Annotated in this window: 103 protein-coding genes, 1 tRNA gene and 2 pseudogenes (2 of these 106 only partly in view); 69 read left to right on the top strand and 37 right to left on the bottom strand. The window is 69.8% G+C overall.

What is annotated here, in order from left to right; genetic code table 11:
• On the bottom strand, positions 1-478 hold the 5' end (the start) of the coding sequence (locus tag OG252_RS24090) for a sigma-70 family RNA polymerase sigma factor (RefSeq protein ID WP_266436164.1). The gene continues 965 nt to the left of window position 1, outside the view; only the first 478 of its 1443 coding nucleotides appear in the window; its start codon is at positions 476-478; the stop codon falls past the left edge of the window.
• A gap of 122 nt (positions 479-600) precedes the next feature.
• On the opposite strand from OG252_RS24090, the gene OG252_RS24085 reads away from it, so the two are divergent.
• A complete protein-coding gene (locus OG252_RS24085; RefSeq protein WP_266436162.1) occupies positions 601-1014 on the top strand; it encodes an SsgA family sporulation/cell division regulator in 414 nt (137 codons plus the stop codon).
• Here OG252_RS24085 and OG252_RS24080 read toward each other — a convergent pair.
• Positions 989-1408 carry a hypothetical protein gene (locus tag OG252_RS24080; protein ID WP_329338592.1) on the bottom strand — a complete coding sequence of 140 codons (420 nt, stop codon included), beginning with the start codon at positions 1406-1408 and terminating at the stop codon, positions 989-991. The genes OG252_RS24085 and OG252_RS24080 overlap by 26 nt on opposite strands.
• Before the next feature lie 141 nt (positions 1409-1549).
• Here OG252_RS24080 and OG252_RS24075 point away from each other — a divergent pair, with 141 nt between their 5' ends.
• The 5 genes from OG252_RS24075 (at position 1550) to OG252_RS24055 (ending at position 4628) form a co-directional block, all read left to right on the top strand.
• Positions 1550-2299, top strand: coding sequence for a helix-turn-helix domain-containing protein (locus tag OG252_RS24075; protein WP_266448258.1), 750 nt, complete (start codon positions 1550-1552; stop codon positions 2297-2299).
• Entirely contained in the window at positions 2296-2556 is a 261-nt protein-coding gene (locus tag OG252_RS24070) for a DUF397 domain-containing protein (RefSeq protein ID WP_266436158.1), read from the top strand. The genes OG252_RS24075 and OG252_RS24070 overlap by 4 nt, the downstream gene beginning before the upstream one ends.
• A 275-nt stretch (positions 2557-2831) precedes the next feature.
• A complete protein-coding gene (locus OG252_RS24065) occupies positions 2832-3878 on the top strand; it encodes a hypothetical protein (RefSeq protein WP_266436157.1) in 1047 nt (348 codons plus the stop codon).
• A gap of 79 nt (positions 3879-3957) precedes the next feature.
• Positions 3958-4242, top strand: a complete 285-nt coding sequence (locus tag OG252_RS24060; protein ID WP_329338589.1) for a hypothetical protein — start codon at positions 3958-3960, stop codon at positions 4240-4242.
• Complete coding sequence (locus OG252_RS24055) at positions 4239-4628, top strand: twitching motility protein PilT (protein ID WP_329338587.1); 390 nt, start codon at positions 4239-4241, stop codon at positions 4626-4628. The genes OG252_RS24060 and OG252_RS24055 overlap by 4 nt, the downstream gene beginning before the upstream one ends.
• A 131-nt stretch (positions 4629-4759) precedes the next feature.
• On the opposite strand, the gene OG252_RS24050 is transcribed toward OG252_RS24055, so the two are convergent.
• Positions 4760-5494, bottom strand: a complete 735-nt coding sequence (locus OG252_RS24050; RefSeq protein ID WP_329338585.1) for a sulfite exporter TauE/SafE family protein — start codon at positions 5492-5494, stop codon at positions 4760-4762.
• Between the two features lie 76 nt (positions 5495-5570).
• Between OG252_RS24050 and OG252_RS24045 the strand changes: the two genes are divergently transcribed.
• The 3 genes from OG252_RS24045 (at position 5571) to OG252_RS24035 (ending at position 6976) form a co-directional block, all read left to right on the top strand.
• Positions 5571-5987 (top strand): hypothetical protein, encoded by a 417-nt coding sequence (locus OG252_RS24045; protein WP_266436149.1) that lies wholly within the window; start codon positions 5571-5573, stop codon positions 5985-5987.
• Between the two features lie 142 nt (positions 5988-6129).
• Positions 6130-6312 carry a hypothetical protein gene (locus OG252_RS24040; RefSeq protein WP_266436147.1) on the top strand — a complete coding sequence of 61 codons (183 nt, stop codon included), beginning with the start codon at positions 6130-6132 and terminating at the stop codon, positions 6310-6312.
• Between the two features lie 157 nt (positions 6313-6469).
• Positions 6470-6976 (top strand): SgcJ/EcaC family oxidoreductase, encoded by a 507-nt coding sequence (locus tag OG252_RS24035; RefSeq protein WP_266436145.1) that lies wholly within the window; start codon positions 6470-6472, stop codon positions 6974-6976.
• Positions 6977-6997: 21 nt separating this feature from the next.
• Here OG252_RS24035 and OG252_RS24030 read toward each other — a convergent pair whose 3' ends face one another.
• Entirely contained in the window at positions 6998-8350 is a 1353-nt protein-coding gene (locus OG252_RS24030; protein ID WP_329338582.1) for a sensor histidine kinase, read from the bottom strand.
• Positions 8347-9042: a response regulator transcription factor gene (locus OG252_RS24025; protein ID WP_329338580.1), complete on the bottom strand. Its 696-nt coding sequence runs from the start codon at positions 9040-9042 to the stop codon at positions 8347-8349. The genes OG252_RS24030 and OG252_RS24025 overlap by 4 nt, the downstream gene beginning before the upstream one ends.
• Before the next feature lie 221 nt (positions 9043-9263).
• Between OG252_RS24025 and OG252_RS24020 the strand changes: the two genes are divergently transcribed.
• The 4 genes from OG252_RS24020 (at position 9264) to OG252_RS24005 (ending at position 13842) form a co-directional block, all read left to right on the top strand.
• Positions 9264-10544, top strand: coding sequence for an aspartate kinase (locus OG252_RS24020; protein ID WP_266436140.1), 1281 nt, complete (start codon positions 9264-9266; stop codon positions 10542-10544).
• Positions 10544-11614: an aspartate-semialdehyde dehydrogenase gene (locus OG252_RS24015; protein ID WP_329338578.1), complete on the top strand. Its 1071-nt coding sequence runs from the start codon at positions 10544-10546 to the stop codon at positions 11612-11614. Before OG252_RS24020 ends, OG252_RS24015 begins: the two co-directional genes overlap by 1 nt.
• 474 nt (positions 11615-12088) lie before the next feature.
• Positions 12089-12685 carry a SigE family RNA polymerase sigma factor gene (locus tag OG252_RS24010; protein ID WP_266436135.1) on the top strand — a complete coding sequence of 199 codons (597 nt, stop codon included), beginning with the start codon at positions 12089-12091 and terminating at the stop codon, positions 12683-12685.
• 119 nt (positions 12686-12804) lie between these two features.
• The gene (locus tag OG252_RS24005; protein ID WP_329338576.1) at positions 12805-13842 is read left to right on the top strand and encodes a hypothetical protein; all 1038 of its coding nucleotides are present in this window, start codon (positions 12805-12807) and stop codon (positions 13840-13842) included.
• 190 nt (positions 13843-14032) lie between these two features.
• Here OG252_RS24005 and OG252_RS24000 read toward each other — a convergent pair whose 3' ends face one another.
• Positions 14033-14827: an SURF1 family protein gene (locus OG252_RS24000; RefSeq protein WP_329338574.1), complete on the bottom strand. Its 795-nt coding sequence runs from the start codon at positions 14825-14827 to the stop codon at positions 14033-14035.
• Positions 14828-14879: 52 nt separating this feature from the next.
• Positions 14880-15254: a nuclear transport factor 2 family protein gene (locus OG252_RS23995; protein WP_329338572.1), complete on the bottom strand. Its 375-nt coding sequence runs from the start codon at positions 15252-15254 to the stop codon at positions 14880-14882.
• A 105-nt stretch (positions 15255-15359) separates the two neighbouring features.
• On the opposite strand from OG252_RS23995, the gene OG252_RS23990 reads away from it, so the two are divergent.
• The gene (locus tag OG252_RS23990; protein ID WP_266436128.1) at positions 15360-17180 is read left to right on the top strand and encodes a S9 family peptidase; all 1821 of its coding nucleotides are present in this window, start codon (positions 15360-15362) and stop codon (positions 17178-17180) included.
• Positions 17181-17262: 82 nt separating this feature from the next.
• On the opposite strand, the gene OG252_RS23985 is transcribed toward OG252_RS23990, so the two are convergent.
• Complete coding sequence (locus tag OG252_RS23985; RefSeq protein WP_329345188.1) at positions 17263-19191, bottom strand: NAD-binding protein; 1929 nt, start codon at positions 19189-19191, stop codon at positions 17263-17265.
• A gap of 200 nt (positions 19192-19391) precedes the next feature.
• On the opposite strand from OG252_RS23985, the gene OG252_RS23980 reads away from it, so the two are divergent.
• Together OG252_RS23980 and OG252_RS23975 are read left to right on the top strand one after the other, a co-directional pair.
• The gene (locus tag OG252_RS23980) at positions 19392-20438 is read left to right on the top strand and encodes a permease (RefSeq protein ID WP_329338570.1); all 1047 of its coding nucleotides are present in this window, start codon (positions 19392-19394) and stop codon (positions 20436-20438) included.
• Entirely contained in the window at positions 20435-21154 is a 720-nt protein-coding gene (locus OG252_RS23975) for a TIGR03943 family putative permease subunit (protein ID WP_266436125.1), read from the top strand. The genes OG252_RS23980 and OG252_RS23975 overlap by 4 nt, the downstream gene beginning before the upstream one ends.
• A 3-nt stretch (positions 21155-21157) precedes the next feature.
• Here the strand turns inward: OG252_RS23975 and OG252_RS23970 are convergent, their stop codons facing one another.
• Positions 21158-22003, bottom strand: coding sequence for a helix-turn-helix domain-containing protein (locus tag OG252_RS23970; protein ID WP_329338567.1), 846 nt, complete (start codon positions 22001-22003; stop codon positions 21158-21160).
• A 121-nt stretch (positions 22004-22124) separates the two neighbouring features.
• Here OG252_RS23970 and OG252_RS23965 point away from each other — a divergent pair, with 121 nt between their 5' ends.
• Positions 22125-22904 (top strand): NAD(P)H-dependent oxidoreductase, encoded by a 780-nt coding sequence (locus OG252_RS23965; protein WP_329338565.1) that lies wholly within the window; start codon positions 22125-22127, stop codon positions 22902-22904.
• Here OG252_RS23965 and OG252_RS23960 read toward each other — a convergent pair.
• Together OG252_RS23960 and OG252_RS23955 are read right to left on the bottom strand one after the other, a co-directional pair.
• Positions 22850-24268 carry a serine/threonine-protein kinase gene (locus OG252_RS23960; protein WP_329338563.1) on the bottom strand — a complete coding sequence of 473 codons (1419 nt, stop codon included), beginning with the start codon at positions 24266-24268 and terminating at the stop codon, positions 22850-22852. The two genes, OG252_RS23965 and OG252_RS23960, sit on opposite strands and share 55 nt — an antisense overlap.
• Before the next feature lie 118 nt (positions 24269-24386).
• Positions 24387-25007, bottom strand: a complete 621-nt coding sequence (locus tag OG252_RS23955) for a nucleotidyltransferase family protein (RefSeq protein WP_329338561.1) — start codon at positions 25005-25007, stop codon at positions 24387-24389.
• Between the two features lie 69 nt (positions 25008-25076).
• Between OG252_RS23955 and OG252_RS23950 the strand changes: the two genes are divergently transcribed.
• Entirely contained in the window at positions 25077-26324 is a 1248-nt protein-coding gene (locus tag OG252_RS23950) for an amidohydrolase family protein (RefSeq protein WP_329338559.1), read from the top strand.
• Between the two features lie 105 nt (positions 26325-26429).
• Positions 26430-26606, top strand: coding sequence for a ferredoxin (locus OG252_RS23945; protein ID WP_373464363.1), 177 nt, complete (start codon positions 26430-26432; stop codon positions 26604-26606).
• On the opposite strand, the gene OG252_RS23940 is transcribed toward OG252_RS23945, so the two are convergent.
• The 4 genes from OG252_RS23940 to OG252_RS23925 form a co-directional block, all read right to left on the bottom strand.
• Positions 26596-27369, bottom strand: coding sequence for a glycosyltransferase family 2 protein (locus OG252_RS23940; RefSeq protein WP_266436118.1), 774 nt, complete (start codon positions 27367-27369; stop codon positions 26596-26598). The genes OG252_RS23945 and OG252_RS23940 overlap by 11 nt on opposite strands.
• Complete coding sequence (locus OG252_RS23935) at positions 27366-27956, bottom strand: UTRA domain-containing protein (RefSeq protein WP_329345187.1); 591 nt, start codon at positions 27954-27956, stop codon at positions 27366-27368. Before OG252_RS23935 ends, OG252_RS23940 begins: the two co-directional genes overlap by 4 nt.
• 167 nt (positions 27957-28123) lie before the next feature.
• Complete coding sequence (locus OG252_RS23930) at positions 28124-32086, bottom strand: WD40 repeat domain-containing protein (protein WP_329338555.1); 3963 nt, start codon at positions 32084-32086, stop codon at positions 28124-28126.
• A gap of 944 nt (positions 32087-33030) precedes the next feature.
• Positions 33031-33384: a hypothetical protein gene (locus OG252_RS23925; protein WP_266436114.1), complete on the bottom strand. Its 354-nt coding sequence runs from the start codon at positions 33382-33384 to the stop codon at positions 33031-33033.
• Positions 33385-33954: 570 nt separating this feature from the next.
• Here OG252_RS23925 and OG252_RS23920 point away from each other — a divergent pair.
• Positions 33955-34362 carry a DUF5994 family protein gene (locus tag OG252_RS23920; protein ID WP_329338552.1) on the top strand — a complete coding sequence of 136 codons (408 nt, stop codon included), beginning with the start codon at positions 33955-33957 and terminating at the stop codon, positions 34360-34362.
• A 14-nt stretch (positions 34363-34376) separates the two neighbouring features.
• Here OG252_RS23920 and OG252_RS23915 read toward each other — a convergent pair whose 3' ends face one another.
• Both OG252_RS23915 and OG252_RS23910 read right to left on the bottom strand, forming a co-directional pair.
• On the bottom strand, positions 34377-34946 hold the full coding sequence (locus tag OG252_RS23915) for a DUF5994 family protein (RefSeq protein ID WP_329338550.1): 570 nt from the start codon (positions 34944-34946) through the stop codon (positions 34377-34379).
• Positions 34947-35435: 489 nt separating this feature from the next.
• On the bottom strand, positions 35436-36209 hold the full coding sequence (locus OG252_RS23910; RefSeq protein WP_266436108.1) for a hypothetical protein: 774 nt from the start codon (positions 36207-36209) through the stop codon (positions 35436-35438).
• A gap of 702 nt (positions 36210-36911) precedes the next feature.
• Between OG252_RS23910 and OG252_RS23905 the strand changes: the two genes are divergently transcribed.
• The 4 genes from OG252_RS23905 to OG252_RS23890 all read left to right on the top strand — a co-directional run bounded on the left by OG252_RS23905 (position 36912) and on the right by OG252_RS23890 (position 43091).
• Positions 36912-38072 carry a hypothetical protein gene (locus tag OG252_RS23905; RefSeq protein ID WP_329338547.1) on the top strand — a complete coding sequence of 387 codons (1161 nt, stop codon included), beginning with the start codon at positions 36912-36914 and terminating at the stop codon, positions 38070-38072.
• Positions 38073-38910: 838 nt separating this feature from the next.
• Positions 38911-39939: a DUF2971 domain-containing protein gene (locus OG252_RS23900; protein ID WP_329338545.1), complete on the top strand. Its 1029-nt coding sequence runs from the start codon at positions 38911-38913 to the stop codon at positions 39937-39939.
• A gap of 479 nt (positions 39940-40418) precedes the next feature.
• Positions 40419-41927 carry a nucleotide-binding protein gene (locus tag OG252_RS23895; protein WP_329338543.1) on the top strand — a complete coding sequence of 503 codons (1509 nt, stop codon included), beginning with the start codon at positions 40419-40421 and terminating at the stop codon, positions 41925-41927.
• A gap of 105 nt (positions 41928-42032) precedes the next feature.
• Positions 42033-43091 carry an HNH endonuclease gene (locus OG252_RS23890; protein WP_329338541.1) on the top strand — a complete coding sequence of 353 codons (1059 nt, stop codon included), beginning with the start codon at positions 42033-42035 and terminating at the stop codon, positions 43089-43091.
• 246 nt (positions 43092-43337) lie between these two features.
• On the opposite strand, the gene OG252_RS23885 is transcribed toward OG252_RS23890, so the two are convergent.
• Both OG252_RS23885 and OG252_RS23880 read right to left on the bottom strand, forming a co-directional pair.
• Positions 43338-44018, bottom strand: a complete 681-nt coding sequence (locus OG252_RS23885; protein ID WP_329338539.1) for a YdcF family protein — start codon at positions 44016-44018, stop codon at positions 43338-43340.
• Positions 44015-44821, bottom strand: coding sequence for a GntR family transcriptional regulator (locus OG252_RS23880; protein WP_329338537.1), 807 nt, complete (start codon positions 44819-44821; stop codon positions 44015-44017). Before OG252_RS23880 ends, OG252_RS23885 begins: the two co-directional genes overlap by 4 nt.
• A 610-nt stretch (positions 44822-45431) precedes the next feature.
• Here OG252_RS23880 and OG252_RS23875 point away from each other — a divergent pair.
• The 14 genes from OG252_RS23875 to OG252_RS23810 all read left to right on the top strand — a co-directional run bounded on the left by OG252_RS23875 (position 45432) and on the right by OG252_RS23810 (position 56810).
• The gene (locus OG252_RS23875; RefSeq protein ID WP_319291542.1) at positions 45432-45695 is read left to right on the top strand and encodes a DUF6284 family protein; all 264 of its coding nucleotides are present in this window, start codon (positions 45432-45434) and stop codon (positions 45693-45695) included.
• A gap of 23 nt (positions 45696-45718) precedes the next feature.
• Positions 45719-45982, top strand: coding sequence for a DUF6303 family protein (locus OG252_RS23870; protein ID WP_443068425.1), 264 nt, complete (start codon positions 45719-45721; stop codon positions 45980-45982).
• Positions 45979-46998 (top strand): DUF2637 domain-containing protein, encoded by a 1020-nt coding sequence (locus tag OG252_RS23865; RefSeq protein ID WP_329338530.1) that lies wholly within the window; start codon positions 45979-45981, stop codon positions 46996-46998. Before OG252_RS23870 ends, OG252_RS23865 begins: the two co-directional genes overlap by 4 nt.
• Positions 46998-47378 (top strand): RRQRL motif-containing zinc-binding protein, encoded by a 381-nt coding sequence (locus OG252_RS23860; RefSeq protein WP_329338527.1) that lies wholly within the window; start codon positions 46998-47000, stop codon positions 47376-47378. The genes OG252_RS23865 and OG252_RS23860 overlap by 1 nt, the downstream gene beginning before the upstream one ends.
• A gap of 23 nt (positions 47379-47401) precedes the next feature.
• The gene (locus tag OG252_RS23855) at positions 47402-47647 is read left to right on the top strand and encodes a hypothetical protein (protein WP_329338525.1); all 246 of its coding nucleotides are present in this window, start codon (positions 47402-47404) and stop codon (positions 47645-47647) included.
• Between the two features lie 50 nt (positions 47648-47697).
• Positions 47698-48198: a hypothetical protein gene (locus OG252_RS23850; protein ID WP_329338523.1), complete on the top strand. Its 501-nt coding sequence runs from the start codon at positions 47698-47700 to the stop codon at positions 48196-48198.
• Positions 48199-48215: 17 nt separating this feature from the next.
• On the top strand, positions 48216-48809 hold the full coding sequence (gene traA / locus OG252_RS23845) for a plasmid transfer protein TraA (protein ID WP_329338522.1): 594 nt from the start codon (positions 48216-48218) through the stop codon (positions 48807-48809).
• Between the two features lie 58 nt (positions 48810-48867).
• Complete coding sequence (gene traB, locus OG252_RS23840; protein ID WP_329345186.1) at positions 48868-50874, top strand: plasmid transfer protein TraB; 2007 nt, start codon at positions 48868-48870, stop codon at positions 50872-50874.
• A gap of 170 nt (positions 50875-51044) precedes the next feature.
• The gene (locus OG252_RS23835) at positions 51045-51356 is read left to right on the top strand and encodes a hypothetical protein (RefSeq protein WP_329338519.1); all 312 of its coding nucleotides are present in this window, start codon (positions 51045-51047) and stop codon (positions 51354-51356) included.
• A gap of 88 nt (positions 51357-51444) precedes the next feature.
• Positions 51445-52137 (top strand): SAM-dependent methyltransferase, encoded by a 693-nt coding sequence (locus OG252_RS23830; protein ID WP_329338517.1) that lies wholly within the window; start codon positions 51445-51447, stop codon positions 52135-52137.
• Entirely contained in the window at positions 52134-52973 is an 840-nt protein-coding gene (locus tag OG252_RS23825) for a bifunctional DNA primase/polymerase (protein WP_329338515.1), read from the top strand. Before OG252_RS23830 ends, OG252_RS23825 begins: the two co-directional genes overlap by 4 nt.
• A 2-nt stretch (positions 52974-52975) precedes the next feature.
• A complete protein-coding gene (locus OG252_RS23820) occupies positions 52976-54451 on the top strand; it encodes an ATP-binding protein (RefSeq protein WP_329338513.1) in 1476 nt (491 codons plus the stop codon).
• 384 nt (positions 54452-54835) lie between these two features.
• On the top strand, positions 54836-55243 hold the full coding sequence (locus OG252_RS23815) for a helix-turn-helix domain-containing protein (protein ID WP_329338511.1): 408 nt from the start codon (positions 54836-54838) through the stop codon (positions 55241-55243).
• Between the two features lie 58 nt (positions 55244-55301).
• On the top strand, positions 55302-56810 hold the full coding sequence (locus tag OG252_RS23810; protein ID WP_329338509.1) for a tyrosine-type recombinase/integrase: 1509 nt from the start codon (positions 55302-55304) through the stop codon (positions 56808-56810).
• A 118-nt stretch (positions 56811-56928) separates the two neighbouring features.
• Here OG252_RS23810 and OG252_RS23805 read toward each other — a convergent pair.
• The 3 genes from OG252_RS23805 to OG252_RS23795 form a co-directional block, all read right to left on the bottom strand.
• Positions 56929-57002 (bottom strand) — tRNA-Pro (locus OG252_RS23805).
• Between the two features lie 34 nt (positions 57003-57036).
• Complete coding sequence (locus tag OG252_RS23800; protein ID WP_329338508.1) at positions 57037-57822, bottom strand: Pr6Pr family membrane protein; 786 nt, start codon at positions 57820-57822, stop codon at positions 57037-57039.
• Positions 57823-58040: 218 nt separating this feature from the next.
• Entirely contained in the window at positions 58041-58967 is a 927-nt protein-coding gene (locus tag OG252_RS23795) for a metallophosphoesterase (protein WP_329338506.1), read from the bottom strand.
• A gap of 94 nt (positions 58968-59061) precedes the next feature.
• On the opposite strand from OG252_RS23795, the gene OG252_RS23790 reads away from it, so the two are divergent.
• Entirely contained in the window at positions 59062-59526 is a 465-nt protein-coding gene (locus tag OG252_RS23790) for a GatB/YqeY domain-containing protein (protein WP_329338504.1), read from the top strand.
• A 148-nt stretch (positions 59527-59674) separates the two neighbouring features.
• Here OG252_RS23790 and OG252_RS23785 read toward each other — a convergent pair whose 3' ends face one another.
• Positions 59675-61942, bottom strand: coding sequence for a transglycosylase domain-containing protein (locus tag OG252_RS23785; protein WP_329338502.1), 2268 nt, complete (start codon positions 61940-61942; stop codon positions 59675-59677).
• Between the two features lie 408 nt (positions 61943-62350).
• Between OG252_RS23785 and wblA the strand changes: the two genes are divergently transcribed.
• Positions 62351-62689 carry a transcriptional regulator WblA gene (gene wblA / locus OG252_RS23780; RefSeq protein WP_037735517.1) on the top strand — a complete coding sequence of 113 codons (339 nt, stop codon included), beginning with the start codon at positions 62351-62353 and terminating at the stop codon, positions 62687-62689.
• Between the two features lie 135 nt (positions 62690-62824).
• Here wblA and OG252_RS23775 read toward each other — a convergent pair whose 3' ends face one another.
• Together OG252_RS23775 and OG252_RS23770 are read right to left on the bottom strand one after the other, a co-directional pair.
• Positions 62825-64246: an ArsA family ATPase gene (locus OG252_RS23775; protein ID WP_329338500.1), complete on the bottom strand. Its 1422-nt coding sequence runs from the start codon at positions 64244-64246 to the stop codon at positions 62825-62827.
• A 13-nt stretch (positions 64247-64259) separates the two neighbouring features.
• Positions 64260-65237, bottom strand: coding sequence for an ArsA family ATPase (locus tag OG252_RS23770; protein WP_266436019.1), 978 nt, complete (start codon positions 65235-65237; stop codon positions 64260-64262).
• Between the two features lie 106 nt (positions 65238-65343).
• On the opposite strand from OG252_RS23770, the gene OG252_RS23765 reads away from it, so the two are divergent.
• The 4 genes from OG252_RS23765 to OG252_RS23750 all read left to right on the top strand — a co-directional run bounded on the left by OG252_RS23765 (position 65344) and on the right by OG252_RS23750 (position 68093).
• On the top strand, positions 65344-65502 hold the full coding sequence (locus OG252_RS23765; RefSeq protein WP_020129281.1) for a DUF4177 domain-containing protein: 159 nt from the start codon (positions 65344-65346) through the stop codon (positions 65500-65502).
• On the top strand, positions 65499-65966 hold the full coding sequence (locus tag OG252_RS23760; protein ID WP_266436017.1) for a RidA family protein: 468 nt from the start codon (positions 65499-65501) through the stop codon (positions 65964-65966). Before OG252_RS23765 ends, OG252_RS23760 begins: the two co-directional genes overlap by 4 nt.
• Positions 65967-66384: 418 nt before the next feature.
• Complete coding sequence (locus OG252_RS23755) at positions 66385-67266, top strand: NUDIX hydrolase (protein ID WP_329338498.1); 882 nt, start codon at positions 66385-66387, stop codon at positions 67264-67266.
• A complete protein-coding gene (locus OG252_RS23750) occupies positions 67263-68093 on the top strand; it encodes an MBL fold metallo-hydrolase (protein ID WP_266436013.1) in 831 nt (276 codons plus the stop codon). Before OG252_RS23755 ends, OG252_RS23750 begins: the two co-directional genes overlap by 4 nt.
• Here OG252_RS23750 and OG252_RS23745 read toward each other — a convergent pair.
• Together OG252_RS23745 and OG252_RS23740 are read right to left on the bottom strand one after the other, a co-directional pair.
• A complete protein-coding gene (locus OG252_RS23745) occupies positions 68090-68908 on the bottom strand; it encodes a nucleotidyltransferase domain-containing protein (RefSeq protein ID WP_329338495.1) in 819 nt (272 codons plus the stop codon). The genes OG252_RS23750 and OG252_RS23745 overlap by 4 nt on opposite strands.
• A 127-nt stretch (positions 68909-69035) precedes the next feature.
• Complete coding sequence (locus tag OG252_RS23740; RefSeq protein WP_030043265.1) at positions 69036-69710, bottom strand: Crp/Fnr family transcriptional regulator; 675 nt, start codon at positions 69708-69710, stop codon at positions 69036-69038.
• Positions 69711-69962: 252 nt separating this feature from the next.
• On the opposite strand from OG252_RS23740, the gene nth reads away from it, so the two are divergent.
• The 3 genes from nth (at position 69963) to OG252_RS23725 (ending at position 72924) form a co-directional block, all read left to right on the top strand.
• Positions 69963-70892 (top strand): endonuclease III, encoded by a 930-nt coding sequence (gene nth / locus OG252_RS23735; RefSeq protein ID WP_329338493.1) that lies wholly within the window; start codon positions 69963-69965, stop codon positions 70890-70892.
• Between the two features lie 82 nt (positions 70893-70974).
• Positions 70975-71676 carry an NUDIX hydrolase gene (locus tag OG252_RS23730; RefSeq protein ID WP_266435958.1) on the top strand — a complete coding sequence of 234 codons (702 nt, stop codon included), beginning with the start codon at positions 70975-70977 and terminating at the stop codon, positions 71674-71676.
• A gap of 48 nt (positions 71677-71724) precedes the next feature.
• The gene (locus OG252_RS23725; protein WP_266435956.1) at positions 71725-72924 is read left to right on the top strand and encodes a MarP family serine protease; all 1200 of its coding nucleotides are present in this window, start codon (positions 71725-71727) and stop codon (positions 72922-72924) included.
• Between the two features lie 62 nt (positions 72925-72986).
• On the opposite strand, the gene OG252_RS23720 is transcribed toward OG252_RS23725, so the two are convergent.
• The 6 genes from OG252_RS23720 to OG252_RS23695 all read right to left on the bottom strand — a co-directional run bounded on the left by OG252_RS23720 (position 72987) and on the right by OG252_RS23695 (position 81036).
• On the bottom strand, positions 72987-73169 hold the full coding sequence (locus tag OG252_RS23720; protein WP_266435954.1) for a hypothetical protein: 183 nt from the start codon (positions 73167-73169) through the stop codon (positions 72987-72989).
• 127 nt (positions 73170-73296) lie between these two features.
• Entirely contained in the window at positions 73297-74235 is a 939-nt protein-coding gene (locus OG252_RS23715) for an alpha/beta fold hydrolase (protein WP_266435952.1), read from the bottom strand.
• Positions 74232-74723 carry a phage holin family protein gene (locus OG252_RS23710; protein WP_266435950.1) on the bottom strand — a complete coding sequence of 164 codons (492 nt, stop codon included), beginning with the start codon at positions 74721-74723 and terminating at the stop codon, positions 74232-74234. The genes OG252_RS23715 and OG252_RS23710 overlap by 4 nt, the downstream gene beginning before the upstream one ends.
• A gap of 76 nt (positions 74724-74799) precedes the next feature.
• Positions 74800-76236, bottom strand: coding sequence for a Na+/H+ antiporter NhaA (gene nhaA / locus OG252_RS23705; protein ID WP_266435948.1), 1437 nt, complete (start codon positions 76234-76236; stop codon positions 74800-74802).
• 168 nt (positions 76237-76404) lie between these two features.
• On the bottom strand, positions 76405-78363 hold the full coding sequence (gene acs / locus OG252_RS23700) for an acetate--CoA ligase (RefSeq protein ID WP_266435946.1): 1959 nt from the start codon (positions 78361-78363) through the stop codon (positions 76405-76407).
• Between the two features lie 255 nt (positions 78364-78618).
• Positions 78619-81036, bottom strand: coding sequence for a bifunctional SulP family inorganic anion transporter/carbonic anhydrase (locus tag OG252_RS23695; RefSeq protein ID WP_329338486.1), 2418 nt, complete (start codon positions 81034-81036; stop codon positions 78619-78621).
• Positions 81037-81346: 310 nt separating this feature from the next.
• Here OG252_RS23695 and OG252_RS23690 point away from each other — a divergent pair, with 310 nt between their 5' ends.
• Complete coding sequence (locus tag OG252_RS23690) at positions 81347-82621, top strand: hypothetical protein (protein ID WP_266435944.1); 1275 nt, start codon at positions 81347-81349, stop codon at positions 82619-82621.
• Between the two features lie 3 nt (positions 82622-82624).
• Here OG252_RS23690 and OG252_RS23685 read toward each other — a convergent pair whose 3' ends face one another.
• A complete protein-coding gene (locus OG252_RS23685) occupies positions 82625-83605 on the bottom strand; it encodes an ATP-binding protein (protein ID WP_266435943.1) in 981 nt (326 codons plus the stop codon).
• A 101-nt stretch (positions 83606-83706) separates the two neighbouring features.
• Here OG252_RS23685 and OG252_RS23680 point away from each other — a divergent pair, with 101 nt between their 5' ends.
• A complete protein-coding gene (locus OG252_RS23680; RefSeq protein ID WP_266435942.1) occupies positions 83707-84531 on the top strand; it encodes a Fic family protein in 825 nt (274 codons plus the stop codon).
• A gap of 344 nt (positions 84532-84875) precedes the next feature.
• Here OG252_RS23680 and OG252_RS23675 read toward each other — a convergent pair whose 3' ends face one another.
• Complete coding sequence (locus OG252_RS23675; protein ID WP_266435941.1) at positions 84876-85709, bottom strand: HAD family hydrolase; 834 nt, start codon at positions 85707-85709, stop codon at positions 84876-84878.
• A gap of 564 nt (positions 85710-86273) precedes the next feature.
• On the opposite strand from OG252_RS23675, the gene ssd reads away from it, so the two are divergent.
• The 4 genes from ssd (at position 86274) to OG252_RS23655 (ending at position 92264) form a co-directional block, all read left to right on the top strand.
• Positions 86274-87383 (top strand): septum site-determining protein Ssd, encoded by a 1110-nt coding sequence (ssd, locus tag OG252_RS23670; RefSeq protein ID WP_329338482.1) that lies wholly within the window; start codon positions 86274-86276, stop codon positions 87381-87383.
• Positions 87384-87514: 131 nt separating this feature from the next.
• Positions 87515-88510 (top strand): TadA family conjugal transfer-associated ATPase, encoded by a 996-nt coding sequence (locus OG252_RS23665; RefSeq protein WP_329345185.1) that lies wholly within the window; start codon positions 87515-87517, stop codon positions 88508-88510.
• An 11-nt stretch (positions 88511-88521) separates the two neighbouring features.
• Positions 88522-89811, top strand: a complete 1290-nt coding sequence (locus tag OG252_RS23660; RefSeq protein ID WP_329338481.1) for a tyrosine-type recombinase/integrase — start codon at positions 88522-88524, stop codon at positions 89809-89811.
• A complete protein-coding gene (locus OG252_RS23655; RefSeq protein WP_329338478.1) occupies positions 89808-92264 on the top strand; it encodes a site-specific integrase in 2457 nt (818 codons plus the stop codon). The genes OG252_RS23660 and OG252_RS23655 overlap by 4 nt, the downstream gene beginning before the upstream one ends.
• 81 nt (positions 92265-92345) lie before the next feature.
• Here the strand turns inward: OG252_RS23655 and OG252_RS23650 are convergent, their stop codons facing one another.
• Positions 92346-93140: a DUF4145 domain-containing protein gene (locus OG252_RS23650; RefSeq protein WP_329338476.1), complete on the bottom strand. Its 795-nt coding sequence runs from the start codon at positions 93138-93140 to the stop codon at positions 92346-92348.
• Between the two features lie 142 nt (positions 93141-93282).
• Between OG252_RS23650 and OG252_RS23645 the strand changes: the two are divergent.
• The 6 genes and pseudogenes from OG252_RS23645 to OG252_RS23620 all read left to right on the top strand — a co-directional run.
• Positions 93283-93699, top strand: a pseudogene (locus tag OG252_RS23645) (TadA family conjugal transfer-associated ATPase); the annotation flags it as partial.
• 28 nt (positions 93700-93727) lie between these two features.
• Entirely contained in the window at positions 93728-94786 is a 1059-nt protein-coding gene (locus OG252_RS23640) for a type II secretion system F family protein (protein ID WP_443068424.1), read from the top strand.
• Positions 94787-94902: 116 nt separating this feature from the next.
• Positions 94903-95691, top strand: a complete 789-nt coding sequence (locus OG252_RS23635) for a type II secretion system F family protein (RefSeq protein WP_266435939.1) — start codon at positions 94903-94905, stop codon at positions 95689-95691.
• Between the two features lie 100 nt (positions 95692-95791).
• Entirely contained in the window at positions 95792-96001 is a 210-nt protein-coding gene (locus OG252_RS23630) for a DUF4244 domain-containing protein (RefSeq protein ID WP_329338473.1), read from the top strand.
• Positions 95988-96353, top strand: coding sequence for a TadE family type IV pilus minor pilin (locus OG252_RS23625; protein WP_266435887.1), 366 nt, complete (start codon positions 95988-95990; stop codon positions 96351-96353). The genes OG252_RS23630 and OG252_RS23625 overlap by 14 nt, the downstream gene beginning before the upstream one ends.
• Positions 96350-96745, top strand: a pseudogene (locus OG252_RS23620) (Rv3654c family TadE-like protein); the annotation flags it as partial. The gene OG252_RS23625 and the pseudogene OG252_RS23620, both read left to right, overlap by 4 nt.
• Here OG252_RS23620 and OG252_RS23615 read toward each other — a convergent pair.
• Positions 96690-99281, bottom strand: a complete 2592-nt coding sequence (locus tag OG252_RS23615; RefSeq protein WP_329338469.1) for a DEAD/DEAH box helicase — start codon at positions 99279-99281, stop codon at positions 96690-96692. The pseudogene OG252_RS23620 and the gene OG252_RS23615 sit on opposite strands and share 56 nt — an antisense overlap.
• Before the next feature lie 82 nt (positions 99282-99363).
• Here OG252_RS23615 and bldG point away from each other — a divergent pair, with 82 nt between their 5' ends.
• The 10 genes from bldG to OG252_RS23565 form a co-directional block, all read left to right on the top strand.
• Entirely contained in the window at positions 99364-99705 is a 342-nt protein-coding gene (gene bldG, locus OG252_RS23610; protein ID WP_024885807.1) for an anti-sigma factor antagonist BldG, read from the top strand.
• Between the two features lie 118 nt (positions 99706-99823).
• Complete coding sequence (locus OG252_RS23605) at positions 99824-100261, top strand: ATP-binding protein (RefSeq protein ID WP_266435883.1); 438 nt, start codon at positions 99824-99826, stop codon at positions 100259-100261.
• Between the two features lie 260 nt (positions 100262-100521).
• Positions 100522-102924: a sodium-translocating pyrophosphatase gene (locus OG252_RS23600; RefSeq protein ID WP_266435881.1), complete on the top strand. Its 2403-nt coding sequence runs from the start codon at positions 100522-100524 to the stop codon at positions 102922-102924.
• Between the two features lie 196 nt (positions 102925-103120).
• Positions 103121-103723 carry a small secreted protein gene (locus OG252_RS23595; RefSeq protein WP_307676374.1) on the top strand — a complete coding sequence of 201 codons (603 nt, stop codon included), beginning with the start codon at positions 103121-103123 and terminating at the stop codon, positions 103721-103723.
• A gap of 38 nt (positions 103724-103761) precedes the next feature.
• Complete coding sequence (locus OG252_RS23590; protein ID WP_266435877.1) at positions 103762-105279, top strand: class I SAM-dependent methyltransferase; 1518 nt, start codon at positions 103762-103764, stop codon at positions 105277-105279.
• Positions 105280-105465: 186 nt separating this feature from the next.
• Positions 105466-108132 carry a protein kinase domain-containing protein gene (locus tag OG252_RS23585; protein ID WP_329338463.1) on the top strand — a complete coding sequence of 889 codons (2667 nt, stop codon included), beginning with the start codon at positions 105466-105468 and terminating at the stop codon, positions 108130-108132.
• Between the two features lie 143 nt (positions 108133-108275).
• On the top strand, positions 108276-108473 hold the full coding sequence (locus OG252_RS23580) for a hypothetical protein (protein ID WP_266435875.1): 198 nt from the start codon (positions 108276-108278) through the stop codon (positions 108471-108473).
• Between the two features lie 256 nt (positions 108474-108729).
• The gene (topA, locus tag OG252_RS23575; RefSeq protein ID WP_329338460.1) at positions 108730-111564 is read left to right on the top strand and encodes a type I DNA topoisomerase; all 2835 of its coding nucleotides are present in this window, start codon (positions 108730-108732) and stop codon (positions 111562-111564) included.
• A gap of 124 nt (positions 111565-111688) precedes the next feature.
• Entirely contained in the window at positions 111689-114982 is a 3294-nt protein-coding gene (tmk, locus tag OG252_RS23570; RefSeq protein WP_329338458.1) for a dTMP kinase, read from the top strand.
• Between the two features lie 202 nt (positions 114983-115184).
• Positions 115185-115343 carry the 5' end (the start) of a DNA polymerase III subunit delta' gene (locus tag OG252_RS23565; RefSeq protein ID WP_329338456.1) on the top strand. Its footprint extends 1047 nt past the window's final position, so only the first 159 of its 1206 coding nucleotides appear in the window; it begins with the start codon at positions 115185-115187; its stop codon lies beyond the right edge, outside the window.

Raw genomic sequence — 115343 nt, 5'->3', positions numbered from 1 at the left:
CCCGGTGCAGCAGTACGGCCGTCGCGCCCTGGTTGGACCCGATCTGCGATCCGACCGCCGCGAGCGGCTGTCCCTCCGCCTCGGCAAGCCACAGCGCCTTCACCCACCGCTCGGGCAACTGCCCCAGCACGCGCACCAGCAGGTCGACGGAGGACACCTGCTCGGCCGGGTCGGCCGACGAGTCGTCGTCCCGCCGCGCTCCGCGCGCGCCCTGCTCGGGAACCTGCGGATCCTGCGGGGTCTCGCGTACGGCGCTCCCGGCGGCGGCCGCGAGATGCCGCACCGTCGTCATGAGATACGCGGGCACGTTGTCTATCTCGTGCCCGGCGGACAGCCGCCGCCACACACGGAAATGCGCCTCGGCGACGAGATCCTCGGCGGTCCAGGCGTTCCTGGTGAGCGAGCGCGCGTACGCGACGAGGCGAGGCTGCTGCTCCTCGTAGAGGCGTGCGTACGTGGCGGTGGGACCGTCGTTCATGGCAGGAGTTTGTAATCCGAGTTGGTGAAAGTCTCAATTAAATGGCCGAAACGTGCCGCAGGTCACACAGGTTGACTCCGGAAACGGCGTAATCAGGAGCCCCTCCCCGTGCTCTCACTGGCATGAACGTCACCATGGAACAGCCCATCGGTGCCCGCCTGGTCACCTCCGACGACCGCGAGCGCGCGATACCGGCCACGCTCCGCTACACCGCCGCCGACCCGCTCGCCGTGCACATCGGCTTCCCGGCCCATGTCACGCTCGACGGCGAGGAAGTGACCTGGACCTTCGCCCGCGCCCTCCTGGAAGAGGGCCTCGGCGCTCCGGCCGGCATCGGCAGCGTCCACATATGGCCCTGCGGACCCCGCCGCACGTTCGTCGAGTTCCACGCACCGCAGGGCGTGGCGCTGATCTGGTTCGACACACTGCTTTTGCGCCGCTTCCTGCGGCGCTCGTACACCGTGGTCGAGCCGGGCACCGAAACCGTGGACCCGGTCCTCGACCAGGGCCTCACGTCAGTGTTCGGCGTGAACTGATGAGCACCGCGCGGAGTTGGGCGGCACGGACGTACGGCGTCGTCGGCGTCGGCTCGCTGTACCAGCGCAGGGGCCAGGTGTTGCCGTCGAGTGCGGGGATCCCGATGTACGTGAGGGCCCGATCCCCTCTGCTCCCGAACCGCTGCACCCCCAGCGGCCAGCTGTGATTCCGGACCTCCCCGGGCGCCAGCAGGAAATACATCCACCGGAACCCGGCGGCCTCGCACACGACCGGCCCCGCGTCCCCGTCCGCCGCCTCGGTGATCCGCTCGGCGACCACTTCGCCTCGTACGCCTTCGATCCGTACGGCATCGAAGTGCACCCCGGCGAGGCGGAGTTGGTGGCCGGAGGCCGGGATCCAGTCGGGGCGGTGAATTGCGTTCGTCATGGTCACACAGTGGCGTCGACGGCGCTACGCTCGGTAGCGACTGAGGTGATACGCGCCGGGGTGTATCCGTCGGAGGTGCGTGCTGTGTCGGGTCAGTACAACGTCAACTCCCAGCCGCCCGTGGCCTGGCGGTACAGCGGCAACCAGATGAAGCGCTGGCGTACCAAGGCGAACGTCACACGCGAGGAACTCGCCGCCGCCTCCAACTACTCGCCGGACACGATCAAGTCCATGGAGCAGGGCGTACGCATGCCGACGCCGCGAGTGCTCGACGTGGCGGACGAGTTGTGCCGGGCGGAGGGCATGCTGAGCGCGGCCAAGGAGTACTTGCAGAGGGAGAGGTTTCCGGCGCGGGCGCTCGACTTCATGGAGCGGGAGAAGGAGGCGACCAGTGTCTGGTCGTACGAGACCGCGCTCATCCCCGGGCTGTTGCAAACGAAGGCGTACGCGCGGGCGCTGATCGAGAACCGCCTTCCGCCTCTTGACGAGGAGACGGTGGACGAGCGGGTCGCGGCACGGATGGAGCGGCAGGTCATTTTCACCCGTCGGCCGCCGGTGGCGCTGCACTTCGTGATCTATGAGGCTGCTCTGCGCAGTCCCCAGGTGAACGCCGAGCAACTGCATCGACTGCTGGAGGTGCCCTGCCTCCGGAACGTCATCTTGCAGGTGCTCCCCTTCGAACGAGCCATCAGCGACGCACTCATGGGGCCGATGGTGCTGTTGGAGACCTGTGACCACGAGCGGTTCGCCTTCACGGAAGGGCCGTTCGCCAGCGAACTTTCGTCCGACCTGGAGGTTGTCAGCCGCGTGACCCAGCGGCTTAGCATGATCCGCGCGCAGGCTCTCAGCCCCGCTGAGTCGGCCCGCTTCATCGAGGGGATGGTGGATCAGCCATGAGCGACCAGCTGAAGTGGTTCAAGTCGAGCTACAGCGACGACGAGGGCGGCAACTGCGTCGAGGTCGCTCTCGCCTGGTTCAAGTCGAGCTACAGCGACAACGAGGGCGGCAACTGCGTCGAAGTAGCCCTTCCCGCCCCCCACGTCACCATCCACGTCCGAGACTCGAAGAACCTCTCGGGCCCCCGACTGCACCTCACCGCCCCCGCCTGGACGGCGTTCATCTCCGGAGTTTCCGCAGGTCGCCCCGGAGCTTGAGCCTCGGGCTCCGAGCTCTTCCCATGGGTTCTGGGCTGGTTGAAAATCCAACCCAACCAACCATGTCTGTACGTGAGTTGAGGCGGCGTACCTCGAATGGGTGACGTTCCGTGACCAGCTTGCGCCGGAGAGTGAAACCGCTCTAGGTTCGCGGCAATAGATCGGCCCCGGTCGGTGCGCCAACACCGGCTCCGGGGCCTAGCCCTACGGATCGAAAGAGCTCGATCGTGGCTTACGCCAACCCTAGTCCTGCCCTGCCGTCCCCGTCGCACCCCATGGCCAATTCGGGCTACGGAAAACGCTCCGCGGGTGACGAAGACCCGCACGCCGACCCGGACTTCGCACATCTGCTCCCGCGTGACGCCGACGTCGCCGTCTTCATCGACCACCTCGACAACGGCCACGCGATGGGGCACAAGGTGCTCGCGGCGGAACATCCCCGTTACGGCCAGCAGTCGATGCGCAGCTCTCTGAACCGCCTCACCGAGGCAGGCCACCTGCGCTGGATCAAGGAACACATCACCGTCGAGGACAACTCGATGCGGTGGGTGACGCGGACGTACTGGTCGCGTACGCCCAGGTCGCCGGAGTGGTGGGCGAACTTTGCGCGGGAACGGCACGGCAAGGACGTGACGGACTGCCGGCCGGGCCTGGCCCGGACCGAGGATCCGGCACCGCAGCCAACCCCCGAAGCCACGCCGGACGAGTCGGCTCCCGACGAGCCCAGCGCCGCGTACCGCGTACTCGCCGGACTCCGCGCCGCGGACCCCCGTATGCCTCTCTCCGCGTCCGACTGCCAGTCCCTCGAACCCCTCGCCGCGGAGTGGCTCTCCCGTGGCGCGACGCCGAACGACATCACCCGAGCCCTGACCGACGGGCTCCCATCCCCTGTCACCAACCCGGGCGGACTCGCCCGCAAGCGACTGGAGGCGAAAATGCCCCCGCACAAGAACGACACCGACACCTCCACGGCCCCGACGGGTCCCCTCCGTGGCCGCGTCACCCGCGTGATCATGGCCTGCGCCAGCTGCGACCAGGACGAACGCACGGTCAAGATCGACCGGGGTATCTGCGAGGACTGCCGCAAGGAGGACGCGGAGAACCCGATGACCGACGACGACGTCACGAAGGGTTTCGCCGAGATCGCGCACCTGGGGGTCACGTCCGCCTACTACCTCAAGAAGAAGCTGGAACGCCGTACGGGCGGCCCTGTGCCCGACACGTTCCGCTCGGTGCCCATCGAGGACCGCGTTTTCTACCACTACCGCGACAACCGGGACCGCATCGCCAACGGTCTCCCGCCGAGGCACTGGAACTGGTGACGGTCGGTGACACAGGGGAACGTACGCGCGCCTCCGCGTGCCGGTGGTCCCAGCAGGACTCCCGGATTACATTCGTAATATGGCAGAGAAGGTGAAGTTCAGCGTGAGTATCGACGCCGGGCTCGGCGAGGCGCTGCGGCAGCATGCCGAGGCTGAGGACGAGCAGATCTCGACTGTGGTCAGCCGGGCGCTGGAGGCCTATTTGGGCCATCGGAAGCGGATGCGCGATGGCCGAGAGGCCATGGTCGAGTACCAGGAGCAGTACGGCATGTTCACAGAGGAAGAGCGTGCCAAGGCCAGGGCCCGTGTGGCCGACCTCATGGGGTGGAGCGAGAGCGGCACGCCGGGGGCGCAGTCCGCATGAGCCATGTCGTGTACGACGCGGGTGCCCTGCTCGCAGCCGCGAAGAACGACCGGAACTTCCTCGCGCAGCATGACGAGTTCCTGGCCGCGGACGTACGGCCGATCATTCCGGCGGGGGTGCTGGCCCAGTGTTGGGACACCCGTCCCAAGGCTGCCAACCTGCACAAGGTGCTGCGTCCCTGCCTTGTCCTGCCACTGACCGAGACCACTGCGAAAGCGGCAGCGCTTCTGTGTCAGGAGAACGGCACGGCGGACGTGATCGATGCCACGGTCGTGCTCGCATCCCTCACGCACGATGACGCCCCAATCCTCACGGATGACCTCGAGGACATCCGGGCCTTGGCCACGAGCGCCAACCGCAAGCGCATCCGCGTCGAGCGGCCATGAAGAGCTGGGCGCAGCGGCGGTCTTCCCCGGCCGAGGGCCGGTATGGGTGTCGGCGCGCCCAGATGCCGGTCGAGGAGTCCGAGGAACTCGCCCGCCGGGCGCCCGAGACCGGACGGCCGGGGAGAGGCCGCTCACAGTCCCCACAACCCCTTCCCCACCGCCGTGACCCCACCCCCCAACGCCAGCACCAACACCAGCAACCGGGCGCGTTCCTCCGGCAGCCGCCCCGCGAGCCCCCTGCCGATCAGCGCCCCCACCACCATCGCCGCGCCCACCGACACCCACCGAGGCGTACTCAGCGACGGCAACCCGTTCGAGGCGACCGAGAACGCGTTCACGACCACCCCGTAGAACTGCGCGTTCGGCACGAACTCCCGTACCGTCCAGCCCGCGTTGACGGCGTACAGGGAAATCGGCGGGCCGCCCACACCCGCCGCCGCGTTCATGAAACCGCCGGCCGCGCCGGCCGCCAGGGCGCCCCCGGTGCCCCGCAGTGCCCGTACCCGCGCGCCCCGCATCACCAGCAGCACGGCCACGGTCACCAGGCCGCCCATGGCCAACAGGAGTACGGGCTCCGGAAGTTGACGAGTGACCCACGTGCCCGCCGGCACCGTGCACGCCGCCGCCACGCACAGCGGCAGCATGGCCGCCCACCGGACCTGTCGCCAACCACCCACCAGCCCCACGACACTGATCGCTCCCGCGGCACAGTTGGCCAGGACGACCCCCTCGGCCGGTCCGAGCAGCAGGATCAGTGCGGGTACGGCGACCAGGGCGAAGCCCATGCCGGTGAGCCACTGGACGGACGAGCCGAGCAGGACGATCGCCGTCAGCAGTACGTCGCCCGCCCAGCCGCTCGTCGTCATGATCGGCATCCTCCCCGGCCGGAGCCGGCGGGCCAAGCCCCTGCGCCTCGGTCGCCCCGGCCGTCATGATGGCCGTATGACGGGGCGTTCGAAGGTGTTGATGTGGACGGGGATCGGGCTCTGTGTCGCGGGTGCGGCGGGGCTGGTCGTGGGGGGCGTGCTGGACGTCGACGCGGCGGATCCGTGGGCGAGCGTGGCCGGGGGAGCGGCGGGGTTGGTGGGTCTGGCGCTCACCATCTACGCCCTCTTCTCGGGAGCCTCGGGAGGCTCTGGAACTCCGCACGCGTCAGTCACCGCTAGCGGTGCGCGGTCCGTCGCCGCGGGCGGGAGCATCGGGGCGGTCGCCACCGGCGACGGTGTCCAGGCCGTGGCCCCTCCTACGACCGTTCCCGGTTCGGCGCCGCCTTCCGGCGGGCGGCCCGTCACCGCCTCCGGGGAGCGGTCCGTCGCGGCCGGCGGGGACATCGGTTCGGTGTCGACGGGCGACGCCTGAGTGGCTCGTACGGTGTAGCCCGCTACACCATCGGTTCGGGAGGGCACTCCCTCGTGGCGGCCGTCGGAAAACGGAATGGTTGAGGGCACAAGGTCAACCGGCCAACCGGCCAGGGAATGGCCCTCACTCAAGGGAAAACGTCATGAAGTCGCTGCTCTCCTCCAAGCCCGCCCTGTGGTTCCTCTTCCTCTTCAACCTCGCCGTCGCAGCGGTCGCGCCGTTCGCCGTGGACGGGGCGCAGGGCATCATGACGGCTGTCGGGATGGGCGTAGTGTCCATGGGCGCCGGGGTGAGCCTGCTGCGCGGTCGGCGGAGCGCCGCGTAACCGTACCGGTACGGAACGTCAATTGGCCGAGTGCTGGATCTGTCCTGTATCTCGGCTGCACGGGCCCTAACCAGCGAAAAGAGAGTCTGGAGTCACTCCACACCGCACCGAACGCGGAGGGAGAGACCCCCACCTCGCACTACCGCTGGAGACCACGATGACCCGTCGTTCCATAGCCAAGCGCGCAGCCGTCGTAGCCGCCACCGCCGCCGTCGCCGTCGGTACGTTCACCGCCGGCGTCAGCATGGCCGGTTCGGACTCCGCCTCGGAGCCGAAGGCCAGCAAGAAGCAGATCGCCGCCCTGTTCGACGGCTGGAACGCCGCCCTGCAGACCGGTGACTCGGGCAAGGTGGCGGACCTGTACGCGAAGGACGGGGTTCTGCTGCCCACCGTCTCCAACAACGTCCGCAGCGACCGTGCCGAGATCGTCGACTACTTCAACCACTTCCTGGAGAACAAGCCGGTCGGGAAGAAGATCGAGACCATCGTCAACGTCCTCGACAGCAACACCGCCATCGACGCCGGCGTCTACGAGTTCACGCTCACCGACCACGAGACCGGCAAGAAGCGAGTCGTCGAGGCCCGCTACACGTACGTGTACGAGAAGATCGACGGCAAGTGGCTGATCATGAACCACCACTCCTCGGCGATGCCGGAGGGCTGAGGCCCAACGGGCCTCACGGGCCTAACGGTTGGCCGCCCGCAGGCGGATCTCCACGCACAGCCCGCCGCCCGGAGCGTCCCGGAGCGTCACGGTCCCGCCGTCGTCCGTCACCAACTGCTTGACGACGGCGAGGCCGAGCCCGGACCCGGAGCGGCCGGTCAGACCCTGGCCGCGCCAGAAGCGGTCGAAGGCGCGGGACTTCTCCGGATCCGACATGCCGGGACCCTCGTCGAGAACCGACAGCACCACTTCCTCGCCCTGCTGCTCCATCCGTACGGTGATCGTGCCGCCGTCGGGCGACACCTCCAGGGCGTTCGAGAGCACGTTGTCCAGCACCTGGTCCAGGTGACCGGGGCTGGTCAGCACCAGCAGCCGGCCGTCGGCACTCCCCCTGAGCGCGACGGTGACTCCGCGCTCGTCGGCGGCCGGCCTCCACACCGCCAGACGTTCGTCCACGATGTCCGGCAGGGACAGCGGTTCCGCGGCCGTCACCTTGGCCTCGGCCCGCGCCAGCACCAGCAGGCCGTTGACCAGGCGGCTCATCCGGACCACCTCGGCGGTCGCCTGCTCCACGTCCTCCCGGACGAACTCGTCGTCCACGCCGTCCGCGATGTTGTCCAAGGACAGCCGCAAAGCCGTGAGGGGCGTACGGAGTTGATGGGAGGCGTCCGCCACGAAGATGCGCTGCGAGGCGACCAGGGTGTCCAGGCGTTCCGCGCCCTGGTTGAGGGTGCGGGCCAGCGTCTGGGTCTCCGGCGGACCGGTCACCGGCGAGCGTGCGGTCAGGTCGCCGTCACTGAACTTGCTGGCCATGCCGTTGAGTTCGCGCAGGGGCGCGGTGATTCTGCGGGCGGCGAACGCGCCGATCGCGGCCGCCGCCGCCAGCACGATCACGGCGAGGCCGGCCCGGAAGCCCCAGATCTGCCAGAGCCGGGCGGTCATGTCCTTCGTCGAGTACACGATCCGTACGGCGCCGCCCTCGCCGGACGCCCGGGCGGGGACGGTGACCACCAGCTCCTTGCCCCATATGAAGTCGGCACCCCAGTCGGGCGCGGGCTTCTCGCCCTTCAGGGCCTGGGCCAGGGCCGCGTCGTTCTCGGGCCGGGGCAGCTTCGGTACGCAGCCGTTGGTCGGGGTCGCCTCGACCCTGCCGGGCGTCTCGGTGCGGTACGCCTGGGCCATCTGCTCAAGGGCGTCGCACGAGGTCCCGTCGCCGTTGCCGAGCAGCAGGGCCATGGTTTTGGCCTCGCGGAGGACGGACACCGCGGTGTCGTCCCGCAGTTGCTTGGTGAGCGTGAAGGCGACCGGCACGGTGAAGAGGAAGATCGCGACCGCGACGATCAGGATGTAGCTCCGGATGAGCTGACGGTTCATGAGACGCCGTCACCGGTCTCGCCGTTGGCGATCTCCAGGCGGAAGCCGACACCCCTTACCGCCTCGATCGTGATCGCCCCCTTCAGCTTCCGCCGCAGCGCCGCCACATGCACGTCCAGCGTCTTCGTCGGGCCGAACCAGTTCGCGTCCCAGACCGCCTCCATGATCTGCTCGCGCGACATCAGCGCGCCCGGCTCCTCGGTGAGGAAGGCCAGCAGGTCGTACTCCTTGGGCGCGAGCGCGACCTCCTCGCCGTCCAGGCGGACGCGGGCGGCCTTGCGGTCGACGGTGAGGCGGGTGCCGTAGCGGTCCGGGCCGGTGTCGGCGGCGGACGTGCGCGGCTGCATCCGCCGCATCACCGCTCGTATCCGCGCGATGACCTCCCGTACGCCGAACGGCTTGGACACGTAGTCGTCGGCGCCGAGCTCCAGGCCGACCACCCGGTCCGTCTCGTCGCTGCGCGCGCTGATCACGATGATCGGTACGTCGCCGCGCTCCCGCAGGGCCTTGCAGACGTCGAGGCCGTCGGTGTCGGGCAGGCCGAGATCGAGGAGTACGACGTCGTAGGGCTCGGGGTGGGCCAGGGCGGCGGCGCCCGTGGTGACCCAGTCGACCTCGAAGCCGTAGCGGGTCAGACCTCGGCGCAGGGACTGGGCGACCGGCTCATCGTCTTCCACCAGGAGTACGTGCACACGCGAACCCTAGTGCTTGAAAGTTGACTCACATGCGTCGCCTGTGACGCTTGGCACTTTTCCCGGGAGGCTGTTCTGGGCATGCGCTGACCTGGGCGCCCGAATCTCACGATGCGATACCTCAGGGGCGAATTTCGGGCGCTCGATAGACTGAGCCGACCGCAGTACACACGCGTATGTGTGGGCTGTGGATACACAGACGGAATGAGCGAGGAGCGCACGTGGGCCTTGTCGTGCAGAAGTACGGAGGCTCCTCCGTAGCCGATGCCGAGGGCATCAAGCGCGTCGCCAAGCGAATCGTGGAAGCGAAGAAGAACGGCCACCAGGTGGTCGTGGTCGTTTCCGCGATGGGCGACACGACGGACGAGCTGATCGATCTCGCCGAACAGGTATCCCCGATGCCTGCCGGGCGTGAGTTCGACATGCTGCTGACCGCCGGAGAGCGTATCTCCATGGCACTGCTGGCCATGGCGATCAAAAACCTGGGCCATGAGGCCCAGAGCTTCACCGGCAGCCAGGCAGGCGTCATCACCGACTCGGTCCACAACAAAGCGCGGATCATCGACGTCACGCCCGGCCGGATCCGGACGGCGCTGGACGAGGGCAACATCGCCATCGTCGCCGGGTTCCAGGGCGTCAGCCAGGACAAGAAGGACATCACCACGCTGGGACGCGGTGGCTCCGACACCACGGCCGTGGCCCTCGCCGCCGCCCTCGACGCCGAGGTGTGCGAGATCTACACCGACGTCGACGGCGTGTTCACCGCCGACCCTCGGGTGGTGAAGAAGGCGAAGAAGATCGACTGGATCTCCTCCGAGGACATGCTGGAGCTCGCCGCCTCCGGTTCCAAGGTGCTGCTGCACCGCTGCGTGGAGTACGCACGCCGTTACAACATCCCGATCCACGTCCGCTCGTCCTTCTCCGGACTGCCGGGCACCTGGGTCAGCAACGAGAAGCCCGAGTCGCAAGGGGACCAGCAGGTGGAGCACGCCATCATCTCCGGAGTCGCCCACGACGTCTCCGAAGCCAAGATCACGGTCGTCGGCGTCCCGGACAAGCCGGGCGAGGCCGCGGTGATCTTCCGCGCGGTCGCGGACGCCGAGATCAACATCGACATGATCGTGCAGAACGTGTCCGCGGCCTCCACCGGTCTGACGGACATCTCCTTCACCCTCCCCAAGACCGAGGGCCGCAAGGCCATAGACGCACTGGAGAAGGCGAAGGGCTCGATCGGCTTCGAGTCGCTGCGCTACGACGACCAGATCGGCAAGATCTCGCTCGTCGGCGCCGGGATGAAGACCAACCCGGGCGTCACCGCCTCCTTCTTCCAGGCGCTGTCCGACGCGGGCGTGAACATCGAGCTGATCTCGACCTCCGAGATCCGCATCTCGGTCGTCACCCGCCAGGACGACGTGCCCGAGGCCGTCCGGGCCGTGCACTCCGCCTTCGGGCTCGACTCCGACAGCGACGAGGCCGTCGTCTACGGGGGCACTGGCCGCTGATGACCGTGGGTGCCGGGCGAACCGGCAGGCCGACGCTCGCGGTCGTGGGTGCGACCGGAGCCGTCGGCACGGTCATGCTCCAGATCCTGTCCCAGCACGCGGACATCTGGGGCGAGATCCGTCTGATCGCCTCACCGCGCTCGGCCGGCCGCAAGCTGGCCCTGCGCGGTGAGCAGGTCGAGGTGGTGGCCCTGACGGAGGAGGCCTTCGACGGGGTCCACGTCGCCATGTTCGACGTGCCCGACGAGGTGTCCGCCCAGTGGGCGCCGGTCGCCGCCGCCAGGGGCGCGGTGGTCGTGGACAACTCGGGCGCCTTCCGGATGGACCCGCAGGTGCCCCTCGTCGTTCCCGAGGTCAATCCGCACGCGGCCCGGGTCCGGCCGCGGGGCATCATCGCCAACCCCAACTGCACGACCCTCTCCATGATCGTGGCCCTCGGCGCGCTGCACGCCGAGTTCGGGCTGCGCGAGCTGGTCGTCTCCTCCTACCAGGCGGTGAGCGGGGCCGGCCGCGCAGGTGTCGAGACCTTGCGGCAGCAGCTGTCCCTGGTCGCCGGTACGGAACTGGGGACCAGCCCCGGTGACGTACGCCGGGCGGTCGGGGACAACACCGGGCCGTTCCCGGAGCCGGTCGCGCTGAACGTCGTACCGTGGGCCGGATCGCTGCGCGAGGACGGCTGGTCCTCGGAGGAGATGAAGGTGCGCGACGAGTCGCGCAAGATCCTCGGACTGCCCCGGCTGCGCGTCGCGGTGACCTGTGTCCGGGTGCCGGTCGTCACCACCCACTCGCTGACCGTCCACGCCCGCTTCGAGGGCGAGGTCACCGTCCACAAGGCGCGCGAGATCCTCGCCACGGCGCCCGGCGTCGTCCTCTTCGACAACCCGGAGGCGGGGGAGTTCCCCACGCCCGCCGATGTCGTGGGCACCGACCCGACCTGGGTCGGGCGGGTGCGGCGGGCGCTCGACGACCCGACGGCGCTCGAACTCTTCGTGTGCGGGGACAACCTGCGCAAAGGGGCGGCGCTCAACACCGCGCAGATCGCGGAGCTGGTGGCGGCGGACTTCGGGTGACGCCTGCGCGGCCTCGTCCGCTGGTCTGATGTGTGACGTGTGTTGAGGTAAAGGGTTACCGCCGGAAAAGTCCTGGCTGAAACCGCGTACATTTGTAGGATCTGTATGAGAAGTGTGAGCCGGTCGATGGTCCGGACCACTTGAACCGAGCCGCCTCGGCGTCCGAAGATTTGGCTCCCCGTCCTCCGCAACCGCGCGGAGGGCGGGGAGCGTCTTTGCGAACACCCTTCGGGGGCGCGGGGAAGCTTGACAGGGCGTGGGGACGCCCTGGCCATTCAGGACACAGGGGAAGAGCGGGTAGGGCATGAGGGCGTTTGACGCACGGTCAGTTGTGCTGCCTGGCAGAAGACGGCCGGTCGCGTACAACCCTGACGGGGGGGAGTGTGTCCAACTGGCGTGGCAGAGGTTCTCGACTTCAGAGCGGCGACGCGCGGCACGGCCCTTCGGCCGCCCCGGCCGTCCCTACGACCCCGCATGGCCGGCACGTCCGGTGGCATGCCGGTGATCGCCCCCATGCCCGCAGCGCGGCCCGCCCGCATCCCTGGACAGCGTGACGGCGCCGAAGATGTCGCGGCCGCCGGCACGACCGTCGACCATCTCACCGAGACCTACCGGGCCCACTACCGCTCGCTGCTCGGTCTCGCGGCGCTCCTCCTCGACGACACCGCCTCCTGCGAGGACGTCGTCCAGGAGGCCTTCATCCGCGTCCACTCCGCGCGCAAACGCGTCCGCGACCCGGAGAAGACCCTCGCGTACCTGCGCCAGACGGTCGTCAACCTCTCCCGCTCCGCCCTGCGCCGCCGCATCATCGGCCTGAAGCTGCTGTCCAAGCCGATGCCGGACATGGCGAGCGCGGAGGAGGGGGCGTACGACCTGCTGGAGCGCGACTCCCTGATCAAGGCGATGAAGGGCCTGCAGCGCCGCCAGCGCGAGGTCCTGGTGCTGCGCTACTTCGCGGACATGACCGAGGCCCAGGTCGCCGAGACCCTCGGGATATCGCTGGGCTCCGTCAAGGCGTACGGCTCGCGCGGCATCGCCGCTCTGCGGGTTGCCATGGAGGCCCCGGTATGAGCCGAGACAACGACGGGCGGCGTCATCTGCACGTCCCCCACGAGCCCTATGAATGGCGTGAGCCGACAGAGTCGTCGGACGAGCAGACGCCGAAGCAATCGCACGCTGGGAACGGAACTGTGAACCACGGCCCCGACGACCAGAGCCCCACCGGGCTCGACTCGGACGAGCTGGCACTGCGCGGCCTGCTGCACCAGGCGGTCCAGGAGATCGAGCCGCGCGACGGCACGCTGGACCACCTCCGCAAGGCGGTCCCCGCCCGGCGCGCACGCAAGCGGCAGGCCGTCGTCGGCATGGCGGCCGCGGCCCTCTTCGTCGGCACCGCCATCCCGGCCCTCCTGCACGTCTCCAACTCCACGGGTACGGACGCCGACCCGTCGATGGCCGGTCACTACTCCCAGGCGCAGGGCGGCGCGGGCGAGGGCAAGGGCCCCGACGGCGGCGAGAGCACCTCCGGCGGTTCCGCCGGGAAGACCGAGGACAAGGGCAAGGGCGAGCAGAAGGAACAGGACAAGGGCAAGGGCGCCGGCAGTGGCGCCGGGGCGAGCAGCGGCGCCGACCCCGCCGTCAGCAGCACGGCCGGCGTCCCCGTCTGTACGGCCGCCGACCTCGGCTCGGCCACCCAGAGCGTCGACGCCCCCGACTCCGTCGGCACCGTCTACGGCACCTTCCGCATCACCAACACCTCCACCGCCGACTGCACGGTCGTCGGCCCCGGCACGGTCAGCCCGACCGCGGCCGGCGCGGCGGACGCCACCAAGATCAGCACGGCCCGGCATGTCGCCGGGGACGCGGCGGCCGGACTGCCCGACCCGGCCCTCGAGGTCGCCTCGCTGGTGCTGAAGCCGGGTTCGGCCTACGACGTCAAGTTCGCCTGGGTGCCCTCGGAGACCTGCCCCACGACCGGCGACAACTCGACCGGCGACACGGGCACCCCCACGCCCGACCCGACGCCCACCGGCGGCGCCACCACCGACGGCGGCACCACCACCGGTGGCGAGACCGGCACCTCGCCCCAGCTGGTCACGGAGGGCACGGCCGACGGCAGCGTGACCGTCACGAACACCGCGGAGGCCGGAGCGCCGTCGGTTTCGGCGACGGTGTCCAACGCGTGTGCGGGGACGGTCTATTGGACGGGCGTGCTGGCGGCGTCGTAAGCGCCGAGTCGTACGCCGGGTGGGCGCGGGCGGCAGCCAAGGCCGTCAGGCCGACGCAGCTGCGGGCAGTCGTGCCGCTGGGGCGATGGGGGTCCCCCCGCTCGAGCGAAGCCGAGAGTGGGGGAGGGTGGGCGCAGCGGCACCCCGTAGCGCCGGGCCGCGCGACCCACCGCCGAGCGCCGGCCCCGGGTCACTTGCTCCCGACGTCGACGGCAACCGGCTCCTCGTCCGGCACCAGCCCCAGCTCCGCGTCCCGCAGGAACTCGATCTCCCGCCGCAGCAGCCGGAACCACATGAACACCACGAACCCGGCGAACACGAACCACTCCCCGGTGTACCCGAGGTTCTGGAACGCCTTCAGGTCCAGCCCCGTGTCCGCCGGCGCCGCGGCCGGCACGGCCGTCATCCCGGAGTCCGCCTCGGAGAGCGTGACCCACGCGTCGTACACGTCGTACGGCACGAGGTTCACCAGCGACGCCGCGCTGATCGCCCCGGTCTGCCCGGCCGGCAGCCCGCCCTGCGCGCTGACGCCGTTGCTCCCGGGCGTCTCGGACGCCTGCAGCGCACCGGTCACGGTGACCTCGCCGGTGGGCGCGGCCGGGACCTTCGCCGGGTCGGGGGTGCCGGGCAGCCAGCCCCGGACGACGGGCAGGGCCTTGCCGCCGTCGGTGCGCAGCAGCGTCAGGACGTAGTAACCCGCCTTGTCGTCCAGTTCGCGGTCCGGGACGAGGAGCTGCCGGTCGTAGCGCCCGGTCGCGGTGACGAGCCTGCCGGAGGTCGCCTTGTCCACCGGCAGCAGCTCGGCCAGCGGACGGGCGGCCTCCCGCTTGCCGGACTCGGCCTGGGCGGTGACGGTCTGCTGGTCCTGCATCCGGTCCTCGAAGCGGCTCAGCTGCCACGACCCCATGAAGATGCAGAAGGGGATGGCGAGCAGCACGAAGACGTTGATCCCCCACCAACGGGGCGTCAGCAGAAACCGGTACACGCCTTCAAAGGTACGTGGCTGCCGCGCAGGGCCGGGCCGCGGGGTCGCGCGGTCAGTACCGCTCGACGAGGTGCTCCCGGCCCGCCGGCGGCTCGTAGGGCTCCGGCCAGAAGTCGGTGAAGGCGGATATACGGCCGCTCTCGTCCCCCGTGAAGAAGCCGATGCCGTACATCTCCTCCTCCCCGACCGTGAAGTGGACCCAGGTGACCACCTGATCCGCCTCGGCGACGATCCGCTCGACGCGCAGGTGCCAGTCGCCCGGATACTCCCGGTTGAACCGGACGAACCGCTCCCGCCCGCTGATCCGCTCCCTCGTCTGCGGCAGCGTGTACACGATGTCCTCGGCCAGGGTCTCCTCGAACGCACCCCAGTCCCGGGCCTCGGCGGTGGCCCAGAACGTCTCGACTGTCTTGCGCAGATCCGTCATGCCGAAGAGTCTGCACCGTGCCACTGACAACGGGCTTGCGTGAAGTTATCCACAGGCTGGGGACCTGGTCAGCGCATTGTCGGTCCGGGCGGGCAGTATGGGGTCATGACTGAGAGCAACGGGTCCGCCGCGGCCGAGCGCAACGAGGAGATGCCGGACTGGGAGAAGCGCTTCCGGGCGCCCCGGGTGTCGCTGCCCGACTGGGCGGAGGACGCACCGGACCGCTCCCTGTTCGTGTCGAACGCGACGGGGACGTACGAGCTGTATGCCTGGGATCGCGCGACGGGCGAGCAACGCCAGGTGACCGACCGGCCGAACGGCACGACGGACGGAGTGCTCTCCCCGGACGGCACCTGGGTGTGGTGGTTCGACGACAAGGACGGCGACGAGTTCGGCGTGTGGCGCCGCCAGCCCTTCGGGGGCGGTGAGGACGAGCTCGCCACGCCGGGCCTCGATGCCTCGTACCCAGCGGGCCTGGCGCTCGGACGGGACGGCCGTACGGCGGTCGTGGGCCGCTCGACCGACGAGGACGGTACGACGATCCACGTCGCCCGCACCGGCGAGGACCCGGTGCAGATCTACCGGCACCGCGAGTCGGCGGCCGTCGGCGACCTCTCTCACGACGGCACGCTGATCGCGATCGAGCACACCGAGCACGGCGACGCGATGCACTCGGCGCTGCGCGTCCTGCGCCCCGACGGCACGCCGGTCGCCGAACTCGACGACACCAAGGGCGGTGAGAAGGAGCTGGGCCTCGAGGTCCTCGGCTTCGCGCCGGTGGCCGGGGACACCAGGCTGCTCATCGGGCACCAGCGGCGCGGCCGCTGGGAGCCCCTGGTGTGGGACGTGGCGAGCGGCGTGGAGAGCGACCTCGCCCTGGACCTGCCCGGCGACGTGAGCGCCGAGTGGTACCCGGACGGCACCGGGCTGCTCATCGCGCACAGCTTCGAGGCCCGCAGCGAGCTCTTCCGCTACGACCTGGCGACCCGTGACCTGGTCAAGGTCCCGACTCCGGCGGGTTCCGTCTCCGGGGCGACGGCCCGTCCCGACGGCAGCGTGGAGTACCTCTGGTCCTCCTCCGCCGAGCCCTCGACCGTCCGCTCGACGACCGGCAAGGTCGTCCTCGACCCGCCCGGCATGAAGTCCCCGGGGTCCGTCCCCGTGGAGGACGTGTGGGTGGAGGGCCCGGGCGGCCGCATCCACGCCCTGGTCCAGAGGCCGGCGGGCGCGACCGGCCCGCTCCCCACGGTCTTCGACATCCACGGCGGCCCGACCTGGCACGACAGCGACGCGTTCGCGGCGGGCCCGGCAGCCTGGGTGGACCACGGATACGCGGTGGTCCGCGTCAACTACCGAGGCTCGACGGGCTACGGCCGCGCCTGGACCGACGCCCTGAAGCACCGGGTCGGCCTCATCGAGCTGGAGGACATCGCGGCGGTCCGCGAATGGGCGATCACCTCCGGCCTGGCCGACCCCTCCCGCCTGGTCCTCACCGGCGGCTCCTGGGGCGGCTACCTCACCCTCCTCGGCCTCGGCACCCAGCCCGGCGCCTGGACCCTGGGCATCGCGGCGGTCCCGGTCGCCGACTACGTCACGGCGTACCACGACGAGATGGAAGCCCTGAAGGCCATGGACCGCACCCTGCTCGGCGGCACCCCCGAGGAGGTCCCGGAGCGCTTCGAGGCGTCCTCCCCCCTGACGTACGTGGACCAGGTCAAGGCCCCGGTGTACATCTCGGCGGGCGTCAACGACCCGCGCTGCCCGATCCGCCAGATCGACAACTACGTCAAGCGGCTGGAGGCGCGGGGCGCGGTGCACGAGGTGTACCGGTACGACGCGGGACACGGCTCGCTGGTCGTGGACGAGCGCATCAAGCAGGTGAGGCTGGAGCTGGACTTCGCGGAGAGGCATTTGGCGAGCTCGTAAGTGACCGAGTCGGGCGGTGCGTGGGCATAGGCCGGGGGTCCAGGGGGCGGAGCCCCCTGGCGGGGTGGTAGGGGCAGAGCCCCTACGCCCCGGCCCGTTCCCGCCGAGCCCGCCGCCCCAGCAACTCCGCAAGCCCTCTCCGTGTGGCCGCCAGCACCACCCGGTCCGAGTCGCGCAGCACATACGTGTCCGGAAGGTCCCATACCAGTCCGGAAGCCCGCTCGTCCTCGTAGGCCTCCTCCGCGGTCGACTCCGCTCGCCGTCCGCCGGAGGCGTCCGTGTCCAAGGCCAACACCCGCCAGGACCCCGCCCGAAACGCCTCCCCGACCGTCTTCCCCTCCAACTGCGGATGCCCGCGCACCTCCACGGCGGCGAACAGCAGCACCCGCCGCTCGACCGGAATCGCCCCCAGGATCTGCCGCCCCATCATGGCCCCGGCGAACGCGGGCGCCGCCAGATGCGTCACACTCCGGCTCCGCGTGCTCGCCCCCGGGTGCGCGGCCCGGAGGGTGCGGTACACGGCGGTCGCGAAGTCGTCGTCGTACAGCCGAAGCACGACCCGCAGACCGGGCTGTACGGACCGCGCGTACAGCGCGGCCTCCAGGTTCGTGGTGTCCGCGCTGGTCACCGCGAGCAGCGCGGACGCGCGGTGGATCTTGGCGGCCTCCAGGACGCCCTCCTGGGTGACGTCGCCGAGGATCACGGGCACCCGCAGCCGCCGTGCCGTGGGGAGTCCGCGCGCCTCGGGGTCGGCCTCGACGCACACCACGGGGATGTGCAGTTCGCGCAGCCGGGTCAGTACCCGGGTGCCGATCTTGCCGAGCCCGAGCAGTACGACGTGCCCGCCGAGCCCGCGCGGCGGCTTGCGCAGTGCGGAGGCGCTGCGGAAGGTGCCCAGCGCTTCGAGCACCGCGGCGAGCAGCACCGGCAGGAGCAGCAAGCCGACCAGACCGGACAGGAGCTGGAGGACCTGGCGGCCGGTGTCCGCGCCGATCGCGGGGTCGTTGATGGCGAAGAGATCCAGCAGGGTCAGGTAGAACGCGTGCAGCGGATGGTCACCGGTGACCAGCTTCAACGCGACCGCGAGCGCGACCACGCACCCCACGAGCCCGGCCAGCGACCACCGCAGCCGCCGCGAGAACAGCGAGGCGAACGGCGGCACGATCCCGCGCCCGGAGGACAGCGCGGGCCCGGAGTACGACACCTGCTCCAGTACGACGGTTCCGCGCCCGGCGGCGTCCCGTACCGTCGCCGCGTCGGGCAGCAGCAGAGGTCCCTGCTCCCCGCTCTCGGGGCCGTTCGCGTCGCCGCCCGGGTCGTTGGAGGTCGCGGACAGCAGCGCGAGCGTGGCCAGCCCCGGGTCGGCCGTCTCGCCCGGCCGGGGCACCGGCCGCTCCACCGCGCGCAGCATCAGCCCGTCGGTCTGCACGACCTTGCTGGTGCCGGCGACGGCGCTCGCGGCCAGCGCGGGCGCGGCCGTGTCGGCGTCGGACAGCACGGTCGTGGAGGCGTCGAACACCGCGGCGGGCCCCGTCGTACCACCGGTCGCCAACGCGGCCGCCTGGTCGAGGAGTTCCTCGATGTGCTGCCCCAGCCGCCGGTTGTAGAGCCGCAGGACGAGCCGCAGCGTGGGATTGAGGCGGCGGGCGGTGAGGGCGGCGCGGATGTTGGTCTCGTCGTCGTCGTACACGAGGGCGAGGGCGGCCGCCCGCTCCACACCCGCCTCGGCGAGCACACTCTCGGTCGCCTCGGCGGCCTCCACGAGCACCGGTTCGCTCCCCGCCGGTTCGCTCCTCGCCGGCTCGACCGAAGCGGCGTTGCCCCCGGCCCGGTTGACGGCCGCGTTCACCACCCGGTCCAGCAGCGCCGAGGCCGCCCGCGCACGTCCGACGACCGGCGGGCGCACGGAGCGCTCGGCCGGCGGCACGACCAGCGTGACCTGCTCGCCGTACACTCCGCGCAGCTCGGCCGCCAGCCGGTGCGCGAGCCCGTCGTCACCGCACACCACCATGTGCGCGGCAGCCGCAGCACCCGCCGGACCCTGATTCGGAACGCTCACCACAAGGGGCAAGACTGCCTCACCGGTACCGGCGGTTGCACGGCCGGGTCCGGACGGAACCGCACATGATCCCGCGCGGAGTTGAACAACGGCGGCAGAATCCTCGTACAGGAGAAAAGGGATCGACCCCGACGCCCGGAGGTACCTCGCCCGTGGCCATCACCAGAACCGTCCCGCAGCGGACGGGCGAGGACGCGCGCCCGCCGGTGCACGGGCCAGAGGGGGAGGCGAGGGAGGAGCGGGAAGAGCGGGGGCGGCTCAGCTCTCCGCTCGCCCTCACCCTGTTGCTGGTCGTGATGGTGCTCGCCCAGGGGCCCATCCGAGGCGCGCTCGCCGCGCCCGTCATGCAGAGCTGGACGACCGTCTTCGTCGCCGTGATGGTGCAGGCGCTGCCGTTCCTGGTGCTGGGGGTGCTGCTGTCGGCGGCGATCGCGGTGTTCGTGCCGGCCTCGTTCTTCGCGCGGGCACTGCCCAAGAGGCCCGCTCTGGCGGTTCCGGTGGCCGGGGCGGCGGGGGTGGTGCTGCCGGGGTGCGAGTGTGCGTCGGTGCCCGTGGCGGGGGCGTTGGTGCGGCGGGGGGTCACGCCGGCCGCGGCGCTGACGTTCCTGCTGTCCGCGCCGGCGATCAACCCGATCGTGCTGACGGCCACGGCCGTCGCCTTCCCCAACGACCCCGAGATGGTCCTCGCGCGTCTCGTCGCGAGCCTGTTGGTGGCGTGCGCGATGGGCTGGCTGTGGCTGCGGCTCGGACGCACCGACTGGCTGCGGCCGCCCGCCCGTCAGACGTACGACGGTCAGGGCCGGGGCGCCGCGTTCTGGGGCTCGGTCCGGCACGACGTGATGCACGCGGGCGGGTTCCTGGTCATCGGCGCGATGGCCGCCGCGACGCTCAAGGCGGTCGTGCCGGAGGAGTGGCTGCAGGCCGCGGCCGACCATCCGGTCGTCTCGGTGCTGGCGCTCGCGATCCTCGCCGTACTGCTGTCGATCTGCTCGGAGGCGGACGCGTTCGTGGCGGCCTCGCTGACGCAGTTCTCGCTCACCGCCAAGCTGGCGTTCCTGGTCGTCGGGCCGATGATCGACCTGAAGCTGTTCGCGATGCAGGCGGGGACGTTCGGGCGCGGTTTCGCGCTGCGGTTCGCGCCCACGACCTTCGTCCTCGCCGTCGCGCTGTCGGTGCTGACCGGGGCGGTGCTGCTGTGAACCGGCAGGCACAGGCGGCGGTCCTGTTCCTGCTCGGCGCGGCCCTGCTGCACGCCGGGCTCACCGACCTGTATCTGCGGTACGTCAAGGCCGGGCTGCGTCCGATGCTGCTGGCCTCCGGCGTCGTCCTGATCGCGGCGGCGCTGGCGACCGTCTGGTACGAGTGGCGGGCCGGGAGGCAGCGGCCCCAGGGCAAGGGCCACGCACATCCCGAGCCCCGCGTCTCCTGGCTCCTCGTCCTCCCCCTCCTCGCCCTGATCCTCGTCGCCCCGCCCGCCCTCGGCTCGTACAGCGCCCTGCGCACCGGTACGGCGCTGCAACAGCCGTACGGCTACGCCGCGTTGCCCGCCGACGGGCCGCTCCGCCTCAACCTCGTCGACTACGCGGGCCGCGCGGCCTACGACCACGGGCGCTCCCTCGGCGACCGGCAGGTCAAGGTCGCCGGGTTCGTGGCGCTGGACCGCACGGGGACGCCGTACCTGGTCCGGATGGCTCTCAACTGCTGTGCCGCGGACGCCCAGCCGGTCAAGGTCGGGCTGACCGGCCGGATTCCGCCGGTGCTGCAACCGGACACCTGGCTGGAGGTCACCGGCACGTACACGGCCAAGCGGACCAAGGACCCGGTCAACGGCGGCCCGATCCCGTTCATCGAGGTCACCGGTGCCGTACCGGTCGAGGCGCCCAAGGACCCGTACGACGAGACCTGGAACAACTGACCGTCAGACCAGGGCGGTCGTCAGCCGTTCGAGGGCGGCGGCCTCCGCCGTGCCCTCCCCGGCGCTGAACACGTGCATGATCAGGCCCGTCTCACCGGGCGCGGCCGGCACGTGCAGGGTCTCGTAGTCGAGGTCGAGCAGTCCGGCGGCGGGGTGCCGCAGCCGCTTGCGTCCCGCCGCGCACATCATCACCTCGCCGGAGTCCCAGATCCGCCGGAAGTCGGCGCTGCTCCTGGACAATTCGGCGATGAGTGCGCCCAGTTCGGTGTCGTCGGGATAGCGTCCCGCGGCCACCCGCAGCTGCCCGACCGCCTCCGCCGCCCTCGCCTCCCACTCGGGGTACAGCTCGCGCGAGGCGGGGTCCAGGAAGAGGAAACGGGCGTTGTTGCGGTCCCGGCGGCCGGGGTCGGCCAGGCCGCCCATCAGCTCGGCGCCCAGGTCGTTCCAGGCGACGACGTCGAGGCGGTGGTCCGTCACGAAGGCGGGCAGCGGAGCCATGGCCTCGAGGGCACGCAGCAGCACGGGGCCGACGCGGAGCCTGGGCGTGGGCTCGGGCCTGCCGGTGGCCAGGGTGTCGAGGTGCCGGCGCTCCGCGGTGTCGAGCCCGAGGACCCTGGCGAGGGCGTCGAGGACCTCGGCGGACGGCTGGGTCGCCCGGCCCTGTTCGAGACGGACGTAGTAGTCGACGCTGATCCCGGCGAGCTGGGCCAACTCCTCCCGGCGCAGCCCGCGCACGCGACGCCGGCCGCCACCCGCGAGCCCCACGCGCTCCGGTGCCACCCGCCCCCGCCTGGCCCGCAGAAAGCCGCCGAGTGCCTTGCCTTCCCCCACCCCGTGCACGCCGTCCATGCGTTCCAGTATGCGCGGCGCCCGCATCCCGTACGGGTGGCCCTGGCAATACCAGGATTCCGAATCCGCCGGTTCCACAAGGTTCTGGCTACCCGTCGGCGCCCGGGACACCGTGAAGGACATGACGGAAAACACCGACCCGGGCAGGAACGTCCTCGTCGTCAGCGCCCACCCCGACCCCCGTTCCCTCAACGCCTCCCTCACCGCCTTCGCCGTCGACCAGCTCCGCGCGGCGGGGCACGAGGTGCGGCTCAGCGACCTCTACGCGATGAAGTGGAAGGCGACGGTGGACGCCGACGACTTCCCCGAGCACGGCACCGACCGCCGCCTGCACGTGATGGACGTCTCCGAGGAGGCCACCCTCGCCGGCCGCCTCGCCCCGGACATCGCCGCCGAGCAGGAGAAACTCCTCTGGTCGGACGCGGTGATCCTGCACTTCCCGATGTGGTGGTTCGCCGCCCCGGCGATCCTCAAGGGCTGGATCGACCGCGTCTTCACCAGCGGTTTCGCGTACGGCCCCCGGGTCGCGCCGCCCTACGGCGAGGACGCGCCGCTGGCGGGCCGCCGGGCCCTGCTGTCGGTGACGTACGGAGCCCGCGAGCGGTCCTTCTCCGACCGGGGCATCCACGGCCGCCTCACGGACGTCCTCCACCCGCTCCAGCACGGCCTGTTCCGCTTCACCGGCATGACCCCGCTGGAGCCGTTCACGGTGTCCGAGGCGAACGCCCTCCCGGCGGAACACTTCGCCGCGGCCCGGGAGGCGTACGCGCACCGCCTCGGCACCCTCTTCACGGCCGACCCGGTCCCGTACGAGGCGCCTGCGCGGACAGGACGGACCGTCGGGCCTCAGCCCTCCTCGTCCGGCTCGTCCTCGTCCTCTTCGTCCGTGCCCTTGTCCTGACCGTCCTTGCCCTTCTGCCCGTCATCCGTCCTGGAGGGGGTGGGAGTGGGTGTGGGAGTCGGGGTGGGAGACGAGGACGTGGGGGAGGCCTCGGGGGTGTCGGACAGGTTGGTCGCGGATCCCCCGGATTCTCCGGATCCCTCGGGCGCCTCGGACCCGGCGGACCCATCGGACCCAACGGATCCCTCTGACCCCTCGGACGCCCCCGGCGTCGTAGCGCCCGGCGTGCCGTTCCCGGGGCTCTCCGCCGAGCTGTTGCCCGGCGAGAACCAGAGCATCCCCGCGAGCATCGCGGCCAGGAAGACCACGACCGCGGCGGCCGTCGCCATCACCCTCGGCCGGTGCGCGACCAGGCCGCGGGCACCGGGGGACCCGGCGTTGCGGGAGCGGGACGGCCGTACCGAGGCGGAGGGCAGCGCGTACGTGGTCGCGGGGCCGGCCTCCGAACCGCCGGGGAGACCCGGTCCGGTCGGGGGCGGGATCAGCGGGGTCGCCGCCTGCCGCGCGGGTGCCGGTTCCGGCAGGGGCTCCGAGCGACCCTGCCAGGCCCCGCCGCCGAACCACTCGGCGATCTGCTGCGTGGCCGGACGGTCCTCGGGCCGCTTGGCGAGGAGCCCGAGGAGGAAGTTCTCGAAGGCGGGCGGGAGTTCGGGGCGGGCCTGCCGGGGCGGGACGGGGGTGGCGTCGAGGTGCTGGTGGAGGATCGCGACGGCGGTGTCGGCCTGGAACGGCGGGCGTCCGGTGAGGAGTTGGTAGAGCAGACAGCCCAGCGCGTACACGTCCGAGGCCGGTCCGGCGGCCTGCCCCAGCGCGCGCTCGGGGGCGAGATAGAGGCTGGTGCCGACGATCTGGCCGGTGGTGGTGAGCGCGCCGGAGGGGTCGTCGACGAAACGGGCGATGCCGAAGTCGCCGATCTTCAGGGTGCCGTCGGCGTCCAGCAGCAGGTTGGCGGGCTTGATGTCGCGGTGCACGATGCCCTGCTGGTGGGCGGCGGTGAGCCCGGCTGCGGCCTGCGCCGCGATCCGGGCCACCTGCTCGACGGGGAGCGGTCCCGCGGTGCTGAGCCGGCGGGCGAGACTGTCGCCCTCGACCAGCTCCATCACCAGGAAGAGCCGGCCGTCGTACTCGCCGAAGTCGTACACGCCCACCACATGCGGGTGGTTGAGCCGCCCGGCGGTCTGCGCCTCCAGCCGGAAGCGGGAGGTCGCCGTCGGATCGGAGTCGTGGGGAAGGAGCAGTTTGACGGCCACCGTCCGGCCGAGCGTCTCGTCGAACGCCCGCCAGACCTCCCCCATCGCGCCGCGTCCGATGGGGTCGTGCAGCCGGTACCGGCCCGCGATCAGCACCTGTGTTTTCATCCTCATGCCGTGATTGCCGTAATGACGTCTCGACCGCCGCAGGACTCAACGACCCACGGTGACGCGGGTGATGGTGGGGGGTGCCGCAGCCGACCCAGCCTACCGGCGCCCGACCGCCCGGTGTTCACCCACAGGGGTCGTCCTTGATCCGTCCCGGCCACGGCAGAACGGTGAGTTCCGGCCACTGCTCCTGCCAGCGCCGCGTCTTGGCCTCGTAGACCTCGCGCGGGGCGAGGACCGGGTTGGGCCGGACCACGAGGTTGTAGACGTCGGAGAGGCCGTGCGGGGCGTAGACGCGCCATTCCCCGTCGGGCTCCAGCCGTACGCCCAGACAGCACGTCGTCGCAGCGAAGGAGTCGATCGCCGCCTCGGTGGACTCGTACGGCGGACAGGGCACCCCGAACTTCTCCTCGTACCAGAGGTGCACCCGGGCCTCGTTGCGGATCTCCACCTCCCCCGGCACCCCGGCGAACACCGCCTTGCCCGCCCTGATGACGGCGTCCTCGGCCTCCCAGGACAGGTCGGTGTCGTCGAAGTAGAAGAGGTCGTAGTCCTTGATGCCGGCTGCCGGGGGCCTGCCGGTGGCCACGTTCCACACGGTCTGGAAGAGACAGCCCGCCGTGAGGTACCAGCCGGGCAGCTCCAGTGTCGCCGCCCTGGTCAGCACGTCGGTCAGGACCTCGTTCCGGGAGAGCGTGGAGCGCAGGGCCGTGAGCTGTTCGGTGAGAGGGAGTCGACCGGGCATGCCCCCTCCCTACCACGATCAAGGCGGCGTGTATTGCTGCCGCAGGAGCCGCCCCCTACGCTTAATCTGATGGGTCGTCAGATTCAGCGTAAGGGGCACGCAGTGGTCAGTAGCGGTGGCAGGGAACTGCCCAAGGTCATCAGCGTGGACGATCACGTGATCGAGCCCGCGCATCTCTTCGAGACGTGGCTCCCGGCGAAGTACCGGGACAGGGGGCCGAAGCCGCTCACCGCGGGGATCGGTGACCTCCAGTACGTCGGGGGGAAGTACCGGTTCACCACCGACCCCGACGGCCAGATCACCGACTGGTGGGAGTACGAGGGCGAGCTCTTCCCGTACAAGCGCATCATCGCGGCCGTCGGCTTCTCGCGGGACGAGATGACGCTCGACGGGATCACCCGGGAGCAGATGCGACGGGGCTGCTGGGACCCGAAGGCCCGGCTGGAGGACATGGACATGAACCATGTCGAGGGCTCGCTCTGCTTCCCCACCTTCCCCCGCTTCTGCGGGCAGACCTTCGCGGAGGCCAAGGACAAGGAGGTCGGACTCGCCTGCGTGCGGGCGTACAACGACTGGATGGTCGAGGAGTGGTGCGGCGACAGCGGCGGCCGGCTCATCCCGCTGTGCCTCATCCCGCTGTGGGACATCGACCTGGCCGTCGCGGAGATCCGGCGCAACGCCGAGCGGGGCGTACGGGCCGTGACGTTCAGCGAGATCCCGACGTATCTGGGGCTGCCGTCGATCCACTCCGGGTACTGGGACCCCTTCTTCGCGGTCTGCGAGGAGACCGGGACCGTGGTGAACATGCACATCGGGTCCTCGTCGCAGATGCCGGCCGCGTCCCCCGACGCGCCCCCCGCCGTCCAGGCCGCGCTGAGCTTCAACAACGCGATGGCGTCGATGATGGACTTCCTCTTCTCCGGGGTTCTGGTGAAGTTCCCGCGGCTGAAACTGGCGTACAGCGAGGGCCAGATGGGCTGGATCCCGTACGCCCTGGAGCGCGCCGACGACGTGTGGGAGGAGCACCGGGCGTGGGGCGGGGTCAAGGACCTGATCCCGGAGCCGCCGTCGACGTACTACTACCGGCAGATCTTCTGCTGCTTCTTCCGCGACCGACACGGCATCGAGGCCATCAAGACGGTCGGTGAGGACAACGCGACCTTCGAGACGGACTACCCGCACGTCGACTCGACCTGGCCGCACACCAAGCAGGTCGCCGAGGAGCACGTGGCCGGCCTCTCGGACGAGGTCACGTACAAGCTGCTGCGCGGCAACGCCATCCGGATGCTGGAGCTGCCCTTCGACAAGAGCGCCTAGAGACAAAGGCGCCTGGAGACAAAGGCGCCTGGAGACAAAGGCGCCTGGAGACAAAGGCGCCTAGAAGGGGCGTCGGACGGGCAGGCACTGTCCATGAAGGTCTCCGTGGATTCCAACCTGTGCTACGGCTCCGGTGAATGCGTCTACCGCGTTCCGTCCGTCTTCACGGTGGCGGACGGATTCGGCGCCGTCATACCCGGCCGCGAGAACACCGGCGACGATCCGGACGTACGGGAGGCGGCCGAGCTGTGCCCGTCACAGGCGGTCAAGCTCACCGACTAGGCGCCGGCCAGCTCCACCCCGACCCCGCGAGCGCCCGCGCCCGTGCCTCCGCCACGGCCATCCGTGCCGCCCGCTCGGCGGTGTCCGCGTGCGCCGCCTGCCCGGTCGCCTGCCCTTCCCACTTGCGGTAGAGCAGCCCGACCTCGGCCGAGAACCACCCGCGGCTCACGGAGTTCAGCGCCAGCAGCAGCCCCGTGTCCTCGGACGCCGGCAGCGCCATCCAGCCGCCGAGGGCGAGCAGCAGATCCCGCCGTACGAAGAGGGTCGCCGGGTGGACCTGGGCGCGGAAACCGTTGGCCCGCCAGAAGTCGAGCACGGCCCCGCGCTCGATCGGCCCCGTCGCCGGGTCGCCGGGGAAGCCCACGGTCGAGCCGTCCGGCAGCCGGTCCAGGGCACGGGAAGTCGCCCAGCCGAGCGTGCGGTCGGCTTCGAGGGCGGCCAGGTCGCGGGCCAGGGCGCCGGGGGTGAGCTGGTCGTCGGCGTCCAGGATCTTCACGTACGTCCCCTCGGCGTGCGCGAGCGCGATCGTGCGGGCGACGCCGGGGCCGCCGGGCCGCCCCTGCCGGAAGGTGATCCGGGCGTCGTCGGGGACGTAGGGCGCGACGGCGTCGGTGCGCCCGTCCTCCTGGATCACCCAGTGCCACTCCCAGCCCTCCGGCAACTCCTGTGCGCACAGCGACGTGTGGGCCTCGGGAAGGAAGCGGGCCGAGGGGGCGTGGACGGCGGTGACGACGATGACGCGCCGGGTCACGGCGGCACTCACCACCTTTCCAGGGGGGTGGTGAAGACGAGCTCGGTACGGTCGCCGGGGAGTGTGACGCGGCAGATGTCCACCACGCGTTCGTCGATGTCGTACGAGGTCTTGCGCAGCAGGATCACCGGGGTCCCGGCCGCGAGCTCCAGCTCGCAACGCTCCTCGGGGGTCGGCGCACGCGCGGTGACCCGCTCCTCGACGCGGCCCACCTCGATGCCGACGGTGTGCAGCTGGTGCTGGGTGCCGCCGGGCCAGGGCTCGTTGGTGTGGTCCAGGAGGGCGGGGTTCGCCGCGATCATGCAGCGGACGAGGTAGGAGGTCGTGAGGCTGACCGGGGTGCTCTCGCAGGCGTGGCGGGTCCGGTAGGTGCGCTCGACGAGGGGGGTGGCCGGCGGGACGCCGAACGCCTCGGCCAGGTCCGGGGGCGCGGCGATCTCGCGGTACCGCGCGTGGAAGACGAGATTCGCGCGCTCGGACCCGGTGTCGCGTTCCGTGGCCCCGGTCCCGGCCCGCTCGGCCCAGGACGCGTGCACCCGGTTCTTCTCCCACTGGTGCCGCCGGTTGTCACGGACCACTTGGTAGACCTTCCGCACCAGGTCAGCGTACGACTCCCGGCCCGTGCGCGCCCGGTGGCGGCGACACGGAAAGGCCCGACCGCTGGCGACGGGGGATGCACCAGCGATCGGGCTATGGCCAACACTAACAAGGCTGCCTGCCCGGCGGGAGACGACTGCTGAGCCGTAGCAAGCAGGTGTGAGCGGGATCACTGGTCGCACGGAGGCTCGTACGACAGCCGCGGCAGGTACTCGTTCCACTTCTCCTTCGTCAGGACGCCGCGGGTGGTCGAGCAGATGTGGTCGATCGCGGCGTCGACGTCGAGGTTCCACAGCCGGACGGTGTCGGTGCCGCTGGACACCCCGAGCATGTGGCTCTTGGGGCTGAACGACAGGAAGTTGCCGGTCTTGGCGTTGGGGCTCATCGACTGGCCGATGGGGGAGGCGTGGGCCGGGTCGCCGGCGTCCCAGAGCCGGACGGTGTTGTCGTTGCCGCCGCTGGCCAGGGTGTCGCCGTCCTCGCTGAAGGTCAGCGACACGACCGCCTCGGTGTGGCCGGTGAGGGGCGAGCCGAGCCGGGCCGCCTTCGAGGGATCGGTGACGTTCCACAGCCGCACGGTGTCGTCGTCGCTGCCACTGGCCAGGGTGTGGCCGTCCCGGCTGTAGGCGAGCACGTTGACGGGTCCGAGGTGGCCCGTGAGCGGGGCGCCCAGGGACTTCGTACGGCGGGGGTCGGTCACGTCCCACTGCCGGACCGTGCCGTCCGCGCTGCCGCTGGCGAGGGTGTGGCCGTCCGGGCTGAAGGCGAGGGCGTTGACGTAGCCCCGGTGGCCGGTGAGCGGCGCGCCGAACGCGGTGACGCGGGACGGGTCGCTCACGTTCCACAGCTGGATGGTGCGGTCGTCGTAGGCGGTGGCCAGGATGCGCCCGTCCGGGCTGAAGGCCAGCGCGTCCGGGCCCATGAACCGGGTGCGCAGGGTGATCGGCGGGCCGTGGGAGACCGGCCGGGTCGGGTCGGTGACGTCCAGCAGGTACACCGCACGGCTTCCGGTCAGCACCGCGAGGGTGCGGCCGTCGGGCGAGAACGCCAGCGAACGCTGGCCCTCGTCGCCGGGCATGAACGGCTCGCTCAGGGACACCGGCCGGTCGGGCGTGTCCACGTTCCACAGCCGGATCCGCCCGTCGCGCGCGGCCGTGGCGAGCACCCGCCCGTCCGGCCGGAACGCCCCGCTCCGGCCGATCATGTCCGAGGTCGGGACCGACCACAGGCGCACCTTGCTGTCGCCGCTCCCGGTGGCGAGGGTGCGGCCGTCCGGGCTGAAGCCCAGCGCGTACATCTCGCCGCTGCTGCCCGCGAGCGGCTCGCCGACCTGCGCCGGGAAGGCCGGATCGCTGACGTTCCACAGGCTCGCCGTGCTGTCCGCGCTGGCGGCGGCGAGCGTCTGACCGTCGGGGCTGAAGGCCACGGACCACACGGCACCGGTGTGGCCGGTGAGCGGCCCGCCGAGGGCCTCGGCGCGACCGGGATCGGCCACGTCCCACAGCCGTACGGTGTCGTCGGCGCTGCCACTGGCGAGCGTCTGTCCGTCGGGGCTGAAGGCCACGGAGTGCACCAGACCCGTGTGGCCGGTCAGCACCGGGCCGACCCGCTTGGGACGACGAGGATCTGCCGTGTTCCACAGCCGGACCGTGTCGTCGTCGCCGCCGGTCGCGAGCGTCCGTCCGTCCGGGCTGAAGGCCACGGCCCGGACCGCGGCCGTGTGCCCGGTGAGCGCACCGAGCGCCTTCGGCCGGTCCGGGTCGGCCATGTCCCACAGGCGTACGGTCCGGTCCTCGCCGGCGGAGGCCAGGATCCGCCCGTCCGGACTGAACGCGAGCAGGTAGATGGTGCCCTCGTGGCCGGTCAGGGGCTTGCCGAGCAAGATCGGGTGCAGGGGGTCCTGCACGTCCCACAGGCGGACGGTGCCGTCGTCGCCGGCGGTGGCGAGGGTGCTGCCGTCCGGGCTGAAGACCGCGCTGCTGACCCAGCTCGTGTGACCGGTGAGCGGCTTGCCCAGGGGCTTCGGGTGCGTCGGGTTCCGGACGTCCCACAGGCGTACGGTCCGGTCGTAGCTGGCGGTGGCCAGGGTGTGCCCGCTCGGGCTGAACGAGGTGAGGTAGACCGCGCCGGTGTGGCCGAGCAGCGGGGTGGCCAGCGGCGCGTTCACGATCGCGACCAGCCGGTTGTTGGTGCCCTCGTCGCCCGGCCGCAGGTCGTGGGCCACCAGGTCGAGCTGGGCGGACAGCGAGGGGTCGGTGTACTGGACGCGGTCCGCCTCGGCGACGACCTGTTCGAACACCGCGTCGTTGCGCTGCTGCCACGCGATCAGCGCCGCGCCGACGGCCACCAGGGACAGCACGACCAGCGCCGACACCGCGCCGCGGCTGATCCAGACGGTGCGTCGGCGCAGCCTGACCGAGGCGGCCAGGAAATCCACCGCGCTGCGGGTCAGGAAGGTCTCGCCGGCGGCCTTCGCCCAGGTGTGGGCCTGTTCCAGCCGCGAACCCCGGTAGAGGAGGGACGTGTCGCGGTTCGAGCCCTCCCAGGCGCGGCCGTCCTCCTCCAGCCGCTGGCGCAGCAGATGGTCGCCCCGGCCCTCGTCGATCCAGTCGCGCAGCCGGGGCCAGGCGGTCAGCAGGGCCTCGTGGGTGATCTCCACGGTCTCCGCGTCGAGCGTCACGAGCCGGGCCCGCACCAGCGCCTCGAGCGACTCCTCCGTCTTGGCCGGGTCCCTCGACTCCTCCGCCAACTGCCGTCGCGTCCCGCGCCGCCGGGTCGCCTGGGTGTCCTCGCCGAGCCGCACCAGCCGGAGCAGCAGCAGCCGCGCGGCCGTACGCGCCGGCGGGTCCAGCGCGGACCAGGCCCGCTCGGCGGTCGCCGCCACCGCTCCCTGGATGCCGCCCGCCGCACGGTATCCGGCCAGCGTCAGCCGACCCGCCTTGCGGCGCTGCCAGGTGGCGAGCAGCGCGTGGGACAGCAGCGGCAGCACCCCCGCGTCGTGCGCGCCGCGCGGCCCGTCGGCGCTCACCTCCCGGGTGATCAGCTCCGCCAGCCCGGGCTCCATCTCCAGCCCGACGGCCTTGGCGGGCCCGGTCACCGCCTCCCGCAGCTCCGCGGTGGTCAGCGGTCCGAGCACCATGTGGCGGTGCTGGAGGGCGTCGGCCAGTTCGGGATACCCGAGGCACTGCTCGTAGAAGTCGGCCCGGATCCCGAGGACCACGAGCACGGGCGGTGGCTCACCGGGACCGGCGGGCGTGCACGCGGCGTGCAGGAACTGGATGAACGTACGCCGGTCCGCCTCGTCGGAGCAGAGCGTGAACGTCTCCTCGAACTGGTCCACGATGACGACCGGAGGCGCGGGGTTCTCGCAGCCCGCCGCCCACGCGGCGACCGCGTCCCGGACCGCCTCGGACTCCTCCGCGGCGGCCCTGACGTCCGCGAGCCCGGGGATCCGGCCGGTCAGCTCCGCGAGCGGATCGGCGCCCGGCACGAGCTGGAGCACCTCCCGCGCCGGGGCCTCGCCGTCGTCGCCCGGTGCGCCCTGCCGCAGGGCCGGCACCAGGCCGGCGTTGAGCAGGGAGGACTTCCCGGCCCCCGAGGCGCCGACGAGCATCACCAGGCCGCCTGTCTTCTCCGCCGCGCGCAGCTGGGCGACGAGGGCCTCGGTGCTGCGCTCCCGGCCGAAGAACCAGCGGGCGTCCTGCTGACGGTACGAGGCGAGCCCGCGGTAGGGGCACACGCCGGCCCGCTGCTCCTCGTCCGCCTCCGGAGAGGCGGCGGGCCGCTCGCCGGCCGGATCGGCCACCGCCCGCTCCCACAGCCGCTGCCAGTGGGCCAGGTCGTACAGCCCGGGGGCCACCGGTACGGGCCGCTCGCGGCGGGCCTGCGGTATCAGGACGTGCAGGACTGCGGACAGGGCGGCGAACTGCGCCGGTACGTTCCTGGCCCGCCGCCAGTCGCTGATCCGCTGGGCGGACACCCGTACGGCCCGCCCGCGTTCGTCGACCCGCTGAAGCCGTACGACCGCTTCGGACACGCTCTTCAGGGGAGGGTTCCCGGCCTCCCGGTACAACAGCGCGAGGCGTTCGGCGAAGGCCGTGCGTGCCCCTGAGTCGGAACTCAAGGCGTCCACCCCTTACTTCCTCCGCGCTTGGACATCCGGACCATCGCTTCACCGGACCGTCCGGACCTCTGGACCATCCGGACCGGAAAACTCACTTTATACGGCTGACCTGCGGTTAAGGATCCGGATCCGGACCGGAACCTCCTCATCGGGGCCCCCTGCTGGCAGGATCACGACGCAACAGCGCAGCAACGGGACGTCGTCCGGACCGGCCACCAGCTCAGCGCTCGGAGAGACCACTCATGCCGCCGTATGTTCTCGGTCAACTTGCGCCGGAATCACGACACGGCGCGCCGGTCTTCTTCCCTGAGCGTCAGAGCCCACCCAGAGCCGGTTGTCCGACCGGCCCGCGCTCCCACCGACCAAGACCCGGCTGCTCCACGATCCACGCCGTCACGGCACGGATCGACGCCGCCCGCATGGTTCGGCACCGGTCCCCACGAGGGGAGGGACCGGTGCCGGACGACGCGTGGTGCGGGGGTGGGTGCGGGGGATGGGACTCGGGCCGGCTCGTGGCGGTCCAGCCAGGCCGGCAGGGCGGCCGGGGACCCCGCGAAGGGCACCGTGCCCGACAACGCCAGGGCACGCGACCAGACCGGCGTGCCCCGCCACTCCTCCGGCACCAATTCGGCGCGGGTGTCCATCGGCACGATCGCGGCCCGAACCGGCCGGCCCGCTCCTCGACGGCGTACAGGCAGTCGCCGTGCCCGGCCACTCCCACGGCGACGACGGTCCGCCCGGTGTCAGGCGCTCCGGACCCCGCCTCGGCGAGACAGGCGCGAACGGCCTGGTGGGCCGTCCGCCACACGTCGGAGGCACGGCCTCGGTCGAACAGCACGGCCTTGGTCACGGTGTGCCCGGAGCCCGATCGCTCCACGGGGCAGCCCACTGTGCGCCGCCGTGCCCGGATCACCGTCTGACCTGCCCGGACGTCCGGACGGTCACGGACGGCCCTAGAGGCGCAGCAGCCGCTGGGTGAGCTCCCGGTACTGCCGCAGCGCCAGACGGAGCTCGGTCGACTCCCCCTCCGCCTCCGGGTCCCGGTCCTGCCAGTTCTCGCGAAGGACCCGCCGCAGTTCGGCGAGGGAGTTCACGAGCTGGGCGGTGGCTTCGTCGAACGCGCCCTCGGCCTGCTCCAGCGCCTCACGCGGGGTGTCGGCGAAGGCGTTGACGGCATGCCCGAGACGCGTGGCGATCTGCTCCCGCTCGTCCGCCGGGACCAGCGGCTCCGGCCCCGTGGCGCGGCGTCCGGCGACGCCCCGGGGCTGGTCCGCGGGCTGCTGGGCGCGTGTCTGGTCGTACATCATGTGTGCCGCTTTCCTGTGTGTGGTGCCGGGTGTTCCGGAGCGGCATGGCTCTGCGCCGTGCCGCCAGTCAACGTCCGGCTTCGGCCCGTGTCAACGCGGTTCCCTGCGCCGGAGGCTGTTATTACGCGGTGCGGGAGTACGGTGAACGAGGCGAGGACTCTTCGTACGAGCCCACCGCCCGTTTCTCCACCGCACAGCACCCTTCTTACAGGGGCAGCCCGTGACCCCGGCCGCGCCATCCGCATCCAGGCCGAGGAGCTCCGCATGGCGCCCCGTCCTCCCTCGCCCACGACGGTGATTCCGTCCTACGACGGAACGTCCCCCGTCACGGTGACAGCGGCGATCGTCGTACTCCACCACACGCCGACCGCGCGAGCGCCCGCCACGGCGTGGACGGCGGTCGGCCGGATCGGCCGGATCCGTCAGCCGCGGTCATACGCCTCCTCGAACGCCTCGACCGGGTGCACGACGTGCGCCGGCCGACCCCGGACCGGATCGCCGCTGGTCGCGCCCGACCCGGCCCTCCCACTTCAGCTTCAGCACGGCAGTCGAACGTCACCAGGAGCCTCCATGACCACCGCACTGCAGCCCCCGATCCCCTCCCACCCCGTACTCCGCCTGCGCCTCGCACCCCACGGCGTCCTGCCCCGGCCCATCGACGGAGCGTGGTGGCCCCGCTCCTACGACCTGCTCGCCGAACTCCCGCGACTCCTCGCCGGGTTGCCGAGGGCGTGGGGCCACATCACCAGCGTCACGGTCAACGGGGCGAAGTGGTCGGCGGCGCCCGGCCGGATGCTCGTCTCCAACCAGGTCGTGGGACTGCACAGGACCGTGACGGCGTCCGCCCCGCACACCGTGGTCCTCCTCGCGCCGGGGCGGGGGCGCTGGGATCTGTTGGTCGTACCTCCGGACATGACCGCGGCGGCGGCCGAAGCGCTGATGGCGGCGGCAGCAGCAGCGGTGGGCCACCAGGTCTGATCACATCACCATGATCAGCCGAGGCGGCCGGCCGGTGGCCCCGTAAGCCTCATGGCCCCGTACGCCTGGTACGCGCCGTATGTCCCGTACGTCTCGTACGTCTCGTCCCTCGGGCAGGTCTCGTCGGCCGGCTCCGCAGCCATGAGCGCGCTCGCGGTCATCGCCGGGTCGGTGGTCCCGCTCGCGGCGGCCATCAGCCGGGCGGCCGCGGGGGCGGCGGTCTCCGGGGGGATCACCAGGAGGTCCCAGCGGCCCGCGGTGTAGGACAGCAGCAGGATCTTGTGCGGATCCAGCTCCGAGGTGAACCAACCGACCTTCACCACATGGCCGTTGACGAAGACCTTGGGCGGGATGATCGGCCAGTACCTCGGGTTGACGGCGATCCGCGTGATCCGTCCCCAGAGCGGATCCAGCACGTCCGCCAGAGTGGAGAGTTCGCTCGTCAGGTCACGTGAACGAGGCCACCAGGCGCCGTCCAGCTCGGCAGGCACTCCGGAAGGGTTCACGGCTTTCAGCGCGAGACGCGCGGTCGGCTCCCTGAAGGGCACGGACCGCAGCGGGGGACGGGGGGTGGTCGCGGACATCGCGCGAACCTGTCTCCGGGCCCTTGCGGGTGGGCAGTTGCCCGGCGCCGTTGCTCACCGGGAACGACACCGGCATCGGGGCCGGTGCGCGAAATGCTCCCGATGGGTTCACGCTACTCCCCGAACAGGCGGAAGGAACCGCTCCAGGACGCTCAGCCGCACTGCTCCCCGTGCGGTGTCGTACGGGCGTGCGCGTACGACCGGAACGCGGCAAAGGCCTCGTCGACGCAGGTGTCTCAGCGCTCCGCCGGCACACCCTTGATCTGTTCAGAACAGGGCGTGGTTGGAACGGGAGTTCCTCGAACCGTGCGCTCAACTCGGGATGACACCACACCGGCCTGCCGTCCGCCGGTCACCGATGAGCAGCGACAGCGCGCCGCCCTCGGCCCGCAGCGCCCGCGCACACGCCTGCCCCGAATCACCGTCCCGGCCGCAGCGACCGCAGCACGTCGGCCATGCGCCCGGACACGCGCCCCGCCCGAGGAAACGCTACCCCTTCTTCGGAAGGTTTGATTCCGATTCGCTGGGCGGGCGTCCGACATCCGAAAGCGTCACACGGGCCCGTTCGTCGACAAACCGCGTCACCAGGTGCTGGGCGGCACCGAATATGACGGCCCAGGCGATGATTTGCGCACTGGAATCCAAATCGCTCAGTCCGGGGATGAACGCACCCCGAATGAGCAGCACTCCCACAAACGCTGTCAGAGCGCCGGTGGGAAATTTCAGCAAGGCCGCCGAGAGGGGCAGCATGTAGGGAGAGCTCGTTCCTTGGATCGAGCGCAGCGACGCGATGACCGTCAGAGCGGCCCCAGCGAGGCCCGCCGCCTCGATGACAAGCACGTCGACTCTCTGCGCGTAGTCACTCGCGACATTTCCGTCCTTCAGGTGGACTTCCCCGGAAGGGCACGCGGCGAATTTCTTCCCCTCGGGCAGGAAGCACATGTTGAGCGAGTCGGGGCAGAACCACCCCCAAACGGCGAGCCCACCGGCACCCAGCAGCACGAAGAAGGTCGCAATCCGTAATATCCCACTGAGGCTGCGCACTCGACTGTATTCAGCATCCAGCGCGTCGTAAGCCGTATCCAGGGCATCCATCAAGAGGATGCGGTCACCTGGCTGAACCCCTCGTTCCCCTATGCGCTCCGCGACCTCCTCGACCTTCACGCGAAGTGGGTCGTCCTTGTCGAGATGTTGTTCGGTCTTCCTGAGGACGTCGATACTTCGGCCCATCAGATCTTCGTCCGAGCACAGCGAGAGCAGCATGACATCGGCTGCACGCACATTGGCCCAGGTCCGTTCAAGAGCAGCCGCTCCAGAGAAGAGACGGCGCCGGTGATAGGTACCACGGGCTGCCTCTTCCAGATGCTGCCTGATCCCGTCCAGTGTCTTCTCGCGCCGGCATTCATCGGCGGAGTCCCTCCCCGCTCGACATGCCTCAATGCTCGCTTGTTGCCTCAGAAAAAGGATCCGAGCGCCGGCGCGCTCACGCCAGGCAGTTCTGTGCTCTCTGAACAGCACCCTGCCCCGCTCACGGAGCCCCGACCTCTGCCCCCGCTGCCCCGCCCCGTCACCGTCACCGTCAAACTCACCGTCATCGTGATGCGACCGGCCCGGCGTCGGCAGACGCGGAAGCATGCGCGAAGCAACCCACAAGAGAATAAGAAGGACCGCTTTCCCTCTGGGCCTTCTCGCGCCTTCTCCGACGTTGAAAGCTTTCCCAGTGGTCATCCCGCCCACATCCCGCTCTCCAGCGAAGACACCGGCCTTTCTCAACGTAGAGCGGATCACCGGGAGCCGCACGCCGGAAAACTTGAACGCTGCACCAGCGTTGCCGCCTCGCAACGCCCACCGACGGGGACGGAGCGGGGTGCTCTCGCCGTCAACGCAGGTCGCACCGGCCAAGTCCGCTGAACGGAGGTGGTCATTCCGTCGCGCGAGGCGCATCTTCCTGCCAGGCTCGGACCCGTGACGTACGTAGTGACCGTGGACACCAGCATCCCGGAGGACACTCCGGAGATGGACCCGCTTCAGCGCGCCGGCGCCGTGGCACTCATCGAGGACGGATTCGACTCCGTCAGGGCCGTCGAGGGCCCCGACGGAGTGCAAGTAGATCTGCTCGACACCATCGTGTCCGTTCATCCCGGCGGCGCCCTTCTGAAGGTCATCGTGGACGCACCGGCACTGGAGTTCGCCGAGGACTCGGTGCAGGCACTCGTGGACGAACTACTGGAACGCTCCGAGCTGTTGGCCGACTGGACGATCGAGCGGTGCGAGGTCGAGCTGCACCAGGACCTGGCCAAGAAGAGCCTCGACGCGGCGGAAGGCCCCCACGCCCCGCCCGCGGACCCGGCCGCCCGCAAGGCCCGCCACACCGAGAACCCAACTACCGAAGACAGCACCGGCCAGACCTACGACGCGGAACCGACCAAAGCCGCCACCGTGCGAAGCCAGATGCTGGGCTTGGCGGACGAACTGCGCTCGTTCCCCCTGACCATGTTCGGAGTGCTCAAGGACGAGAACGCCGAGCGGGAAGCCGACACACCCGCACTGGCCGGCGAATCCACCGTCCCACCGGCAAGCGCCAGACTCGCCGCAGGCGCCCTGGTCTACGCGACCGACCTCCTGGTGACCGAACTCTTCGAAGACGTACAGGTCCTGACACAGGAAGAGGCAACCGTCGCCGAATGCGAGGGCCCCTTGTGGCACCTGGAACGCCTCCCCGACCGCTACGCGCTCCAGTACGACGCCCACTTCGCCCGCCGCTTCCTGGTAACCGTGATCGCCCTGACCACCCGCTTCACCGACGGAAGCTTCCAACGCCTCAGCTGCGTCGCCGAAGAACTCGCCCTCAGATTCCTCCTGAGCCAGGCGACCACGACCCTGGAACTCCACGAACTCCTGGACGAAGACGTCTCCACCGCCCTCGACGCCTTCACCGACAACGTCTACGACGACATGGACCACGAGTGGCTCTACGACGACTCGACAGACGAAACCGACGATCCCCCCACAAGCACCGCCCTCGGAGTCGCACCCACGCCCTTCAGCTCATGGTTCACCCCATTCCACGACGGCCGATACATCCACCCGTCAGCAGCGGACGAACCCGAGGCGGCGGCACAGTGACACCCTCCGCTCAGTAAGCCCCGGGGGACGCCTGTGATCCGCGCGCTGTCACAAGTGGACGTGGCGGGCGCGAAACGCCACGACTCCCCGGAGCTCTCCAGAAACCACTCAGGGGCCTGATCCACCAAGTGGATCAGGCCCCTGACCTGGTACTTCACTGTCGGGGTGGCGGGATTTGAACCCACGACCTCTTCGTCCCGAATTAGGCCCTGGAAGATCGCCGACCTGGGGATCACGCTAAAGATGCAGGTCAGGGCGTCGGGGTGTATCGGTCTCCGGTGGTGCTCCGGGGTCGCTATCTCAAGATCGTCTCCAGGATTTCTCCATGGAGGCACGGTGAGGCTGCGTTGTGGGTTCGCTGCTTGTGCGGTCTGTGTGCACCAACCTGCGTTGCCCCCAACACGCTTTCCAACTGTCCGCGTGACCGTACGGGGGCGTCCGTGTGGGTTCAGGGGGCAGATCAGACGGTGTGCGCGTACGGCAGCGAACAGCGGCATCCTTCGGTGCACTGGACAAAGACCAGGACAAGGAGCGGCCCAGTGCCGAGGCCGGCCGCCCTGGGCTCGTACGGGGGCGTGACCCTGGCGGAATCGAGGCGTACAAGAACTGCGCAGCGGCCGGCCAGTGCCCTCGGCTGGCGCGATCTACACGGTGGCGTTGACACCAGTGAGGACAGCGGTAGGCGCGAGAGTACGCCGCCCTCGGCTTCTTGAAAGCATGAGCTTGTATCGGTCGAGTGGCACCTATACCGACTGCACGAGAGAATGGTCTTGGGCATGGATTAGGCGTGTCGTAGCGTGGCGAGGCATCCAGGGCAGCAATTAGTCGGGTAGTGAAAATGAACGATATACCTCCCGAAATCTATCCCGATTGGCTCGACTTGAAATCCTTCTACTCGGATGAGAATTTCATCTATAAATGGGAACGCCTGCCTCCCGATTGGGAGGGTTGGCCTCATCTAGAGTACAGTCGGCCAAGAGTGGCGCCCGATAAGGTTTATCACTACACGTCAGCGGCGGGTCTGCTAGGGATTATCTCAACTTGCTCCCTTCATGCAGGCGACGTTACCTTCCTGAATGATTCCCGTGAGCTGACCTATGCAGGCGATAATTTGCTACACGCCTTGCGTCAAGAACGAGAAGCAATCGCACTCAATAGTCATATGACGGCTCGGAATCTACAGCGGACGCCGCAGATCACTGCAGAGCTCAGCGAGCGGCAAAGACGCCGCGCGATTTGGGGTCGTCACTTGACAAAGCAGGGTTCCTTGGGGGCTATTAAATCACTTTCTACCCTCATTCAGGAGCTTGAGCAGATGTGCGGGCCATCAAGGTCATCGCCGCTACACGTCTACGTCTCCTGCTTCTGTGAAAATGGTGATCTTCTTAGCCAGTGGCGTGGATATGGCGGCGTGGGCGGTTACGCAATCGGCTTTCGTTCTGACGTACTGGAAAAGCGAGCCAAAGGATTTCCGGTGGCGGTATTTGAAAATGTCCGCTACGGCTTCGATGAAAGTCTGACCAGCGCTTCGGAACTCTTTCCGGAATATCTCAAGTCGGGGATGACGCTAATGGCGGACTATCTGAGGCCGCTGACGTTGATCAAGAATGACGCATTCCGGGAAGAACGTGAATGGCGCGTGATGGTAGCGCGTGACTGCATTGACGAACTGACGAAATTCAGAGTTGGCCCAGTTGGGGTTACACCCTTTGTGTCGGTGGACTTCTCCCCTGAAGACGTGGGCGAGCTGATCGTTGGCCCAGGGCCTCACTCGGCAGAGCGGGTCAACGGCACTCATCAGCTTCTTGATCGGTACGGCATGAAACACGTACGCGTCGTGCTGTCCGAGACGTCGCTGCGGTTGTAGGGGCCAGTTCCGTAGGGGAGCTGGTCAACCGAGTCCGCCATGTGGGTGCACTGATCGTTGGCCGATGCATTGACCGCCCTGTTGCGAGGCTGCGGGGTGAGGGTCGGCGACTGCTTCCCCGCTGTCCGCATGGCCGTACGGGGGCGTCCGTAGCGGTTCACGGTGTGCGTACAGCGGGTAACGGTGGCGGAGTTCCGGGTACGGCTCAGCCGTCCGCACGGGAGTCATGGCAGAGACAGCCAGCAGATTTACAGTCCCCTCAAGATCGTGCGTCAGAAGTACCGTTGACCTGCGAAAATATGGGTGTCCGCGTCGGACTAGCCTCCAGCCGTCCACACCTCGTCCAGAGACGCGCCGAGCACCGCGTATGCCAGGGCGCTACGAGTTCGTAACATCTTGTTGAGGGGTTGGTCGGGCACGATCAACGTGACGATTCGGCCGTTCATGAGGTGTGAGCACTAAGCACTCAACCGTGGGTCGTGGACGACGACTTGTGGGCGCTGATCGGTGCAGCCGCTGCTATCGCCCTGGCCGTAGATGTCGCCGGGCGGCGCACGGTGGACGACCAACTGTGTCCGCAGCTTCATCTGCCGGAGACGCCTCCAAAAAACACCGATCAGGACCGCGTTACGAGCTCTTACGAACTGAGCTCGCGGGCGCGTCGGGGCACCGCTAACGTTGATAGAAACCTCCTCCACCTACAAGAGGAGCGGCTGTCGATGTTCGAGAATATTTTCATGCAGGTAACGCATGAGGGAAACCTGAGCGCGGAGATTCGCAACCTTGCCCAATTGCGAAACGAGACGGCGGGCGAGACGATATCTGAACTGCGAGGCAGTGTTCTCGATTCGCATGGATTCCTCCTGCCCCGAGTATCGCAGCACATTGCAAACTACGGGCCCGTGCTTGAACAAGTCGACGACGCCTTCTCCGATTTCCTTCGGAGCCATTCTCCAGACTATGCGAAGCTGGAAGAGGCTGCGGCCGAGCAACTCAAACGAAATGAGCACGAGGAGCGGAAACTGAAAGCGTTTAGGGTGGAGAAGGAGGAGGCCAAAGCGCGAAGGCACCTTGGAAGCATCCCACCAATCAGCGAGAGGAAATGGCTCGGAAGATTCACATTCTTCAAGACGGTTGAAAATCCCTACGACCAAGCCGACCGAGAATACCACTCAGGCCTTGAACATCTTCAGCGAGAACGGATCCACATAGCAGAAATTTACACGGCGTTGAAGCGCATCGAGCTAGCGCGTTGGGAGGAGTGGAATGAATCTCAGCAGGCGACCGAGGCCCGCGAAATGGCTCGCGCGGAGTTGAATATCTCAGTCACTGAAGCGATAAGAACCCACTCAACTTCATGGGTAGAAAAAGAGCTGTTGTCTAGGGGAATGAACCCGAGGCAGGGGAGTAGTGCAATGCCTGAAGTAAATGAAGCCCATCGCGCGGGCCACGAGAGCCACAGAAAAGTGTTTCTGGTCCACGGGCGGAACGAAGAGATTGCCGGTGATATGCGGGCTTTCCTCCGAGCTCTCAGCCTCCAGCCGATCGAATGGTCTCAGGCAAAGGCGAGCCTCAAGCAAGGAACGCCCTATGTCGGTGACATAGTTATGGCTGGGATGGAAATGTCCAACGCTGCGGTAATACTGCTGACGCCAGATGAATTTGTAGATCTACACCCCGAATTGTCTGGTTCAGTTAGAACGAGCGCAGATTACCAAGCTCGCCCAAACGTCTACTACGAGGCTGGAATTGCTGATGCCCTCGACCGTGATCGCACGATCATCGTTGAGGTTGGAACGGTCCGACCTTTTTCAGACGTATCCGGGAGACATGTCATCCGATTCGATGGAAGCCAGCAGGCACGCTTGGACCTACGTGACGCCTTGCGGAGCGCTGACCTTTCGGTCGACGACAGCGGGCGGGACTGGATTAACGTCGGCAGCTTTGAGATAGAGGGTGCGTTAACCCCTGGCTGGCTTCGATGGTGACTGACAACTCAAACGAAGTGCCGGACTTGCGGGCCCTCTGACCGGCTGAAACCCGGGTGGGCAGAGAAGGCCCCTGCTGTCAGCGCCTGAACGTAACCTTCAGCCATGCGCATAGGTGCGATCACACGGGATGCCGTACTCAAGGCCATCGCCGAGTACGACCAGTTGGGCCGGACGGAGTTCTTGGAGAAGTACGGCTTCAAGGAGTCCCTCTCCTACGTCCTCGTACACGAAGGCGGTTGGTACGACTCCAAGGCCATCGCCGGGGTGGCACACCAGTGGGACCACGGCCGTGCACTACTGCCAGCGGAGTTCAGTGGCGGCAAGGACCATGCAGCGGCCTGGCTCAGGCGAATCGGTTTCAAGGTCAAAGCTGTCAAGAACCCCGACTGGGCACCTGACGAGATCATCCTCGCCTGCCAACTCGTACTGGCTAACAGATGGAAGGGACTCGATGCGAACGACCAGCGTGTCATCGAGCTGTCCAGCCTCCTGCAACTGATGCCGATTCACGCCGCGGCCGACCGCAACGAGAAGTTCCGGAACCCCAACGGCGTGGCCCGCAAGACCTTCGACATCGCCACACGGCATCCGGACTACCAGGGCAAGCCCACCAACGGCGGCGCCCTCGACCTTGAGGTACTGAACGACTTCCTTGCCAAGCCAGCAGAGATGACCGCGGTGGCTCAGCTCATCCGGCAGGGCATCACCACCGGCGATCTCCAGAACCTTTCGCCAGACGAGGAGGACGAGCTGGACGACTACAGCGCGCCCGAAGGGCGACTGCTGATGCGCCGGCACAGGAGCCGGGAGCGGAACAAGGCCCTGCGTAAGAAGAAGATCGCTGCAGTCCTCCGACAAGGCGGACGGCTGAGCTGCGAGGCATGCGGGTTCGACTTCGAGGAGGTCTACGGCGAGCGGGGAGACGGCTACATCGAGTGCCACCACGTCGTCCCGCTGCACGAGGCCGGCGAGAGCCGCACCAAACTCAGCGACCTCGCACTCATCTGCGCCAACTGCCACCGCGTAATCCACCGCCGCGCACCTTGGCCGACACCGAAAGAACTCCGCGCACTCATCGAGACCCGCCGGGCAGGCCAGAACCGCATCCCACCTCAGCAACGGAACGTATCCGCTGCCGAGGAGCCCTCCAATCTCGCGTAGAGCCTCTCCGGCCGCCGACGTTCCCTGAACCGACGGCCCCTTTCAAATGTGCGGTGGGATTCGATCTCGATACCTACGCATTACGAGTTGTCCGATCTTGGTCCGGGGGCGTCCATGGACGTCCGCGAACCGGCTTGCGCTGCTGGTCGGAGCGCTTGCCGGACGTTGGCGGACAATCGCGAACGCCCCCGGATTGAGCGGCATCTGAGACCGCAATTGAGACCACGGTCAGAGCCGCGCCGCGTATCACCGGACGCCCCCACCCGGCCTGGAGCCGACCCCGGCCACGAGTCGACTCGTAAAGCCACGTGACGCGAGACGCTCGTACGCGCCAACGACGTCCGCCGGCACGTCCAGCTCGATCATGAACCCCTGCGTGGGGTAGATCAGTAGCCGTTGCAGCGACCCGACAAGCATGTCGATGACAAGGCGCGCATCCTGGATGGAGTCGACGTAGTCCTGGAGCGTCATGGGAGTTGACGCGCTGACGAACTCGACTTCCGGCCAGAGCTTCCGGGCAGTGGCGTACGCCCGACGCTCCTCGTACGGCTTGCTGACGAGCAGCACAGACGAGACGCCGATCCCGCGCTCTTCGAGGAGTGCGCGAGACAGCGTGATGTTCTGACCAGTGTTGCGAGCGTGCGGCTCGACAAGGATCGCGTCCGCCGGTACACCCAGCTCAAGGGCGCGATCACGGTAGTGCTCGGCTTCGCCGCGCGGCATGCGACCCTCGGTGGTCCGGCTGGTCGCTCCGGTGAAGACGATCAGGGGCATCATGCCGCGCCGGTACAGGTCGACGGTGGCGTCAGCAACTCCCAGGTCATGACTACCGAGACCGATGCCGACCGAGCAGGGGCGCGGTTCGTGTCCCATCTGCTGGTAGTCCCACAGGAGTTGGGTGTCCCGCCAGTCTTGTACGGAGATCACGCTGATCCTTCCTCGTCACTACCGTTGTCGTTGGCGGAGTCGGGCACCTTGAACTCGTATTCCCACGCGAAGCGTGAGGCCGCGTGAACACCGACCGCGAACTCAACCACCGTGCCATCCGCCGTGTACGTGGTCCGGTGAAGTTCGACCACGGGTTCCCCCACTGGGAGCTGTAGAAGCTTCGTCTCGTCTGCGGTCGGGATGCGAGCGTGCAGGGCCTCCTTCATGTGGTCGATCTCGTATCCGGCGTCGTACAGCACCCGGTATCCGCCGCCACGGCCGGCGGGCCCCGGGGTCGGGTCGACGATGCGTGTCCCTTCGACGTGTTCCGGACGGTAGTAGCTGGTCAGAGTGTGCGTTGGCTGCGTTCCCTCCTTCACCAGTCGGGCGCGCGCGTACACGTCGGAGCCGAGGGGGACGCCGAGCCCCTCAGCCACTAGGCCGCTCGCCTGGACGCGGCTCACGGACTGCGTCTGCTCATTGCGCTTGTAGGCGCGCCCCGACGCCACACGGTCCGCGATGAACGCGACTTCGTCCCCGTCGCGCCACTTCACCTTGTCGTACCGCGCGATACCGAGCCGCTTGAGTCGGGTACGCGAGCGCACCACGGTGCCGTGCCCGCGCGATGAGGTCACAAGGCCTTCCACCTCAAGCGCCTTGTACGCCTGATGCACGGTGGACTTGGAGCCTTCCCCGGCCTCGACCTGGTCTCTGATCTGCGGCAATGCCTCGCCGGGTTGGATCTCGCCGTTCCTGATCTGCTCCGCGATCCGGTCTGCCAGCTCGCGCCACTTCGGGGCCATTCAGTGACTCCTCTCGACGCCCCCCAGTGAAGCACAGTCCCAGGACTGTTGACAGTCCTGGGACTGCGATGCATAGTCATCTCAGGCGACTCGCAGTCCTAGGACAGCGAGTCGAGGGGCCCTTCTTTGGGCTGCTTCAACGCCGTGCCGGTTCGGGATAGCTCGCCTTCATGTGGGGCCCTGACCTGGTCGTTCCTTGAGAACTGAACAGAGTGATCTGTATTGGCGGGAGTCGATCCCGCCCCCGTGACAGCCGGGTGATGACTGTCGACGGCTCTCCGCTCGCCGATTCCGCCCCGTACCGGCGCGGCTCGGTGGTCATGGGCTGTTCTGCTGGCGCCGAGCAGTGCGATAGGGCGCCCCGACACTTCGAGGCTCGGGACCGGTGGCCGTGGCAACGGCGCCGGTGAAGCTCTCGGACTCCCACATCTACCGCCCCGGCATCCAGCCGCGAGGGCGCGGGATCAACTCCCGCCCGGGGCACTCCGGCCGCTGTTCTGCGGCTGCGCCGCGCGTCATCGCGCGGCTGTTCACCCACAACGGCGTGCGGCTCCCGGGGTGCCACCCGGGAGCCGCTTCGGGCCGTTCCACCTCTGAGGAGACACGACCCATGAAGCACATCGGTGCTGTTCAGACGGGCGTTACCACCGACGACTTCGACCGCGAGCCGACGTTCGGGGAACTGGACGCCATCTGGGTTGAGATGCCGCTCATCCAGGCTGAAGTTGAGCTGCTGGACGTGCAGATCAGCCTGTTGGACCGGCCGGCAACGGAGACGGACACCCGCCGTCTGCGGCGGGCCCACCGCAAGGTGCTCGCCGCCCGTCTCGTGCTGGCCAACCGGGACGGCGCCGCGTTCTCGGACGTGGCCTGATGGCGGGGGAGTTCACCGCTCAGATGTCCGTGAGCCGGGGCCGGTGGCGCCTGTACGTGGTGCTGCTCAACACCACCGAGCGGTGGCCTGAGTTCGGCTTCGGCCGGGCGCTGCCGGTGCCGACGTTCACGGAACGTACGGACGCGCTCAGCGTGCTCGGCTTCGAACCCGTTCCGGGTGCGGAGTGGACGTGGACCGAGGACAGCGAGACCCCCGACGACCCCGCCTCTCCGGTCTGCCTGATCGCCGCCATCCGGGTGCGTTCATGGTCGGGGGTGGGCGCGTGAACGCCGTTCAGATCCGTTCAGCCGAGCGCGCGCTGTCGGTGGGCACGTGGCTGATCGTGGCGGGCGCGATGCTGTATTCGATCCTCACCGTCACCCCGCTCGCTGCCGAGCACACCCCCGACAAGTGGGACTGGACGGCGCCGATCCTGCCGCTGGTCGTCGATGCGGCGGTGGTGATCGTGGTCCGCCTCGATGCCGTGCTCGCCTCACTGGGGGGCCACGGTGGGAAGTGGCCGATCGTCCTTCGCTGGATGACCGGCTGCATGACCCTCGCCCTGAACATCGCAGACTCCGCACTGCGAAAAGACCTGGTCGGCGCGGCCGTTCACGCGGTCGCACCGCTCCTGCTGATCGTCACCGCAGAGACCGGACTCGCCTACCGGCGCGCCATCGCTACCGCCGTCACCGCCCTGGAAGAGCGGCAGCAGGCCGAGCGGGCGGCGCGGGAACAGGCAGCGGCCGAACGGCGCGAGGCTGCGGTGCGGCTGGCCCGTGAGCAGCGCGAGCACACCGCCGCGTTGGCGCGTGAACAGCGTGAGCACGAAGCCCGCCTGATCCGTGAACAGGCTGAACGGGATGAGCGGGCGCGGCGCGAGGAAGCCGAGCGCGTGGAGGTTCGGGAGCGGGCCGAGCGCGAGCAGCGTGAACGCGCTGAGCGCGAGCGTGAACAGCAGCGGCGTGAGCGTGAACGCCGTGAACAGGCGGAAGCCGACCGGCGCGAGCAGGCACGGCAGCAGCACGCTGAGCGTGAGCGCCGTGAGCAGGTGGAGCGGGCGGCGCGTGCCGAGCGTGAACGCGCCGCGCTGCTGGCCGGCGGACCGGCTACGGCGAAGCTTTCGGAGGACCGGGCCCGCCCGATCGTCCGGGCCGCGTTCGAGTCCGGTCTGCCGACGCGGGCCGCTGCCGAGTTGTGCGGCTGGTCGGTCGGCTGGGTGTCCACCCGCTACCAGGAACTGCGCGAAGCCGGCCACCTCGGCACCGCCCGCGAGGTAGTACCGGCTGAGGCGGTGGCGTGATGTCGCTCGGCTACGCGAAGTGCTTCGATCCGGCCGGCGCCCGCTACGGCATCCCCACGTTTCCGTGGCGGTGCGTACCGGACGGCTACGCCACTCTCCGGCAGTTACGGGCGCGTGGTCTGCGCCCGGGTGGTCAGTCCGTGGCGGCTCAGGCGCTGCGCCCGCGCTTCCGGCGCGGCCCGCTGGTTGCCTACTTCTATCGCCTCGACTGCGCGAAGCCGGTCCGGCCGATGACGCCGGCGAAGTGGCGGGCGCTGGAGTGCGCCAACCGGGCCCGCCGGACGTGTCCGCAGTGCCGTACGGACGCCGGATACGTCATCCCCACCTCGCTCGGAGTGTGTGTGACCTGCGCCTACCCCGAAGAACAGTGCGCCGCCTGACCCTTCCATCCGAGGAGAAACCCATGGTGCCTCTCAAGGCTCCGACCGCATGGCCCGAAGGTGTGAGCGCGCGGTTCCTCACCCTGGCCGGTGAGCTGCTGGGGGATGCGGACGTCACGGTCGACGTGAGCGTCGACGACATCCAGGCCAACGCCCGTTGCACCGCCTGTGGTAGCAGCTCGGCCGCGTACGGCTACAGGGACACGGTCCGGGAGTGGGCGCAGGAGCACGCCGCCCGCTGCCGCGCCCTTCCCCGCCCCACCGCATGACCACCACCCCACCGCCCGCCAACGTTCGTCTCTCACCTGGGAGTTCTGCTGTGTCCAGCCGTACCCGTACCCGCCGCGTGAAGACAGCGGCGGGCGTGCACACCGTGCGTCTGCCGCGTCAGCGCGGGCGCCGTTCCGCTCAGCCGTTCGTGGTCGTCGTGCCCGAACGCCCCTCCATCGCACGGGAGTTGGCCGGATGGGCGGGCGGTCTGCTGTGGCGCTTCCGCCACGCGCTTGCCCCCACCGGTATCGCCCTGGTCGCGTTCGTGGTGACCGCGCTGCTTCACGTGCTGGCCTGGTGGTCGGCTCTCGTGCTTGCCCCTGCGGTGGCCGCGCCGGCCGGATGGCTGGCGTTCATGCAGCGCCGCCGCCCCGCCACCGGCTCCACCCTCGCGTGGCGCGCCGGTCTGGCCCTGCTCGCCACCCTCGCGTGCCTGTGGGCCGCGCTGGCCGCAGGGTTCGGGCCGCTCGCCGGTCCGTTGGAGCTGCTGTGGCTGTTCCTGCTGCTGCCCGCTCAGACCGGCTGGCTCATCGTCCGCCGCACCCGCTGACCTGAAGGGATTGCCACATGGCAGACAACGGATCGGCCAACCGGGCCGCCAACCGGCAGCACCGGCAGGCACAGAGCGCGAACCGGCCGGGCGTCAACACCAACGATGGCACCACCAACAAGTCCAACAAGTTCGCCAACGCCGGCGCGGCGGCGGGCGGGTTCGTCGGTGCGATGGGCGGCTCGTTCGTCCCGCCCATCAACGTCACCGTCAACAACAACCGGGGCGCCGCCCGCGCAGGCGGTGGCCGTGGGTCCCAATCGCTGCTGCCGGCACCGGAGTTCACCTCTCCCGCGCAGGTACGGAACTACTGCAACACCCTGCGTGCTGCGGCCGTGGCCCTGTCGATCGAGGTGGCCATGGGCGCTGAGATCTTCAAGAGCGTGTTGTCCTCCGTGCCGGACCCGGAGGGCCGCGCGTTCGGCTCCAAGCTCCGGGCCCGCAAGGTCGCCCGCAAGATGCAGAAATCCGCCGACGCCCTGCGGGACGCGGCCAAGAACGCCGCCGCCTGCTACTCGGTCTACCAGCAGGAATTCCAGGAAGAGATCAACGCGGTTCGTCACCGTGCCCGCAAACCACAGGCGCCGGTCATCAACTGGGCCGATCAGTAAGGAGGCACAGGCCATGGCCCGTGACCACAACCGCATGACCACCCACCCCGACGACGGCATGAGCGGCTACACCCTCGACACGCACGGCGGCGGGGGCGGTGTCGGCGCCTACCTGCTCAACCGGGCCAAGCCCCACCTTCCCCCGTGGATCGGCGTCGCCGGTGTCGGCATCACGGGGGCGCTGGGGAACTGGCGGTGGGGTGAGAGCGCCGCCGCCGGCGTCGGCCTCACCCTCGCGTCCGTGGCGCTGACCGGCGCGACCTGGTGGATGGGCAAATCCACCACCCAGCAGCGCCGCATACACTCCGCGATCACGGTTGCGGCGGGTTCCGCGTGGCTGACCGCCGCGTGCCTCGCCGGACCGACCGCCGGTCCGATCGACGACATGTATCTGATCGGCGGGCCGGTGCTGGCCCTGTCGTGGAACGTGCGCATGGTCCTTCGCCGCAACGACGACCCCGCCGGCGAAGGCTCCGACAAGGGCCTGCTGGCGAAGGTCGGGCTGGCGCGGGCGCAGATCGGTGCGGCGAAGGTGGAACCCAACCGGGTCACCGCGTCGCTCGGTCTGGAGGCGGGCGAGCAGACCAACGACGACGTCACCAAGAGCCTGTCCCGGCTCGCGTCCGCCCTGGATCTGCCGACGTCGGCCGTGCGCTACCTGCCCGACCCCGGATCGGCACGGCGTGGCGAACTGGTCATCGTGCCCGAAGACATGCTGTCCGAACTGGTGGAGTGGGAGGGCCCCTCGAACCTGGGGGGTTCGATCGCGGAACCGCTGGTCATCGGACGCTACGACGACGGCGCCCCGCTCCTGCTCTGGCTTCCGGGCGACCCCGAAGCCAAGCGGAACAGCACCCACGTGCTGATCGCGGGCGGGACCGGGTCCGGCAAGGGCGACACCGCCCTGAACGTCCAAACGGAGATCCTCTCCCGCCGCGACGTGATCCTGTGGCTCTCCGACCCGAAGTCCTTCCAGGACTTCCGGCCCCTGCTGCCCGGCATCGACTGGGCCGTTGAGGGCGGGACGGCCACCGAGGTCATGGTGGAAGCCCTCAAGGCCACCATCCCCGCCCGCACCGGCTGGCTCGGTGCCCACCGCTACCGGCAGTGGACCCCGGAATGCGTGCAGACACAGAACGACCCCGCGCACTCCTGCCGCAAGGACGGCACGGCATGCGGCTGCGCGGGCATGCCGTTCCTGGTCGCATGGATGGAGGAAGCCGCCAACACGCTGCGTGCCCTCGGGGACGACGTGTTCACCGGCATCGCGCAGGAAGCCCGCTCCGCTGGCATCTCGCTGGTCGTGTCGCTTCAGCGTCCCTCCTACGACCAGATGTCGACCAGCACGCGTGCCTCGCTGCCGTCCGTGATCGCGCTCGGCTGCGACCCGCGCGACGAGGGGTTCTCGCTGCCGGACACGGTCATCGACGCAGGCGCGCACCCCGGGGCATGGGGCAACCGGCGCCCTGGCTACTGCTACGTCGTCAGCCCTGGTATCGACGAGTCCCGCTACCCCTCCCCGGGCCGCACCCGCGCGTTCGGTCATCGGGCGGTGCCGGTCATGGAGCTGCTCGCCACCTGGGCACAGCGCAACGGCGCCACCCCCGACCCGGTTACCGACCGCGCTGCGGCCGGTGTCGCCGGCCGCGCCTACACCACCCGCAACGACACCGACGACCAGTCGACGGCGGGCGCCGCTGCCGACGAGGGGGACGACGACATGGAGTACGGGCTGTTGGTCGACCCGGAGGACGTCGACATCGACCCGGACGCCGAACTCCCCGACCCCGAAGAGGGCGACGATATCCCGCTGTTCGGACAGGAGACCGGCCGCAAGCCGTCCCCGGACGAGGCCCGCCGGCTGTTCGCCGACGCGCTCACCCAGTTCGAGGACGAGGGCCGCATGGTCGTCGGTCCGAAGGACTTCATGGAGTGGTGCGACCGGCACGGCCTCTCCCGCCCGTGGGTCTCCGCACGGCTCAAGGACGCGTACGAGGAGGGCCGGTTGGAGCCCACCAACACCACCGGCCGGTGGCGGATCGTCCCCGCCCTGACACCCGCGTGACGCCTGACACCGTCACGGCGCCCTGACACCCAAACCCCTAGGCACACGCGGTGTCACGCACTCCTGACACCACCCGCTGACACCCCTGACACCCGCGTCTGACACCTGCACGCCCCCGGGTCCGCGCCACCTATGGCGCGGGCCCGCCGCGCTCACCGAAGGGAATTCCCGTGAACCACCGCGACCCGCCGGGGATCATCGCCCCGCACGTCCCCGCCGACGACTGGCGCCGCGCACAAGCCACCGGCGCCCCGGTCGTCATCGTCGTCCAGACCACCGACAGCAACGGCATCCCGTGGCGTCGGGTCCTGATCCCGTTCGCCATCGCCGGCGCCGCCGCCCTCGGAACCTGGGGCCTGGTCGTCGCCCTCTGCGCACTGTTCGACGCCGCCGCCCACGCCGTCACCATCATCGCCGGCGCCACCGGACCGATCGGCATCGGCGGCATCACCCTCAAACTCGCCCGCGCCAAGACCCACTAGCAACGCCAAGGGCGGCCCCCCACTCACGCCAATGAAGCGGGGCCGCCCTTGCCAGCCAGTCACTATCAAGGAACTGGAGACCTCCAGGATGACTCAACCCACTGACATCCGGCGAGTGCGCGGCTACCGGCCGCGTCTGCTGGACGCGTTCTGCCGACAGGGCGGCGCCGGCAAGGGTTACGCCGACGCCGGATTCGACGTGACCGGGATCGACATCGACCCGCAGCCCCTCTACCCGTACCCGTTCATCCAGGGCGACGCAGTCGACTTCATCCGCGAACACGGAGCCGACTTCGACTTCATCCACACCTCACCCCCGTGCCAGCTGGACAGCGACTGCCAGCGGCTGCACGGCAACCAGCACCCCGACCTGATCGACCCCACCCGTGCCGCCCTGGAAACCACCGGGCGCCCGTGGGTCATCGAGAACGTCCGGGGAGCACTGCCCAAGCTCCGTACGCCCGTGATGCTGTGCGGCGCCATGTTCGGGCTGGAAACCTACCGGCACCGGTACTTCGAGACCGGCAACGGCTTCACCCTCAGCCAGCCCCCGCACCCCGCACACACCGCCCCCCAGGCAAAGATGGGCCGCCCCGTCCCGCCCGGCCACTACGGACAGTTCGTCGGCAACTTCTCTGGAGTCCCCCTCGCCCGCCGCGTCATGGACGTGCCCTGGATGACCCGCGAAGGCATCCGCGAATGCATCCCGCCCGTCTACAGCGAGCACATCGGCCGCGCCTACCTCGCCGCCGCAGTGCTGGACGGGAGGGCCGTCGCGTGAGCGTCCACCTGCGGACAGCGCTGGAGTTGGCGGCGGCCGGTGTGCCGCCGCTGCCACTGCGGGCGGGAAAGGTGCCGTTCGGCAACTGCCGCACCTGCGCGAAGAACGCGTGCGGCGGACGGCCCAACATGAAAACCCCCGGCCCCTGCACCTGCCCCGACGTCTGCCACGCATGGGCCGCCGCCACCACCGACCCGAACGTCCTCAACTCCCCCCAGTGGGCCACCGCATGGCGGCAGGCCGCCGGGCTCGGCTACCACCCTGGCGGCGCCGGGGTGACTGTGGTCGACCTCGACAACGCGCAGGCCCTCACGTGGGCCAGCGACACCCTGCCCGCCACACGGACCGTGCCCACCACCCGGGGCGAGCACTGGATCTACCAGGGCGCCATGCGCTCCGCCAACGGAGTACGACCTGGCGTCGACATCAAGTCCAGCATGGCCTACGCCCGTTGGCTCGGTCCCGGCACCGGCCGTATGACGGCGCTGCCGGAAGTTGTGCGCGCGCTGGCCGTGAAGGAACCCACCACGGTCCGGCCGGCGCCGCAGTCCCTCACCGTGCCCGCGCGAACTGGGGGCGGGGAGTGCCGCCACCGCACGCCCGCCTACCTGAACCGCGGAATCGCCATGGCGGAGCAGCGCATCACCGAAGCTCGCGCCGGAATTCACGCCACCGTGTACCGGACGTTCCTCGCCGTGCTGTCCACGCACGGCCGGTGCGGCTGCCTCACCGACGCCCACACCGCACGGCTGTTCGCCGCCGCGCAGGCCAAGGGCGAGTCCCCCCGGCACTGCACCGACGCGTGGACCAACGCCCTGACCACGTTGGGACTGTGATCATGTCCGACGACGAGAAGAACCCCGCCCGCGAGATCATCACCGGCTACGCGCAGGCGCATTTCCGGTACTTCCGCACCGCCGACGGGACCGTGTACGCGCAGAAGAACGGCCACCCCGTGGCACGTCCGATCCGCTCCCAGGGCACCACGGGCAGCCACCGCCAGGAACTCATGGTCGGCCTGTTCAAGGACGGGCGCGGCGTGTTCAACGGGACCGCTCTCAAGGAGGCACTGGACTTGATCGAAGCACTCGCGCTGACCGAAGACGTGCAGCCGGTCCACATCCGCGTAGCCCCCGGATTCGACGGGGCCACGTGGCTGGACCTGGGACGTGATGACGGGCAGTCCATCCGCATCCACCCCACCGGCTGGGACATCATGATCCCCGACCCCCGCGAGGTGTGCTGGCGGCGCACCCAGCTCACCGGCGAACTCCCCCTGCCCGCCAAGGACACCAACGGCAAGGGCATCGATCTCCTGCTGCGACTGTGCAACTTCGCAGGTGCCGAGACCGAGTGCCTGGCCATTGCCTGGCTGATCGGCTGTCTCGGGCCGTCGGTTCCCGTCCCGGCGCCGTTCCTCACCGGCCCGCAGGGGGCGGGCAAGTCCACCGGCGGACGGATGCTCGTCAGGATCATCGAGGGCATGAGCGGTGACCTGCGCCGGGCCCCGAAGGACGAGGAGAACCTGATCGCAGCGGTAGCGGCCGGATGGGTCACCGCCCTGGACAACCTCTCCCACATGACCCCGGACCTGTCCGACGCGATGTGCTGCATCGTCACCGGCGCCGAGAGCGTCAAACGGGCCCTGTTCACCGACGGGGACGTGGTCCGCGTCGGCTACCGCCGCCCCCTGCTCCTGACCGGCATCGACGTGGGAGTCATCCGGCCCGACCTGGCCGAACGGCTCCTGCCGCTGCGCCTGGAACGCCCCACCATCCGGCGCACCGAAGCCGAACTGTGGACGGAGTACGCCGAGGTTCTGCCCGTCGTTCTCGGCTCGCTCCTGGACCTCACCGTCAAGGTCCGCGCGGTCGAAGCGGAGACCCCCACGGACTTGCGGATGGCGGACTTCGCGCACCTGTGCGCGCAGCTTGATGCGGCAACCGGCCTCGGGGCGCTGCCCGCCTACCGGGCCAGCCTGGACGATCTGAACGACGACGTGATCGAGGGCGACCTGTTGGCGCAGACCGTCCTGCGGCATGCCGACACCATCGAGCCGGGCGGCGCGCAGCGGATGACGTCCACCGAGTGGCTGCACTGCCTCAGCCGCCTCTACAGCGGCGAGGAACTGCGTGCCCTGCCCAAGGGCTGGCCGACCACGGGCAAAGTCCTCTCCGACCGTCTCAAGCGTCTCCAGCCCACCCTGGCCGCCCGGGGTGTCCTCATCGACACCGGCCGCACCAGCGAGGGCCGCTACCTCGAAATGACCCGCCCGGCCACCTCGCCCCCACACGAGCAGAAACCGGCGTTCTGACCCGCCCCGCACCGCACGGACAAGCAAGAGGAGCACCAGCCCCGGGGCGTGCTCCTCTTGCTGTTCGGCGGAACGCCGCGCCAAGGACGCGCCGCGCAGCGGCTCCTTCCTCACGCTGTGAGGCGCACCGCACCACAACAGACACCCCCTTCTTTTGTCCTAAGAGGGAAGACGCTGCGTCATCTGCGTCACGCGAGCCGGAAAACGGCACCTGACCTGCGACGAAAGCCATGACGCAGACAGCCGTCTCTGCGTCATCCTGCGTCATCTGCGTCATGGGCCGCGTCACGGATGACGCAGCCCATGACGCACCCATGACGCACACCCACACCACTGCGTCACACAAAACCCCAGGTCAGAAGCCCGAATGACGCTGATGACGCAATGACGCAGAAATCCGCACCTCGGACAGACACGAGCTTCGGAACCCCCGAAGCGAACCCCAGAGGAGACATGAAAGTGCGTCAGAAGGTCACTGACTTGCCTCAGCTCCACTCCGCTGCGGATGTTGCCCAAGCTCTCGGCTGCTCCGAGTGGTGGGTGAAGGAACAAGCTCGCAGGGGACGCATTCCCTTCACCAAGCCCGGCGGCAGCTACCGGTTCACGGTCGAGCACTTCGTAGAGATCATGCGCATCTTCGAGAGCCGTCCCACGGAAGCCCGTGTTGCCACCGCCCGAGCCACACCAGCACCGCGACGGCAGGTGGCGGCCATAACAACGGTGTCCGCCACCCCTCTGAAGGCACGGACACCGCGTAGGGCGCAGCAGCACCAAGCGCAGAACGCAGCCTGATTCCATGTGCCGCCCGGTCCTCCGACCGGGCGGCACCTCCGTCCTTAGGGAGAGCAAGTTGGGTTACGGCGAGAACCTCGGCACGTACTGGCGCGGCCGGTACAAGCTCGCGCCGGGCAAGTACGCCACTGTCCGCGATGCCGATGGTGAGGCCATCCGCTTCCGGACCAAGCCGGCGGCAAAGAAGGCTGCGGACGCTGAAGAAGCGAAGCTGTTGGCCGGAACGAAGAAGGCGCCTCCTGAGCGGATCACTTTCGGCGCCTACGCGAACCGCTGGTATGCCGCGCAGGACTTGGCGGCATCCACCATGCAGAACTACCGGCGGCACATCGAAGAACACTTGCTCCCCGCGTTCGAGGATTTCGCCGTCGCAGACATCTTGAGCACCGACATCGCCGCTTGGGAGAAGCACGAACGCGCCGTGCCTTACGCGGCAACCAGCGTCAAAACATGGCGGGCGACACTGCATCTGATCCTCGCCGACGCCGTTGACGAGGGGCTGCGCGACTCCAACCCGGCAACCAGGCGCCGTGGACGAGGCAAGCGCGCTGGTCGCTCACGCAACCGAGGCCCGGAGAAGGCGGTCACGACGGCCCTCGGCATTCTGCTGCTCTCCGAACGGATGGCGCTGTTGTCCGGCCGCGACGACGAGTTCGTTGGCGGCATCATCATGGGCTACACCGGCATGCGCTGGGGCGAAGTCGTTGGCCTTGAGACGGAGTTCGTCCGGCCGAAGAGCATTCGGGTTGAGTGGCAGCTCTACGAACTGGACACTGGCGAACTGCACCGTTGCCCGCCCAAGGACGACTCCTACCGTGACGTCGACGCTCCGGACTTCCTCGCCTCGTTGATTGCCGGCCACATCGCCCGGACGAAACCGAAGCCTTGCGAGTGCCACGGACTGACCTACGTCTTCCGAGGCCACGGAACGGCCAACGGGTCTGCGAGTCGCCCGGGGGCGAAGCTAGCCGACGTGGCTCGCCGCGCTGGCGTCTCGACCGGCACCGTTTCCAACGTCCTCAACCGTCCGGACGCTGTGGCGGAGCCGACTCGGATGAAGGTGCTGGAGGCCATCACCGATCTCGGGTACGTCCGCAACGCGGGAACGGGGGAGTTGGCCGCCCACTGGCGACGCTCTGGCTTCGCCACGTGGCTCTTTCAACCGGCCGTCACAGGGCGGTACCCGGGGCGCGGCACTCAGGAAGAGCACCCGGTGCCCGTAGTCGCCGAGCCGTGGCCTGGCATCCCTGCGCGCGGACGAGGCGCCTCCAAGCGGGCTGAGGCGTGCTGGGTGCCGATCGCTCCCGGACTGACCCCACACGGGTTGCGCCACACCCACAAGACTCTGATGAGGGAAGTGGGGACCCCGCCGAAGCTCATGGACGAACGCTTGGGCCACGAGGACGGTTCCGTTCAGTCGCGCTATGACCACATCACCGCTGGCATGCGGCAGAGGCTGATGAACGCGCTCACCGGTATGTGGGAGGAAGCGTTGGACGCGCGTCGGGAGATGAGTCCCGGCTCGCCCGTGGCTGCTCTGGACGCGTTGTTGAAGGCTCGTCGGTAGGGCGTCGGCCTGGAGACGATTCCAAGATTTTCTCCAGGATTTCTCCAGAGAGCCCCTGGAGAACGAGGCAGGCCCGGTGCTGATTTCTCAGCACCGGGCCTGACCTGGCGTTTTACTGTCGGGGTGGCGGGATTTGAACCCACGACCTCTTCGTCCCGAACGAAGCGCGCTGCCAAGCTGCGCTACACCCCGATCGTCGCTGCTAGTGGCGGCGACGTCGTTTACTTTAGCCCACCGGTGGCTGGAGACGAAATCCGGTTTTCGTGCGGTGGCGGACGGGGTTCGGGCGGGCGTGGTCGAGGGCGATGAGGAGGACGGCGAGGGCGTAGAAGGAGAGGCCGAGGAGGAGGGCGTTGGCCAGGATGCTCTTGTAGCCGTGGAGGCCGACGTCCAGGAACGGGTAGAGGTAGCGGTCCGGGGTGCCCGACGGGAGCAGTTCGCCGCGGGTCAGCGAGAAGGTCAGGTAGGCCAGGGGGTAGAGGAGCCAGGGGGCGGCCTGGCGCAGGTGGAGGCGGCCGCGGGGTGTCAGGAACAGCCAGTCCAGGAGGGCCGCGGCGGGGATCACCGTGTGCAGGACCTGGTTGGTGATCGCGTGCCAGCCCGTGGGGGTGGCTGCCTCGGCCGTCATGGAGAACGGGCTCGACTCGTTGGCCAGCAGCAGGTGGTACACCAGGCCCGTGATCGTGACGTAGAGCAGGACCGCGCCCGTCAGGGCGGACGGAAGGGGGCGGCGGGCCGCCCACGCCCGGCGGGCCGAGAACACCATGACCGGCGCCAGCAGGATGGTGCTCTGGATCGAGAAGTAGCTCAGGATCCGGACCGGGCTGCCGAGGAGCAGGTCGATCGTCACGGCCGCGGTCGCCGCCAGGGCGACCAGCAGCCGGTAGGCGGCGGTCAGGGGGCGGCGTACGGGGGCCACCACCGCCGTGGCGGGGACGGGGGAGGGCAGCAGCGCGGGCATGCCCGGGATGGCGGGCAGGTCCGGCATGTCCCTGGGTATCGGGGCGGTCATGCCCTCACGCTAAGCAGGGGTGACAAAAGGGGCGATGCGGGCGGGCCGGGTGGGTTAACTCCGGCAGCCCGAACTCGAAGCCATTGACCCCGACCCGCCGACATCGTCAACCCCGGCTCAGCGACCCTGGCAACCCCGGCTCACCGACACCCTGGCAACCCCGGCCCACGGACCCTGGTCACCTCCGGCCCACCGACCTCGCCCCACCCCCGGCGGAACTACTCCCGCCCCACCAGCGTCAGCAACGTAACCTCCGGCGGGCACGCGAACCGTACCGGCGTGTAGCGGTTCGTGCCGCAGCCCGCCGAGACGTGGAGGTACGCCGTACGAGTCTCCGCCGTGTGCGTGGACAGGCCCTTCACGCGGTCCGTGTCCAGGTCGCAGTTGGTGACGAAGGCGCCGTAGAAGGGGAGGCAGAGCTGGCCCCCGTGGGTGTGGCCGGCCAGGACCAGGGGGTAGCCGTCGGCCGTGAAGGAGTCCAGTACGCGGAGGTACGGCGCGTGCACCACGCCCATCGAGAAGTCGGCGCCGCCCGACGGGCCGCCGGCCACCTGCGCGTAGCGGTCCCGCTTGATGTGCGGGTCGTCCAGGCCCGTCAGCTCCACCGACACGCCCTCGATCTTCAGCGTGCCCCTGGTGTTGGTGAGGTTCAGCCAGCCCGCGCCGTCGAAGCCGTCCCGCAGGTCCTCCCACGGGTTGTGGACCACGTTGACGGCGGGCGCGTTGCCGTTCAGGCCGTGGCGGCCCTGGGCCTTCTCGAACAGGTACCGGGCGGGGTTGCGGAGTGCGGGGCCGTAGTAGTCGTTGGAGCCGAAGACGTACGCGCCCGGGAACTCCATCAGCGGGCCGAGCGCGTCCAGCACCTCGGGCACGCCCTCCGGGTCGGAGAGGTTGTCGCCGGTGTTGATCACGAAGTCGGGGCGCAGCCCGGCCAGCGAGCGCAGCCAGCGCTGCTTCTTGCGCTGGCCGCCGACCATGTGGATGTCGGAGACCTGGAGCACGCGCAGCGGGCGCATCCCGGCGGGGAGGACGGGGACGGTCACCCGTCGCAGGCGGAAGGAGCGGGCCTCGAAGCCCGCCGCGTACACCAGACCGGCGGTGCCGGCCGCCATGATTCCCAGGGGTACTCCGTATCGCGAGCGCATACGCCCATCGTGTCAGACCTCGCTGGTGCTCCGTGCCCCACTGCCCCTTAAATGAACGGGCAGCGGGGGCGCGGTACCTGCGACAATCAAACGCATGACCACGCTCAAGTCGAAGCTGCAGGAAGACCTCAACGCCGCGATCAAGGGGCGCGACGAGCTCCGCTCCTCGACGCTCCGGCTGACGCTCACCGCGATCACCAAGGAGGAGGTCGCGGGCAAGACCAAGCGCGAGCTCTCCGACGACGAAGTACAGAAGGTGATCACCCGCGAGGCGAAGAAGCGCCGGGAGGCCGCGGAGGCCTTCGCGCAGGGTGGTCGTGCCGAGTCGGCCGAGCGGGAGAAGGCGGAGGGCGAGGTGCTCGCCGCGTACCTGCCCCAGCAGCTCGGTGACGAGGAGCTGAACGACATCGTCGCGCAGGCCGTCCAGGAGGCGAAGGCGGCCGGCGCCGAGGGGCCGCGGGCCATGGGCGCCGTCATGAAGATCGTCAACCCGAAGGTGGCCGGTCAGGCCGAGGGCGGCCGCGTCGCCGCCGCGGTCAAGAAGCTCCTGGCAGGCTGAAGGCTGACCGACTCCGGGCCATATCACCAGCTTCACCAGCATCGGCGTCACCGGCGTCACCGGCATCACGAGCAAGAACGGCCCCTTCCTCCCGTACGAGATGAATCCGTACGGGAGGAAGGGGCCGCGCCCATCTCAGCTCACCGCGTCAGTCGCGGCCGCCGTTCCCGTTTCCGTTGCCCTGGAAGAAACCCTCCGGGATGGAGAAGGTGGGCGACGGGAAGGTGTCGCCGCCCGTGCCACCGTCGGTGGCTCCTTCGTCGCCGTTGTCCCCGTCGTTGTTGCCGTTGCCGTTCCCGTTCCCGTTGCCATTCCCGTTTCCGTCGCCGTCGTCACGGTCTTCGTCGGGGTTCGGGATGTTGACGAGGTTGAAGGACTCCGTGGACTTGCCCTCGAGGGCGCCGGCCATGGCGTCCTTCCAGATCGGGCCCGGGACCTGGCCGCCGTAGACGAGCGGGTGGTAGACGCCGCCGATCGTGATGTTCTTCATCTCGACCTTCTGGGTGGCGCTGCCGACCCAGACGGCGCCCGACATGTTCGGCGTGTAGCCGACGAACCAGGCGTTCTTCCGCTCGTCCGTCGTACCCGTCTTACCGGCGCTCTCGCGGTCCGTGAGGCCGGCCTGCTGGCCCGTACCGGAGTCGACCACGCCGCGCAGGAGCGTGTTGACCGTGTCCGCGGTCTTCTCGCTCATCGCCCGCGAGCACGTGGACTTCGGGACCTCCAGCGACTTCCGCTTGTCGCCGACCTTCTGCGTGATCGACTCGATGGCGACCGGGGTGCAGTACATGCCGCGGGAGGCGAAGGCGGCGTACGCGCTCGCCATCGTCAGCGGGGAGAGGCCGATCGAGCCGAGGGCGATCGCGGGCGTCTCGGGGATCTTGTCGCCGTTGCCCTGCCGGACGTGCAGCTTGTCGGTCACGTTGACCACCGGGCACAGGCCGATGTCGGAGATCATCTGCACGAAGTAGGTGTTGACCGACTTCGCCATGGCCTCCTTCAGCCGGTACGGGCCGACCTCCGACTCGGTCTCGTTCTCCAGCTTCTCGCCGCGCCTGTTGGTCCACGGACTGCTGTCGCACGTCTGGACCGGGCTCGGGTACTCCATCTCGTACGGCGACGAGTAGTCCTGCGTCGCCGGGCGGCCCTCCTCCAGGGCGGCCGCCGCCACGAACGGCTTGAACGTCGAACCGGTCGGGAAGCCGAAGTTGGAGCCGCCGTAGGCCGCGTCGACCGAGTAGTTGTACTCGGTCTCGTTCTTGCCGTAGCCGTACGGCTTCGACTGGCCCATCCCGACGATCTTGCCGGTGCCGGGCTCGACCAGGGTGGTCGCCGCGGCGACCTTGTCGCTCTTGTTGACGTGGTCCTTGAGCGACTCCTCGACCGAGTTCTGCGCCTGCGGGTCGAGGGTCGTACGGATCGTCAGGCCGCCCTGGTTCCAGGTCTTCGCCCGCTCCTCGCGGGACTTGCCGAAGACCGGGTCGCTGAGGAAGACCCGCTCCACGTACTTGCAGAAGAAGCTGGCGCCCTGCACGGCGGTGATGCAGCCGTTGTTGGGCTTGCTGACCTTCAGGCCCAGCGGCTGCTTCATCGCCTTGGCGGCCTCCGCCTGGGAGATGTCGCCGACCTCGGCCATGCGCTGCAGCACGGTGTTGCGGCGCTTGGTGGCCTCCGTCTCGTCGTTGACCGGGTCGTACCGGCTGGGCGACTGGACGATGCCGGCGAGGAGGGCCGACTCCTGGAGGTTGAGGTTCTTGGCGGACTTCGAGAAGTACCGCTGGGCCGCGGCCTCGACGCCGTAGGCCTGCTGGCCGAAGAACGTGATGTTCAGGTAGTTCTCGAGGATCTTCTTCTTGCCGAGTTCCTCTTCGACCTGGATCGCGTGCTTCAACTCGTTGATCTTGCGGCCGAGGGTCTGCTGGGTGGCCTGCGCGACCTTCGTCGGGTCGTCGCCTGCCTCCTCCACGAAGACGTTCTTCACGTACTGCTGGGTGAGCGTGGACGCGCCCTCCGAGACCTCACCGCTCTGCGCGTTCTTGTTGAGGGCGCGCAGGACGCCCTTCAGGTCGATCGCGCCGTGCTGGTAGAAGCGCGAGTCCTCGATAGCGACGATCGCCTTCTGCATGTACGACGAGATGTCCTTGAGGCCGACCACCGTGCGGTCACGCGAGTACACGGTGGCGAGCTGGCCGCCGTCCGCGTCGAGGATGGTGGTGCGCTGGCTCAGCGGCGGCGTCTTCAGATTGGCCGGGAGCTCGTCGAAGCTCTCCACCGACCCCTTGGCCGCGAGACCCAGCGCACCGGCCGCGGGCAGCGCGATGCCGGCCATCACGGCTCCCGCGAGCACACTGACACCGAGGAACTTGGCGGCCTGCTGTGTGGAGGTCAGACCACCGCCCGAGCGCTTTTTTGGCATGGGAGCAGCCTACGTTCTCATTCGCCGGACACGCGTACAGGCCTTGGCCTAAGCTGCTCTCAACTGTCACAGCTGTAGGGCTACGTATCAATACGTCCGGCGACCCCGAATCGTTCCGGAAGTTCCCCGATTTTTTTGAAGGGGACGTGCCCGAATCCGCCTCGTGTGTCATCTGATGCCCGTTGTGACGCAATGCAACCGTCCCGGTTTGCCGGAACAGTCACGTATGTCGCGGGCTCACTCCCCCGGGTGATCTGCCGCTTACCCATAGTCCGTTCGGGCCATTCAAGATTGGGCCCGAAGGGGGTGTTGCGCTGTGCCCACCTTCCGTAACGTCCTCAACTGGCGGCGGTGAATATGCCGCTGCCGCCGTGGGGGAGCCTCGATTCGGGAGAGGACGGCGCCGGTATGGGCTGGGTAACCGACTGGAGTGCGCAGGCGGCCTGCCGCACTACCGATCCAGATGAACTGTTCGTTCAAGGAGCAGCGCAGAACAGGGCCAAGGCGGTGTGCACCGGATGTCCGGTGCGCACGGAGTGCCTCGCCGACGCGCTCGACAACCGCGTCGAGTTCGGCGTGTGGGGAGGGATGACGGAGCGGGAGCGCCGCGCACTGCTGCGCAGGCGGCCGACTGTCACTTCATGGCGCCGGCTCCTTGAGACCGCGCGTACGGAATACGAGCGGGGGGTCGGCATCCTGCCCCTCGACGACGACGAGGTGTACGAGAACTACGCGGCGGTGAGCTGAGGGCCCGCCCCTCAGCGGACACCGGCGTCTCGGACAGTGGTGTCCCGGACAGTGGTGTCTCTCACAGTCGTTTCGTGGACTGTAGGTGTCGTGGACTGTCGTGTCTTGGGCTGTGGTGTCTTGGGCTGTGGTGTCTCAGACGCCGGCATCGGGCTCCGGCAGCTCCGGGTGAGCCGCCGCGAGCCGGTTTCCGATGTCCCGCAGCCCCGCGAGGTCGTGCACATCACCGGGCAGCGCGGCCACTTCGGCCACGGCCACCTCGGGGTGGAGCGCGGTGAAACGGTCACGCGTGCGCTGCTCGCGGGAGAGCAGCCGCATGCGCTCGGCGTGCAGCCTCAGCAGGCCTGCGGTGAGTTGTTCTACGGACATCTCCTGCTCACTGACCTGCTGCTCACTGACCTGCCGGGGGTCCTGCCTGCGTTCCGTGTCCTGTGTGGCGGCGGGGGAGCCTTCGTCAGGAGCCGGTGGTGCGGAGGCGGGAGGTTCGGAAGCCGGAGAGTCCGCGGCGGGAGACTCTGAACTGCCGTACATGTCGGGAGAGTTACGAAGACCAGCTTTCCCGTCCCCCTGATCCACAATGCGGGGCTCTTCAAGATTTTCCGCGGCGGCGAGCGCCCGCTCGGCCGACAGCCGGTCGGCGCCGCTGCCGTGGACCCGGTTGAGCACCAGACCGGCGAGCGGCATGTCCTCGGCCGCCAGCCGCTCCACGAAGTACGCGGCCTCCCGCAGCGCGTCCCGCTCCGGGGCCGCGACCACCAGGAACGCCGTCCCGGGCGCCTGGAGCAGCTTGTACGTCGCGTCGGCGCGCGTGCGGAACCCGCCGAACATCGAGTCCATCGCCGCCACGAACGTCTGTACGTCCTTCAGGAGCTGGCCGCCGAGCAGCTTGCCCAGCGCGCCGGTCATCATCGACATACCGACGTTCAGGAACTTCATCCCCGCGCGGCCGCCGACCTTCGCCGGCGCCAGCAGGACCCGGATGAGCTTGCCGTCGAGGAACGACCCGAGCCGCTTCGGCGCGTCCAGGAAGTCGAGCGCGGAGCGGGACGGCGGTGTGTCGACGACGATCAGGTCCCACTCGTCCCTGGCGCGGAGCTGCCCCAGCTTCTCCATCGCCATGTACTCCTGCGTGCCCGCGAAGCCTGCCGAAAGCGACTGGTAGAAGGGGTTGTTCAGGATCGCCGACGCCCGGTCCTCGTCCGCGTGCGCCTCGACGATCTCGTCGAACGTCCGCTTCATGTCCAGCATCATCGCGTGCAGTTCGCCGTCACCCTCGACGCCCTTCACCCGGCGCGGGGTGTTGTCGAGCGAGTCGATGCCCATCGACTGGGCGAGCCGGCGCGCCGGGTCGATGGTGAGCACCACGACCTTCCGGCCGCGCTCGGCGGCACGCAGACCGAGGGCCGCCGCGGTGGTCGTCTTGCCGACGCCGCCCGAGCCGCAGCACACGACGATGCGGGTCTTCCGATCGTCGAGCAGGGGGTCGAGGTCGAGTACGCGCGCGGGGGACAGGCCGTGACGGGTGCCCTCCTTGGCGAGGGCCGGATCCTTGCTCATGACATCCCCCAACTCATGACATCCCCTGTTCCCGCAGCTCTGCGGCGAGTTCGTACAGGCCCGCAAGGTCCATTCCCTCGGCGAGCAGCGGCAGTTCGTGCAGCGGCAGGCCCAGTTCGCCCAGGACGGCACGCTGTTCGTGCTCCAGCGCGTACCGCTCGCCGTACTCCCCGGCCTGCGCCAGCAGCGGGTCCACCAGCCGCTCGGCATGCCCGCCGCGCCGCGCCCCGCCGAGCCCTGCCGCGGACAGCGACTGCGCCACGGCCGTACGCGGCACGGTTCGTACGAGTTCCAGCTCGGCCGCGTCCAACACCTCGGGCCGCACCATGTTGACGATGATCCGCCCCACCGGCAGCCGCGCCGACCGCAGCTCGGCGATTCCGTCCGCGGTCTCCTGGACGGGCATCTCCTCAAGGAGCGTCACCAGGTGGACCGACGTCTCAGGAGACTTCAGCACCCGCATCACGGCCTGCGCCTGATTGTGTATCGGGCCGATCTTCGCGAGGCCCGCCACCTCGTCGTTGACGTTCAGGAAGCGGGTGATGCGGCCGGTGGGCGGCGCGTCCATGATGACGTAGTCGTATGCGAACCGCCCGCTCTTGTCCTTCCGCCGCACCGCCTCGCACGCCTTTCCGGTCAGGAGTACGTCCCTGAGGCCGGGCGCGACCGTGGTGGCGAAGTCGATCGCGCCGAGCTTTTTCAGGGCCCGGCCGGCGCTGCCCAGTTTGTAGAACATCTGGAGGTAGTCCAGAAGGGCCAGTTCGGGGTCGATGGCGAGGGCGTACACCTCCCCGCCCCCTGGAGCGACGGCGATCTTTCGCTCCTCATAAGGCAGCGTCTCCGTTTCGAAGAGCTGCGCGATGCCCTGCCGGCCCTCGACCTCGACGAGAAGCGTCCGCTTCCCCTCGGTCGCGAGGGCCAGCGCGAGGGCGGCGGCGACCGTCGTCTTTCCGGTCCCGCCCTTGCCGCTGACGACCTGGAGCCTGCTCACGTATTCGAGCGTAACCAGTCCGTGCGCGGACTAAGCGGGAGGCTGTGGATAACCTCGGCGAGGTCGGCCGTCCGGCCGGTGTGCCGCAGCGGCTAAAGTCGGCCGCATGACCAAGTGGGAATACGCAACCGTGCCTCTGCTCGTCCACGCCACGAAGCAGATTCTGGACACCTGGGGCGAGGACGGCTGGGAGCTCGTCCAGGTCGTGCCCGGGCCGAACAACCCCGAGCAGCTCGTGGCCTACCTGAAGCGGGCCAAGGCGTGAGCTCGGTCGAGGCGCGGCTGGCCGAGCTGGGGCTGACGCTCCCGGCAGTCGTTCCGCCGCTCGCCGCGTACCAGCCGGCCGTGCAGTCCGGTGTGTACGTCTACACCTCCGGCCAGCTGCCGATGGTGGAGGGCAAGCTTCCGGTCACCGGCAAGGTGGGTGCGGAGGTCACGGCCGAGGAGGCCAAGGAGCTGGCGCGCATCTGCGCGCTGAACGCCCTGGCCGCCGTGAAGTCCGTCGCGGGTGACCTCGACCGGGTGGCGCGCGTGGTGAAGGTGGTCGGCTTCGTGGCGTCCGCGTCCGACTTCACCGGTCAGCCCGGCGTCATCAACGGCGCGAGTGAGCTGCTGGGTGAGGTGCTGGGCGACAAGGGCGTGCATGCGCGGAGCGCGGTGGGGGTGGCGGTGCTGCCGCTGGACGCGCCGGTGGAGGTTGAGGTTCAGGTGGAGCTGACGGGGGCGTAGGGCGGCTGCGGCTGCCGTGTGCGCCTTCGGTTGTGTGGGGGTCGGGGCCGTGTCGGGGGGTGTCCGTCCTCGGAACGGCGCGGAATCGGTCAGCTACCAACGCGCCCGTGTTGACGCGCCAACCGCTGCGGGCGGACACCCCCCGACACGGCCCCTTGCCGTACGCGAGTGCGGGAGCGTCCACCTTCCGACCGACCACCGTCACCTCTCGGCCGACCGAGGCGGGTGAGGCCCACCCCTCGACCCACCGAGTCGGGTGGTGGGTGGGCATAGGCCGGGGGTCTGGGGGCGGAGCCCCCAGGGACGCCCGCGTCCGTGCCGGGTGAGTGGATAGGGGGCTGGTACCTCGTCGTCCCGAGGCCGGCGGCGGCACCTGGCTGCTCTCGAACATCCGCGCACCAAGAGATAGCCTCCGCCCATGGCAAACGGGCAGTGGTACCCCCCGGAGTGGCCCGACCGTATCCGTGCCCTGACGGACGGCACGCTTACGCCGGTCAGTCCCAAGCGCGCGGCCACCGTCATGCTCCTGAAGGACACCGACGCCGGCATTGCCGTGCACATGCTGCGCAGACGGGCCTCCATGGCCTTCGCGGGAGGCGCGTACGCGTACCCGGGCGGCGGTGTGGACCCCCGTGACGACGACCGTCACGTCCGCTGGGCGGGCCCCACGCGCGCGTGGTGGGCGGACAGGCTCGGCGTGGACGAGGCGGCGGCCCAGGCGATCGTCTGCGCGGCCGTGCGGGAGACGTACGAGGAGGCGGGCGTCCTTCTCGCCGGCCCGGCGTCGGACTCCGTGGTCGGCGACACCACGGGCCCGGACTGGGAGGAGGACCGGGCCGCTCTGGTCGACCGTGAGCTGTCCTTCGCCGAGTTCCTGGACCGGCGGGGACTGGTACTGCGCTCGGATCTGCTGGGTGCCTGGACGCGCTGGATCACCCCGGAGTTCGAGTCCCGGCGCTATGACACGTGGTTCTTCGTCGCCGCCCTCCCTGAGGGCCAGCGCACGCGCAACGCCTCCACGGAGGCCGATCGCACGGTGTGGATCCGGCCCGAGGACGCGGCGGGCTCGTACGACAAGGGCGAGCTGCTGATGATGCCGCCGACGATCGCGACGCTGCGCCAGCTGAGTCCGTACGGCAGTGCCGCTCAGGCGCTCGCCGCTGCCCCGGAGCGTGATCTGACGCCTGTCCTGGCGCGGGCGCGCATCGAGGGCGAGCAGATCGTGCTGTCCTGGCCCGGGCACGACGAGTTCACCAAGCACATCCCGACCGACCTCCCGACCGGTGGAGCCCTCGCATGACGGACGCAGCAGCCCTTCCCGGCCAGCCACGGGGCGCGGTCCTGTCGGGTCCCGCCACCCCGCGTGCCGTCAACGTCCTCGCGCCGAACCCCTCCGCGATGACCCTGGACGGCACGAACACCTGGATCGTGGCGGAGCCCGACTCGGAGTCGGCCGTCGTGATCGATCCGGGGCCGCTGGACGACGGCCACCTGCGCAACGTCGTCGCCATGGCGGAGAAGGCCGGCAAGCGCGTCGCCCTGACCCTCCTCACCCACGGCCACCCGGACCACGCGGCCGGCGCCGCCCGCTTCGCCGAGCTGACCGGCACGAAGGTGCGCGCCCTGGACCCGGCGCTGCGGCTGGGGGAGGAAGGGCTGGGCGCCGGGGACGTGATCCGGGTCGGTGGCCTGGAGCTGAGGGTCGTACCGACTCCCGGGCACACCGCGGACTCGCTGTGCTTCCATCTCCCGGCCGATCAGGCGGTCCTGACGGGTGACACCATCCTGGGCCGCGGTACGACCGTCGTGGCCCACCCGGACGGCCGCCTCGGTGACTACCTGGACACCCTGCGGCGCCTCAGGTCGCTCACGGTGGACGACGGGGTCCATACGGTGCTTCCGGGCCACGGGCCCGTCCTGGAGGACGCCCAGGGCGCCGTCGAGTTCTACCTCGCCCACCGCGCCCACCGCCTCGCCCAGGTCGAGACGGCCGTGGAGGACGGCTATCGGACGCCCGCCGAGGTCGTCGCCCATGTGTACGCCGACGTGGACCGGTCCCTCTGGCCGGCTGCTGAGCTGTCGGTACGGGCACAGCTGGAGTACCTGGAGGAGCACGGGCTCATCTAGGGCCTGGGGGTTTTGACGCCGTGTACGCGCGCGTACTCCTCGGCGAGCCACGGTCCCAGGTCGTCGACGTACGAGCGCAGGACGGCCGCGTCGCCGGCCGGCTCGAAGCCGAGGGCGGCCGCTGTGCGCAGCTGTTCCGCGCGCGCGGGGTAGTACTCGGCGAAGGCCTCGGCCATCTCGCGCAGGTCGCTCGTCCAGCCGTTCCAGCGGGGCATGACGAGCGTGAACGCCGTGCGGACGAGGCGGCGGGACATGAAGCGTACGAGGGGGCGCAGGGCGGCCTCGGTGTCGTCGGCGGCGGCGATCCGCTCGCGCCAGCGGGGGAGGAGCAGGGCGAGGTCCCCGTTCGTCTCGCGGGCCAGGAGGGTGTCGGGGCGGTAGCGCGGCAGGTATTCGGCCAGGTCTTCGCCGAGCAGGGGGGTGCACAGACAGGCGATGAACCACCCCAGGTCGTACGTCTCCAGGTCGCTCAGCGCTTGCGCCCGGCTGACCAGTAGCGTCCCGCTCCCGTCGATCTGCGGGAACTCCTTGTCGAGCGTCTCGTCGACGTCGCGGGCGTCGTCCCGGTCCGCGTCGGTGGGCTCCTCGCGCAGCGCGAGCAACAGATCGAGATCACTGCGGCCCACGCGCGCGGTGCCGCGCGGAATCGACCCGTAGAGGTACGCGCTGTGCAGCCGGGCCCCGAAGACGTCCAGGAGACGGTCGCGGGCGGCGGCGACCACGGGGCGGAAGGCGTGCGGGATGCGTCCCAGGGAGCCCTCGCGCTCGATGAAGCCCTGTGTGTCCAGCCCGGGGCGGCGAACTGTTTCGGCCATGGGATCACTGTGCCGTGAAGGGCAGGCCCGAGCCCGTCATTTACGGCGCGGAGAGGCGCGGCGGTCGCGAGGAGGGCCCCGTCTCACCCAGGAGACGGGGCCCTCGTCGACCTACGCCTTGGGGTGCCTAGCGCGAGCGCTTCGCGAGCCGCTCGACGTCGAGCAGGATCACGGCCCTTGCCTCCAGGCGGAGCCATCCGCGGCCCGCGAAGTCGGCCAGCGCCTTGTTCACGGTCTCGCGGGACGCGCCGACCAGCTGGGCCAGCTCCTCCTGCGTGAGGTCGTGGACGACGTGGATGCCCTCCTCGGACTGCACGCCGAAGCGGCGGGAGAGGTCGAGCAGCGCGCGGGCCACGCGGCCGGGGACGTCCGAGAAGACCAGGTCGGACATCGCGTCGTTGGTGCGCCGCAGGCGGCGGGCGACGGCGCGCAGGAGGGCGGTGGCCACCTCGGGCCGGACGTTCAGCCAGGGCTGGAGGTCGCCGTGGCCGAGGCCCAGCAGCTTGACCTCGGTCAGCGCGGTGGCGGTCGCCGTGCGCGGGCCCGGGTCGAAGAGGGACAGCTCACCGATGAGCTCACCGGGGCCGACGACGGCCAGCATGTTCTCGCGCCCGTCGGGGGAGGTGCGGTGGAGCTTCACCTTGCCCTCGGTGACGACGTAGAGCCGATCGCCCGGGTCGCCCTCGTGGAACAGGGAGTCGCCACGTGCGAGGGTCACCTCACTCATGGAGGCGCGCAGTTCCGCGGACTGCTCGTCATCGAGCGCCGCGAAGAGCGGGTTGCGCCGCAGAACGTCGTCCACGAGTTCTCTCCTTGTCGACCTGCTCAGGGGATCTTGCTCCCCCTTGGTACCAGGGGACCGTGTTCCCCATTTTGCCGGACGGTCCAAACAGTGTGATCTGTCACAAGGATGCCGCACAGGTGTGCCGGGGTAAGCGGCAGGGGTCCAATTGGGGGCTGATCTTCAGGGTCCGGGGCGGATGTCAGTGCCGGGCTCTAGGCTGGCCGGGTGTCCAAATCGCCGGTGAGAGCACAGGCCTAGGGGGCTGGGCGGGTGGTTGTACGTCGAAATTCCGCCGTGGGCGAACAGGACCCTGCCGGCGGAAAGAAAACGGCAAAAGCGACAAAGAAAGTTGCGGTGAAAGCGGTGGCTCCGGCGAAGCGAGCGGTGGCTTCGGCCAGTGAGGTGAAGGCGAGTCCGGGGAAGAAGAGCGAGTCGCACACCGCTCTGGTCCGCCGAGCCCGCCGTATCAACCGCGAGCTCGCGGAGGTCTATCCCTACGCCCACCCCGAGCTGGACTTCGAGAACCCCTTCCAGCTGGTCGTCGCCACGGTCCTGTCCGCCCAGACCACCGACCTCAGGGTCAACCAGACGACGCCCGGCCTCTTCGCCAAGTACCCGACGCCGGAGGACCTGGCGGCGGCCAACCCGGAGGAGGTCGAGGAGATCCTGCGCCCGACCGGTTTCTTCCGGGCCAAGACCAAGTCGGTGATAGGGCTGTCGAAGGCCCTGGTGGAGCAGTTCGGCGGAGAGGTCCCCGGGCGGCTCGAGGACCTCGTCAAGCTGCCGGGAGTCGGCCGCAAGACCGCCTTCGTCGTCCTGGGCAACGCCTTCGGGCGGCCGGGCATCACCGTGGACACGCACTTCCAGCGGCTGGTGCGGCGCTGGCGGTGGACCGACCAGACCGAGCCCGACAAGATCGAGGCCGCCGTCGGCGCGCTCTTCCCCAAGAGCGAGTGGACGATGCTCTCGCACCACGTGATCTTCCACGGCCGCCGTATCTGCCACGCCCGCAAGCCCGCCTGCGGCGCCTGCCCCATCGCCCCGCTCTGCCCGGCGTACGGCGAGGGCGAGACGGACCCGGAGAAGGCGAAGAAGCTCCTCAAGTACGAGAAGGGCGGCTTCCCGGGCCAGCGCCTGAAGCCCCCGCAGGCATATCTGGACGCGGGCGGGAAACCCGCGCCGCCGCTGGGGGCGGGATGACACGCTTCTGCCTTTGGGCACGTTCCCAGGAACGATCTCGGGGCCGTGGGGCGTTGGATCCAGCAGGACGACGGGGGTGGCGATGACGCGGGCGAGCAACACACGGGGCGGTTCGGTGACACTCAGCAAGGAGGGCCTGCCCGCCTGGCTGGATCCGGTGGTGCACGCGGTGGAGACCGTCGAGCCCCTGCAGCTCAGCCGCTTCCTGCCGCCCAAGGACGGCGCGGGGCGGCAGTCCGCCGTCCTGGTCCTCTTCGGCGAGGGCGACGGCGAGCGCGGCCCCGAGCTGCTGCTCATGGAGCGGGCGAGCTCGCTGCGCTCCCACGCCGGCCAGCCCTCCTTCCCCGGCGGCGCGCTCGACCCGGAGGACGGCGACCCGAAGGGCGACGGCCCCCTGTGGGCGGCCCTGCGTGAGGCCGAGGAGGAGACCGGGCTCGACCCGGCCGGCGTCCAGCTCTTCGGCGTGCTGCCCAAGCTGTACATCCCGGTCAGCGGCTTCGTCGTGACGCCGGTGCTGGGCTGGTGGCGGGAGCCGAGCCCGGTGGGGGTGGTGGATCCGAACGAGACCGCGCGGGTCTTCACCGTCCCCGTGGCGGATCTCACGGACCCTGACAACCGCGCCACCACCGTTCACCCCAGCGGCCACCGAGGCCCGGCATTTTTGGTCGAATCGGCCCTCGTGTGGGGGTTCACGGCCGGAATCATCGACCGGCTGCTGCACTACTCGGGCTGGGAACGCCCCTGGGACCGCGATAAGCAGGTCCCGCTCGACTGGCGCGCATGACAGGGTGTCTGCCGTGCTGTGCAAAGTGATGAGGCGAGGCGTGAGCCGGTGAACGTGCTGGACATCCTGTTGCTGCTGGCCGCCGTGTGGTTCGCGATCGTCGGCTACCGCCAGGGCTTCGTCGTCGGCATCCTGTCGGTGATCGGCTTCCTCGGCGGCGGTCTGGTGGCCGTGTACCTGCTGCCCGTCATCTGGGACGCGCTGACCGACAACGCGGAGGTCAGCACGACCGCCGCGGTCGTCGCGGTCGTCGTCGTCATCGTCTGCGCCTCCGTCGGCCAGGCCCTGACCACCCATCTCGGCAGCAAGCTGCGCCGGTACATCACCTGGTCCCCGGCCCGCGCGCTGGACGCGACCGGCGGCGCCCTGGTCAACGTCCTCGCGATGCTGCTGGTCGCGTGGCTGATCGGCTCCATGCTGGCGCAGACGACGATACCGACGCTGGGCAAAGAGGTCCGCGGCTCCAAGTTGCTGCTCGGGGTGTCGGAGGCGCTGCCCAGTCAGGCCGACACCTGGTTCAAGGACTTCACCTCGGTCCTCGCGCAGAACGGCTTCCCACAGGTCTTCAGCCCGTTCGCCAACGAGCCGATCAAGGAGGTCCGGCCGCCCGATCCGGCCCTCGCCAACAGCGTGGTGGCCGCCCGTGCCCAGCGCTCCATCGTCAAGGTCATGGGCACCGCCCAGAGTTGCGGCAAGGTCCTGGAGGGCACCGGCTTCGTCTTCGGGCAGCGCCGCGTGATGACCAACGCGCATGTCGTCGGCGGCGTCGACGAGCCCACCGTCCAGATAGGCGGTGAGGGCAAGAAGTACGACGCGACGGTCGTCCTCTACGACTGGGAGCGCGACATCGCCGTACTCGACGTACCGGACCTGAGCGCACCCGCGCTGAAGTTCACGAGCGAGGACGCGAGCAGCGGGGACAGCGCGATCGTCGCCGGGTTCCCGGAGAACGGGGCGTACGACGTCCGCTCCGCGCGCGTGCGCGGGCGCCTCACGGCCAGCGGCGCGGACATCTACCACCGCGGCACCGTGCGTCGCGACATCTACTCGCTGTACGCGACCGTCCGCCAGGGCAACTCCGGCGGCCCGCTGCTCACCCCCGAAGGGAAGGTGTACGGCGTGGTCTTCGCGAAGTCCCTCGACGACGCCGACACCGGGTACGCGCTCACCGTGGACGAGATCCAGGAGGACATCGCCAAGGGGCGCACCGCGAACCAGCAGGTGGACAGCGACAGCTGCGCGCTCTGAGCCCGGGCTGTCGGGAACGTCCGGGAACGCCCCCGAACCCGGGTGCAGAAAAAAGGGGGGCGTCAGCCTCGCGGATGACGCAGGCGTACCGAGACCCAGCGGGCCCGGCGGCGCAGAATGCGCGGAATGCCCACCCTCAGGTCCGTCCCCGCCATGTGCGGGGAACCCCCTCGTTGGTGGGAGCCCAGGCCGCTGCCCGAGCGTCGATTGCGTGCTGCGTCACTGTAGTCGTGCGTCCAGCCCATACCCGGACGTGTGCCCCTGCCCCAAGGTCGATAACCGCCCCCTGGCCCCCCAATTGGCCTATGCGCCGGGCAAGTGGCCGTTCGTAGGACACGTGTTCACGTCCGGATACCGGGCGCATCGGAACGGTCACCGATCGGGTTCGGGATCCTTCAGCCAGTTGATGAGTTCGGTGGAGAAGGCGACCGGGTCCTCCTCGTGCGGGAAGTGCCCCAGACCGTCGAACAGCCGCCAGCGGTACGGCGCTTCGACGTACTCGCCGGAGCCGGCCGCGCTGCGCGTCCGCATCACCGGGTCGAGGGAGCCGTGCAGGTGGAGGGTCGGCACGCGCACCGGACGCTTCATCCGCCGGTTGAACTGGATGCCGTCGGGACGCGCCATCGACCGCACCATCCAGCGGTACGGCTCGATCGAGCAGTGTGCGGTCGAGGGGATGCAGATCGCGCGGCGGTAGGCGTCCACCGCGTCGTCGTCCGGCAGGCGCGGTCCCGACCAGTCCCGGATGAGACGGGCGACGAGCGCGCCGTCGTCGGCGGTGAGCTGCCGCTCAGGGATCCAGGGCCGCTGGAACCCCCAGATGTAGGAACCCGCCGTGGTCTGCTTGACGTCCGCGAGCATCGCCGAGCGCCAGCGCCGGGGGTGCGGCATCGACTCGACCGCGAGCCGCCGTACGAGCTTGGGGCGCATCGCGGCGGCCGTCCACGCCAGGTAGCCGCCCAGGTCGTGGCCGACCAGCGCGGCGTCCGGCTCGCCGAGGGAGCGGATCACGCCGGTGATGTCGAGGGCGAGGTTGGCCGGGTCGTAGCCGCGTGGGGTGCGGTCGCTGCCGCCGACGCCGCGCAGGTCCATGGCGACGGCCCGGAAGCCGGCGTCGGCGAGTGCGGGCAGCTGGTGCCGCCAGGTCCACCAGAACTGGGGGAAGCCGTGCAGCAGCAGCACCAGCGGCCCGTCACCCATCTCCGCGATGTGGAAGCGCGCGCCGTTGGCGGCGACCTCCCGGTGCGTCCAGGGGCCGTCCGGTCGTACGACCGAGGCCGGCTGGGACGAGGGTGTCGCGGGATCCGTCATGAGGATGAGCGTGCCACAGCCTCGATGGCCTTGGCGTCCGGGAGCCCGTCCTCCAGGGCCGGGCGCGGGTGCGGCTTGGCGTTCTGCAGGACGCCCGCGGATTCCTTCATCGAGGCGGCGACCTTCTGCGGGCCCTTGCTCTTCTTCGCCTTCTTCGCGAAGACGACGCCGATCAGGGCGAGGACGAGCGCCACGAGGACGTTCGCCGCGAAGGACAGCAGGAAGCAGATCGCGAGGTTCCAGTCGCTCCAGGTGCGGATGCCGTACGCCAGCGCGAAGTTCAGCATCGGCAGTGAGAAGAGCAGGATCGCCCCGGCCACGGTGAACGCGCCGCCGCTCGTCGCGCCGCGCTTCACGTCCCGCTTCAGCTGTGCCTTCGCCAGCGCGATCTCGTCGTGCACCAGCGCGGACATCTCGGTCGTCGCCGAGGCGAACAACTGGCCGATGCTGCGTTCGGCGCCGACCGGGCTGCCGTCGGGTGCGCTCATCGCGTTCTCCCTTTTCTGCTGTGTGCCTGACTGATGTGCCTGACTGGGAACAGTCCTTTTGTGCCGTCCCGTCAGATCATGCCGGACGACCGTCCTCATCGCCTGCCCTGCCCGTCACTTCGGCAAGCGCGTGGCGTTCGGCGGCCTTCGCTTCGGCGATCCGGCGGTGCTCTGCGGCCTTGCGGTCGTAGATCGCGGCCATCCGCAGGTGGTACTCCGGCTCGTCCTCCTCGTAGACGTCCGGGATCCCGTCGAGGTCCTCGTCGCGCTCCTCGGCCTCCCACAGGCGGCGGTACTTGGCGTTCCGTATCTTCAGCAGCACGGTCGCCAGCACGGCCGCGATGACGGACCCCGTGAGTACGGCGGCCTTGACCTCGTCCGTCAGCGCCGCGTCGCCGTCGAAGGCCAGCTCGCCGATGAGCAGCGAGACGGTGAAGCCGATGCCGGCGAGAGTCGCGACCGCGAACACGTCGGCCCACTCGAGGTCGTCGCTGAGCGAGGCCCGGGTGAAGCGGGCCGTCAGCCAGGTCCCGCCGAAGATGCCGACCGCCTTGCCGACGACCAGACCGAGAACCACGCCGAGCGTCTCCGGCCTGGTGAACACGTCCCCCAGCGCGCCTCCGGAGACCGAGACACCAGCGCTGAACAGCGCGAACAGCGGCACGGCCAAGCCCGCCGAGAGCGGACGTACGAGGTGCTCGATGTGCTCACCGGGGGAGTGCTGCTCGCCCTCGCGGGTCGTGCAGCGCAGCATCAGGCCCATCGCGACGCCCGCGATCGTGGCGTGGACGCCGCTGTTGTACATCAACGCCCAGATGACGAGCGCGAGCGGGACGTACACGTACCAGCCGCGTACGCCCTTGCGCAGCAGCAGCCAGAAGACGGCGAGGCCGACGACCGCGCCGCCGAGCGCGGCGAAGTCGATGCTGTCGGTGAAGAAGACCGCGATGATCAGGATCGCGAAGAGATCGTCGACCACGGCGAGGGTGAGCAGGAACGCGCGCATCGCGCTCGGCAGGGAGGTGCCGATCACCGCGAGTACGGCGAGCGCGAAGGCGATGTCGGTGGCGGTGGGGACGGCCCAGCCCTGGAGCGAGCCGCCGCCGGTGACGTTGGTGAGCGTGTAGACGAGTGCCGGTACGGCCATCCCGCACAGGGCGGCGACGACGGGCAGCGCGGCCGCCTTGGGGTCCTTGAGATCACCGGCGACCAGTTCGCGCTTGAGCTCGACGCCGGCCACGAAGAAGAAGACCGCGAGGAGCCCGTCGGCGGCCCAGTGCGCGACCGACATGTCCAGGCCGAGGGACGCGGGGCCGAGGTGGAAGTGGCTGACGCTCTCGTAGCTGTCGCCCAGCGCGGGGACGTTCGCCCAGATCAGCGCGGCGACCGCGGCGATGAGGAGCAGGACACCGCCGACGGTTTCGGTGCGCAGCGCGTCCGCGACGAAGGTCCGCTCGGGGAGGGAGAGCCGGCCGAAGGCCTTGCGAGGGGCGGTGGGGCGGGGCGCGGTCACGGGGACCTCCGGTCGGTGGGCAGCATGGAGCACTTGCCGACCAGACTTCCCGGCGCACCTATTTGGTTAGTCTACCTAATATAAGCGGGGGAGGAATCCGGCGATTCCTACGTTAGGCGCGTATGGGGCACCCGGCGCGCTTGTCACGGGTGCCCCATGCGGCCGTACTCAGTCCTCGCTGGGAGCCCCCGGCAGGTTCGCCTGGATGAGGTCCATGACCGTCGAGTCCGTCAGGGTCGTCACGTCACCGAGCTGGCGGTTCTCGGCCACGTCCCGCAGCAGGCGGCGCATGATCTTGCCGGAGCGGGTCTTCGGCAGCTCGGCCACCGGCAGGATCCGCTTGGGCTTGGCGATCGGGCCGAGGGTGGTGCCGACGTGGTTGCGCAGGTCGGCGACGAGGCCTTCGTCCTCGGCGTTCGCCGTGCCGCGCAGGATCACGAAGGCGACGATCGCCTGGCCGGTGGTCTCGTCCGCCGCGCCGACGACGGCCGCCTCGGCGACTGCCGGATGGGAGACGAGGGCCGACTCGACCTCGGTGGTGGAGATGTTGTGGCCCGACACCAGCATCACGTCGTCCACCCGGCCCAGCAGCCAGATGTCGCCGTCGTCGTCCTTCTTCGCGCCGTCGCCGGCGAAGTACTTGCTCTCGAAGCGCGCCCAGTACGTGTCGAGGAACCGCTGGTCGTCGCCCCAGATGGTGCGCAGCATCGACGGCCACGGCTCGGTGAGGACCAGGTAGCCGCCACCGCCGTTGGGCACCTCGTTCGCCTCGTCGTCGACGACGGTCGCGGAGATGCCGGGCAGCGGCGTCTGCGCGGAACCGGGCTTGGTCGCCGTGACACCGGGGAGCGGCGAGATCATCATCGCGCCGGTCTCGGTCTGCCACCAGGTGTCGACGATGGGCGTCCGGTCGGCACCGATGTGCTTGCGGTACCACATCCAGGCCTCGGGGTTGATGGGTTCACCCACGGAGCCGAGGATCCTCAGCGAGGACAGATCGAACTTCGCGGGGATGTCGTCGCCCCACTTCATGAACGTGCGGATCGCCGTGGGCGCGGTGTACAGGAGGGTCACCCCGTACTTCTGCACGATCTCCCAGAACCGGCCCTGGTGCGGGGTGTCCGGCGTGCCCTCGTACATGACCTGCGTGGCGCCGTTCGCGAGCGGGCCGTAGACGATGTACGAGTGGCCGGTGACCCAGCCGACGTCGGCGGTGCACCAGTAGACGTCGGTCTCCGGCTTGAGGTCGAAGACGGCGTGGTGGGTGTACGCGGTCTGCGTCAGGTAGCCGCCGGAGGTATGCAGGATGCCCTTCGGCTTGCCCGTCGTACCGGACGTGTACAGGATGAACAGCGGGTGCTCGGCGTTGAACGCCTCCGGCGTGTGCTCGGCGGACTGCCGCTCGACGATCTCGTGCCACCAGACGTCGTGGCTGTCGTTCCACGCCACCTCCTGGCCGGTACGGCGGACGACGAGGACGTGCTCGACGTTCTCCACGCGGGCGACCGCGTCGTCGACGGCCGGCTTGAGCGCGGACGGCTTGCCGCGCCGCCAGCCGCCGTCGGTGGTGATGACGACCTTGGCGTCCGCGTCCTGGATGCGGGTCGCGAGCGCGTCCGCCGAGAAGCCGCCGAAGACGACGGAGTGCGCGGCGCCGATCCGGGCGCACGCGAGCATCGCGATCGCCGTCTCGGGAATCATCGGCATGTAGACGGCGACCCGGTCGCCCTTCTGAACTCCCAGCTCCAGCAGAGCGTTCGCGGCCTTGGAGACCTCGTCCTTGAGCTCGGCGTAGGTGATGGCGCGGCTGTCGCCGGGCTCGCCCTCGAAGTGGATGGCGACCCGGTCGCCGTTCCCTGCCTCCACATGCCGGTCCACGCAGTTGTACGCCACATTGAGCTCGCCGTCCTTGAACCACTTGGCGAACGGCGGGTTCGACCAGTCCAGCGTCTCGGTCGGCTCGGTGGCCCAGGTCAGCCGGCGGGCCTGCTCGGCCCAGAAGCCGAGCCTGTCAGCCTTGGCCTGCTCATACGCCTCCGCGGTGACGTTGGCGTTCGCGGCCAGGTCGGCGGGGGGTGCGAACCTGCGCTCCTCGCGCAGCAGGTTGGCCAGGCTTTCGTTGCTCACGACATCTCCCAATCCCAGGGTTGTCCGCTGTGTCCCAGGCCACAGCTCATCAGACCCGGCGGCCCGGTGACAAGGGGCGACGGAAAATTGGTTTAGACCTGTATGTGCGTCTGTGGACGTCCGTTTCGGCCGGCCGGGGTCATCCGTACCCACGGACGCCGACCAGGCAGAGTTCAGCCGATGTAACGCCTTTCACACCGGGATGGGTGTGCGGCTCTCAGCCCGAGGGCCGCACACCCGCAGCAGGCCTCGGCATCACACCGAGACGTCGGCCGCCCGCACACGGTCGAAGACCTCGTCCCCGTCCATCCCGGTAAGCAGGTACGCCTGGGCCTCTCCCACGTGGAAGTACATTCCGTGCAGCTCCAGCGCCCCGTCCCGCAGGGCCCGGGACACCGAGTCGTGGGCGCGCAGGTGCTCCAACTGCTGCACCACATTGGTCAGACAGAGCTGCTCGACCGCGTCGGCGGGTGCCCGTCCGGCCAGTCGGGCCCACGGCCGGCTGTCGTCGGCCAGGCACTCCAGGCTCGGCAGAGCGTGCCGCAGCCACCGCTTGAGCGGCGTCTGGGCGCCCCCGGGCTCGGAGTTGAGCAGCGCCTGCATGGCCCCGCACCCGGAGTGCCCGCACACCGTGATGGAACGCACCTTCAGCACCTCCACCGCGTACTCGATCGCGGCCGCCACCGAGTCGTCCCCGCTCTCCTCGCCGGGCGGCGGAACGAGGTTGCCCACATTCCGCACCACGAACAGGTCGCCCGGCCCGCTGGAGGTGATCATCGAGGTGACGAGGCGCGAGTCGGCACAGGTGAGGAAGAGCTGGGACGGCCGCTGCCCCTCGCGCGCCAGCCGGGCCAGCTCACCCCGCACGAGCGGTGCGGTGTGGCGCTGGAACGCGCTGATGCCACGTGCCAGTTCATGCCCGCTCGCCTCACCGGGCGCGCGGCCGGGTGCGCCCGGTGTGCCGGGCCCGCCGCTACGTCCGTCGTGGGGTGACGCGGCCTGCGGTCGGTCGCACTGGTGGTTGCGCCAGGCCGTCCAGGGGCGGCAGCGGCAGCCGGCGGTGTCGGTGGCCGATTCGCTGTCCCCGTCCCCGGGGTGGAGGTCGGCCGTGGTTCCGGGCTCACCGATCCGGACGCCGGCGCGGCGGCCGGTGAGTTCGGCGGTGCCGCCCCGCGCGGTGTGCGTGTTCTGCCAGTCCTGCAGTGTCTCGTACGCCGCGTGGTCCATGAACGACCCGTCCAACTCCACGACGGCGTGGACGCCTTGGGGTACGAGATGCAGGGCTCGGCTGAGCCGGGGCACCGCGAGGAACGTCAGCTGTCCTCGTACGTGTACGTGATGGACTCCTTCCTTCTCTTCGTGCGTGATGCGGGTGTGGGCGAGGCGGTTGAGGGCGACGGCCACGGCGACGGCGATGCCGAGCGTCACGCCCTCCAGGACGCCGAGGAGGACCACGCCGAGTGTGGTGACGGCGTACACCAGCACTTCTCGGTGGCGCGTCACCGTGCGGATGTGGTGCAGGGACACCATCTGGATGCCGACGGCCATCACCAGGGCGGCGAGCGAGGCGAGCGGGATGAACTCCAGGATCGGGACCATCAGCAGGGCGGCGACTACTACGAGAACGCCGTGCACCATCGTGGAGTTCCGGCTGACGGCACCGGCCTGGACATTCGCCGAACTGCGCACGGCGACGCCCGCGACGGGCAGGCCGCCGAGCGAGCCGGAGACGATGTTGGCGGCGCCCTGTCCGAGCAGTTCGCGGTCCAGGTCGGAGCGCGAGACGCGGGCGGGCAGGCCGGGGCGGCCGGCCACCAGCTTGTCCACGGCGACCGCGCCGAGCAGCGACTGCACGCTGCACACCAGCGTGGTAGTGAGCACGGCGGCGACCAGGCCGAGCACCGGGCCTTCGGGAAGCCCGGCCAGGGCGTGGCTGCGCCAGGACGGCAGGTCGACCTTGGGCAGGGTCAGCCCGGCGAGCGAGGCGGCGGCGGTGGCCCCGGCGACGGCGACGAGCGCGGCCGGGATCCGGCGCAGCAGGCGTCCGGCCCGACCGGGAATCCGCGGCCAGAGCAGCAGCAGGGCCAGGGTCAGCGCGCTCACCGACACGGCGGCCGGGTGCAGGTCCGCCAACTGGGCGGGCAGCGCACGCACGTTGTCGAGGACGGAGCTCTGCGGAGTGCCGCCGAGGACGATGTGCAGCTGGGCGACGGCGATGGTGACGCCGATGCCGGCGAGCATTCCGTGCACGATCGCGGGGCTGACGGCGAGGGCACTGCGGGCCACGCGCAGGCAGCCGAGGCCGAGTTGGGCGAGGCCGGCCAGGACGGTGATGGCGCAGGTCGTCCGCCAGCCGTAGCGCTGGATGAGGTCGGCGGTGACCACGGTGAGCCCGGCGGCGGGACCGCTGACCTGGAGCGGGGCGCCGCCGAGCCGGCCGGCGACGAGGCCACCGACGGCGGCGGCGACGAGTCCGGCCTGCAGTGGCGCACCGGTGGCGAGGGCGATGCCGAGGGACAGGGGCAGGGCGATCAGGAAGACCGCGATCGAGGCCGAGATGTCGGCGCCCGCGATGCGGAAACGGCGGGGCGAGGACGGCGGCGGGTTGTGGGGCGGGTTGATGGCCTTCGGCCGAGTCGAGTCGGCGGTGCGGGTGGGGACGCAGGCTGACATGTTTTCCCGTCTCCTCCGGGGCGGCGCGGTCGCGGATCTGGTGGTCCCCCGTCGGCGGGGGGTCGGGTCGGCGGCCGTGGGTCACGGCGTGCAGCGGCGGGATGATTCAACGCTCAGTAAATGGATCGTAATGCAGAGTAAAGACCGAGCATAGATTTTCCGGGCAAATGGGTGAATCAGTCACTCGGAGTGATGAAGCACCCATTTGATCGGCTTGTCGTACTAATTCCTTCTCGGTCCCGTGCGAGCTTGGCGGCCACAACACGCCCTCACCGGCGTCGGCCGAGAGAAGGAAGAAGGTGGGCGGAACATGGCCGCCACCCAGAGGATCGCCGCGGGCGCCGTGATCGCCGCGGTCTGTGCCGCGTCCCTGGCCGGTTGCGCGATCGGCAGCGACGGTTCGAAGGAAGGAGCGCCGGGGCCGCAGAAGGCGGAGCCCGCCCAGGCGCCCAAGAGCGCGGTCCGCCTGATCGGCGACGGCTCCACCTCGTACACCGGAGCCCAGCCCCACCTGCCCAGCCCCGACCGCCTCAAGCCGGGCCACAAACCCCCGCAGTTCGTGGTGTTCTCCTGGGACGGCGCCGGCGAGGACGGCCAGAAGCTGTTCTCCCACTTCCGCAAGGTCGCCAAGGCGAACAACGCGACGATGACGTACTTCCTCAGCGGCGTGTACATGCTGCCGGAGGAGAAGCGCGACCTGTACCGGCCGCCGCAGCACTCCCCGGGCCGCTCCGACATCGGCTTCAACGACGAGGAGGGCATCGCCGAGACCGTCAAGCAGCTGCGCATGGCGTGGCTGGAGGGCAACGAGATCGGCACCCACTTCAACGGCCACTTCTGCGGCAGCGGCGGCGGGGTCGGCGAGTGGTCGGTGGAGGAATGGAAGGACGAGATCGCTCAGGCGAAGCACTTCGTGAAGTCCTGGAAGACCAACACCGGCATGAAGAACGCCTCCCCGCTGCCCTTCGACTACGACAAGGAGCTCATCGGCGCCCGCACGCCCTGCCTGGAGGGCCGGAAGAACTTCATGAAGGCCGCCCGCGAGCTGGGCTTCCGCTACGACACCAGCGGTGTCAGCGACCAGGTCTGGCCCAAGAAGAAGCAAGGCCTGTGGGACCTGTCGATGCAGCTCGTGCCGTTCCCCGGACACTCCTACGAGCAGTTGACGATGGACTACAACTTCATGGTCAACCAGTCGGGCACCAGGACCCAGGGTGACCCCAGGAAACACGGCCTCTGGGGTGACCAGATGCGCGACGGCCTCCTCACGGGCTTCCACCGGGCCTACGACGGCAACCGCGCGCCCCTGATCATCGGCAACCACTTCGAGTCCTGGAACGGCGGCACCTACATGCGGGCCGTCGAGGAGGTCATCGAGGGCGTCTGCAACAAGCCCGACGTGCGCTGCGTGTCCTTCCGGCAGCTCGCCGACTGGCTGGACGCCCAGGACCCGAAGACCCTTCAGAAGCTGCGCTCCCTGAAGGTCGGCGAGGCCCCGAAGCAGAGCTGGGCGTCCTTCCTGTCGGGACGTCCGGCCCCGGCCCCGAAGGGCGTGCCCGGGGCGCCGGCGGCCAACCGGCAATAGCCGTCAGGCGGTTGCCGCGACGCTCTCGCCGAGTACGAAGGAGGGGTCGACCTGCGCCGCCAGGTCGGCCCCGGTGCGCTCGTTGCCCCAGGACCGGGCGTTCTTCAGGTGGAAGTGCACCATCTGGTGTGTGTAGCGCTCCCAGTCGCGCAGTTCGTACGTCGCGTCGACGGCCGACTGCAACCGGCTCAGGGCGCGGCGGTTGGCGTCCTCCAGGAGCTCGAACCGGGGCGGTCGGCCCTTCTCCAGCGCGCGCACCCAGTTGGAGTGCCCCACCGTGATGAGCAGGTCGTCCCCGACTTCGGCGCGAAGGAAGTCGAGGTCGTCCTGACCTTGCACCTTGTTGCCGACGACCTTCAGGGCGACGCCGAAGTCGCGGGCGTACTCCTTGTACTGGCGATAGACGGAGACTCCCTTCCGGGTCGGTTCGGCGACGAGGAACGTGATGTCGAAGCGGGTGAACATGCCGGAGGCGAAGGAGTCCGAGCCCGCCGTCATGTCCACCACGACGTACTCGTCGGGGCCGTCGACGAGGTGGTTCAGGCACAGCTCCACCGCTCCGGTCTTGGAGTGGTAGCAGGCGACGCCCAGGTCGGCGTCCGTGAAGGGGCCGGTGACCATCAAACGGACGGCACCGCCCTCCAGTTCCACCGGCCGGGCGCAGGCATCGAACACCGGGTTGTCCTCGCGCACCCGCAGCAGCCGGGAGCCGTCGCCGGGCGGGGTTGTCTTGATCATCGTCTCGATGGAGGCGATGCGGGGGTTGGAGCCGCGCAGGTAGTCCTTGATCAACGGCAGGCGCTCGCCCATCGCGGGCAGCGCGGCCGCCTCCGCCTCGTCCAGGCCGAGGGCCGGGCCCAGGTGCTGGTTGATGTCGGCGTCGACGGCGACGACCGGCGCCCCCGTGGTCGCGAGGTGGCGGATGAACAGGGAGGACAGGGTGGTCTTGCCGCTGCCGCCCTTCCCGACGAAAGCAATTTTCATGTTCACCAAGCGTAGTTGCGGAATAGCTGTAAGTGGCGAGTGTGCGTGAAGAAGACCACTCCTTCGTGGGGTGCGCGTCCGGGCTGCGTAGGGTCGTACTTATGAGTACGACAGGCGCGACCGCCGATCCGCTCGCGGCCCTGGGTTCGCTGCCCGGGGTGGCCGAGTCCGTGGAGTCCGTGCGCAAGGCCGTGGACCGGGTCTACGGGCATCGGGTCATGCGGCGCCGCAGCAACGAGATCACCTCCGAGGCCGCCCTGCGCGGCGCGCGCGGCTCGGGGGCGCTGTCCGGAGCGGACTGGGCCCTGGAGGAGGTGCGCCGCCGCACCGACTTCAGTGGTGACGACGAGGCGCGTGTCATGGGCGCCGCCCTGCGGCTGACCGCCGAGGCGGGCCAACTGCTGTCCATCTGGCGGCAGTCGCCCCTGCGCGTGCTGGCTCGGCTGCACCTGGTCGCGGCCGCCACCACGGGCGACGAGGTCGGGCGCCCCCGCCAGGCGGGCGAGCCGGTCCAGGAGCCGCTGGTCGAGCTGCCGCTGCCGAGCGCGGCGGAGGTCTCCGGCCGTCTGGAAGGGCTCTCCGAGCTGATCATCGCGGGCGGTTCGGCCCCCGCGCTGGTCACGGCAGCCGTCGTACACGGCGAACTGCTCGCCCTGCGTCCGTTCGTCTCGCACAACGGCCTGGTCGCGCGCGCCGCCGAACGCATCGTTCTGGTCGGCAGCGGCCTGGACCCGAAGTCTGTCTGTCCGGCGGAGGTCGGTCACGCCGAACTGGGCCGCGCGGCCTACCTGGCGGCGCTCGACGGATATGTCTCCGGCACCCCGGAGGGCATGGCCGCCTGGATCACCCACTGCGGCCGGGCGGTCGGACTGGGGGCGCGCGAATCGACAGCCGTGTGCGAGGCGCTGCAGCGCGGGGCGGCGTAGGAGTCCCGGAAGAACTCCGGGAAAGGGTTGCGGCGGTACGAGGATTCGTACCGCCGCTGGCATGTCCACCGGGGTACCAAGCGTCCTCGAATGGTGCCCATCAGGTCGGGAACTTTGCCCGTCCCTGGTGCGGCTGGCCCGTAATCGACGGGTCGACGTCGCGTGGGTGCCCGGTGTGCATGCTCGGTCCGTGGGGCCAAATGCGTTCTTAAGGTGATCCTTTCGGATGTCCTTGGTCTCGCGGGCCGTTAATCCCTTTGTACTCCAGGACCGGAGCAAGCGGAAGCCCAGGAAGCACTTCTTTACTTTTGGGTTCAAAACACATTAAACGGGCGTCGCCCTGGTCAGGCCGGAGTTGAACGGCGCCGGCTCGCGTACCAGACGAGGCCCGCGGTGGCCGCCGCGGCTCCTATTGCCGCGACCGCGACGAGTGCCGGACGGGGCGGCACGGAGAACGCGGGGAGCCGCTGCTTGAGCCGGACCGGCCGGTGGAAATCGAGAATCGGCCACCCGCGCGCGAGCGCCTCGCGGCGCAGTGTGCGGTCGGGATTCACCGCGTGGGGATGACCGACGGATTCCAGCATCGGCAGATCGGTCGCCGAGTCGCTGTAGGCGTAGCAGCGCGAGAGGTCGTACCCCTCGGACGCGGCCAGCTCCTTGATTGCCTCGGCTTTCGTCGGGCCGTACGCGTAGTACTCCACCTCTCCGGTGAAGCAGCCGTCCTCGCCCACCACCATGCGGGTCGCCACCACGCGGTCCGCGCCGAGCATCTCGCCGATCGGCTCGACCACCTCGGCACCCGACGTGGACACGATGACGACGTCACGTCCGGCGGTGTGGTGCTCCTCGATGAGGGAGGCGGCCTCGTCGTAGATGATCGGGTCGATGAGCTCGTGGAGCGTCTCGGCGACGATCTCCTTGACCTGCTGGACGTTCCAGCCGCGCACGAGCGCGGACAGATACTCGCGGGTGCGCTCCATCTGGTCGTGGTCCATACCGCCCACGAGGAAGACGAACTGGGCATATGCGGTACGCAAGGCCGCCCTGCGGTTGATCAGCCCGCCTTGGTAGAAGGACTTGCTGAAGGTGAGCGTGCTCGACTTCGCAATGACCGTCTTGTCCAGGTCAAAGAAGGCCGCTGTGCGGGGCAAGGAGTGGTTTTCCACAACCATGAGCATAGGTGCTGCCCATTCGGCGTAAGGTTGGCGCGTTGGTTTGCCTGAGAGGCCTCTCGGGTACACCATGGAAGTCACGGATCGTTCGCGACCGTGCTAACCCGGTCCGACTCCTCCCCCCCCGAGTCGGCCGTGGAGACGACCCCCGCTCTCCCCCCCGGCGGGGGTCGTCGCATGTCCGGGTGGGTTTTTCCTCTTCTGTACGCGGCCGCTGGGCCGTGCTGAGGCGGCTGCGGCCGCCTCTTTCGCCTGCCCATGATCCGTCACTGTGTGTAGTCGAGGTGCTGCTCTGCGGAAGTCGCACAGCGGGTGGTACAGGGGTCACCGGTTTGGGTGACGGCGATATTCACAGGTGCTGAGTTGTCCACAGTTTTCGTCCAAGATCCACAAGATTTCCGGGATCGCTGCACCGTGATTCCAACGCGCCCGGCTCGCACCGAGTTCATGGCTGGTTCCGGTTAGTCGGATGCGTTTGGCCGGTTGGTATCGGCCGTTCATATGGAGGCCGGTTGCCGGTTCTTCACACGTTCGGGAATCGCGGGGCCAAGGTGGCGCCGCGGAAGGGGGATGGACACCGTGGCCGCAGCCGTCACACACGATCCACCCGCCGCCGGAGGGCGGCAGGGCAAGCCGTTGATCGTCACGGAAGACGCCGAACTGCTGGACGACCTGCTGCGCCTGTGCGCGGCCGCCGGCGCCACACCCGAGGTCCACCACGGAGTGCCGGACAACAGAGGCAGCTGGGAGGCCGCACCGCTCGTGCTGGTCGGCGACGACGCCGCACGGCGCGTGCGCGGGGCCGCACGCAGGCGCGGAGTGGTGCTGGTCGGGCGCGACCAGGACGACTCGGGGGTCTGGCAGCGGGCCGTCGAGATCGGCGCCGACCACGTCCTGATGCTGCCTGACGGCGAGCAGTGGCTGGTCGACCGCATCGCCGACGTGGCCGAGGGCATCGGCCGGCCCGCCCTCACCGTCGGCGTCATCGGCGGCCGGGGCGGGGCCGGGGCGTCCACGCTCGCCTGCGCGCTCGCCGTCACCTCCGCGCGCGAGGGACTGCGCACGCTCCTGGTGGACGCCGATCCGCTGGGCGGCGGACTCGACGTACTCCTCGGCGGCGAGAGCGCCGAAGGACTGCGCTGGCCCGCGTTCGCCGCCTCGCGAGGGCGGGTCGGCGGCGGCGCCCTGGAGGAGGCGTTGCCGCGACTGCACTCGCTGCGGGTGCTGAGCTGGGACCGCAGCGACTGTGTCGCCGTCCCGCCGCAGGCCGTGCGGGCGGTGCTCGCCGCGGCCCGGCGCCGGGGCGGCACGGTCGTCGTAGATCTGCCGCGCCGCATCGACGACGGGGTCGCCGAGATCCTCGCCCAGCTCGACGTGGGGCTCCTTGTGGTCCCCGCGGAGCTGCGTGCCGTGGCCGCGGCGGGCCGGGTGGCCTCAGCCGTCGGCATGGTTCTGCGCGACCTGCGGGTCGCCGTCCGCGGGCCCTACACACCCGGGCTCGACGACCGCGAAGTAGCCAGGCTGCTCGGACTGCCGCTGGCCGGCGAGGTGCCTGTGGAGTCCGCGCTGCTGCGCCCGCACGGGAGCGAGACGCCACCCGGCGCGACCGCACGAGGGCCGCTCGCGCGCTTCTGCAAGGAGTTCTGGGAGCGGGCGTTGATGGAGGCGGGTGCCGCGTGAGTACGTTCTCGGGGCTTGAGTGGGTCGGCGGGGCGGGCGTCGGTTCGGCGAACGGAGCGGGCGAGCGACGGCTGTCCGGTGGCGTGGCGGCAGAGGGACGGCTGCCCGGTCGCGTGGGGTCCGAGCGGTGGCTGTCCAACGGCGCGGCGGTCGCTCTGGAGAGCGGTGCTGACGTGACGCCGGGGCTGCTCGACGGGGTGCGGCAGTGGCTGGTCGAGAGCGGGGCCGAACCGACGCCCGCGCGCGTGGCCCAGGCGTTGCGGGAGCAGGGGCGGGTGCTCGGAGATGCGGAAGTCCTCGGCGCGGCCGAGCAATTGCGTTCCGAGCTGGTCGGCAGCGGCCCGCTCGAACCGCTGCTCGCCGACCCCTCGGTGACCGACGTACTGGTGTCGGCACCCGACCGGGTCTGGGTGGACCGGGGCGGCGGCCTGGAGCTGACCACCGTCTCCTTCCCGGACGCGGCCGCCGTACGACGGCTCGCGCAGCGCCTGGCCGCGGTGGCCGGACGCCGGCTCGACGACGCGCGCCCCTGGGTGGACGCTCGGCTGCCCGACGGGACCCGGTTGCACGCGGTGCTGCCCCCGGTCGCCGTCGGCTGCGCCTGCCTGTCCCTGCGGGTCGTACGGCCGCGCGCGTTCACGCTCGACGAACTCGTGGCGGCCGGCACGGTGCCGCCGGGCGGGGACCGGGTGCTGAGGGCGCTGCTTCGGGCGCGGCTGTCCTTCCTCATCAGTGGTGGCACGGGCACCGGCAAGACGACGTTGCTGAGCGCCCTGCTGGGGCTCGTCGGGCCCGACGAGCGGATCGTGCTCGCCGAGGACTCGGCGGAGCTCAGGCCGGACCATCCGCACGTCGTACGGCTGGAGAGCAGACCCGCCAACCAGGAGGGCGCGGGCCTCGTCACGCTCCAGGACCTGGTCCGGCAGGCGTTGCGGATGCGGCCGGACCGGCTGGTCGTGGGCGAGGTGCGCGGGCCCGAAGTGGTCCATCTGCTGGCCGCGCTGAACACCGGTCACGAGGGCGGCTGCGGCGTATTGACCGAACTAAATTGCGTGTTTGTGCAGGTCAGTTGGGGTTCTGCTAGCTTCCCGTCATGCCCGGTGAACAACGTCCCGGAAGGGACCTGAGGAACTTCGTCTTGCCCGAGATAGGCAAGTTGCTGAAGACGGGAGATCCCTGGGAGCCCTACCTGTTGCTGGACCCGTTCGGCAGTCCGGTCGAGCCGGTCGCGGTGTACTTCAAGGACCTGATGGCCGGGCCCTACTCGCCGCTGACCCCGCGCTCGTACGGCATGGACCTGCTGCGATGGTGGCGCTTCCTGTGGGCGCTCGAGATCGAGTGGGACCGTGTGACAAGTGAGGATGCTCGGGACTTCACGCTGTGGATGAAGCTGGCGGACAAGCCGGTACGCGTCCACTGGCGCCACCGCGGCAAGGAACCTTCCGAAATCCCTCGGCCCCGGGCGGACAGGCCGACGCCGGGAACACCGAACCCGGTGACCGGGAAGCCGACCGTCGGGACGAAGTACTCGCCCAGAACCCGGGCGCACTTCGAGACGGTGCTGCGGACCTTCTACGACTGGCACCTGGACAAGAAGTCCGGTGCTCTGCTGGTCAATCCGTTCCCACTGGACCGCTCCCGTTACCGCGGAAAGCGTCGGCCCAACGGTCAAGGTGAGCAGGGCCGCCAGGGCGATCGGGCGAATGCCCACCACAACCCGATGGAAGAGTTTAAGAAGGAGCGGAAGGGCCGCTACCGACCCACCATTCCCAAGCGGATTCCGCGGCGCATCCCGGAGGACAAGTACACCGAGGTCTTCGCCGGCCTCCGCTCCCACCGCGACCGCGCCCTGTTGGCCTTCTGGGTCTCCAACGGAGCCCGAGCTGAGGAACTTCTCTCTCCGAAGCAGGGCGACGCGAAGGTCGGCCAGCAGACCATCGGCGTGATCCGTAAGGGCACGGGTGAATATCAGGAACTGCCCGCGAATACCGATGCGTTCGTCTGGCTGCGGCTCTACCAGGAAGAAGCCTGGAAGAAGGGCGTCCCGCGAGGGCGAGCACAGCCCCTGTGGTGGACCTTGCGCCGCCCTTGGCGGCCGCTGGAGTACGACGCGGCTCGCATGATGTTCAACCGTGCCAACGCACTCCTGGGCGCCAACTGGACGCTTCACGACCTGCGGCACACCGCGACGTTCTTGATGCTCGATGACCCGGACATGCCGCCCGTCTACGTCCAGCACATCCTCGGCCACAAGTACCTGTCGACCTTGGACATCTACAGCCGCCCCACCAAGGACGACGTCATCACGGCCGGTCTCGCGCACCACGCCCGGCAGGAGAAGAAGCGTTACGACCCGCCGCCTGCTCCGCCCGCGCCCGCCTACAACCGTGAGTCCCTTAACGTCCTGTTCGGAGGACCTTCCGCATGACAACCCAGGTCCTTCCTGAACTTCTCGTACCACCAACGCAGCGCTCTCTGGCCGGAGTCGAGGCAGCTGCCCTGCTCCAACGGTTTCCGGCTCGCCCACGCGCCATCACCTGGCCCACCACTGCCCTGAGCCGCGAGGAGCTCCTGGAGCGAATCCAGGAGATGAGGCGGCCTCCGGGGGCGGCCGACATTTCCCAGGGGACGCGGATGGTGGGGGTCCGCCTGCTGTTGTCCTGGCTGCAAACCTTCCCCGGTGACACCTGGCAGGACCGTTGGCTGGCATCACCTGCGGCATCCGACCCCGAACGCTGGCACAAGCCGGCGGGCGAGTGGGCCAAGTCAGTCGGCCGAAGCCCCGATCCGGGCACGCTTAGAACCGGCTTTCTGGCCCTGATGTGCATCGATGCCATCCGCCCGGACCTGCAATGGCTCGCCTCGAACCCCTCGCGGTACCTCAGGCCAGCCATCCAGGCGGCACGCGATCCTGAGGGGTTCGCACGGCTCGAAGCCGCAGGGCCTCCCACGGGAACCAGCAGCCGGTACTCTTCCGAGGCACTCAGGGCAATCGCACAGATCATCGTCGCCTACGGCGGCAAGGTCGAGGAGATCACCGTCGGCGACTGCCTGGCACGGTTGCAGGCCTCCCGAGGCGACACTCGAAGCTCTCGCTCCGCCTACGTCTGGCTCCGGGACCTGGGCCAGTTCCCGCCTCACGCCCCTGCGACCCTGGTTCATTTCGCGATCCGTTCTGGTCAGGCGAGCCCTGCCGAACTCGTGGACCGCTACGGACTGCGCTGCAAACCCGTCCGTGACCTAATCGTCGACTACCTCACCGAACGCCAGCCAAGCCTCGACTACAACTCCCTCAAGACGCTGTCGGCGTCTCTGGCGAGCTTGTTCTGGGCTGACCTCGAACGGCATCACCCCGGCATCGACTCCCTGGCCCTGAGTGCTGATGCAAGGACGGCCTGGAAGGCCCGGCTGGCCACGAAGAGGGTCCGCAAGAGGCAGCCGGACGGCTCCTTCGCCGAGGTCATCGAGCCTCGGGACAGTGCGCCAATGGTCAAGCAGTCCGTGCGGGCGTTCTACTTGGACATTGCACAATGGGCCCTCGATGAGCCCGAACGATGGGGCCCCTGGGCCGCGCCGGCCCCAGTCAGCGAAGCCGACTGCTCGGTGAAGAAGAACGAGCAACGTCAGAAGTCCAGGTCGGACCAGCGCACCCGCGAACGGCTTCCCGTCCTGCCGGTTCTGGTCCGTGTCGCCGACCGCCGGCTCAAGGAGGCCAGAGCCCGCCTCGACGCCCTCAACGCCGCCGAGTTGGGCTCCACCTTCACGGTGCTCGGGGAGACCTTCACCGTCCCCCGGAGCACCAATCGCGCGGGCGGTCGCCCCTCGAGCGTTCGAGACACGCAGGGGCGCCGCCGCGAACTGGGTGCTGAGGAGAAGCGGGCATTCTGGGCCTGGGCAACCATCGAGATCCTTCGGCATACCGGAATTCGGATCGAAGAGCTCCGCGAGCTCGGGCATCACAGCGTCATCAGCTATACCTTGCCCACCACCGGAGAAGTTGTCCCGCTCTTGCAAATCGCACCGTCGAAAACCGACCAAGAGCGGCTCTTGCTCATCACTCCGGAACTCGCAGACGTACTCAGCGCCGTGATCTCACGTGTCCGCAGAGGCAACAGAACCGTCCCGGTCATCCATAGCTACGACCACCATGAGAAGACCTGGAAATCTCCCATGCCGCTTCTCTACCAGTGGAATGTCAGTGGAGAGGACCGGCAAATATCCGAGAACACGATTCGCGATGCCCTAAATGACACTCTCGCAGCATCCGGGCTCACTGACGCCTCCGGGAAGCCGCTGAATTTTGAGCCTCACGACTTTCGGAGAATCTTCATCACTGATGCCATCCTCAACGGCCTTCCACCCCACATTGCCCAAGTCATCGCAGGTCATGGCAACATCAACACCACCATGGGATACGCCGCTATCTACCCAGCGGACGCCATCGAGGCGCACCAAGCCTTCATCGCTCGCCGTCGCGCACTCCGGCCTGTCGAGGAATACAGGGCCGTCACACCGGAAGAGTGGCAGGAGTTCCTGGGGCACTTCGAGCGCCGCAAGCTTGCTCTCGGGGAATGTGGGCGAGCATATGGCACGGACTGCGCTCACGAACACGCATGTGTCCGATGCCCAGTCCTCATCGTGGACTTCACGGACAGGCCGCGTTTGGTCGAGATCCGCGAAAACCTTGCGGACCGGATCGAAGAGGCCGAACGCGAGGGTTGGCTTGGTGAAGTCGAGGGTCTGTCTGTCAGTCAGGCCGCAGCCGAAGAAAAGATCGCTCAACTCGACGCGAGGAAAGATCGGAAGGAATCACCTATATTCATGGGGATCCCCTCCTTCGAGCAGATTGTCGCCCGCGCAAGCGAAGTGAAGACCCCCTAATCCACACCAATGGGTGGCGACCACACGCCGCCCGTCGATCCCGACGCGCCTCAACTCCTAGTTCGCCATAAAGATCGCTGCTCAGAAAGGTATCGAGCCGCTAAACCTGCTAGCTGGAATACCCTTACGTGCAGCGATATCCGCAGCCTTTCGCTTAATCTCATCCTTGGTGGAGTCGTAGATCTGATCAAGCGTATGATCAAGAATTTCGACTCCCTCCAAAACGTCGGGCACACGAAGGCTGTCGTTGTGACTTCCGACGTTTCCGATCCACTTGACTGCCAGGACTAGGTCTGCAACTCCCGCATGTTCTGGCTTTGCTGCCTTGAAGGCGACGATCCTGTTGTGGAGGTTTACTTCGTAAGGCCTCCCGCCGCGAACGCATTTCCTTGGAATTCCTTGATCATCCATCAGCGCCTCTACGGCGGATCGAAGGCGATTGGCAGCAGAGCTGGGGTCGGACCAGATGATTTTTGCCGCAGCGTCGATCCGCTTCTGAACCAGCGGGGGACTGAGATCGTAGCTCTCGATCAGAGGCAGGTGAGGCAGGAAGAACTTTGGGGTGAAGAAGTTGCAATACCCGTCTTCACTCCTCAACAAATAGAGTCCAGTTTCGCCAACGACTCGTACGAGATCGCAGGCAGGCTTCTGGCAGCGCAATAGGCAGCTGAAATAACCATGCGCCCAATCAGGATCCCACTCCGGATGTGACTGGTTCCTTTTGCTAATCGCGGTTTCTTCCTGAATCAGGGACTCGCTGATCAGGGTCAAGCCCCCTCTCTTACATGAGGGGCAAGGAATATGCGGCCACTGCGGCCCGTCCCCGTCCAGGCCCTCTGCGATGGCCCGGAGGTCCTTGATGAGCTGGTTTGCCATGCGGCGCAGTTTGCCAGTCCTCCAGCCAGTACGCAGTGGGATTACCAGGCTCCGCAGCGCTCCCGGCCCAGGCCCCCCAACACCCGCGCCCTGTCCGCGGTCTCGGGGGCTTCCGTCTACCCGGCTCGCCGCAGGCTAGTTCGGAGAAGGGACCGTGCACGCGAACGCGGCGGCCGACGTGCCGGCCCGGCTGGAGGCGCTGGGTACGGCGGCCGGGCTCGACCGGGCCGCCCTGCACAGCCAGTTGGCGGCCGCCCTGTCGGTCGTACTGCACCTCGTCCGCGACCGGACCGGTCGGCGGCGGATCGCCGAGGTGCACGTGCTGGAACGGGACCCTTCGGGGCTGGTGCGGACGGTGCCGGCCCTGCGGTGGGGCGCGGAGGGATTCGCGTACGAACGGGGTTGGGGGCGGCTGCGGGGGCTGCTTCGGGAGGAGTGCGGCTCGTGCGAGGCGAGGGATGAGTGCGCCTCGTACGAGGCGGGAGCGGGGTGCGGGGAGCGCTTTGGGCGCTCCGGAGTGCGGATCGAGGAGGCGCGTGGTGGTCAACGGGATGGGTGAGATGTCGACGGGAGCGGCTGTGGCGTGCGTGGGGGCTGCTCTCTGGCTGCTCGGTGGGCGGCACCCTGGCGCTCGGCGGGCCCAGTTGCTGCTCGCGGGTGGCGGAGTGGTGGGTGCCGGACCGCCCGCCTGGCGGCAACTGGCCGAAGAACTGCGGCGGATTCGCGGGCGGCTGCGCCCCGAGTGGTGGGCGGTGGCCGCCGGGCTGGTGCTGGCGGTGCTGGGTTCCTCCGTGCTGCCGGCCGTCGCGGGGGCGGCCGGGGTGCCGTTGCTGCGGCGGGTGCGGTTGGCGGGGGAGGCGCGGCGTGCCCGGGAGCGTCGAGGGGACGCGGTGATCGCGTTGTGCGGGGCGCTGGCCGGGGAGGTGCGGGCCGGCCGGCAGCCGGGGGAGGCGCTGCTGCGGGCGGTGCGGGAGGCCGACGGCGCTCTTGGTGAGGGAGAGGCGGCGGTGCGGGACTCCGAACGGCTTGCTGACGCGCTGGTGGCGGTGCGGGGTTTTGGAGGGCTGGGTGGGGCTCGGGCTGTGCGGGGCTTCGGAGGGGCTGGTGTCGCTCGGGCGGCCAGAGGCTTCGGTGGGTCCGGTGTGTCCGGTGGGTCCAGTGGGTCAGGTAGGTCAGGTAGGTCCGGTGGTGATCGAGTGCTGCAGGACGCCTGTCGGCTTGGTGAGGCTCAGGCGGCGGTGCTGGCGGCGGCGCGGTTTGGGGGTGACGTTCCGGCCGCGCTTGCTGTTGCCGCGCGACAGCCGGGTGCCGAGGGGCTGGTGGGGCTTGCGGCCTGCTGGCGGGTTGCCGTGGACCATGGCGCCGGCCTCGCAGCCGGACTCGACCGACTCGAAGGGGCATTGCGCGCGGAGCGTGACCAGCGGGCGGACCTGCGCGCGCAGCTGGCGGGTGCCCGGTCGACAGCGGTGATGCTCGCGGGCCTGCCGGTCCTGGGCCTTGCCCTCGGTACGGCCCTGGGTGCCGATCCGCTGCATGTACTGCTGCACACCGGGGCGGGATTGGGATGTCTGCTGGTCGGCGGCCTGCTGGAGGCGCTGGGGATGTGGTGGGCGATGCGGATCGTGCGGGGAGCGGAGGCGATGTGAGGGATGGGGCCGAGGCGCGGGGCGGGTGGCGGAGGCGATGTGTGGGACGCGGTCGGCGGGCGGACGGACGTGTCGGAAGCGGGAGTCGGCAGTGGTCTGGGGAGGGAGGCGGTGACGTGAGTGCGGAAGTTGTCCACAGGCTGGGGGCGGCGGTGGGGGTGGTGCTCGTCCTCGGGTGGCTCGTGCGGTGGCTGGAGTCGGTACGGCGGGAGCGGAGAGTGCGGCGGCGGTTGGCCGAGCTGTTGGTGGCGGAGGGGGAGACGTCCGCGGGGTCGCGTATCGACCTCCGGAACGTCGCTCGGCGGTGGCTGCCGATGGTGGGGGTGGCATGTGCCGGGTGGGTGCTGGTCGGTGGGTTCGCCGGTGCGGTGGTGGGCCTGGTGGCCGCCGCCGGGCTGTGGCGGTGGCGGCTTCGGCAGGCGGCCGTCGGGGCCGAGACGGAGTACGACGCCCAAGAGGCGGCTCGGCAACTCCCCCTCGCGGCCGACCTCCTGGCGGCCTGCATCGCGGCGGGCGCCGGGCCGGTGATCGCGGCCCAGGCGGTGGGCGAAGCCCTTGGTGGTCCGGTCGGAGAAGGGCTGGCACGGGGCGCGGCGGAGGTGAGACTCGGCGGCGAACCGGGCGAGGCCTGGCGACGGCTCGCCTCCACACCGGGCGCCGGCACCCTGGCGCGGCTCCTGGAACGGGCCGGCGTCTCCGGACTCCCCGCGTCCGCACCGGTCGCCAGGCTCGCCGCGGACGCCCGCGCCGACTGGACGCGCGAGGCGACGGCACGGGCACGGCGGGCGGCCGTCATGGTCAGCGCGCCGGTGGGGCTGTGCTTCTTGCCCGCGTTCATCGCGGTCGGCGTAGTGCCCGTGGTGATCGGACTGGCGGGCGGGGCGCTGGGAGGGGGTGGTGGATGACGCAGGACGGGAGCGACGGCACGTAGGAGGCGTGGGCCGAGTGGCCGACGCCTGGCAAGAAGTCAGCTGGTCAACGGAACGGAACCTCACGGGGGTTGAGATGTACAAGACGGTACGGGCACGGCTGGTCGCCCTGGTGTGCAGGGCGCGAGCGGCGCGGCGGGACGCGGGGATGGTCACCTCCGAGTACGCCATGGGGATCGTCGCGGCGGTGGCGTTCGCGGTCGTTCTCTACAAGGTGGTGACGAGCGGTCAGGTCAACGCGGAGTTGCAGAACATCGTGAAGCAGGCCCTCGATGCGCAGATGTGAGCGGGAGACGGACCGGGGCTTCGTCACAGCGGAGTCGGCCATGGTGCTGCCCGTCTTGGTGATCTTCGCGATGGCGCTGGTGTGGGGACTGCTCGTGGTGGCCGCGCAGATCCAGTGCGTGGACGCGGCGCGTACCGGCGCCCGCGCCGCGGCCCGCCAGGACGCCGCCGACGCCGTCGTCGAGATCACCAGGCAGGCGGCACCGCGCGATGCGGAGGTCACCGTCAGCAGGGAGGGGGACCAGGTGCGGGTGGCGGTCGTGGCGAAGCCGCCTGCGCTGCACGGTCTGCCGTTCGAAGTGCGGGAGGAGGCCGTGGCGTTGGTGGAGGAGACGGCGGGGGAGGGAAGATGAGCGGCGGTTTCTCGGCCCGTCTCCGTGCGGCCGTTCGGAGCAGGGACCGTGGCTCCGCCACCGTGTGGAGCGTAGGGGCGATCGCCGTGCTGTGCGTGGTGTTCGGTGTCGTCCTGGCCATGGGACAGGCCGTCGTGACCAGGCATCGAGCGGCCGGCGGTGCGGATCTCGCGGCGCTCGCGGCGGCGGACCACTGGGCGGGCGGCGCCAGGGCGGCCTGCGCCCGGGCGGACCGGGTGGCGCGAGCCCAGGGCACGCGGCTCGTGCGGTGCGCGATCGTGGGCGAGACCTCGGACGTGACGGCGGCGTCGGGGAGGGGTCCGTTCGCGGTGGAGGTCAGGGCACGGGCGGGACCTGCGGGACCGCCGGATCCGCTGGCGCCCCGGACTCCTCCGGCGCCCCCGCACGAGGCCCCTGCGGAGCATCTCCCACCGCCACCGGAGATCCCTGCGGAGCACCCCCCGCCCCCACAGCCTCCTCCCCAGGTGCCCCCTGCAACAGCACCGTGAGCAACCGCACCGCCCCCCTCTTGTGCAGCGGGTCGTTGCCGTTGCCGCACTTGGGGGACTGGATGCAGGACGGGCAGCCGGCGTCGCACTCGCAGGAGGCGATGGCCTGGCGGGTGGCGGTCAGCCACTCGCGGGCGGTGTGGAAGGCGCGCTCCGCGAAGCCCGCGCCGCCGGGATGGCCGTCGTAGACGAAGACGGTCGGCAGGAGGGTGTCGGGATGCAGGGGGATCGACACGCCGCCGATGTCCCAGCGGTCGCAGGTGGCGAAGAGGGGCAGCATGCCGATCGACGCGTGCTCGGCGGCGTGCAGGGCGCCGCCGAGGATCTCCGGGTTGATGCGGGCGGCGTCCAGCTGGTCCTCGGTGACCGTCCACCACACGGCACGCGTGCGCAGCGTACGAGGAGGGAGGTCGAGTTTCGTCTCGCCCAGTACTTCACCGGTGATGAGTCGTCGACGCAGGAAGGAGACCACTTGGTTGGTGACCTCGACGGAGCCGTAGCACAGGCGGCCGGCGCCCCACGGGATCTCTACGTCCGTCTCCAGGACGGAGATGGACGTGGTGTCGCGGGCGACCGTCGAATACGAAGGGCTGGCCTGCTCGACCAGGGCGACCGAGTCCTCCAGGTCCAGCGAGCGCACCAGATACGTACGGCCCTGGTGCAGGTGGACCGCGCCCTCGTGCACGGTCGAGTGAGCGGCGCCCTCGTCGACCGTGCCCAGCAGGCGGCCTGTGCCGGCCTCGACGACCTGGATCGGCCGGCCGCCCTCCCCGCGGATGTCGGTGAGGTCGGCGGCCCGTTCTCGGCGGGTCCAGTGCCAGGCCTTCGTACGGCGGCGCAGCAGCTTCGCGGCCTCCAGCTGCGGGAGCAGCTCCTCGGTCGCGGGGCCGAACAGCACCAGGTCCTCGTCCGTCAACGGCAGTTCCGCGGCCGCCGCGCACAGGTGCGGGGCGAGCACGTAAGGGTTGTCGGGGTCGAGGACCGTGGACTCGACGGGCTGGTCGAACAGGGCCTCGGGGTGGTGGACGAGGAAGGTGTCCAACGGGTCGTCCCGGGCGACCAGCACCGCCAGCGCCCCCTGCCCGGCGCGCCCGGCGCGGCCCGCCTGCTGCCACAGGGAGGCGCGGGTGCCCGGGTAGCCGGCGATCAGGACGGCGTCGAGGCCGGAGACGTCGATGCCGAGTTCGAGCGCGGTCGTGGCGGCGAGGCCGAGGAGTTCGCCGGAGTGGAGGGCCTGTTCGAGGGCGCGGCGTTCCTCGGGGAGATAGCCGCCGCGGTACGCGGCGACGCGCCGGGCGAGGGAGCGGTCGACCTCGGCGAGGCGTTCCTGGGCGATCACCGAGATGAGCTCGGCGCCCCGCCGGGAGCGTACGAAGGCGACCGTGCGGATGCCCTGGACGGCGAGGTCGGTCAGCAGCTCGGCGGTCTCGGCGGTGGCGGTACGGCGGACCGGCGCACCCTTCTCGCCCTGCATCTCGGTGAGCGGGGGCTCCCAGAGCGCGAACACCAGTTCGCCGCGTGGGGAGGCGTCGTCGGCGACCTCGACCACCGGGAGGCCGGTGAGGCGGCCGGCGGCCACCGAGGGCTGGGCGGCGGTCGCGGAGGCCAGCAGGAACACGGGAGAGGCGCCGTAGCGGGCGCAGAGGCGGCGCAGGCGGCGCAGCACCTGGGCGACGTGGGAGCCGAACACGCCGCGGTAGGTGTGGCACTCGTCGATGACGACGTACTTCAGAGACTTCAGGAAGGAGGACCAGCGGGGGTGGGACGGGAGTATGCCCCGGTGCAGCATGTCGGGGTTGGTGAGGACGTAGTTGGCGTACTGGCGGACCCATTCGCGTTCTTCGACCGGCGTGTCGCCGTCGTACACCGCGGGGCGCACGGAATGGCCGAGCGGTTGTGAAAGTTCCTTCACGGAGCGGCACTGATCCGCCGCGAGGGCCTTCGTGGGAGCCAGGTAGAGGGCGGTCGAGCCACGGCCGTTCGGGGCCTCGGAGCCGTCCAGGAGCGTCGACAGGACCGGGACGAGGTACGCCAGGGACTTGCCGGACGCCGTGCCGGTGGCGACGACCACGGACTCGCCGTCCAGGGCATGCTCGGCCGCGCGGGCCTGGTGCGCCCAGGGATGTTCGATGCCGCAGGCCTGCACCGCGGCGATGACCTCCGAACGGATCCGGTCCGGCCAGACGGCATGGCGGCCCTCACGTGGGGGCAAGTGCTCCGTATGAGTGATGCGCGAAGCCCGGCTCGGCCCCGCGGCGAGCCGGTCCAGGATCGTGCCCGGCGAGAGCCGGGAGACGGGCTGCGCCGAGGGTCGATCGGATCGGTGATTCTTGGCCATCGGCACCGAGTGTGTCACTGGCGTGACGGACAATGGGACCAAGGCGTCGTGCACGCCTGCCGGTAAGTGATTGAATGCCATCGCGGCTGGCGAACCGTCCTGGGGGCTTCAAGCCGAGGTGTCCCAACGGGCGACCGCTCGATAGCAAGGTGCTGGAGGATCCGTGGACCTGTCTCTGTCGACCGAAACCATCGGCGATCGCACGATCGTCAGGGTCGGTGGCGAAATCGACGTATATACCGCGCCCAAGCTGCGCGAGCAGCTGGTCGAGCTGGTGAATGACGGCAGTTTCCACCTTGTCGTCGACATGGAGGGCGTGGACTTCCTCGACTCCACCGGGCTCGGCGTACTGGTCGGCGGACTGAAGCGGGTGCGTGCCCATGAGGGCTCGCTGCGCCTGGTCTGCAACCAGGAGCGCATTCTGAAGATTTTCCGTATCACCGGCCTCACCAAGGTGTTCCCGATCCACACCTCGGTCGAGGAAGCGGTGGCAGCAACCGACTGACCACCGATCCGGGTGCGGGCAACCGTCCGCACCCGGGACGGCAGAAGTTGACAAGGGGGTCCGGGCGCCGGCAGCCCGGTCCCCCGACAGCACGCGCCCGTAGTTCCGAGGGGGATGCATGGCCACCGTTGAACTCCGCTTCAGCGCGCTGCCCGAGCACGTCCGGACCGCCCGACTGGTGGCGGCAGCGGTGGCGCGCAGGGCCGGAGTGGACGAGGCCGTCCTCGACGAGGTCAGGCTTGCCGTGGGCGAGGCCTGTACCCGAGCCGTCGGACTGCACCAGAACGGTGGCATCACGGCACCGGTGAAGGTGGTGCTGACCGAGGAGGAGAAACAGTTCTCCATCGAGGTCGGCGACGAGGCGCCGCGTCACGCTCCCGGCGACCGGGCACCCGGTGCCGCCGGCGAGGAGCAGGATGCCGAGACCGAGGAGGACGAGATGGGCCTCGCGGTCATCAGCGGCCTCGTCGACGACGTGGAGGTCACTGCCGGGGAACACGGCGGATCGATTCGTATGACGTGGCCGACCACACCGTCGGTCACCGTGCTTCCCTGACGCCCCCGGCGTCGCCGACACACCCGTAACACTTCACTTCCGAGGGCCCTGCTGAGCAGGGCCCTCAGTGTTTTTTCAAGAGCATTTTGAATTCGTGAAGTAATTCACGATCAATTTCCGATCATTGGATCGAGTGAAAATGCTTTCGAGGCGTTACTCCGGGTGCAGCAGATTCCGGTTGCCGCATACTGTTTTGATCAGGAACAGATCTCTAGAATCCGTCCACATCTTGAGCTCAGCCCCAGCGTCAAGGAGGACGAATGGCGGGGCTTTCTTCCCCAGACCAGCTTGACCACTCCACAGCCCTCGCGGCAGCGGTACTGACCGACGGAAACCGGGTCCTGGTGTCGGTCATCGGCGTCGTGGCCCTGGCCGCCCTCGTGGTGGCAGGTGTCCTGGTGCGCCAGGTACTCGCGGCGGGCGAGGGCACGGACAGCATGAAGAAGATCGCGACGGCGATCCAGGAGGGCGCGAACGCCTATCTGGCCCGCCAGTTGCGCACGCTCGGCGTATTCGCCGTGGTCGTGTTCTTCCTGCTCATGCTGCTGCCCGCGGACGACTGGAATCAGCGCGCAGGACGATCGGCGTTCTTCTTGATCGGCGCGGCGTTCTCGGCGGCCACCGGCTATATCGGTATGTGGCTCGCCGTACGGAGCAATGTGCGCGTCGCCGCCGCCGCGCGCGAGGCGACACCGGCAGAAGGAGAGCCGGAAAAGGATCTCACCGCTGTCTCGCACAAAGCCATGAAGATCGCTTTCCGCACGGGCGGCGTCGTCGGCATGTTCACGGTGGGGCTCGGTCTGCTGGGCGCCTCCTGTGTGGTGCTGGTGTACGCGGCCGACGCGCCGAAGGTCCTTGAGGGATTCGGTCTCGGCGCGGCGCTCATCGCGATGTTCATGCGTGTCGGCGGCGGCATCTTCACCAAGGCCGCCGACGTCGGCGCCGACCTGGTCGGCAAGGTCGAGAAGGGCATTCCGGAGGACGATCCGCGCAACGCCGCGACCATCGCCGACAACGTGGGCGACAACGTCGGCGACTGCGCGGGCATGGCGGCCGACCTCTTCGAGTCCTACGCCGTGACGCTGGTCGCCGCGCTGATCCTCGGCACGGCGGCCTTCGGCGACGCCGGACTCGCCTTCCCGCTGCTCGTCCCCGCGATCGGTGTCCTCACGGCGATGATCGGCATCTTCGCCGTGGCCCCGCGCCGTTCCGACCGCAGCGGCATGTCCGCGATCAACCGCGGTTTCTTCATCTCCGCGGTGATCTCGCTCGTGCTGGTGGCGATCGCCGTCTTCGTCTATCTCCCGGGAAGTTACGCCGACCTCGACGGCGTCACCGACACAGCGATCCTGGACAAGAGCGGCGACCCGCGGATCCTCGCCCTCGTCGCGGTGGCGATCGGCATCCTGCTCGCCGCCGTGATCCAGCAGCTGACCGGCTACTTCACCGAGACCAACCGCCGACCGGTCAAGGACATCGGCAAGAGCTCGCTGACCGGCCCGGCCACCGTCGTCCTCGCCGGTATCTCGGTCGGGCTCGAATCGGCCGTCTACACCGCCCTGCTGATCGGCCTCGGCGTCTACGGGGCGTTCCTGCTCGGCGGTACGTCGATCATGCTGGCGCTGTTCGCGGTGGCCCTGGCGGGTACCGGTCTGCTCACCACGGTCGGCGTGATCGTCGCGATGGACACCTTCGGGCCCGTCTCCGACAACGCGCAGGGCATCGCCGAGATGTCCGGCGACGTCGAGGGCGCGGGCGCCCAGGTGCTCACCAACCTGGACGCGGTCGGCAACACCACCAAGGCCATCACCAAGGGCATCGCCATCGCCACCGCCGTCCTGGCGGCGTCGGCGCTCTTCGGGTCGTACCGTGACGCGATCATCACGGGCGCGCAGGACGTCGGGGAGAAACTCTCCGGCGAAGGCGCGCCGATGACCCTGATGATGGACATCTCCCAGCCCAACAACCTCGTCGGTCTCATCGCGGGCGCGGCGGTCGTCTTCCTCTTCTCGGGGCTCGCGATCAACGCCGTGTCGCGGTCGGCGGGTTCCGTGGTGTACGAGGTGCGGCGGCAGTTCCGCGAGCATCCCGGGATCATGGACTACAGCGAGAAACCGGAGTACGGCAAGGTCGTCGACATCTGCACCAGGGATGCCCTGCGCGAGCTCGCCACGCCCGGACTGCTCGCCGTGTTGGCGCCCGTCTTCATCGGGTTCACGCTCGGTGTGGGTGCCCTCGGCTCGTTCCTCGCCGGTGCCATCGGGACGGGCACGCTGATGGCGGTGTTCCTCGCCAACTCCGGTGGCGCGTGGGACAACGCCAAGAAGCTCGTCGAGGACGGCCACCACGGCGGCAAGGGCAGCGAGGCCCACGCCGCGACGGTGATCGGCGACACGGTCGGCGACCCTTTCAAGGACACCGCCGGCCCGGCGATCAACCCCCTGCTGAAGGTGATGAACCTGGTGGCGCTGCTCATCGCGCCCGCGGTCATCAAGTTCAGTTACGGCGACGACGAGAACCTCGGCGTACGGATCGCGATCGCGGTCCTGGCGTTCCTGGTGATTGCGGGGGCGGTCTACGTCTCCAAGCGACGCGGGATCGCCGTGGGTGACGAAGACAACGCCGAGGAGCCCAAGTCGGTTGATCCTGCCGTGGTTTCTTAGCGGGGCTTGTCAGGGGCCCAGCTCACCGGGGCGGGCGGGAGGCGCGCGATGTCGCGCCGACCGCCCGCCCCGGTGCCTTCACGCCGTCATCGTGAGCCTTCTCTCTCAAGGTGTATAAGACTTCAAAGTGTTACGAAATGGTCATCTGTCACACGGCTGACGCCCACATGCCGTGTATGTTCCGGGGCCGAGAGCCATGGAAGGGACCAATCCGGTGAACAAGAAGCTCACGGCCGCACTGTCCGGCGGTGCGGTACTGGTACTGGCGCTGACGGGATGCAGCAGCGACGAAGGCAACAAGGAGCTGGACGCCTGGGCCAAGCGGATCTGCGACGCGGCGCCGGCGCAGAACGCGAAGATCGCGGCGGCCGACGCCGCGATCACGAAGGCGGCCAAGGACAGCCCGCCCAAGGAGCTCCAGAAGGTCGACGCCCAGGCCTTCCAGGACCTTTCCGAGGGCTTCAAGGCACGCGCGACCCTCCTGGAGGACGCCGGAGCGCCTCCGGGTGTCGACGACGGCGCGAAGAACCAGAAGGACGCCATCAAGAAGCTCACCGCCCTGTCCGCGACCTACGCCGACCTGAAGAAGCAGATGGACGGGCTGAACACGAAGGACCAGGGGAAGTTCGCGTCCGGGCTGAGCGAGGTCTCGGACGAGATGAAGGACGTGGTGAGCCAGCGCAAGAGCGCGCTCGACGCGCTGAAGAAGCTGGAAGCGAGCGGCGACACCAAGCAGGCGCTGCTCGGCCAGGAGGGCTGCAAGCAGGCAACCGCGTCGGCCTCGGCCACCGACAGCTGAGTCGCCCTCGGCGGCCGGACGAGGGTCACAATGGGGGCGTGAGTAACGCCAGCCTGCACTCCCTGCCCTCCGTCGACCGCCCCGACGCCACCGCCCGGCTCCGGGACGCCCTGCTCGGGGCCTCCTTCACCGCCGACGGGTTGCTCGAGCTGCTCAGCGCGCCCGCGTACGCGGCGCTCGCCCGGAGCGAGATCGTGCCCGCACTCCGGGCGACACGCGGAGACACGCCGCTGGAGACGCTCGTACGGCTGTTCCTCTTGCAGCAGGCCGTGCCGCACGCGCGCGTGGTGGACGTTCTGCCCGTGGACGCCTGCCTGGAGAGCGGGTGGCTGCTTCGCGTCGACGGGGACCAGGTGGCCGCGGCCGTGGACGTACGGCCGTACGGCGGGCCCGATGGCGAGGACTGGTTCATCGTGTCCGACCTCGGGTGCGCGGTCGGCGGCGCCGGTGGCATCGGCAGCCGGGACGAGGGTGTCGTGCTCGGAGTGGGCGGCGCGTCCACGACGCTGGCCGGCATCACCGTCCGTACGCCCCTCTCCGCCGCCCTCGACCTCGGTACCGGCTCCGGGATCCAGGCGCTGCACGCCGCCCAGCACGCCACGCGCGTGACGGCCACCGACCTCAACCCGCGCGCCCTGCACATCACCGCGCTCACGCTGGCGCTGTCCGGCGCGCCCGCCGCCGACCTGCGCGAGGGCTCGCTGTTCGAGCCCATCCGGGACGACGAGACGTACGACCTGATCGTGTCCAACCCGCCGTTCGTGATCTCGCCGGACGCCCGGCTGACGTATCGCGACGGCGGGATGGGCGGGGACGATCTGTGCCGCACGCTCGTTCAGCAGGCGGGGGAGCGGCTGAGCGAGGGCGGGTTCGCGCAGTTCCTCGCCAACTGGCAGCACGTGGAGGGGGAGGACTGGCAGGACAGGCTCAGGTCGTGGGTGCCGCGCGGGTGCGACGCGTGGATCGTGCAGCGCGAGGTGCAGGACGTCACGCAGTACGCCGAGCTGTGGCTCAGGGACGCCGGCGACCACCGGGGTGACGTGGCCGAGTACCAGGCGCGGTACGACGCGTGGCTGGACGAGTTCGAGGCGCGCAAGGTCAAGGCCGTGGGCTTCGGCTGGATCACGCTGCGCAGGACGGGTGCCGCGGTGCCCTCGGTGACCGCGGAGGAGTGGCCGCACCCGGTCGAACAGCCGCTCGGCGACACGGTCCGGGCGCACTTCGAGCGCCTCGACTACCTGCGGGCGTACGACGACGCGGCCCTTCTCGAGCACCACTTCAAGCTCGGCGCCGAGATCGTCCAGGAACAGGTCGGGCTGCCCGGTGCCGAGGATCCGGAGCACGTGGTGCTGCGTCAGAACCGCGGGATGCGGCGGGCCACCAAGGTGGACACGGTCGGCGCGGGCTTCGCGGGCGTCTGCGACGGCTCGCTGAGCGCGGGCCGCATCCTGGACGCGATCGCCCAACTGGTCGGCGAGGATCCGGTGTTGCTGCGCGACCGTACGCCCGCCCAGATCCGGCTGTTGGTGGAGCAGGGGTTCCTCGACCCGGCCTGATCCCAGGGGTCGGTCCCGTCTACACGTCGTCACCTCTGGGGCACGTGCGTTCTCTTGAGTCGCAAGGGTCCTGTTTGGCGGGGTTGCTCCGGAAAAGGGCTCCTGTCAGTGGTGGGTGCGAAGCTACCTTCGAGGGACAAACTTCGCGCGTTCTCGGGGGAGGCGCGCAGTCTCGGGGGAGGCGCGATGGCGGGGGAGACGCCGGATCAGGGCGAGGGAAGGGTCATCAACGGGCGGTACCGGCTGCTGCGGGCGCTCGGGGCGGGCGGCATGGGCCGCGTGTGGCTCGCGTACGACGAGGAGTTGGCCTGCGAAGTCGCGATGAAGGAGATCGCGCTTCCGGACGTGCCGATGGACTCGACCGAGCCCGTGCAGCGCATCGCGCGGGCCCGCAGCGAGGCCCGGCACGCGGCCCGGCTGCGCGGACACCCGCACGTGGCTACGGTGCACGACGTGGTGGTGCACGAGGGGCTGCCGTGGATCGTCATGGAGTACGTCCCGGACGCGATCGACCTCCAGGCGGTCGTACGGCGTTCGGGACCGCTCGACCCCGCACAGGCGGCGCGCATCGGACTCGCCGTCCTCGACGCGCTCACCGCGGGTCATCGCATCGGCATCCTTCACCGGGACGTGAAACCGGCCAACATCCTTCTGGCACCGGACTCTTCGGGCGACCCGTACGCGCGCGTGCTGCTCACCGACTACGGCATCGCCCTCCAGCCCGAGTCCCAGGAGCCGCGGCTCACGGCCACGGCCGGCATCCTCGGGACACCCGGCTATCTCGCCCCGGAGCGGGCCCGCGGTGAACCGCCCACGCCGGCCGCCGACATGTTCTCCCTGGGCGCCACGCTGTACGCCGCCGTCGAGGGCCGCGGCCCCTTCGACCGCCACGGCGACTACGCGACCCTCACGGCGCTGCTCGGCGAGGACCCGACCCCGCCGGTGCGGGCGGGCGAACTGACCCCGGTTCTGCTGGGTCTGCTCGTCAAGGATCCGGTGCGCAGGTTCTCGCCGGAGACGGTCGCGCGAGGGCTGGAGCGGGTGGTGCAAGGGGGCGCGGGGCCTGGGGCGCCGCCTGGGTGGGGTGCTGCGCCGGTCGCGGCGGCTGGCTTCGCCGCGCCGCCGGGAGGCTTCGGGCCGCCCCCCGAGGGGTTCGGCGCGGCACCGGCGGGGGCGGGGCGCTCGCCCGAGGGCCACGGTGCGGCCCTGGAGAGCCATGACGCGATGTCGCGGGGCCATGGCGGGGCATCGGTAGGCCAAGGCGCTTCGCCAGGGGGTCAAGGCGCTTCGCCGGGCGCCGGGGCGGTGGACGGCCCGCCGCCCGGGTACGTGGCGAGCACGCCTCCGGGCTATGTCTCCGGCCCGCCGGGCGGGTGGGGCGGCGGCCCGGCGCAGGGGAGTCCACCGCTGCCGGGTGCGCCACCGACGCCCAACACGCCGCAGACGCCGCACACCCAGGCGGGCACCGCCGGTGCGGGCGCTCTCGCGGGCCCCGGCGCCGGGGACCCGGCCACCCCGGGATCCGGCGGTCCTGGCTTCGGCGGTGCCGGCTCGGGTGGCCCTGGCTCGGGCGGCCCGAGCGGTGGCGGGGCGGGCTCCGGCAGTGCGGAGTCCGGCGGCCCCGCGACGCCCGGCGGAACGCCCGGCCCTTCGGCGTACGACCCGTGGCGGCAGCCAACGGCGCAGCCTCCGGAGGCCGGCAACCCTTATGCGCGGGCGCCCGGTTCGCCGTACGCGAGCGGCGGCGGCCCGTCTCCGTACGGCATCGGCAGTTCGCAGTCGCCGTACGGCAGCGGCTCCCAAGCGTCGTACGGAGGCAGCGCCACGCAGTCGGCGTACCCCGGTGGCGCCCCCGCGCAGCCTGGGTACGGCGGTTACGGCGGCCCGGGTGGGCCCGGCGTTCCCGGCGTTCCTGGTGGGCAGGCTCCGCCCCCGCCGTCCCCCGGGAAGAAGCGGATCGCTCTCGTCGCCCTCGTCGTGGCCGCCGTGCTGGTCATCGCCGGTGGCGCGTGGGGGGTCGTCCTGGTGACCGGGGACGACGACGGCAAGAAGGACGCCGCGACGAAGCGGTCGGCCTCGCCCAGTGCGAGCGGATCGCAGGGGTCGGCCTCGGCGCCGCCGGCCGGGCCCGTGCTGCCGTACGGCGATGTGGTCGGACTCGGGGAACCCCTGGAGCCCGGGGACTGTGTGCAGGCGGTGTGGTCGGGGACGCCGTTCAAGTCGGAGCCCAACCTGGGGCTGGTGGACTGCGCCGAGGACTGGCCGGACGGGCAGGTCGTCGCGATCGACACCGCCGCCGACCACGCGGACGCCCACGCGCAGGGCGCGAAACGCTGCGAGAACCAGACCCGGACGCTCGTCGACGCGCTGCCGGACGCGGCCGGCTACGCCGTCGTGCCGACGGAGGAGGGCTTCACCGCGGCGGGCGGCGGTACGGCATGTCTCGTACTCGGCCGCCATGCCGCGATAGGCGGTGAGGTCGGCCGTTTCCGCGACGCGGGCACCGACTTGTGGGTCGGTCAGATGAGCGTCGGCGACTGCTGGGTCTACGAGGAACAGGAGGACAGTTACAACGCCCCGCTCACCGACTGCGCCAAACCCCACACCGACCAGGTCATCGGCAGCGTCCAGGCCCCTACGGGGATGACGTACAAGAAGGGCACCGACAACGCGACGAAGCTGTGCGGCAACAAGTTCGAGTCGACCTGGGCACCGGGGCAGGATCGGACCGTCTACGGCTGGGTGGCCGACCAGGACGACTGGGAAGAGGGCTTCAACAAGGTCGTGTGCACGGTCAGCCGGGCCGACAACAAGAAGACGACCGGAAAGATACCCGCGCCCGGCGCGGTCTGAGGCCGGCCGGCAGGGCGCGGAGCGGAGGAGTGCACAACCGCGTCGGTCCCGCGTTCACCTGGGGTTCGCCTGTCCGCCGCCCATGCGTGTCAGCCTCCACGGGCTGGGCACACGGGCTCGGGATAAAAGGGGCAAGGGGAGCCATGGAGAGCGGACCGGCGATCTTCTCGGGAGTGGTGTTCGCCCTGTTCGGAAGCGGGCTGCTGGCGTGGACCGCAGCCCGCGTACGGCACCGGGAACCGGTCGCCCTCGGTGTGAGTCCTGTCGCATCGGCGACCGTCGCGAGCCTCGTCGCGTTGATCGCGCTGGCCCTTGGCGTGTGGTGCTTCACGCGCGTGTAAGAACCGCGCGAGAGCTGCCGGAAGGCCGAGGCCCCGATAATTGGGAGGTCTGCCTCCGGATAGGCGAGAAAAGGCCGGTGGGCACTCCGGGCGGCAGGAATGGCGGGAGTCGGGTTACCGTTCGAGTGGCCGTTGCGGGCTTTTCCCGTTTGACACGGGGGCGGGATGTACCGTCACACTCCGCAGCGTCACCATGACCCGACCCCGGGAGCAAGGCCTGGGGAGGCCCCAGCGTCGACCGGAGAGAAGAGCGAAGTTGTCCCCGACCAGCGAGACCGCGAAGGGCGGCCGCCGACTCGTCATCGTCGAGTCGCCTGCCAAGGCGAAGACGATCAAGGGCTATCTCGGCCCCGGATACGTTGTCGAGGCGAGCGTCGGGCACATCCGCGACCTCCCCAGCGGCGCCGCGGAGGTGCCCGAGAAGTACACCGGCGAGGTCCGCCGCCTCGGCGTGGACGTCGAGCACGACTTCCAGCCCATCTACGTCGTCAACGCCGACAAGAGGGCCCAGGTCAAGAAGCTCAAGGACCTGCTGAAGGACTCCGACGAGCTCTACCTCGCCACCGATGAGGACCGCGAGGGCGAGGCGATCGCCTGGCACCTCCAGGAGGTCCTCAAGCCCAAGGTCCCGGTCAAGCGGATGGTCTTCCACGAGATCACCAAGGCCGCGATCCAGGCCGCCGTCGCCAACCCGCGCGAGCTGAACCAGAAGCTGGTCGACGCCCAGGAGACCCGCCGTATCCTCGACCGTCTCTACGGCTACGAGGTCTCGCCGGTCCTGTGGAAGAAGGTCATGCCGCGCCTGTCGGCCGGCCGTGTCCAGTCCGTCGCCACCCGGCTCGTGGTGGAGCGGGAACGCGAGCGCATCGCGTTTCGTTCTGCTGAGTACTGGGACCTGACGGGCACCTTCGCGACCGGCCGCGCGGGAGACGCGTCGGACCCGTCGTCGCTGGTCGCCCGCCTCCAGACCGTCGACGGCAGGCGGGTCGCGCAGGGCCGCGACTTCGACTCCCTGGGACAGATCAAGAGCGCGAACACCCTCCACCTCGACGAGGCCAACGCCCGCGCGCTGGCCGCCGCCCTGGAGAACACCCAGTTCTCGGTGCGGTCCGTCGAGTCGAAGCCGTACCGCCGCTCGCCGTACGCCCCGTTCCGTACGACGACGCTCCAGCAGGAGGCCTCGCGCAAGCTCGGCTTCGGCGCGAAGTCGACCATGCAGGTGGCCCAGAAGCTGTACGAGAACGGCTTCATCACCTACATGCGTACGGACTCCACGACCCTGTCGGACACGGCGATCAACGCCGCCCGCGCCCAGGTCACCCAGCTGTACGGCGCCGACTACCTCCCGGCCCAGCCGCGGACGTACGCCGGGAAGGTCAAGAACGCGCAGGAGGCGCACGAAGCGATCCGCCCCTCGGGCGATCGGTTCCGCACCCCCGCCGAGACCGGACTGACCGGCGACCAGTTCAGGCTGTACGAGCTGATCTGGAAGCGGACCGTCGCCTCCCAGATGAAGGACGCGACCGGCAACTCCGTCACCGTGAAGATCGGTGGCGCCGCCGCCGACGGCCGGGACGTCGAATTCAGCGCGTCCGGCAAGACGATCACCTTCCACGGCTTCCTGAAGGCGTACGTCGAAGGCGCCGACGACCCGAACGCCGAGCTGGACGACCGCGAGCGCCGGCTGCCCCAGGTCAGCGAGGGCGACGCGCTGCGCGCCGAGGAGATCACGGTCGACGGGCACGCCACCAAGCCCCCGGCCCGCTACACCGAGGCCAGCCTCGTCAAGGAACTCGAAGAGCGCGAGATCGGCCGCCCGTCGACGTACGCGTCGATCATCGGCACGATCCTCGACCGCGGCTACGTCTTCAAGAAGGGCACGGCCCTCGTGCCGTCCTTCCTGTCCTTCGCCGTGGTCAACCTCCTGGAGAAGCACTTCGGGCGGCTCGTCGACTACGACTTCACGGCCAGGATGGAGGACGACCTCGACCGCATCGCCCGCGGTGAGGCGCAGGCCGTGCCGTGGCTCAGGCGCTTCTACTTCGGCGAGGGCGCGGGCGGCGGCGGTGCCGCAGACGCCGGCAACGGCGACGGGGACCACCTCGGCGGCCTCAAGGAGCTGGTGACCGACCTGGGCGCCATCGACGCACGTGAGGTGTCGTCGTTCCCGGTGGGCGACGGCATCGTGCTGCGGGTCGGGCGCTACGGCCCGTACGTGGAGCGCGGCGAGAAGGACTCCGAGAACCACCAGCGGGCGGACGTGCCCGAGGACCTGGCCCCGGACGAGCTGTCCGTCGAGTTCGCGGAGGAACTGCTCGCCAAGCCGAGCGGCGACTTCGAGCTCGGTGCCGACCCGGAGACGGGCCGTCAGATCATCGCCAGGGACGGCCGCTACGGCCCGTACGTCACCGAGGTGCTCCCCGAGGGCACCCCGAAGACCGGCAAGAACGCCGTCAAGCCGCGTACGGCCTCGCTGTTCAAGTCGATGTCGCTCGACACAGTGACGCTGGCGGACGCCCTCAAGCTGATGTCGCTGCCGCGCGTCGTCGGCAAGGACGCCGAAGGCGTGGAGATCACCGCGCAGAACGGCCGCTACGGGCCGTACCTGAAGAAGGGCACGGACTCGCGCTCGCTGCAGACCGAGGACCAGCTCTTCACGATCACCCTCGAAGAGGCGCTGGAGATCTACTCCCAGCCCAAGCAGCGTGGCCGGGCCGCCGCCAAGCCGCCGCTGAAGGAACTGGGCGACGACCCGGTCAGCGGGAAGCCGGTCGTCGTCAAGGACGGCCGCTTCGGGCCGTACGTCACCGACGGGGAGACCAACGCGACCCTGCGCTCCGGCGACAGCGTCGAGGAGATCACCCCGGAGCGCGGCTTCGAGCTGCTCGCCGAGAAGCGGGCCAAGACGCCCGCCAAGAAGACGGCGAAGAAGGCGCCCGCCAAGAAGGCTCCGGCCAAGAAGGCTCCGGCCAAGAAGGCGACGGCTGCGAAGAAGACCGCGGCCAAGACGACCACCGCTGCGAAGAAGACGACCGCCAAGAAGACCACCGCGAAGAGGGCGACGGCTTCGAAGACGGCCGCCGACGAGTGACGGTCACCGTATTCCTCCACTGAGGGTTCGCAAAACGAACGCCCCGGCATCACTTTGGTGTCGGGGCGTGCGCACGTTCGGACGCGCGCCCCGGCCTGTCGGTGGGTCCCGATAGGCTGAAAGCATGACCCCAGCGGAGCAGCCAACGGCCCCTCACCCGGCCCCCGACGACGCCCTGGTCGCGGACTCCCGCGAGCGCGCCGTCCGCGCCCTGCTGCGCCGACCGCAGCTGAAACGGCTGTGGAGCGCACAACTCGTGGGCGGAGTCGGTGACACCCTCGCGCTTCTGGTACTGGTCGTCCTCGCCCTCCAAGCGGCGATCGCCGAGGGCTCGTTCGGCGGCGGCTACCGGGGCGTGGCGTTCGCAGTGGCGACGGTTTTCGGGGTGCGCATCCTCGCGACGCTGCTCTTCGGAGCCGTTCTCCTCGGCCCGCTGACCGCGCTCACTTCCCAGGACGGCCCGCTGGACCGCCGCTGGACGATGGTCGGCGCGGACGGGCTGCGGGCCGCGATGCTCATCGTGGCGCCCCTGTGGATCGACTGGACACCCGAGGACGCGCTGGCCGTCCTCTTGGTCACCGCCTTCGTGACCGGTGTCGCCGAGCGCTTCTGGACGGTGTGCCGCGAGAGCGCGGCGCCCGCACTGCTGCCCGCCCCGCCCCCGGAGGGGGCGACGGTGCGACCGCTGCCGGACCACATGGACGCCCTGCGCCGCCTGACGCTGCGTACGACCTTCGTGGCGATCCCGCTCGCGGCCGCCGTGCTCGTCGTCGCGGGTCTGCTCAACAACCTGCTCGGCTCGGGAATCGCCTGGTTCGCCCAGCACCAGGCGGCCCTGGCCTCGTATGTCGCGGCCGGACTGTTCGCCGCGTCCCTGTCCGTGCTGACCTTCCTGGAGCTGCCCGGCACCCGCACCCCGCGCGCGCGGTCGCCGCTGGAAGGGCTGCGCCGGCCCAAGACGGGCACCGGCGTCGACAAGGGCCGTACCGGCGCGATCCCGCTGCTGGTGCTCGCCTGCGCGGCGATCGCCGGGGCGGTGGCGGCCGCGGTCGCCGTGTCCGTGCTGCATGCCAAGGACCTGGGCGGCGGCCCGGTGATGTACGGGCTGCTGGTGAGCGCCCTGACCGGCGGCGTGGTCGTCGGCATCCGTACGGCGCCTTCGCTGCTGCCGACGCTGTCGCGGCGCCGCCTGCTGGCACTGGCACTCGCCTTCACCGGCGTCGCGCTGCTGGCCGCCGGGCTCGTCCCGGACGTCACCAGCGTGGTGCTGATCCTCGCGCTGGCCGGCGTCGGCGCGGGCGTGGCCGCCAACACCGGGCACACGCTGCTCGACCTGGAGGCCGAGGAGTACCGCCGGGCGCGGACCACCGAGCATCTGCACGCGGTCGTACGGGTCTCCGTGGCCCTGGGTGCGCTGGTGGCGCCCCTGGTGGCGGCGGGGATCGGCCCGCACCGCCTGGAGAACGGCAAGTTCGTCTTCGCGCACGGCGGCGCGGCCTTCACCCTGATGCTGATCGGCGCGCTGCTGCTGCCGGTGGCCGCACTGGTGCTGGCCAAGGTCGACGACCGCTCCGGCGTGCCCCTGCGGCACGACCTGCGGGACGCGCTGCTCGGCGGCGACGACCCCGTGACGGCACCCGCCGGCACCGGTTTCTTCATCGCCCTGGAGGGCGGCGACGGGGCCGGGAAGTCCACCCAGGCCGAGGCCCTCGCCGAGTGGATCAGGGCGAAGGGGCACGAGGTCGTGGTGACGCGGGAACCGGGCGCCACCCCGGTGGGCAAGCGGCTGCGGTCGATCCTGCTGGACGTGTCCAGCGCCGGGCTGTCGCACCGGGCGGAGGCGCTGCTGTACGCGGCGGACCGCGCCGAGCACGTCGACACCGTCGTCCGGCCCGCCCTGGAGCGCGGCGCGGTGGTCGTCTCCGACCGCTACATCGATTCCTCGGTGGCCTACCAGGGCGCGGGCCGTGACCTGTCCCCGACGGAGATCGCCCGGATCAACCGCTGGGCGACGGACGGGCTCGTACCCAACCTGACGGTGCTGCTGGACGTCTCGCCGGAGATCGCGCGCGAGCGGTTCACCGAGGCACCCGACCGGCTCGAGTCGGAGCCGGCCGAGTTCCACGCGCGCGTGCGGTCCGGTTTCCTGACGCTGGCCGCCGCCGACCCCGGGCGCTACCTGGTCGTGGACGCGGGCCAGGAGCCCGAGGCCGTCACCACCGTCGTACGGCATCGGCTCGACCAGATGCTGCCGCTGTCCGAGGCCGAGATCCAGGCCCAGGAGGAAGCCCGCCGGAAGGCCGAGGAAGAGGCCCGGCGCAAGGCGGAGGAAGAGGCCGCCCGCAAGGCCGAGGAGGAGCGCCTGGAGCGCGAGCGCCAGGAGCAGCTCGAGCGGCTGCGCGCCGAGGAGGAGGAGCGCAAGCGGCGCGAGCTGGAGGAGGCGCAGCGGCGCGAGGCAGAACGGCAGGCGGAGGAGGCCCGGGTGCGGGCCGAGGAAGCGCGCCGCCGCGCCGAGGAGGAGCGGGCGCGGCTCCTCGCCGAGGAGAAGGCACGGGCCGAGGAAGAGGCCCGCCGCAAGGCGGCGGAGGACCGGCGCCGCAGGCAGGCCGAGGAGGAGGCACGCCTGCGTGCCGAGGCCGAGGCGCGGCGCCTGGAGAAGCAGCGGAAGGCCGAGGAGGCGCTGATGCGCGCCGAGGAGGCCCGGCGGCTGGCCGAGCAGGCGGCGACCGCGGCCCAGGCGGGGCCCAAGACGCCGGGAAATCGGCCGACTGCGGGCCCCGCGGCGGACGCGGCGACCGTGCCGACGCCCGTGGTGACGCCGACGAACGCGTCGGGCGGACCGGTGGACGAGACGGCCGTACTGCCGTCGGTGGCGCCGGGGGCCGCGGACGACGAGACCGCGGTGCTTCCCCCGGTGCCGCCGAGGGACACGGACGAGACGACGGTGCTGCGTCCCGTGCGGGACGAGCAGACGGACGGGCGCTCGTCCGGGGAGGCCGCCGGAGGGCCGGACGCCGAGGTGACGGCCGAGCTGCCGCAGCCGCCGGCTCCTGCGGGGGCGGCGGACGAGACGGCGGTGCTGCCGCCGGTGGCGCCGCCCGGTGCGGCGGACGAGACGGCCGTACTGCCTCCCGTGCGGGACGAGACTCCTGGGGACCGGGTTCCGCCGGGGTACTTCCGGGACGATCAGGCCGGGACCACCGGCGCCGGGGCGCAGCCGGACGGGACCGAGGACCGGACGCGCGAGATGCCGCAGGTCGACGAGTCCGGGGTGCCGCGGCGACGCGCGCGGTCGGACTGGGCCGAGGAGACACCGCTGGACGATCTGCCGACGTTGGCGGACGAACTGCTGGGGCCGCGCGGGGACGAGGAGTTCGACGAGGAGCAGGGGCGGCGCGGGCGCGGTCGGCGCGGTTGAGTTCGGCGCGGTTGAGTTCGCTGGGTCGGGGCCGACCCAGCGGCACAACTGCCCGCAGGCCGCGTGGCCCGGTTGTCTCCGGTTGTCTCCGGTCGTACGTCTGCTCGCGGCCGGGGCGGCACGGTCCGTCCCGGCCGTTGTCAGTGCCACCCCGCACAATGGAAGCCGCAACGCGAAACGTGACGAAAGGGCGGGGTGAGGGATGACCGTCTGGGACGACCTGGTCGGCCAGGAGAGGGTGTGCGAGCAGCTCGGTGCCGCTGCCCGTGACGCCGACGCCCTGGTCACCGCGGCCGCCGCCGACACGCCGCCGCCCGAGGCGTCGAAGATGACCCATGCCTGGCTGTTCACGGGACCGCCC

Source organism: Streptomyces sp. NBC_01352, assembly GCF_036237295.1.
GTDB lineage: Bacteria > Actinomycetota > Actinomycetes > Streptomycetales > Streptomycetaceae > Streptomyces > Streptomyces plumbiresistens.
Note: the sequence above shows the minus strand (reverse complement) of the source record. Positions and strands in the feature narration are given on the sequence as shown.

What these genes read in the sequence shown, in the direction of transcription:
- OG252_RS24085 (WP_266436162.1), top strand. Translation starts at nt 601, where the DNA reads ATGAACGTCACCATGGAACAGCCCATCGGTGCCCGCCTGGTCACCTCC.
- OG252_RS24075 (WP_266448258.1), top strand. Translation starts at nt 1,550, where the DNA reads ATGAAGCGCTGGCGTACCAAGGCGAACGTCACACGCGAGGAACTCGCC.
- OG252_RS24070 (WP_266436158.1), top strand. Translation starts at nt 2,296, where the DNA reads ATGAGCGACCAGCTGAAGTGGTTCAAGTCGAGCTACAGCGACGACGAG.
- OG252_RS24065 (WP_266436157.1), top strand. Translation starts at nt 2,832, where the DNA reads ATGGCCAATTCGGGCTACGGAAAACGCTCCGCGGGTGACGAAGACCCG.
- OG252_RS24060 (WP_329338589.1), top strand. Translation starts at nt 3,958, where the DNA reads ATGGCAGAGAAGGTGAAGTTCAGCGTGAGTATCGACGCCGGGCTCGGC.
- OG252_RS24055 (WP_329338587.1), top strand. Translation starts at nt 4,239, where the DNA reads ATGAGCCATGTCGTGTACGACGCGGGTGCCCTGCTCGCAGCCGCGAAG.
- OG252_RS24050 (WP_329338585.1), bottom strand. Translation starts at nt 5,494, where the DNA reads ATGACGACGAGCGGCTGGGCGGGCGACGTACTGCTGACGGCGATCGTC.
- OG252_RS24045 (WP_266436149.1), top strand. Translation starts at nt 5,571, where the DNA reads ATGACGGGGCGTTCGAAGGTGTTGATGTGGACGGGGATCGGGCTCTGT.
- OG252_RS24040 (WP_266436147.1), top strand. Translation starts at nt 6,130, where the DNA reads ATGAAGTCGCTGCTCTCCTCCAAGCCCGCCCTGTGGTTCCTCTTCCTC.
- OG252_RS24035 (WP_266436145.1), top strand. Translation starts at nt 6,470, where the DNA reads ATGACCCGTCGTTCCATAGCCAAGCGCGCAGCCGTCGTAGCCGCCACC.
- OG252_RS24030 (WP_329338582.1), bottom strand. Translation starts at nt 8,350, where the DNA reads ATGAACCGTCAGCTCATCCGGAGCTACATCCTGATCGTCGCGGTCGCG.
- OG252_RS24015 (WP_329338578.1), top strand. Translation starts at nt 10,544, where the DNA reads ATGACCGTGGGTGCCGGGCGAACCGGCAGGCCGACGCTCGCGGTCGTG.
- OG252_RS24010 (WP_266436135.1), top strand. Translation starts at nt 12,089, where the DNA reads ATGGCCGGCACGTCCGGTGGCATGCCGGTGATCGCCCCCATGCCCGCA.
- OG252_RS23995 (WP_329338572.1), bottom strand. Translation starts at nt 15,254, where the DNA reads ATGACGGATCTGCGCAAGACAGTCGAGACGTTCTGGGCCACCGCCGAG.
- OG252_RS23990 (WP_266436128.1), top strand. Translation starts at nt 15,360, where the DNA reads ATGACTGAGAGCAACGGGTCCGCCGCGGCCGAGCGCAACGAGGAGATG.
- OG252_RS23985 (WP_329345188.1), bottom strand. Translation starts at nt 19,191, where the DNA reads ATGGTGGTGTGCGGTGACGACGGGCTCGCGCACCGGCTGGCGGCCGAG.
- OG252_RS23970 (WP_329338567.1), bottom strand. Translation starts at nt 22,003, where the DNA reads ATGGACGGCGTGCACGGGGTGGGGGAAGGCAAGGCACTCGGCGGCTTT.
- OG252_RS23965 (WP_329338565.1), top strand. Translation starts at nt 22,125, where the DNA reads ATGACGGAAAACACCGACCCGGGCAGGAACGTCCTCGTCGTCAGCGCC.
- OG252_RS23960 (WP_329338563.1), bottom strand. Translation starts at nt 24,268, where the DNA reads ATGAGGATGAAAACACAGGTGCTGATCGCGGGCCGGTACCGGCTGCAC.
- OG252_RS23955 (WP_329338561.1), bottom strand. Translation starts at nt 25,007, where the DNA reads ATGCCCGGTCGACTCCCTCTCACCGAACAGCTCACGGCCCTGCGCTCC.
- OG252_RS23950 (WP_329338559.1), top strand. Translation starts at nt 25,077, where the DNA reads ATGGGTCGTCAGATTCAGCGTAAGGGGCACGCAGTGGTCAGTAGCGGT.
- OG252_RS23925 (WP_266436114.1), bottom strand. Translation starts at nt 33,384, where the DNA reads ATGATGTACGACCAGACACGCGCCCAGCAGCCCGCGGACCAGCCCCGG.
- OG252_RS23920 (WP_329338552.1), top strand. Translation starts at nt 33,955, where the DNA reads ATGACCACCGCACTGCAGCCCCCGATCCCCTCCCACCCCGTACTCCGC.
- OG252_RS23915 (WP_329338550.1), bottom strand. Translation starts at nt 34,946, where the DNA reads ATGTCCGCGACCACCCCCCGTCCCCCGCTGCGGTCCGTGCCCTTCAGG.
- OG252_RS23910 (WP_266436108.1), bottom strand. Translation starts at nt 36,209, where the DNA reads ATGCTGCTCTCGCTGTGCTCGGACGAAGATCTGATGGGCCGAAGTATC.
- OG252_RS23900 (WP_329338545.1), top strand. Translation starts at nt 38,911, where the DNA reads ATGAACGATATACCTCCCGAAATCTATCCCGATTGGCTCGACTTGAAA.
- OG252_RS23890 (WP_329338541.1), top strand. Translation starts at nt 42,033, where the DNA reads ATGCGCATAGGTGCGATCACACGGGATGCCGTACTCAAGGCCATCGCC.
- OG252_RS23880 (WP_329338537.1), bottom strand. Translation starts at nt 44,821, where the DNA reads ATGGCCCCGAAGTGGCGCGAGCTGGCAGACCGGATCGCGGAGCAGATC.
- OG252_RS23875 (WP_319291542.1), top strand. Translation starts at nt 45,432, where the DNA reads ATGAAGCACATCGGTGCTGTTCAGACGGGCGTTACCACCGACGACTTC.
- OG252_RS23870 (WP_443068425.1), top strand. Translation starts at nt 45,719, where the DNA reads ATGTCCGTGAGCCGGGGCCGGTGGCGCCTGTACGTGGTGCTGCTCAAC.
- OG252_RS23860 (WP_329338527.1), top strand. Translation starts at nt 46,998, where the DNA reads ATGTCGCTCGGCTACGCGAAGTGCTTCGATCCGGCCGGCGCCCGCTAC.
- OG252_RS23855 (WP_329338525.1), top strand. Translation starts at nt 47,402, where the DNA reads ATGGTGCCTCTCAAGGCTCCGACCGCATGGCCCGAAGGTGTGAGCGCG.
- traA (WP_329338522.1), top strand. Translation starts at nt 48,216, where the DNA reads ATGGCAGACAACGGATCGGCCAACCGGGCCGCCAACCGGCAGCACCGG.
- traB (WP_329345186.1), top strand. Translation starts at nt 48,868, where the DNA reads ATGAGCGGCTACACCCTCGACACGCACGGCGGCGGGGGCGGTGTCGGC.
- OG252_RS23830 (WP_329338517.1), top strand. Translation starts at nt 51,445, where the DNA reads ATGACTCAACCCACTGACATCCGGCGAGTGCGCGGCTACCGGCCGCGT.
- OG252_RS23820 (WP_329338513.1), top strand. Translation starts at nt 52,976, where the DNA reads ATGTCCGACGACGAGAAGAACCCCGCCCGCGAGATCATCACCGGCTAC.
- OG252_RS23815 (WP_329338511.1), top strand. Translation starts at nt 54,836, where the DNA reads ATGACGCAGAAATCCGCACCTCGGACAGACACGAGCTTCGGAACCCCC.
- OG252_RS23800 (WP_329338508.1), bottom strand. Translation starts at nt 57,822, where the DNA reads ATGACCGCCCCGATACCCAGGGACATGCCGGACCTGCCCGCCATCCCG.
- OG252_RS23795 (WP_329338506.1), bottom strand. Translation starts at nt 58,967, where the DNA reads ATGCGCTCGCGATACGGAGTACCCCTGGGAATCATGGCGGCCGGCACC.
- OG252_RS23790 (WP_329338504.1), top strand. Translation starts at nt 59,062, where the DNA reads ATGACCACGCTCAAGTCGAAGCTGCAGGAAGACCTCAACGCCGCGATC.
- OG252_RS23785 (WP_329338502.1), bottom strand. Translation starts at nt 61,942, where the DNA reads ATGCCAAAAAAGCGCTCGGGCGGTGGTCTGACCTCCACACAGCAGGCC.
- wblA (WP_037735517.1), top strand. Translation starts at nt 62,351, where the DNA reads ATGGGCTGGGTAACCGACTGGAGTGCGCAGGCGGCCTGCCGCACTACC.
- OG252_RS23775 (WP_329338500.1), bottom strand. Translation starts at nt 64,246, where the DNA reads ATGAGCAAGGATCCGGCCCTCGCCAAGGAGGGCACCCGTCACGGCCTG.
- OG252_RS23765 (WP_020129281.1), top strand. Translation starts at nt 65,344, where the DNA reads ATGACCAAGTGGGAATACGCAACCGTGCCTCTGCTCGTCCACGCCACG.
- OG252_RS23755 (WP_329338498.1), top strand. Translation starts at nt 66,385, where the DNA reads ATGGCAAACGGGCAGTGGTACCCCCCGGAGTGGCCCGACCGTATCCGT.
- OG252_RS23750 (WP_266436013.1), top strand. Translation starts at nt 67,263, where the DNA reads ATGACGGACGCAGCAGCCCTTCCCGGCCAGCCACGGGGCGCGGTCCTG.
- OG252_RS23745 (WP_329338495.1), bottom strand. Translation starts at nt 68,908, where the DNA reads ATGGCCGAAACAGTTCGCCGCCCCGGGCTGGACACACAGGGCTTCATC.
- OG252_RS23730 (WP_266435958.1), top strand. Translation starts at nt 70,975, where the DNA reads ATGACGCGGGCGAGCAACACACGGGGCGGTTCGGTGACACTCAGCAAG.
- OG252_RS23720 (WP_266435954.1), bottom strand. Translation starts at nt 73,169, where the DNA reads ATGGGCTGGACGCACGACTACAGTGACGCAGCACGCAATCGACGCTCG.
- OG252_RS23715 (WP_266435952.1), bottom strand. Translation starts at nt 74,235, where the DNA reads ATGACGGATCCCGCGACACCCTCGTCCCAGCCGGCCTCGGTCGTACGA.
- OG252_RS23710 (WP_266435950.1), bottom strand. Translation starts at nt 74,723, where the DNA reads ATGAGCGCACCCGACGGCAGCCCGGTCGGCGCCGAACGCAGCATCGGC.
- OG252_RS23695 (WP_329338486.1), bottom strand. Translation starts at nt 81,036, where the DNA reads ATGTCAGCCTGCGTCCCCACCCGCACCGCCGACTCGACTCGGCCGAAG.
- OG252_RS23690 (WP_266435944.1), top strand. Translation starts at nt 81,347, where the DNA reads ATGGCCGCCACCCAGAGGATCGCCGCGGGCGCCGTGATCGCCGCGGTC.
- OG252_RS23685 (WP_266435943.1), bottom strand. Translation starts at nt 83,605, where the DNA reads ATGAAAATTGCTTTCGTCGGGAAGGGCGGCAGCGGCAAGACCACCCTG.
- OG252_RS23680 (WP_266435942.1), top strand. Translation starts at nt 83,707, where the DNA reads ATGAGTACGACAGGCGCGACCGCCGATCCGCTCGCGGCCCTGGGTTCG.
- OG252_RS23675 (WP_266435941.1), bottom strand. Translation starts at nt 85,709, where the DNA reads ATGCTCATGGTTGTGGAAAACCACTCCTTGCCCCGCACAGCGGCCTTC.
- ssd (WP_329338482.1), top strand. Translation starts at nt 86,274, where the DNA reads ATGGACACCGTGGCCGCAGCCGTCACACACGATCCACCCGCCGCCGGA.
- OG252_RS23655 (WP_329338478.1), top strand. Translation starts at nt 89,808, where the DNA reads ATGACAACCCAGGTCCTTCCTGAACTTCTCGTACCACCAACGCAGCGC.
- OG252_RS23650 (WP_329338476.1), bottom strand. Translation starts at nt 93,140, where the DNA reads ATGGCAAACCAGCTCATCAAGGACCTCCGGGCCATCGCAGAGGGCCTG.
- OG252_RS23630 (WP_329338473.1), top strand. Translation starts at nt 95,792, where the DNA reads ATGTACAAGACGGTACGGGCACGGCTGGTCGCCCTGGTGTGCAGGGCG.
- OG252_RS23625 (WP_266435887.1), top strand. Translation starts at nt 95,988, where the DNA reads ATGCGCAGATGTGAGCGGGAGACGGACCGGGGCTTCGTCACAGCGGAG.
- OG252_RS23615 (WP_329338469.1), bottom strand. Translation starts at nt 99,281, where the DNA reads ATGGCATTCAATCACTTACCGGCAGGCGTGCACGACGCCTTGGTCCCA.
- OG252_RS23605 (WP_266435883.1), top strand. Translation starts at nt 99,824, where the DNA reads ATGGCCACCGTTGAACTCCGCTTCAGCGCGCTGCCCGAGCACGTCCGG.
- OG252_RS23600 (WP_266435881.1), top strand. Translation starts at nt 100,522, where the DNA reads ATGGCGGGGCTTTCTTCCCCAGACCAGCTTGACCACTCCACAGCCCTC.
- OG252_RS23595 (WP_307676374.1), top strand. Translation starts at nt 103,121, where the DNA reads ATGGAAGGGACCAATCCGGTGAACAAGAAGCTCACGGCCGCACTGTCC.
- OG252_RS23585 (WP_329338463.1), top strand. Translation starts at nt 105,466, where the DNA reads ATGGCGGGGGAGACGCCGGATCAGGGCGAGGGAAGGGTCATCAACGGG.
- OG252_RS23580 (WP_266435875.1), top strand. Translation starts at nt 108,276, where the DNA reads ATGGAGAGCGGACCGGCGATCTTCTCGGGAGTGGTGTTCGCCCTGTTC.
- tmk (WP_329338458.1), top strand. Translation starts at nt 111,689, where the DNA reads ATGACCCCAGCGGAGCAGCCAACGGCCCCTCACCCGGCCCCCGACGAC.